This is a genomic window from Winogradskyella ouciana (assembly GCF_009709615.1).
Lineage (GTDB): Bacteria > Bacteroidota > Bacteroidia > Flavobacteriales > Flavobacteriaceae > Winogradskyella > Winogradskyella ouciana.
This window is the reverse complement of sequence record NZ_WJYA01000005.1, coordinates 1-115343: the sequence shown is the minus strand read 5'-3', so window position 1 is coordinate 115343 and position 115343 is coordinate 1. Positions and strand designations below refer to the sequence as shown.

The window sequence follows — 115343 nt, the reverse complement described above, 5'->3', positions numbered from 1 at the left end:
AATACTAATGTTGGTATTCTTAAATTATTTCCTGGAATTTCAAGACCAATAATTGAAGCGGTTTTAACCAGTAATTTAATAGAAGGTTTAATTTTAGAAACTTATGGTTCTGGTAATGCGACTACAGAACCTTGGTTTATAGACCTAATCAAAGAAGCTATTTCAAAAGGTTTATATATTATTAATGTAACGCAATGTGCAGGTGGTAGTGTTTCTATGGGACAATACGAAACCAGTTCACAATTAAAATCTATTGGAGTTATCTCTGGAAAAGACATTACTACTGAGGCAGCGATTACCAAACTAATGTATCTATTAGGGGAAAATATAGGACAATCAGAATTTAAGAGCACCTATGAAACTCCCTTAAGAGGTGAAATGTCCTAAAATTAACGGCTCAAATTTTAGTGTCTAATTTTTTTTTTGTTATTTGGCACACCGTAACTTTTACGAGAGTTTAGAGAGAGGTGGCCGAGTGGTCGAAGGCGCACGCCTGGAAAGTGTGTATACTCCAAAAGGGTATCGAGGGTTCGAATCCCTTCCTCTCTGCTTAGATTTTACGCATTTGTTACATTATTTTTTTTATCTTTAACACTTTAACTAATAAAATTAAGAATTAAGAACAATGAAAAGATTATTTTCTATCCTTGCCATTACGTGTTTAATGGCTGTCGGAACTGTTAACGCTAATACTACAACATTAGCTACTACAACAGCAACTGTAACAAGTGTAACTCAAGAAGCTGAAGAGACATCAGAAGATTTGAGTTTCCATCAAGAATTAAAAAAGCGTTTTATTGAAGGTGGCCCAGGCTTTATGGGTATTGTATTATTATGTTTAATTCTTGGTCTAGCAATAGCTATTGAGAGAATTATCTTTTTAAACCTTTCAACCACAAACACTAAAAAATTAACCCAAAATGTAGAAGATGCATTAAACTCAGGTGGTATTGAAGCTGCAAAGGAAGTTTGTAGAAATACAAAAGGGCCTGTTGCTTCTATTTTCTATCAAGGTTTAGATCGTGCAGACGAGGATCTTGATGCTGCTGAAAAAGCTGTAGTTGCTTATGGTGGCGTACAGATGGGACAGTTAGAAAAGAACGTATCTTGGATTTCTTTATTTATAGCATTAGCACCAATGCTTGGTTTCATGGGTACTGTAATTGGTATGATTCAGGCCTTTGATAAAATTGAAGCAGCTGGTGACATGCAACCGTCTTTAGTTGCTGGTGGTATTAAAGTAGCACTTTTAACAACTGTATTTGGTCTTATTGTAGCTATTATTCTTCAAATTTTTTACAACTACATTATCGCTAAAATAGATAGTATTGTAAATGACATGGAAGATGCATCAATTACATTGATGGACTTATTAGTAAGACACAAAAAATAAAAAATTATTATGCACAAAATATTAAAAATAGTTGCCGCACTGTTGAGTTTAGCTGGGATTGTATTCTTGGTTAGAATCATAGCTGCAGGTGATGATGCAATAAAGTCAGGCGAAGAAGCCAGTCTTGTTGATCCTATGGCTTATATAGCCTATATAATACTAGTTCTAGTTTTAGCTTTTGTAGTGATTTTTGTTTTAAAAAATCTATTCACAAATACTTCAGGATTAAAGAATACGTTAATAGGTGTAGGAGCCTTTGCTGTGATATTGATTGTTTCATATCTATCAGCTGGAGGTGATCCACGTCAATATGACCTACAAGATGGAGTAGCTACTAGTGCGCAGTCACAAATGGTAGGAGCTGGTTTAACAGCGTTTTACATATTGATTGTTATTGCAGCATTAGCAATGATTTTCTCAGGAGTTAAAAAAATAATCAGTAAATAATATAGTATGGCAAAGAGATCGGCACCAGAAGTAAATGCAGGTTCAATGGCTGACATTGCCTTCTTACTTCTTATCTTCTTCTTGGTAACAACAACGATAGAAAAAGATAAGGGATTATTAAGAAGTTTGCCACCTATTGACGATTCTGAAGTAGAGCCTCCTATTATTAAACAGAAAAATTTATTTACCGTACTTGTTAGTCGTGATAACCAATTGCTCGTAGAAGAAGAGTTAATGGAGTTAAAGGACTTAAGACAAGCAGCAATAGACTTTTTGGATAATGGTGGAAGTACTAATGCAGAAGGAGAAACTTGTACTTACTGTAAAGGAGATAGAGACCCTGCTTCTTCGGATCACCCTGATAAAGCAATTATCTCAATGAAACATGATAGGGAAACCTCCTATGAGAAATATATTGAAGTACAGAACGAACTAGTTGCAGCTTATAATTTCTTAAGAGAAAGAGAAGCACAGCGTTTGTACAATAGAAGTTTTCAGTCTATGTTGGAGGAAAAGGAGAAAAATCAATTTAGTAAGGATGAAAAACTCAATGAGCAAATTGAGGCCATTAAAAAGCTATATCCTATGAAATTGTCTGAAGCAGAACCAGATAAAAGTTAAAAAAGTAACAAATTATGTCAAAATTTAAAAAAGGAAAACAAGGAGACTTGCCGGCAATTTCAACGGCCTCCCTACCTGATATTGTATTTATGTTGCTTTTCTTTTTCATGGTAGCAACAGTAATGAGAGATAGTAGCTTAATGATTGAAAATATCTTACCTGCTGCAGATCAGATAGAGAAACTTAAGAAAGATAGAACAGCTTTTATATATGCTGGTAAGCCGAGTAGTCAATTTAAACAGTTTGGTGATGAGCCACGTATACAGTTTAATGATGCTTTTATAGACGTTGACCAAGTTAAGCCAAGCGTTTTAGCGGCACAAGCTGAATTGGTTGAGGAATTACAACCTAAGTTTGTTGTAGGTCTTAAGGTAGATAAAGAGACGCATGCTGGTTTGGTATCTGATATTAAACAAGAGCTAAGAAAGGCAAATACATTAAAAGTAATGTATATAGTAAATGCAAAAACCGAAGAATAATTACTCTTAATTTTATATAATAACGTCCTGAGGAATCAGGGCGTTTTTTATTTCATCTCATTTAAAGATTTTGTAGTTTTAGCTTATGAAACATACCATACTGTTTTTAACGGTTTTAATGAGTTGTTTTGGTATGAGCCAAAACAATGAGAATACTACAGATAAATCTGAATTGTATAAAAACTACAGAGAAGACCAGTTTTACGTTTCTATTACATATAATCTTCTAAACATTAAACCCAATGGCGTTAATCAAAATGGATTTTCTTCAGGGTTTCATTTGGGCTTTATAAGGGATATGCCCGTTAATGAAAGAAGAAATGTTGCTATTGGTTTGGGTTTGGGCTTGTCTTCAAACTCTTATAATCAAAATGTTTCTATACTAGAGACTAATAATGATATTTCATATAATATCATTGATGAAAGCGAGGTGAATGTCTCAAAAAACAAGTTCACTACCTATTTGGTGGAGGTGCCATTTGAGTTTAGATGGAGAACTTCTACTGCAACTGACTACAGTTTTTGGCGAATTTATTCAGGGTTCAAAGTAGGTTACCTTTTTTATAATTCTACTAAATTTAAGAGTGATAATGGAGATGAAAAACTAACTAATGTTGAAGACTTTAATAAGCTTCAGTATGGCTTAACCTTAAGTGTAGGTTATGGCACATGGAATTTCCATGTGTATTATGGACTGAATTCAATTTTTGATAATTCGGCAAATCTCAATGGGCAATCTATAGATATGAAATCCTTAAAAATAGGATTGATGTTCTACATTTTATAACCAGTAATTCATAAATACAAGTTGTGGAAACAACCCAGTAAACATGCCAATGATTAATTCTTGATTGGAGTGTGCTTTTAAATGCAAGCGAGACGTTGCTATAGCGCCAAGTACAATCATCATTAAAGCAATTGTACCATTGATATTAATTTGAAAATGAATACCAATAGCAATGGCAAACATAAAAAAGCCTGAGGCAGCAATCATGTGAATACTAGCCTTTACCTTAAATATTGCCATTATTAAACAAGCCATTGTAGAACATAAAATTCCAAGAAAAAAGAAGTATAGTTCTATTATCTCGTTGGAAGTTAAAACACGTAAAAGAATAAGGACAATTATAACACAATTAATCAGTAATGGTATTAGCCTTTCTTTGGTGCTTTTTAAATAAATAGTCTCAACTTTATTAATAGTCTTTAATAAAAAGAAAAGCAGAATGGGAAGAATAATTGTGAGAATTACAATTGAAAAAATCTTAGCATTTCTTAAGGGTTCTGGAATATAACGTGGCGTTTTATGAAAATAAAACATAACACCAAGAAGTGGCATTATCAACGGATGAAAAACAAACGAGATACTTTTGAGAATAAAATCTTTCATCCAAATGATATGTTTTACTATAATTCCTTTCTAAGTCTTGCAACGGGAATATCTAATTGTTCTCTGTATTTAGCAACAGTACGTCTGGCGATAGGGTAACCCTTCTCTTTTAAAATTTTTGAAAGTGCCTCATCAGTTAATGGCTTCTTTTTATTTTCTTCTTCAATAACAGTTTCAAGAATCTTTTTTATTTCTCTGGTAGAAACTTCCTCTCCTTGGTCGTTGGTCATGGATTCAGAAAAGAACTCTTTTATAAGTTTAGTTCCATAAGGTGTATCTACATACTTGCTGTTAGCGACACGCGATATTGTAGAAACATCCATCTCTATTTCATCTGCAATATCTTTTAATATCATAGGACGAAGTTTACGCTCGTCACCTGTTAAGAAGTACTCTTTTTGGTAGTTCATAATGGAACTCATGGTAACAAAAAGTGTTTGTTGACGTTGCCTTACAGCTTCAATAAACCATTTGGCTGCATCTAACTTCTGCTTAATGAACATCACAGCATCTTTCTGTGCTTTAGATTTTTCCTTACTGTCCTTATATCCTTTAAGCATGTTATTGTATTCTCTAGATACGTGGAGCTCTGGAGCATTTCTTCCGTTTAAGGTTAAATCAAGTTCACCATCAACAATTTTTATGGCAAAATCTGGCACGATGTGCTCAACAATTTTATTGTTACCGGCATAAGAGCCACCAGGTTTAGGATTAAGCCGTTCAATTTCTTCAATGGCATCTTTGAGTTGCTCTTCATTGATACTGAATTTTTGCATCAACTTTTTATAGTGCTTTTTGGTAAATTGTTCAAAGCCTTTGTCGATTATCGCAGAGGCTAACTCAACATCTGGGTTTTGCTCTTTTCTGCCTAATTGTATGCTCAAACATTCTTGAAGATTTCTAGCTCCAACACCTGCAGGATCTAGCTGATGTACAACTTTTAGAACTTTTTCAACCTCTTCTTCGGTTGTATAGACATTTTGTGTAAAGGCTAAATCATCAGTAATATCAGATAAAGAACGACGTATATAACCACTCTCATCTACACTTCCAACTAAGAAATAAGCTATTTCTTCTTCTTGCTCAGATAATCTAAATGTGTTTAACTGATTTATTAGGTGTTGGGTAAAAGAAGTTCCGGCCGCATAAGGGACACTTTTTTCTTCATCATCAGAGCTATAATTATTGGCTCTTGTGCGATAATCAGGAATTTCATCATCACTTAAATATTCATCAACATTAATATCCTCAGCCTCTATGGTTTCACTATCATTATAATCTTCTGTATTGTCAAACTCGTCAAAGTTGTCTTCAGAATTGTCGGATTCTTTACCAGTATCCAAAGCAGGATTTTCTTCTAATTCTTGCTTTAAACGTTGTTCAAATGCTTGTGTAGGTAACTGAATCAACTTCATGAGTTGAATCTGCTGAGGTGACAGCTTTTGTGAAAGCTTAAATTGTAAATACTGTTTTAGGGCCATAAATCTTCTTGTTGATTATAAAAATAACGAATCTATTTGATTTATTATTCATTTGTCATACTGAGCGCAGTCGAAGTGCCTTTTAGCAATATTATGAATTGGGTTCAACTGCGCTAAGCCTAACAGTAAGTCTTAAAACTCCGCATTCTGAGGTGTACGAGGATAAGGAATGACGTCCCTAATATTACCCATGCCTGTAGCAAACATTACCAAACGCTCAAACCCTAAACCAAAGCCCGAATGTACTGCGGTTCCGTATTTACGTAAATCTAAGTACCACCATAATTCTTCCTCAGGAATGTCTAAAGCTTTCATTTTTTCTTTTAACACCTCTAAACGCTCTTCACGTTGAGAACCACCAACCATTTCACCAATACCAGGAAATAAAATATCCATTGCTCTTACCGTTTTACAGTCTTCATTTAAACGCATATAAAATGCCTTGATATTGGCTGGGTAATCAAATAATATTACAGGGCACTTAAAATGCTTTTCTACTAAGAAGCGCTCATGTTCAGACTGTAAATCTGCGCCCCATTCTTCAATAATATATTTGAATTTCTTTTTCTTGTTAGGTTTGCTATTTCTAAGTATATCTATAGCCTCAGTATAACTAACACGTTTAAAATTGTTATCGACCACAAACTTAATTTTATCAATTAAATTCATCGGACTTCGGTCTGCTTGAGGCAATTTCTTTTCTTCGTCTTGCAGACGCTTATCTAAAAATTCTAAATCTTCTTTGTTATGTTCTAGTACATAACTCAAAACTGATTTCATAAAGTCTTCAGCCAAATCCATATTGCCAGCTAAGTCCATAAAAGCAACTTCGGGTTCAATCATCCAGAATTCAGCTAAATGACGTGATGTGTTTGAGTTTTCAGCTCTAAATGTTGGGCCAAAGGTATAAACCTTTCCCAAAGACATAGCGTAAGTTTCGGCTTCTAATTGACCGGAAACTGTAAGGTTGGTTTCTTTACCGAAGAAATCTTCTTTGTAATCAACCATACCATCCTCAGTCAATGGTGGGTTTTTTGGATCTAATCCGGTAACTCTAAACATTTCTCCAGCTCCCTCAGCATCACTACCTGTAATAATTGGTGTGTGCATATAGTAAAAACCATTGTCGTTAAAATACTTGTGGATAGCAAAAGATAATGAAGATCGTAATCGCATTACAGCACTAAATGTGTTGGTTCTGGTACGTAAATGTGCATTTTCCCTTAGGAATTCAAACGTGTGCTTTTTAGGTTGAATAGGATAAGTCTCAGGATCAGATTCACCCAACACCTCTAACTCCTTAACTTGTATTTCAACAGATTGGCCTTTACCTTGACTTTCTACCAGTTGCCCTGTTACATGTATTGCAGCGCCTGTCGTAACACGCTTTAACAGGTCTTCATCAAAATTTTCAAAATCTACAACGCACTGAATATTATTTATAGTAGAACCATCATTAAGAGCAATAAATCGATTTGCTCTAAACGTTCTTACCCATCCCTTTACGCTAACATCTTGCAATGTCACATCTTGTGATAATAATTCTGCTACTGTTTTTGTTGTCATTTTTAATTATTTTGAAATACTAAGATAAATGTTCTAGTTGATTTTCTTGGTCATCTTCATTGTCATCCTCCGAAGGAATAATATCGATTGAAGGTTTACGCAATACTTCTTTGTTTGCAATATTACGCTCTAATGATAATAGAAGTGAAGGTAATAGCAACAAATTAGAAAGCATCGCAAATAATAAGGTTATAGAGACTAAAGCACCTAAAGCAACCGTACCACCAAAGCTAGAAATGGTAAATACAGAGAATCCGAAGAATAAAACAATGGATGTATAGAACATGCTGACTCCTGTTTCCCTAAGTGCAGCATAAACCGATTTCCTTATTTTCCAGTGGTTAGCCTGTAACTCTTGTCTATATTTTGCCAAAAAGTGAATGGTGTCATCTACAGAAATACCAAAAGCGATACTAAACACCAATATGGTTGATGGTTTTATAGGCACACCAACATAACCCATTAAACCTGCCGTAACTAATAGTGGCAATAAGTTAGGGATGAGCGACACAATAATCATTCTAAATGAACGAAAGAGGTAAGCCATAAATAATGAGATAAGAAAAATGGCCAATGACAATGAAATGACAAGGTTTCTTACTAAATACTTTGTTCCTTTTTGAAACACCAACGCCTTACCTGTCATAGTGACGTCATAACGTTCTTCTGGGAATAATTTATCAATTTTATTCTGAAGATTCTCTTGAATACGCTCCATTTTGTCAGTGCCAATATCTTTCATAAACGTAGTGATACGAGCATACTGACCTGTGCTGTCCACAAAGTTTTTTAACAAATCTACATCAGATGATGAATTTTTGGCATAGGATAGAATAAAACTGTTCTCTTGACTGGTAGGTAACTGGTAATACTTTGGATTACCATTGTAATATGCCTGTTTACTATACTTTACCAAACTAACTACCGAGATAGGTTTTGATAATTCGGGTGTTTCTTCAATTAATTCCTCGAGCTCGTTAATTCGTTTTAAGGTTGCCAATTTCATAACACCTTTTTTGCGTTTAGTGTCAACCATAATCTCTAAAGGCATAATACCATTAAACTCTTCTTCAAAAAAGCGAATATCTTTAAAGAACTGTTTATTCTTTGGCATGTCCTCAATTAAACTCCCAGAAATTCTTATTTGATTTATACCAATCATGCTGGCAATAATCAATACAAACGCGGTAACATAAATAGTGATCTTTTTATGCTTTACCATACGCTCCATCCAATCTACAAAACCACCAATCCAACGCTTATTGAGGTGTTCTAAATGGCGTTGTTTTGGGTAAGGCAGAAAAGTGTAGATAATAGGAATAATTAATAAACACAAAATGAAGATGGCCAGAATACTTAAGGAGGCAACGATACCAAATTCTTTAAGTAGCTTGCTTTCTGTTAAGATGAAAGTTGCAAAACCAGACGCCGTCGTTACATTGGTCATTAAAGTAGCATTACCTACTTTAGTTATTACACGTTGTAGCGATTTTACTTTATTACCATGAGATCTTACTTCATGCTGGTATTTATTGATTAAGAAAATACAATTAGGAATGCCTATAACGATAATCAAAGGTGGAATTAGAGCTGTAAGCACTGTAATCTCGTAGCCAAGCAAACCTAATATTCCAAAAGTCCACATTACACCAACACAGACCACGATGAGCGAAATAAATGTGGCTCTAAATGATCTAAAGAATAAAAAGAAGATTAAAGAGGTTATAAAAAGTGCGGCACCAATAAAAACAGGGATTTCATCAATAATATTCTGAGAGTTTAATGTGCGAATGTAGGGCATACCCGAAACACGAACATCTAATGATGTATTACTTCTAAACTCTTCGATTTTAGGCTCTAAGACATTTAAAATAAAATCTTTTCTTGCTGATGTATTAACAATGTCTTTCTTTATATATAAGGCAGTTCGAATCGTCTTTGTTTCGGCGTTGAACAGAAAGTTGTCGTAAAAAGGATACTTTTTAAACAGCTCCTCTTGTAGTGTTTTTATTTGCTCTATATTGGTTAAAGAATCCTTGATAAAAGGCTCTAAATCAAACTGTTCTTTTTTGGTGTTTTTTACAAGTTTTTGAAGATCTTTTATAGAAATTACAGTTTCAACTTCATCATATGGTTTGAAAGATTCTGCAAGGTTGTTCCAAGCATTAAGCTGTTTAACAGTAAACAACGTTGAATCTTTAACGCCAATTACAACGAGATTGCCTTCTTCTCCAAAAATTTCCAGAAACTCATTGTAAGCGAGGTTAACCTCATGGTCATCTGGCAACATATTGGCTTCAGTATTGGTAAAGCGCATATGTTTCCACTGCATACTAAAAAATACGGTCGCTGCAATAACAGTAATGAGAATAAAGATTTTGTTACGAAGAATTAACCTCGCAACAGCCTCCCAAAAACCTATAGTTAACAGTTTAAACATTTTTTAGTATCTACCTAAAATAAATAGTGCCACTTTATTTATTGAAACGAGCCGCAAAGGTAGAAAAAACCTAAGGAATTGTTATGTAATTAACAGTAATATAATTTGCTCTAAAGCGAAATATTAAAGGTAAACTTAAAAGCTATATTGTCTTCAAAATTAGGAAGATGATAACCTCCATATCTGTACGCAAAACTAAGCCCAAAACCAAAGAGAAGTTTATTGATTTCAAAACCAGATTCTGAGTAAACGTGTTCTAAAGTGTTGAAGTTTATACCTTGATGTCTATCAATACTTTTCATATCTCCAACAGCATACCTAGAAATAAGAACGAGTTGTGGTTGAAATCGGTCAGAAATTTTGAAAGGTTTAAAGTAATGTTTCAATTGTAAGGTCGAAAAATTATCGCTAAAGAATTCATTAAAATACATGGTTTCAAAACTATTGAGACCTGCTACAGAGAACCGTTGAAGAATGGTTTCTTTTGTAATATTATTTGGGTAGGCATGGTAGAGGTGCGTTAAAGGAGTTTCTCCACCAGCTATACCAGCAACTAGCGTTATTTTGCTAATCGCATTGTTTTTATGATTAAACTGTTGAACGGTCCTAAAATCTAATTTGGAAAAATTAAAATCGCTTCCAAAAACGGATTTAAATCCTTGAGTAACTTGAAGGGTGAATTTTGGATAGCCATTTTTAATTTCCAGTACTTTATTTTTAACCAGTTCAAATTGGCTAAAAGGACTCCACTGTAAACTGATTATAGCACTACTTATATCAAAAGTGTTATAACTTCTGTCGTCTAAATTAAACCTGTAATTGTATGTTGGGTTTATTTTACTAGTCGCTAATTGGGTTTCTGACAAAAGATGATTGGATATTTTATGCTGTAGGCCAACGGACTTTGTTATATGCCTGTGAAATAGATCTATATTTAATAGTCGAGGTTCAAAAAAAGTAAAAAAGCGTTTGTCAGTTAAAAAGGTAGAACTTCCTGTTTCTTGCAAATCATCCGTGTAAGCTAGGTTAACCCATGTATTGGATTTTTCATTTATTCTAAAACCACCACCAACACTATATTTATAGCGCTTATCCTTAAAACCATAAACGGTATAACCGTTAATTCGGAAATGTTCAGAAAGACGTTTATTGGTAACACCTCCTAAGCCAGTTCTAAAACCTTCAAACTGATTGAATTTAATTAAATAACGAAGGTCTAAATCAAAAAAGCCAATGGATATATAACCATTGCCTATTTTTTTTAAAAATTCGGCTTTTTTTATAGAATCTCTTGCTATTAGCGAAGAATCCCTTTCTTGAGAAATAGGGTTTTGAGCAATACTATTTGTTGCTAGGCCAATTAGAAAAACAACAAACAGATGTTTTAGCATTAAAGTATTTTTATTTTAAAACAGAAGAACCAAAATCCTATAAGTTGACAATCTGTCCCAAATGATTGGGGATTTAAGATTCTGAAATTAAATTCAGAATGGCTCAATTTCAACTTGGTATTATACGGTCATAATCTCATTCTCCTTAACGTCAAGAATGCTGTCTATCTTCTTAACGTAAGAATCCGTAAGTTCTTGCACATCTATTTCTGCATTATTTTGTAGGTCTTCAGAAACATCAACTTTTTTAATTTCATTCATGGCATCCTTACGTGCATTTCTTACACCAACTTTAGCGTCTTCGGCTTCCGCTTTAGCTTGTTTTGCTAAATCCTTTCTACGTTCTTCGGTTAAGGGTGGTACGTTAATGATAATCATTTCACCATTATTCATAGGATTAAAGCCTAAATTAGCCAGCATTATTCCGCGCTCAATTTCCTGAAGCATACTTTTTTCCCATGGTTGTACAGAAATTGTTCTGCCATCTGGTGTGTTTACATTTGCAACCTGGTTCAATGGAGTCTGAGAGCCATAATAATCTACCATTACACTTCCTAACATCGCAGGACTTGCCTTACCAGCTCTAATGTTAACCAATTGCTTTTCTAAATGCTTTAGAGCAGCCTCCATTGCTTCTTCAGCAGTATCTATTATAAATTTAATGTCTTCGTTCATAGTGTTATAATTTTAATTGAGTGCTATCAAAAGTTGAGCCAATTTTTTTAAAGATTAACTTCCGTTCCTACGGTTTCACCAGAAACTACTTTTAAAAGGTTACCCTTTTTGTTCATATCAAAAACTATAATTGGCAGTTTATTTTCTTGACTAAGTGTAAAGGCTGTTGTATCCATAACTTTTAAGCCTTTACGTAAAACATCATCAAAAGTGATGTGGTCAAATTTAGTTGCTGTAATATCCTTTTCAGGGTCAGCATTATAAATTCCATCTACTCTAGTGCCTTTTAGAATTACGTCTGCTTCAATTTCAATTGCTCTTAATACTGCTGCTGAATCTGTGGTGAAATATGGATTTCCTGTTCCTCCACCAAATATAACGACACGCCCTTTTTCTAAATGGCGAAGTGCTTTACGTCGTATAAAAGGTTCTGCCACTTCATTTATTTTAATTGCCGATTGTAACCGTGTAGGGATGCCAGAATCCTCTAAGGCACTTTGCAATGCTAAACCATTAATAACTGTTGCCAACATGCCCATGTGGTCTCCTTGAACACGATCCATACCATTACTAGCGCCAGCAACTCCTCTAAATATGTTTCCGCCGCCAATAACAATAGCGACCTGTACACCTAAGTCGGTTATCGCTTTAATATCTTGAGCGTATTCTGCCAATCGCTCTGGGTCAATACCGTATTGACGATTACCCATAAGTGCTTCACCAGACAGTTTTAGTAGTATTCTTTTATATTTCATGTTAGAATTTGAAAGTTGAACAAAGCTACATAATTATTAGCATCTGTAAAAGTGAAAAAAATACCAAAAAAAAGCTTCTCATAAATTGAGAAGCTTTTAAAATATTTAGAATGGATGTAAGATACTTATCCTACAGTTGCTCTTTTAAATCCGGTAACTTCAACATCACCATAAGATTTTACATATTCAGCAACAGTTTTCTTTTCATCTTTAATGAACTTTTGATCTAATAAACATTGCTCTTGATCTAAAGTTGTGTTATCAGAAATGAAACGCTCCATTTTACCAGGTAAAATACGATCCCAGATTTGTTCTGGCTTACCTTCAGCTTTTAATTCTGCTTTTGCAGCTTCTTCCGCTTCTGCCATTACCTCATGAGTTAATTGAGCCATAGAAATGTATTTTGGTACATTCTTTAATGTCTTACCTAAACGTCCTAATTCAATATTATCTTTTTCGATAACTGCAATACGTGCTTCAGTTTCTGAAGCAACATAAGCAGGATCAAAATCTTTATATGATAATGTTGTTGCCCCCATAGAAGCTACTTGCATAGCAACGTCTTTAACTAAAGTTTCAACGTTATCTACTTTTGCAGATAAACCTACTAAAGCAGCAATTTTATTAATATGAACATATTGTCCAACATAAGGTGCATCTAACCTTTCAAAAGCAGTGATATCTAATTTCTCACCGATAACACCTGTTTGCTCAGTTAATTTTTCTGCAACGGTCATTCCGTCGAAATCTCCTGCTAAAAATTCTTCTTTTGTATTATAGTTTAACGCAACTTCACCTAGCTCGTTAGCAAGTTTTACAAAGTTTTCGTTTTTACCTACGAAATCTGTTTCGCAACCTAAAACGATAGCAACACCAGAAGTGTTATCTCCATTAATTTTAGCTACAGCAGCACCTTCAGAAGAATCTCTGTCAGCTCTTTTTTCTGCAACTTTTTGACCTTTTTTACGTAAAACTTCAATGGCTTTATCAAAATCACCACCAGCTTCAACTAAAGCTTTTTTACAATCCATCATACCAGCACCAGTTGCTTGTCTTAGCTTGTTTACTTCTGCTGCTGTAACTTTTACAGTATTTTCCATAGTTTTTAAATTTAAAAAGTCATTCAATTAGTTTAATGCCCTTCGACATGCTCAGGGTAAAAAAAGAATTAAATGACTTTTAATATTGTATAAATGTTATTTATTCTTCTTCCTCAGCTGCTACTTTTTCCTTTTTTGCAGCTTTTGGTTTAGCCTCAGCTTTTGTTTCAGATTTTTGATCTGCTTTCTTAGTGTCTTTTTCAGCACGCTCTGCTTTTCTCTCATTAAGACCATCCTCTACTGCAGATGTTACAATAGATAATATCTTATCGATAGATTTAGAAGCATCGTCATTTGCTGGGATAAGGTAATCAACCTCACGCGGATCGGAGTTGGTATCTACCATAGCGAAAATAGGAATGTTTAATTTCTGTGCTTCCTTTATTGCGATATGCTCACGCATAATATCAACTACAAATAGTGCGCCAGGTAAACGTGTCATGTCAGAAATAGAACCTAAATTCTTTTCTAACTTAGCACGCAAACGATTGACTTGTAAACGCTCTTTCTTAGATAAAGAGTTGAATGTTCCGTCTTTCTTCATTCTGTCAATAGAGGCCATTTTTTTAACGGCTTTTCTAATGGTAACGAAGTTAGTTAACATTCCACCTGGCCAACGCTCAGTAATATAAGGTTGGTTTACAGCACCTGCTTTTTCAGCTACGATGTCTTTAGCTTGTTTTTTTGTTGCAACAAATAAAATTTTCTTTCCTGATGCTGCAATTTTACTTAATGCTGCACAAGTTTCATCAATCTTAGCTGCTGTCTTGTAAAGGTTAATGATATGGATGCCGTTTCGCTCCATATAGATGTAAGGGGCCATGTTTGGGTTCCACTTACGTGTGAGGTGACCGAAGTGTACACCTGCGTCTAGTAGTTCTTTTACTTCTACTTTTTCCATTTTTTAATAGTTTACGTTCTGTTAAATTAGCAATGATTAAGTGGTCGCTTTTGCTCGCCTTAACCATTTAGATGCTAAACTTTTAATTCTGAACTCGTTTCAGAATCTTTTCAATAAAATAAGATAATTCAGAACTTGAGTGATCAAGTTCTGAATTAAATGTTGTTGGATATTAACGTTTAGAGAACTGGAATTTCTTACGCGCTTTCTTCTGTCCGAATTTCTTACGCTCTACCATTCTTGGATCTCTAGTCAATAGACCTTCTGGCTTTAATATTGCTCTGTTTTCAGGATCTAACTCGCACATTGCGCGAGATAATCCTAAACGTATTGCTTCTGCCTGGCCGGTGATACCACCTCCATATACGTTAACAGTAATATCAAAGTTGCCATCATTGTTAGTCATGGTAATTGGTTGGTTTACTTTGTACTGAAGTGTTCCAGTAGTAAAGTATTCCGCCATGTCTTTTTTGTTCACCGTGATGTTACCTTTTCCTTTGGCAACGTACACACGAGCAACAGCCGTCTTTCTACGGCCAATTTTGTGAATTACTTCCATTAGTTAATTTCGTTTAATTTCATTGTCTTTGGTTTTTGAGCTGCGTGAGCGTGCTCTGTACCAGCAACAACAGTTAAGTTTCTAAAAAGAACAGAACCTAATTTATTTTTAGGCAACATTCCTTTTACTGACTTTTCTACTAATCTGGTTGGGTCTTTCTCAAACATCTCAGTAGCAGTCAGGCTTTTTTGACCACCTGGATAACCTGTGTGACGGATATAACTTTTTTCCGTCCATTTGTTACCCGTTAAGTTGATTTTTTCTGCATTAACAACAATTACGTTATCACCGCAATCAACGTGTGGCGTAAAATTAGGTTTGTGCTTACCTCTTAAAAGTATTGCTACTCTTGAAGCTAAGCGACCTAAAGTTTGTCCTTCAGCATCAACTAAAACCCACTCCTTATTAACGGTAGCTTTGTTAGCAGAAACTGTTTTGTAGCTTAATGTGTCCACACTAATTTGATTTAATATTACGCTTCACAGCGCAAAAGATTATACATTCCTCTTCCGAAAAAGAGTTTGCAAATTTACGATAACTTATTGGATTGACAAACCTTAGCCTATGTTTTTTTAGAGCTGAAATTGACCGAAATGTATTTTATAAAAAACCATAAAGTCTTTGGCTTCTATACAATATAATTTAGAAAGGACATTTTAACTTTACTCTTGATAGATTGTTGGGTTTGGAAAAAACGCTGCAATAGCAAACCACATGCTTGTTACAGAGTTGGCAGGTGTTAGTTTCTGACCCTCTCTTGGACCTTCAATAGCTTCACCAAACATATTCCATTTACTACCTTCATTATCCTTAAAGAAAGCTTCAGAGTTTTGAAAATCATAAGTAAAAGTTAGGTTACTGTTAGAACCATTTAGCTCAAAGGCTACAATGAGGTTTTCATCACCAACAATTAAAAAATTCTTATTAAAAAAATTCTCTCTAAGAACATTGCCGTTATTAAAGTCTGAAAATTTATAAACTCTAGATTGGTTATTTGCCATCAAAGCAAAAACACGTTGTTTGTTGGGAAGCGCAGGATTTAAAATTTCTGGCACGAATAGAAAAAAGTCGTGACTGGTTTTATAGGGTCCATAAGGATACGTTCCGTAAGGCTTGCTAAAGCCAGTGTTGGAATTTAAGACCAAAGAGTTTGGATAGGCATCTTTCCAAGTTCCCCAATTGGTTTCAACGACCATAATTTTTTCAGGTGTATCTCCAATTAACTCGCCATTGACACATTGTTGTAAGATTTGAGACCAATTACTATCTGTTTGTCTGTCGTACAAAATTAAATTACTGTTATATAACAAACCAGAAACACCAAAAGTTGTGAAAGAACTATCGGCCAAACTTTCCCACGCAAAGGCTGTTCCTGTTAGTGGACAATAAGAAATAGTCATATCGGTTCCGTTGACATCATCATTAACAATTTCATGCCAATCTATTACATAATGTGGATAGGCTTTTACCACATCGCCCTGTTTTATTCCCACAATTAATTCATCATCAGAAAGAAAATTAACCGAAGCGACATTTGTAAACATTGGGTTGTCAATGGATGGGATACCATCTTTCCCAGGGCCACCATCTCTTACTTGATCAGATGGGATCAACCATGTATTGGATGGAGTAGATCCGTCATCGTCAGTACCCATACTGCCATCATCAGAACCTGTTGCATTACTAGAACTACAATCAACTAGGGCTAAACAAAATAATATGGCGAATAAATAGTTGAATATTTTCATAATTCTTGATTTAATGTTAAGGCTTCTGGTTTACTAAATAGCTTAAACAAAAGTCCGGTTGTTAATCTATAGGTTGGTGTTAGTTGAGTTCCGTCTGGGCTAGAATATAAAGGTAGTTCAGCAGCTGCATTAAAAGAAATGTTTTGAAACAATTTCACTGAAAAACTTGGAATTATAAAAACCCAATCCCCTCCTGTATTTGGGATATCGAATCCTTGCGTCTCGTCCTTTTCTGCGTTTCTATATTTAAAACTCAGGCTAGGATTTACCAATGTGTTTTTTATTAGAAATTGATCTGAGACATTTAAAAATGCTTGAATTTCATTACCAAATTTATAAGAAGAGTTACCAAAATAAGAATCATTTTCTCCTGTTTGGCGATAAACCACGCGTGAAGAAAAAGTCATAGTCGGTCTAAAATCAAAAGTTTTTGAAGTTCCTACTAAATAGACCAAGTCCCAAGCATTGCTGCCTGGCTGTAAATCTGCATTTAGAGTTATGCCTTGGTCATTTGTTTCAGTTGAAGAACCTAAAGGGATTTTTACACCAGCACCAATATTTAGATTCCAGTTTTTGGGAGTGTTCTTTAGAAGGGAGTAACGAATTAAAACGATGGCATCACCTATACCGTAGGTTTGGTCTAAGTTTTCTGACTCAAATTGAGAAATAATGCGCCTTTGGTTTACCCATGTAAACAAGCCTTCTACTGACCATTTATTTAAAAAAGCATAACCAGTATTTATTAAAATAGAATGTGTGGTTCTTAATCTTGAATTATCATCTAAAGTTTCTGTATTATTCTTTAGGGTATTGAGGTTATTGAAATCGTAACTAATATTTAAGAGAAGTGTATCGTCTTCGTTAAATTCTAAACCAATATTGTTGGACAATGGAATACCACCAGAACAACAGGTTTGGCCTGCAATTAGTTGGGAAAATCCCAAACCTATAAACACAGAAAGAAATCTGAACATCATTGCTTTTTATTCAAGAAGTCTTAGAGTTTAGACGAAAAATTTTATGGTACTTACATTAGAGGCAAAAGAATTACTTTGTGGCTCTAGATAAACGATCGTTTATTGATTTGCCCAAACCATATTCAGGAAATTTTTCAGCAATAATAACATCGAGGTACATTTTATCTAATTGATGCAGTACGTCGTAAAGTTTTGAAGCCGACTCTGCTAAGTCACCTGTTTTTGAAAGTGCTATTTGAACCTCTATATTACTATTAGCAATTTCAGATTGAAAAGTGATAATTCCTATACGTTTGCCTTTATACAGATCGACCATACCCAAAATATTGTCCGTAAGTATAGTCTTGGTTTTTGGGGCATAATGGCGCTCTAACATACCTGGAGCATCTGGTGCGATTTCTTTTTTATTCTTAATCTGAATTTCACCCACCACAGCTTCAATATCTTCAATGGCTGTAGAGCCTAAACGATAAATAATGGGTTGGTTATTTTCAAAACCTATGATGGTAGATTCTATACCACTTTTACAAGCACCTCCATCCAACACCATTTTAATATTATCTTTAAAATAGGTTTCAACATGAGCTGCAGTTGTTGGACTAATACTACTAAATGGATTAGCACTTGGTGCTGCCAAAGGAAAATCTAACTGACGTAAAAGCTCCAGAGTTGTTGGGTGATTTGGCACACGCACAGCAACAGTATCTTTACTAGCTGTAATTACATCTGGAATCGTATTTTTCTTTTTTAAAACGAGAGTAATTGGTCCTGGCCAAAAAGCTTCTGCTAATAATTTTGCTTTTTCGGGAATGTGTTCAACAATCTGAGATAAATAATCTACAGAGGAAATATGAACAATAAGTGGATTGAAAAAGGGACGCTGCTTAGTTTCAAAAATCGACTTGATCGCTTTTTCAGAATAGATATTACCAGCCAAACCATAAACCGTTTCGGTTGGTATGGCAACAATCTCCTCAGCATTTAATAAGGCTACAGCTTTTGATATGTCTTTTGAAATAATACTCATAATCCAATTAGACTGCAATATTAGTTCAAAAACCAATAATTTTAAGAATTAAGCCGCTTATTTTCGTTCTCTTTCTTTTGTTGGTGTAGTGCATAGGCTAAAATACCAATCTCAATAGCGAGAATTGCGATTTTAGCTTTTTTGCTCTTTGTAAGTGCGCTGGTAAGCCCTAATACTTTGGTGATAATCATTATTTAATTTTTATGAATCCCTAATTAGGCGTTGTCCCTCGGTTGGTGAATTTCTCTGCGCTCTTTCTGCTGATGGTTAATGTCTTTTCCATCAACTTCTTTTTTATTGATAGCTGTCTCTGCTATACTTGTTTCGTTTTTTTCTTCTTTATCGTTTTTCTTGTCATTAGTTCCCATATTTCGATGTTTTTAGATGCTAACCCAAATTAATGAATAGTCGAGATTCGTTTTTGCTTAAAAAGAAAAATGGTTGACTTATTTAAAATCAACCATACTAAAAAAAAAGTGAAGTTTTAATGCGCCTCCAACCAATTATCACCAATATCTAAATCTACATCCAAAGGCACTTTTAGCTTATAGGCACTTTCCATTTCGGTTTTAATGAGAATTTTCATGTCTTCTAACTCTGGTTTGTAGATATCAAAAACCAATTCATCATGTACTTGTAAAAGCATTTTTGATTTATACGCACCTTCTTGAAGCTTTTGATGAATATTGATCATCGCAATTTTAATAATATCGGCAGCACTACCTTGAATCGGTGCATTTACCGCGTTGCGTTCTGCAGCTCCTCGTACCACGGCATTACGCGAATTAATATCTTTTAAATACCTACGACGACCCAAAACCGTTTGTACGTAACCATTATCTCTTGCAAAATCTACTTGTTTACCCATATAGGCTTTTAGTTTTGGGTAGGTGGCGTAGTACGTTTCTATAAGTTCTTTAGATTCACTTCGAGACAAATCGGTTTGGTTACTTAAGCCAAATGCGGAGACACCATAGATGATTCCGAAATTGACGGTTTTTGCATTGCTACGCTGTTCTCTTGTCACTTCAGCAATCGGAACATTAAATACTCGTGAAGCTGTTGAAGCATGAATGTCTTCTCCGTTTTTAAACGCTTCAATCATAGTTTCCTCTTCGCTTAAAGCGGCAATAATTCTCAATTCTATCTGTGAATAATCGGCAGCTAACAATGTGTATTCCTCGTTTCTTGGTACAAAAGCCTTACGAACTTGTCGACCACGTTCGGTACGGATCGGAATATTCTGAAGATTTGGATTGTTACTACTTAAACGACCAGTGGCAGCAACAGTTTGCATATAATCGGTGTGGACGCGTCCTGTGCTTTCTTCAACTTGCAATGGTAAAGCATCAACGTAAGTGCTTTTTAATTTACTAAGTCCTCTATAATCTAATATTTGCTGAATGATGTCATGGTCTTTAGCCAAATAACTCAACACATCCTCTGCTGTGGAATATTGTCCTGTTTTGGTTTTTTTAGGTTTATCGACCAGTTTCATTTTTTCAAATAAAATCACACCCAATTGCTTTGGCGATGCAATGTTGAATTCCTCACCTGCAGCTTCATATATACTTTTTTCTAGATTGGCAATATCATTATTGAGTTGTTCTGAAAGTGAGCTTAAAAAGTCCTTGTCTAAATTAATGCCTTCCAACTCCATATCAGCAAGTACTCGGAGAAGCGGTACCTCAATCTCATCGAATAATTTTTGAGTATTAGCTTCGCCCAATTCCTTTTCAAAATGCTCTTTTAGTTGCAAGGTGATGTCAGCATCTTCAACAGCGTATTCGGTTTGTTTTTCCAAAGGTACCTCTCGCATGGAGAGTTGATTCTTTCCTTTTTTACCGATGAGTTCTGTGATGGAAATAGGTGTGTAGTTAAGGTACGTCTCTGCTAATACATCCATGTTATGCCGCATATCTGGGTTGATGAGGTAATGCGCTAACATGGTGTCGAAAAGCTTGCCTTTAACCTCAACATTGTATTTGGCCAAAACCTTAATATCATATTTTAAATTTTGACCAATTTTTTCAATGTTTTCATTTTCAAAAAATGGTCTAAGCACTTCAATTAATTCTTGGGCTTCATTTTTGTCTTCAGGAAAAGGCACATAAAACCCTTTTCCAGCTTCCCAAGAAAAGGCAATACCAACTAACTCTGCTTGTAGTGGATTTAAGCTTGTAGTTTCGGTATCAAAACATACCGAAGTTTGGTTCATTAAGTTCTTTACAAATAATTTTGTTGCCATTCCAGAAGCCACACTTTGGTAAAAATGCGAAGTCGTTTCAGAGGTGTTTCGGGTGTATTCTGAACTAGTTTCAGTAGTATCTGAATCAGCTCCTCCGAACAACGAAAACTGACCAGCACCAGCTGATTTTTTTTCCTTTGGGGTAGAGGTTGGTTTAGGTTTTTCTGTTGTGGAAGACGTACTCGGACTAGAATCTGAAACGTCTTGAGGAGCAAAGGTTTTCAAGAAATTATCCGTTAATCTTCTAAATTCTAAATCCTGAAAAATCTGTTTTACTTTTTCAACATCCGGATGGTCTAATTCAAAGTCCTTGGCATTAAATTCAACCGGTACATCGAGCATAATGCGCGCAAGTTCCTTTGAGAGTAATCCTAGTTCCCTATTAGCCTCTATCTTTTCTTTCATCTTACCCTTGAGTTGGTCAGTATTTGCTAACAGACCTTCCATGCTACCAAATTGCTTAATGAATTTTTTGGCGGTTTTCTCACCAACACCTGGCAATCCTGGAATATTATCACTCGAATCTCCCATCATACCTAAAAAGTCAACCACTTGCATTGGAGTTTCAACTTCAAATTTTTTCTGAACCTCAGGGATTCCCCAAGTTTCATAACCTCCTCCAAAAACAGGTCTATACATAAAGATGTTGTCAGTGACTAACTGCGCAAAATCCTTATCTGGTGTTACCATAAAAGTTTTGTAGCCTTCTTTTTCAGCTTGTCTAGATAGTGTACCAATAACATCATCAGCTTCGTAACCTTCCTTGACCATAATAGGAATGTGCATAGCTTCGAGAATATTACAAATATGAGGTATTGCTGTTCTAATGCCTTCGGGTGTTTCGTCTCTATTGGCTTTGTAGGCTTCAAACATCTCTACACGATCTACGCTTCCACCTTTATCAAAACAAACAGCTAAATGGTCTGGTCGTTCGCGTTTAATAACATCTAAAAGTGAGTTCATAAAACCCATAATGGCTGAGGTGTCTTCGCCTTTAGAATTGATTCTAGGGTTTTTTATAAAGGCATAATAGCCACGGAAAATAAGTGCGTAGGCATCAACAAGAAAGAGACGTTTTTGGTCTGACATGAAATAAAATTTTGAAGTCTATAAAACTACAAAAACTAAAACGTTTATTTAAAAAGCAATTCGTAATTTTCCGCATTCAAAAATTACATATGAAAACATTCTCAATAGCCATCCATGGAGGAGCTGGGACATTGGTAAAAGGGTTAATGACTCAAGCCTTAGAGACCAAATACAAAAATGCCTTAAAAACCGCCAGAGATGCAGGATTTGCAATTTTGGAAAAAGGAGGTTCAGCTACAGATGCTGTTGAAACTGCTGTAAAATTATTGGAAGATACACCATTATTCAATGCAGGTAAAGGCTCCGTTTTTACGGCAGAAGGCACACACGAAATGGACGCTGCCATAATGGACGGTAAAACCCTGAATGCTGGAGCAGTATCATTGGTAACAGGGATTAAGAATCCAGTATCCTTGGCAAGAGATGTGATGGATAATAGCTACCATGTGTTTTTAGCAGGTGAAGGTGCCATGAAATTTGCTGAAGAGCAAGGTTATGGTATAGAATCACCGGAATACTTTTACGACGAAGTAAGATATAAACAGTGGCAAGGTATTAAAGATAGTGATACGTTTCAGTTAGACCATAGCGTAAAGAAAGACGGAAAATTTGGAACCGTTGGTGCTGTAGCCTGTGACCAAAATGGAAATATTGCTGCTGCAACTTCAACAGGTGGTATGACCAATAAAAAATGGGGACGTGTTGGTGATTCACCCATGATTGGTGTGGGTAATTATGCCAATAACAAAACCTGTGCAGTGAGTTGTACTGGTAGTGGTGAGTTTTTTATTAGAGGAGTAGTGGCTTACGATGTTTCGTGCTTAATGGAACATAAAGGAATGAGTTTGGAAGAGGCTTCAGAAGAAGTGATTAATAAACGTATCCTCGAAATTAATGGTGACGGAGGACTAATTGCCGTAGATGCCAAAGGGAATATCGCTATGCCTTTTAATACAGAGGGAATGTACAGAGCTTGTAAATCTTCGGATGGAAAAGAAGAGATTTCAATCTATAAATAGTGGAAGTAAAACATCTTGGAAATAAGTGTTTTAAAGTTAAATAAAAGGAGCCTCAATCGGTAATATTTCAATCTTTTGATTCTTAATATTGAAACGGTCACCGTTGGATAAAATATGGGTTTTCATATTTGTAAGTGACATTGGAGTCCCTTCTTGCAAAACGCTATGGTTGTTGTGTTTTATTTTTCTACCGTCAAAAACAATCACCATTCCAGAGCCGATAACTTCAAAACGATTATTCTTAATGATCAAACCTGTGTCTTCTGCTAAACCAAGTCCAATAAGCTTCGGAAATTGCGCCACAGCTTCAGAAATACGACCAAATCGTCCTCTTCTTATAAAATGTGTATCTATAATGAGTTCTGGTATTAAGCCTAAGCCCTTGTACATTTTAACTGCACCTTTAACAAAAGACTCCGCAGCACTTCCTCCGGCTACCATTTCTTTAGCCATTGCCATTGCACCAGCACTTGTACCAGCAATCACAAATCCTTTTTCGTTTTTGTAACGATCCAATAAAATTTCATGAATAGTTGAGCCACCAATTTTATTAGCTATTTTAGACTGGTCACCTCCAGAAAACATAACGCAGTCAGCATTTTTTATGAGAGCAATAGCGTTTTTGATTTCAGAATCTTCTTTAGACCTAATATCCAATACATCTATATTCTTACAACCTAGCGTAGAAAAGGCTGTTAGATAATTTTCCCCAACTTCAACAGGAATACTAGATGCTGTAGGTATAACGACAATATTAGCATCAATTCCACCAGCTTCTCTTACCACATGATACAAGATTCCTTCATCAATAAAGTCTAGAGTGTACATTTCATCATCTTCAATACCTTTATCTTCATTTCCGCCAATAGGTATTAATGTCCCCTTATTCTTCTGCATAGTTTTTATCTAAAAATATTGAGCAAAAATAAGTCAAATTTTCTATTGGAATGTCTTATATTTATAATCTTTCACTCTTAAAAACTAACAAAACCAACTATAAATGGAGATAAGAAGTATTAATGCCATGCGAGGACCAAACTATTGGTCTGTAAGACGACATAAGCTAATTGTAATGGTTCTGGATTTGGGCGCTATGGAAGATTATCCATCTAACAAGGTGCCTGGTTTTTATGAGCGACTTACGGAAATGTTTCCAAGCATGCACTCCCATCGTTGTTCGGTTGGTGAGCCAGGTGGTTTTTTTCAGCGTGTAAAAGAAGGCACGTGGATGGGCCATATCATTGAACATATCGCTCTCGAAATTCAGACCCTTGCAGGTATGGATACAGGCTTTGGCCGTACAAGAGGTTATGGCGAAAAAGGGGTTTATAATGTCGTATTCTCCTATATTGAAGAAAGCGTCGGTCGATATGCCGCAAAAGTTTCTGTGGATATCTGTGAAGCCTTGATTAAAGGTGAGGATTACGATATGGAGGACGATATTCAGCATATGCGTGAGCTAAGGGAAAAAGAGCGTCTTGGACCAAGTACGGGCTCTATAGTTGAGGAAGCTGAATCTAGAGGTATTCCTTGGATTAGGCTTAATAAATATTCACTTTGCCAATTGGGTTATGGTGCCAACCAAAAGCGAATTCAGGCAACGGTTACCAGCGAAACGAGTAGTATCGGTGTAGAATTGGCGTGTGATAAAGAGGATACGAAATACCTATTGGAGCAGGCAGAGGTCGAAGTACCTAAAGGAGATATCATCCGTCGCGAACGCAGTTTAGAGGAAGCATGTCGTTATGTGGGTTACCCTTTGGTTATAAAACCCATTGATGGTAATCATGGTCGTGGTATTACGGTTAATATTAATAATTACGATGAGGCGCTCGAAGCGTTTAGACAAGCAAAAGAAAGTTCGCGTAGCGGAGCCATTATAGTTGAGAAGTTTATCACTGGTGATGATTATAGATTACTTGTTATAAATAATAAATTGGTTGCAGGTGCTATCCGTACTCCAGCTCATGTGGTTGGAAACGGAAAATCAACTGTACAGGAGTTAATCGATGAAGTCAATAGAGATCCGCGACGTGGTTACGGACATGAGAATGTACTCACACAAATTACGGTTAACGACCTTACCAAAACTATTATTAAGGATGCAGGCTATACCTTAGATTCTGTTTTAGCAGATGGTGAACGACTGATTCTAAAGGATACGGCCAATTTAAGTACTGGAGGTACTGCTGAAGATATTACAGATATTATCCATCCTGCGAATGTGAGCATGGCAGAGCGTATTTCAAAAATCATTGATTTAGATATTTGTGGCATAGATATTATGACTACGGATATTACCAAGCCATTATCAGAAACGGGTGGTGCAGTGTTGGAGGTGAATGCTGGCCCAGGGTTTAGAATGCATTTGGCACCAACAACAGGTTTACCTCGTAATGTAGCTGCTCCAGTTATAGATAAATTATTTCCAACGCAAGGCGATACTGGTCGTATCCCAATAATAGCAATTACAGGCACTAATGGTAAAACCACCACATCGCGATTAATTGCTCATATAGCTAAAATGAAAGGCTATCGTGTAGGTTATACGACGAGTGATGGTGTATATATTCAGAATAGACTTTTAATGACAGGTGATTGTACAGGTCCTGCTAGTGCAGAATTTGTTTTAAAGGATCCAACGGTCAACTTTGCGGTGTTGGAATGTGCTAGAGGTGGGCTGTTAAGAGCTGGTCTTGGTTTTAAAAAGTGTGATGTTGGTATTGTAACAAACGTTGCTGCAGATCATTTAGGACTAAAAGGGATTCATACCGTTGAGCAATTAGCCAAAGTTAAAGGGGTCATTCCTGAAACCGTTTTACCAGATGGTTATGCCATTTTAAACGCTGATGATGATTTGGTGTACGATATGAGACGAAGTGTTGAGTGTAATGTAGCATTATTCTCAATGGATGAAAATAACCCAAGAATAAAAGCGCTACAACGCCTTAATGGGATTACTGCAGTCTATGAAAACGGTTATGTAACTATTTGTAGAGGAGAGTGGAAAATGCGCATCATGAGAGCGGATAACATTCCGTTAACTTATGGTGGGAAGGCGAAATTCATGATTCAGAATGTGTTAGCTGGTATTTTAGCAGCACATGTACAGGGTATCAGTATTGAAGATATGAAAGCAGGATTGGAAACTTTTATACCATCTGCTTCACAAACACCCGGACGATTAAATTTATTCAAGTTTAACGATTTTAGTATCCTGTTGGATTACGCACATAATGCAGCAGGAATGCGAGCATTGCAGAAATTTACTGATGAGTTAGAAGCAACCGTTAAAGTTGGTATCATTGCCGGAATTGGCGACAGACGTGTTGAAGATAACAACGAAATGGGATCTATTGCTGCCGAAATGTTTGATGAAATCATCATTCGTCAGGATAAACGTTTACGCGGTAAAACAGAAGAAGAGTTGATTAAGATGTTGAATGATGGTATAAAGATGAAGGATCCAAATAAGAAGACCACAGTAATTCCTTCAGAAAGTGAGGCCATAAAGTATGCGGTTAAAAATGCTGTAAAAGGATCTTTGATTATATTATGTAGTGATGTAATACCAGATGCATTAGATTTGGTTAAAGAACTGAAGGAGAAAGAAACCAAAGGCGAACTGCATTTAGTGGATTAATACAATTAAAAAAGCCGAAACTTTTGTTTCGGCTTTTTCGTTAGTTAATAGCATATTAATTAGCAAAGCTTAACAGTCTTAACTTTAATTTGAAGACTTTTTCTGTAAGCTTTAATACTTATGATCTCGTTACTTTTTTTATGATTAATTCTAATCACTTTAGCCTTAATCTTAGCAGAAAGTGTAGCTTTCTTAGCTTCAGGCTTTTCAGCTTTAACAGTCTCAACAAGTTCAGTATCCATATTGCTAACAACATCTTGCTGAGCATATCCTGCTAGAGATAATGTTAAGAATAATAATATGACTAAACTTTTTTTCATGAGTGTTAAATTGTTTTGTTTTAACTTCGGTTCAAAGAAACGTTAGATATTTATTGTGCACGAAATTTTTGGACGAAACAAGGCGATAATTAGATAACTGACATTTGTTAGTCAAAAACATCGACGAAATGCACAAAGTGAGCTTGTATCCCTTTAAAACTGTTGATTTTCAAGATGAAAAACCTTATGTTTTAGATGAAATACAGTGCCATACACGATATATCGATGAAATGCACAATTGCAAATCACTTTGACGGTAAACAACGAAAATGAAAGATTACAAAGACAATCCATATTTTAAATTGTTCTCAGCGCAAAAGAACAATCAATACAAAATAGCACAAAGCACTATTAAAGAGAGAAAAAGGAAACTCAATGCTTTACAACACGCTATTGAGGTAACCTATAGAGAACAAATCAAAAAGGCTTTATATAAAGATTTAAAACGACCTGTTGTAGAATCAGACTTAGTAGCTGTCTATCTTATCATAAAAGAAATTAAACATGCTAAGTCTAATATGCATCGTTGGTTAAAGAAACAAAAGGTGAAAACAGATATTGTACTATTTGGTACAAAGTCTTGGGTTAAGTACGAACCCAAGGGTGTTTGCCTAATTATGTCTCCTTGGAATTACCCTATAAATCTAACCTTATCACCTCTTGTCGCGGCAATTGCTGCTGGAAATACTGTAATTATAAAGCCTTCTGAAATTTCATCGCATTGTTCTGAGCTAATGGCAACTATAGTAAAGGACTTATTTAATGAAGATGAGGTTGCATTAGTACAAGGAGATGTTGAGACAGCTCAAAATTTATTAAAACTTCCCTTTAATCATATCTTTTTTACAGGTTCAATACCTGTTGGAAAAATAGTAATGAAAGCTGTCGCAAAGCATTTAACTTCTGTAACTCTAGAACTTGGAGGAAAATCACCTGTGATAATAGATAATAATGTTGATATAAAATTAGCAGCAAAAACGGTAGCTTGGTTAAAACACTTTAACTGTGGACAAACTTGTATAGCACCAGACTATGTATTTGTACAAGAGAAGATTTTAAATTCCTTTATAACCCATTATAAGCAATATCTAAACGAATTTTATGGTTCAGATACTTCAAAATCTAATAGTTATGGTAGAATCATTAGTAGTAAAAATTTCAATAGGCTTAAGTCTTATCTAGAAGATGCTAAAACACACAGAGCTGAATTTATAGTAGAAGGAGAGATTAATGAAGAAGACCTATTTATTGGTCCTACAGTAATATCAAATTTAAAACAAGAGTCTCTTTTAATGAACGAAGAAATTTTTGGTCCAATCTTGCCTATCAAAACCTATAAAGAGAAAGAAGAGGTTGTAGTGTATCTAAAAGATAAGGATAAACCACTAGCGCTATACGTATACTCTAAGTCAAAATCTTTTACAAACTATATTATTGATAATACCAGAGCAGGAACAACATGCATTAATGCTAATGGAATTCAATTTTCTAATCATCATTTACCGTTTGGAGGTAGTAACAGTAGTGGAATAGGTAAAGCTCACGGGTTTTATAGTTTTAAAGCTTTTTCTAATGAACGTGCTGTGTTAAAACGTTATGCGTCTGGACCAGTTACTTTACTTTTTCCTCCATATACCAATTTTAAAGAGAAATTGGCAAGATTGACGGTTAAGTGGTTTTAAAGCATGAAAAAGCCGCTCCCTACAGCGGCTTTTTCCTTTATCCGACAAAAAATTAACATGGTCGGGCTTCAAAAACATAATTGAAATATCAATTAAGATTTAATTATTAATCGTTTATTCATCTGCTGAAGCAGATACAGTAGTAGTATTAGCATGATCGATATATTTTTCTATAGCCGTAAGTCTGGCCTCAAGTTGTTTCATTTTACTAAGTTTTTCTTTAAGTTCCGCATTCTCTTTTTCTAAAGAAATTACTTTCTCATTAAGTTCCTTAATACCAGCTGTCAAAATTGGTGTTAGTCTGCTGTAGTCTACCATCATAGGATCTTTAGTAACATCAGAATCTGGTGTGCCAGTTACAGCCTGGGGATAAATTGTTTGAAGCTCTTGTGCAATAAAGCCATATTCTTGGTTGCCTAAATTTTCTTTAAATTCATAAAGTCTTGGTTTCATATCGCCAATAATATCAAGCGCATTACTTACATCTGTAATATTGGTTTTTAGGCGTCTGTCTGATGTTGTATTGTAGTTGATACCACCAGCACCATTGCCATTAATACGACCCCTAAAAGCACCTCCATTATTTAAAAAACCAATATATGTATTGGCAGTAGAAGGGTTGGTTCTATTAATTTGAATTCTTAAACCATCGGCATCAGCACCAGTATTGGTGTTGTATATTTGCGCAACATAATCTGCACTGAGATTATCTCTTACATCTAATCTGTAGGATGGTACTGCTGTCATTCCAATTCCAATATCATCGGCAAAAGTATTACTCGTGCCACCAAAACCCCAACTAAAACGAGTACCATCATACCAAAGTGCTTCGTCACCTTGAACTCTTAGAGCAGCTCCAGTACCTTGATCTTCCATTAAATTTGCTACACCGTTTACAGAAAACCGATAATCTGGAGTACCAGTTCCAATGCCAACACGATTATTTCCTGCATCTACTCTGAAGATATTTAACCAAGTATCTGACTCTATTCTAAAATCACGATCTAAGCCTTGTTCATTAAAAACAAATTGGGTGTTGGTATCTAGGTCTACAGAAATTGACCCATTTTCTCTTAAAATAAACCTTGCATCGTTGCCATCATCTAACATTTGTGCTAAAACAGTACCGCCTGTATTTTCATCTCTCCAGTACTGATTACCTCCCATTACAGAATCCCCGTTATCTAACACAGTAAATTTACCAGTACCTGCATCTTGTATAATAAAATCCCCTGTTCCGTTTAAGTTAAAACGTGTGTCAAAGTTTCCATATGTAATTGTAGTATCTCCAGTAAGTGAGCCTCCCCATCTAATATCATTTCCAACTTCAGTTAAGGCGTTACTTGCCGAAGTAACATCAGTATTGTTAGACCAAGAGATAACACCAGCTCCATTCGTTGTCATCACTTGTCCATTAGAGCCGTCAGTTGTAGGTAAGTTATAACCATTAGTGGAGTTTGTTCCCACATAAATTCGACCTAAAAAATAACCTGCCCAACCATTTGCAGTTGAAACACTATTATAAGTACCATAATGTGTGCCGCCAGCAGAGGAACTTATAAGGTTGTAAGTTCCATATTTGTTCCCTGTGCCTGTTGCAGTACCAGAATACTCATTACGCACACCATAATAAGCGCCATTTGCTGCAGTAGTAAAGTCAGTCCAAACACCATTCATGCCATTACCACCAGGTGTTCCGTTGGTGAATCGGTTACGTACTCCTACTATATCTCCAGGAGTAGAATAGGCACGTTCAAATTCATTATAGACACCGTACAAATTTGCAGCTGAAGCACCACGCATACCATTATAAACCCCATAGTGATTACTAGTACCAGAATTATCCAAATTATTGAATGTACCAAACTGAAATGAGGGAGAATCACCGCTAATAAAGTTTCTTGTTCCATATTGACTACCAGTGGCAGTAGATGTAACTCTATTAAAAATCCCATATTTTTGACCACTTCCAGTTCCTTCTATATCTGTAAAAATCCCATGACTTCTACCTGTGCCATTACCTGTTTTTTGAACAAAAATGGCGCTTGTTTCGTTTGCTGAATTATCTACTTTATCAATGTTGAAACCGTATAAAATAGAGTTTGTCGTACTTTGAATATCTAATGGATAGTTTGCAGTATTTTTACCTATAGCCACATTACCAAGCGTATAAATATCATCATTAATATTATTGGGTTTTGTTGTGGTCGATGCTTCGTACCAGTCGATTTCATCTGCAATTAGCGTTGAGGGATCTACAAAACCTATATTGCCACTACCATTAGTTGCTAAGACTTGATTGGCTGACCCATCATTTGAAGGGAAGGAATAGCCCGTAGTTGAAGGGTTATTAACTTGTAACTCACCATTAACACGAATAATGTCATTGTCAAACTCACCATAAATGAGAGAATTTCCAATATTAGAAAGGTAATCAGAATAATTTATGTAATTATCTATAAACAATTTATTGCTTCCCAAATCATTATATGCTACAAAATTTCCTATAGCAATGTTGTTATTCCCAGAAGAATTGCTTTGAAGTGATCCGTTTCCGATCCCTATATTTCTGCTTCCTGTGGTGTTTGACTCCAAAGTTTGGAATCCTATGGCCAAATTGTCAATACCTGTTGTGTTTTCCTTTAAGGTTTCTTGACCTACAGCTGTACATCGTAAACAATCTGACGCATTTTCTAAGGCTTGATTACCTACTGCGGTGACAGGAGAATTGCCTGTAAAATTAGCGAGGGTATTGTTTCCAATTGCCACAATAGAAGCAAAAGTGTTGTATGAGGAAAGTGCATTGTATCCTATAGCTACTGATCTATTGCCAACTTGAGAATTAAGCATTGCATTTCTACCAATAGCAACATTGTTGTCACCTCGTGCATTTCTTTCTAATGCACTTGCTCCTATGGCAACATTTCCTTCAGCTGCTTGTGAGTTATCAAAAAAACCTCCCATAGCGGTATGTCCTATCGCAGTATTATAGGATGAATTTGAATTGTTAACACCTCTTAGAGCAAAATAACCTATAGCCGTGTTTTGGCTGGCAGTATTAGACTCATAAGCTCTGTAACCTATGGCTGTATTTTCTTCTCCGGTTACGTTGCTATTGCTAGCTAAATAACCAATACCTATATTCTTGTTGTCACTACTGTTATCATTAAGACCAGCATTAAAACCTAAAAATATCGAAGATCCATTTTGAGAACCATCGTCATCTGACTTTCCATCTGTTAATTCATTAATCTTTTTTGCACCAGATAAAAATACCCAGCTAGAGATGGATTGGTCCCAATAATAAAATCCTTTACCCGATAAACCAGATCCTGTATAGAACACAAGCATACCATCTCTAGCTGCACCAGGTGCAGGAGGCATGGAGCTCACGCGAGGAATTAAAATACCATCACTACTTGTGGGAGTCGCAGAGTTGCTCGCTTCAATGTCTAAAGCAGCTTGCGGATTGGTTGTGCCCACACCAACTTGTGCAAATAGATTATGCCCAATTAAAAAAATGAGGATGACAATAATGCCCAACACAAAATTTTTAATGGGATGTTTACTTAATATATTTTTGTTCTCGTTTGGGTTAGTTGTATTCATAATGTAGAGAATTGAATAATAGCATGGTGTAAAATTCTGACAATTAGCACATTATTTTTTCATACTTATGGGTGATTTTTGTAAAATTTTGGTTTCTTACATTTGTAATCTAAGCTAATAGTCCATGAAGCTCTATTTAAGATACCTTATACTTTGTGTTGCCATTTCCCATTTTAGTTATGCACAAGATGCAGCACCTGATGCCTATCAGGATAGTTTGCAAACTGTAATTAAAACAGCAAAGCAAAACGCGGATAAAAAAGAAGCTCATTTTCTTTTAGGTGAATATTTGGTGCAGCGCGATCCTGATTTAGCGGAACGAATGGCAAACACCTTAAAAAACGAAATTATTGATGCTAATGACAGTTTTGAAGTAAGACGTACCAACTACATTTTTGCCGCAAGCCATAGGTGGCAAGGAGATTACAAAACGGCTTTAGAGTATTATGATGGCATCTACAACTATTCCAAAGAACAAAATGATTCTATCGACATTGCAAAAAGTGCTCATTTTATTGGTACCATAAGTATGTTTTTAGGTAACAATGTAGAATCTCAAAACAAACTTTTAGAAGCAGCTAAAATCTACGATAAAATAGGAAGTGCCAAGCAACAAGCGCGTATCAATAAATCATTGGCGAGCTTTTATCTCAATGTAGGTCAGCTAGAAAAAGGGAAGGAACAATACCTTAAAGCGCTTACTCAATTTGAAAAGCTTAATGATAGCACGGGTTTGGCAAGTGTTAATGCCAATCTTGGTATGGTCTATACAGATTTGGGTGACTACGAAAAGGCAGAATACCATTTAATGAAGCAAAAAGAATATAACGTAGTTTTTCCAACGCTTCGCGAAATGGGCTTTCATCATGATTTTTTAGGACTGTTGAGACAAGAACAAGGCAGATTGGATGAAGCCTATGATGAACACCTCAAGGCGTTGCGCATTCGAGAGAACTTAAGTAGTACCTATAACCTATGTGAATCTAAAATCCATATGGGTGAAATACTCATAAAGCTTAACCGCTATAACGAGGCCATTTCGCATTTAGAAGATGTCTTCTCATTTGAGGAACATGAGTCGCTCAACCAAGAACAAAGAGCTTACGATCTGCTTGCGGAAGCCTATGAAAAGAAAGGAGACTATAAAAGTGCCCTTAGCAACTTTAAGGAGTACACAGCAATGAACGACTCTATTTATACTAAGGAATCTATTGAGATAATTGCTGAAAAGGATGCGCGATACAACCAGCAGAAAAAAGATGCTGAAATTGCCATTTTAAATAAGGAAAAAGAACTTTCTGAAACCAAACTTTCCAGATCAAGAGCCATTGTAATTATGTCTTTAATTGGCTTGGTATTATTGGGCATTGCGGCAATAGCCTTATTAAAGTTGAATAAAAAAATAAAAAAGAAAAATCAAACCATTACCAAGGCGCTTGAGGATAGAGAGTTGTTACTGCACGAAACCCACCATCGTGTTAAGAATAACTTACAGATGATTTCGAGCTTACTTAATCTACAATCTAAATATGTGAATGACAAAGATGTTTATGAAGTGCTTCAAAAAGGAAGAAACAGAGTACAATCTATGGCATTGTTACACAAAAACCTTTATGTTGGAGAAGATTTGACGAAAGTTGATATTCAGGAATATTTTGAAGGTCTCGTGAACAGTATTCTCACTTCATACAACAAATCCGAAGAAGATATTTCACTAAATATTGAAGCCCATAATCTTAAGATGGATGTAGAATCCGTCATTCCGATTGGTCTTATCGTTAATGAGCTGGTCACCAATTCATTGAAGCACGCTTTCCCAAAAGATTGGACGAGCAAACCAAGTATTGATGTGGAAATGGAAGAAAACAGGACCGATTATACCCTAAAGATTAAGGACAATGGTGTAGGGATGGATGATTTGGTTGAGAAAAGTGGTAAGGAAACTTCTTTTGGTCAGCGTTTAGTAAGATCGCTGTCACAAAAATTAAAAGCCACAATCAATATGACGAATCATAACGGAACTGAGGTGTCTATTGTAATGCCAAAATAAATTTAATTCAACAAAGAATGCACTTTAGCCACGGTTTCTGAGCGTGTGTGTGTATCCATCTTTTCAAAGATGTTCTTAATATGTGTTTTGATGGTGTTGATGCTAACAAATTGGCTATCGGCTAACTGTTGGTTGGTTTTGCCTTCAAACAAACCTTTTAGAATCTCAAATTCTTTTTCAGTTAATGGTGTCGGTACTTTGGCATTGATGGCATCTTTTGTCAAAGTTACAGGAAGCACAAATTTCGAAAAATTATAAAGTGCCACCTCAATAGTAGAGTAAAGCTCTTTTTCATTAAAAGGCTTTACTATATAACCCATTGGCATGGTTGGCTTGGCACGCTCAATGATTTCTTTACCTGAATATGAAGTAATATAAAGAAAGGGTAATTTACGGGTTTTGTTGATGTGCTCTGCAACTTCAAAACCCTCGTAATGACCTTCTAAATTTATATCCAATAAAACAAGATCGGGTTTATCTGTGTCAATAGCGGTTATCGCATCTTCTTTAGAATAGGCGACACCAATAGCTTCATAATTTACGCTGGTAAGCATATCCCTTATGTCCTCAGCAATTATCGGATCATCTTCAACAATAAGAACTCGGATTGCAGACATTGTATGTTATAGGGTATTTTAAGATTTAGCTTTAACGAAATTGCAATCTAAACAATCAGTGATAAGTTTTTGAAAAGATTGGATGAATGTAGATTTTAAAGGACTAAAAGAAGGAATTATTAGTTCTTATTGTAAAAATCGGACTGAATTTGTTCATTAACGCCATCTTGAAACTTAGTCATGCTAAAATACTGATGAATGGAATAATGACCAGTTTCTCCTCGCTTGTTAACCGCAATATACCCAACTTGAAAGTCTTTGTAATTACTATTAGGTTTATTGACAATTCTGCCAATGGCTTCCTCACAGGCTTCTTGAGGCGACTTGCCTTGTCGCATCAGTTCTACCACTAAAAAGCTGCCAACTGTTTTAACCACTTCTTCACCTAAACCTGTTGCCACACAAGCACCAATTTCATTATCCACAAACAATCCAGAACCAATAATAGGCGAGTCACCAACACGGCCTCCCATTTTGTAAGCTAAGCCACTGGTGGTACATGCGCCAGAAATATCTCCATTTTTATCAATGGCAAGCATACCAATAGTATCATGGTTTTCAATGTTGATAATAGGTTTGTATTTGGCTTCTACTTTCCATTTTTCCCAAGCTTCTTTTGAAGCTTCTGTCAACAAATTTTCTTCCTTAAAGCCGTTTGAAAGTGCAAATTGTTTGGCACCTTCACCAGCCAGCATCACATGAGGTGTATCTTCCATAACCTTTCTGGCTACGGAAACCGCATGTGTTATATTTTGAAGATAGACCACTGAGCCACAGTTACCGTGTTTATCCATAATGCAAGCATCTAGAGTAACATTTCCATCTCTGTCAGGTAAACCACCTTTGCCAACCGACTGTCCTTTTTCATTGGCTTCCTCAACTCTACAACCTTGTTCAACGGCATCGAGTGCATTGCCTCCAGCTTGCAAGACTGCCATGGCCTTGGCGGTAGCTTCTTCTACGTGCCAAGTAGCGATGACCAATGGTAAACTTGCTTTTATGCTTGTAGCTGTAGTAGATTTAATCTTTTTGGATTCGTTATCAACACAACTCGCTAGAGTTGATCCAACTGCTAATCCTGCTCCGGATAATGCCGTATTTTTTATAAATTTTCTTCGTTTCATTTCATCCTGAATTTATTTCAGGATCTTTAAAATTTTAACCCTGAAGTTAATCGAATTTAATATTCCACACCTTGCTTATCCAATACCGTTTTCGTCCTAAATGCGTAAAACAACAAATAAATAAAACAGCCTACAGCAATCCAATACGATGATTGAATCGTAAACACATCAGCCAATTTCCCTTGTACAGGCGGAATGATAGCTCCACCGAGAATCATCATAATTAAAAACGCCGAACCTTGAGACGTATATTTTCCGAGTCCTGCAATACTCAAGGTAAAGATACAAGGCCACATAATTGAACAGAACAATCCACCAGATAGGAAAGCGAAGAGTGCCACATTTCCAGATGAAAATAAACCAATTAGCATAGCAATAATACCTAATAAACTGAATACTTTGAGTGTTTGTACGGGATTGTCTTTTGCGATAAAGAATCCAGCAATCTGTACCGCAATACAGATAGCGAAGAATAGAATTTCTTTACTTGAGAATTCGTTGCCAGCAATGTAATTTACAGCGAGGATAACTCCAAATGCAACATACGGGACAAGGATTAATAATACTTTTTTAAGGCCTTTACTCGGATTAAAAACCGTTATGGCGCCAACCCAACGACCAATCATCAATCCGCCCCAATACATAGAAATGTAAATGCCAAGTTGCGAATCGTTCAGTACAGGTAAGCCCAATAAGTTTGAACCTGTTCCATCAACATCTTGTTTTAAAAGTTCGCCCAAATTACTGCCAATGGTTACTTCTACACCAACGTACATAAAAATTGCGAGCATGCCCAATACCAATTGCGGATATTTCATGGCTCCCCAACCCGTGGCGTTTTTCTTGGCACTACTATTGGCTATAAAAACTGCCGCTATAACAGCAAAGAGTGCAACAAACAAAACAATCAATCTTGTCTCCTCTACGCTCTCGGTCGCTACAGTATCTTCTGCATAGGTGCTAAAGATATAGCCAAAACAACCTACAATGATGAGAGTTAATATGATTAGTAAATTTCGTGCTTTATTGGCAGGTTCAAATACTGTTTCCGATTTTAGGGAAGGCAATTTTTTTGAGAAGTAAAATAGGGCAGCTGCAACCAAAAATAATGCACCTACACCTAAATAAAGGCTTTGTACGGTTACCAATGAAATTTCGTTATTGGCAATCATAGATGCTAATTCATCTGTACTCCAAGATGCGGAACCAAATATCACCAAGCTCACTACAATAGGTCCAATGGTTGTTCCGAATGAGTTGATGCCTCCAGCTAAGTTTAAACGATGCGAACCTGTTTTAGGGTCACCTAAGGCAATGGCGAAAGGATTGGCAGCCGTTTGTTGTAAAGAGAAACCCAATGCTACAATAAAATAGGCTATTAGTACTAAATAAAACACATTGGTTTGGCCTTGCTCAGCACCAGCAGTTGCAGGATACATGACAAAAGCACCAATTGCTGAAAGTAATAAACCATAAATAATCCCATTTTTATAGCCCCAATTATTCATAATATCTTTTTTTATGGAACCTGACATAATGAAAAGCAGTAAAGCACCTATGTAATATGCTCCATAAAATGCAAAATCTACCAATTGCGACTGAAACTGGTCTATATTAAAATACGTCTTACAAAACGGAATAAATACTCCGTTAGAGGCTGCTATAAATCCCCAGAAAAAAAACACCGTCACTAAGGTTGCTAAGGCAGATTTGTTATTTTGATTGCTCATTATTTTTAATTGTTAGTTAGTTTCTAGTTCTTGACCGAATTGAATGCGATAGCCATTATTATCGTAAATGGCGAATTCGCGCATGCCGTATTCAAAGTTTTCTAATGGATAGCTAATATCCACTTTATCCTTTAGAATTTGCCATATCACATCAATATCATCGACGTAAATGTACAAACCACCTGTAAAGACTGTCTTTGGAAATTCATCTTTGTTAAAACGAGAGGATAACATAATTTCAACATCATCTTTTTTTATAAATGCCCAGTGGTTTTCCTCACGACTTACACACTTAAAATCCAAGTAGGACTCATAGAACGCTATGGTCTCATCCATATTTTCAACTTCTAATGTGGGTACTAGTGCGTTAAATGCCATAATTATCTAATCGAAATTTCATCCACAAAAATCCAGCTACGACCATCCATTGGATAACCCAAGTGCCATTGGGGTAATTCGCCTAATTTCTTGGCAATGATTTTTACATATCTATACTCAGTCATTGGTATTTTAAACTCCACCGTTTTAATTTCAAGTTCACTATTTCGTTTTGAGGCATCAATTTTTTGAGTTGTTAGAGCGGTATAATTTTTACCATCTTTTGAAACCAGACATTGTACTTCAGTAGGATAAAATATCCATGCGCCTTGGTCTTGTAGAAAGTTAACACTAACAGTAGAAATTTCTTTTTGAGAACCTAAATCCACAGTCGCCACCAGATCGGTATCATGATAACCTTGCCAACTACCTGTTCTATAATTTTTCGTACTTCTAATGCCATCAATCAGTGCATCATTGCCTCCAGCGGAATATTGATTGGCAAACTCACTTTCTAAAGTAATGCTGAGGTTTGGGTCAATTTTGTAAAAGGGTGTTGTTAAGACCGGACTTTTTAAATCGCCTTTTTCTGAATACAACTTTACTTTTGCATCTTCTGAAATTTTAAATGGTTCTTTATAAATTTTGAACTCCTCATCATTTACAGCGTAGTAGATTTTTGCATCTTGTTCTGAAGTATTTAAAACCACTTCAGTTTCACCTCGAAATGTAATGTCCCCTTTTTCAATATATGGCGATGGTAAGATGAGATGTTCGGTAATTTCCGTTTTTGGCTCTTGGCCTTCTCGGCTTCCCCAAACAGCTGGATTGTCGGTCATTTTAAATTCCAATGTACCACCATTCATAATTTCCTCGTGCATAATGTAGGTTCGGTCTAGCTTTTTCCCATTCAAATATACATATTCAACGTACTTGTTGATGTCGCTCACATTTTTAGCAGTAATGTTGAATTGTTTCCCGTTTTCAAGGTTAATCGTGGCTTTGTCAAAAAGTGGTGTCCCGATAATGTATGTATTACTTCCAGGTGTTACTGAATAAAATCCCATTGAACTCAATACATACCAAGCACTCATTTGCCCGCAATCTTCATTTCCAGAAACTCCATCAGGATCATTTTTATACAATTCAGTTAGAATCTGATGCACTCTTTCTTGAGTTTTATGTGGCTTTTTCACAAAATTATAGAGGTAAGCCATGTGATGACTGGGTTCATTTCCATGTGCGTATTGTCCAATTAAACCTGTGATATCGGACTGGTCTCTACCCGAAGTTTCCGTTTGTGCTGAAAATAATTCATCCAATTGTGCTTCTAGTTGGTCTTTTCCACCAAGCAAATCTATAAATCCTGAGATATCTTGTGGCACGTAAAAACTGTACTGCCACGAGTTGGCTTCCGTATAATTAAAGTTGACCTCGTAAGGGTCAAAAGGTGCAAACCACGTATTTCTAAAACGACCACGCATAAATTTGGTTTCTGGGTCAAACACATTTTTGTAATACTGTGCACGTTGAATATAAGTTTTATAATCTTCAGTTTTGCCCATGTCTTTTGCCATTTGTGCAATTGTCCAATCGTCATAGGCATATTCCAAGGTTTTGGAAACGGATTCACTTTCCTCATCCACAGGTATAAAACCATATGTTTTATAAGCTTCTAACCCAAATTTATCTCGTGTTGCCGAATGTTTCATCGCCTCAAAAGCTTTTTCAACATCATAATCCCGAATGCCTTTTAAATACGCATCTGCAATAACAGGCACAGCATGGTATCCAATCATACAATCCGTATAATTTCCTGCTAAATCCCACATGGGCATTATGCCACCTTCATCATATTTTGCTAAAAACGTATTGATAAAATGGTTGGTTCGTTCTTGTTCAATAATCGTGTAAAGTGGGTGCGCAGCTCTATACGTATCCCAAAGGGAGAATACGGTGTAGTAATCAAAATCGGCATTATGAATTTCTAGGTCCATGCCTCTGTAACGACCATCCACATCCTGATAACGATTTGGTGCGAGCATGGTGTGATAGAGTGCTGTGTAAAAATTGGTTTTCTTGTCTAAATCATTCGACTCGATTACAATTTTTTCAAGTTGGGTTTCCCAATAATCTTGGGCTTCCTTTTTAACAGTTTCAAAATCTTTGTTTCCGATTTCGGCATCTAAATTTTTACGCGCACCTTCAATATCAACAGCAGAAATACCAACTTTAATATAAACAGGTTCATTGTCGGGATTCTTAAATTTTAGTGACGATCGTCTCGCTCCAGGCATTCCAGTTTTTGGAGGCGATTGTAATAGGTCATCAAATGGATGCGATGTTTTTATAGCGAAGAATAAACGTTGGTCTTTTGCCCAAGCTTCAGAGTGTCTGTAACCCACTATCTCAGTATTTGAAATCTTTTCAATTTTAGCATCCAAAACTTTATCACGATGCACCAAATCTAGAATCACAAATTGATTTTCAGCAGATGGAAATTGGTATTTATGTATTCCGCTGCGTAACGATACTGTCAATTCTACATCAATATTTGTCGAATCTAAATGCACTTTGTAATAGCCAGGTTCGGCAGTTTCATTCTCGTGAGAAAAGTGCGCACGATACCCTTTTTTACCATCTGCACCATTGTTAAAATTGGTTTCGTTGGTTGGCATTAAAAGCACATCACCATAATCGCTAATACCCGTTCCGCTTAAATGCGTATGCGAAAAACCGTAAATATAACTGTCCGTATAGTGGTAACCAGAACAGCCGTCCCAACCTTCTAATCGTGTGTCTGGACTAAGTTGCATCATGCCAAAAGGCAGCGTTGCGCCAGGATATGTATGGCCGTGACCACCAGTACCGATGAATGTATTAACATAGTTAATGAGCGGTTGGTCTTTTTCGGCTGATGGAGTTTCTATTGTTTCTTCGCAACTAAAAAAGAGAGCGATGGCAACGAAAGCCGAAATAAGTTTAGGATTCTTCAAAAGATTGCTAATTTTAATGCAACTAATATACTAAAATGCATTTCAAGAAAATTGCCTTCGTTTTACTTTTATCAGTGTTCATTTTCGGTTGTGTTGAAAATGAAGTTGAAACAGCCAAGGCATTGCTAATTCCTGCACCTGTAAATCAAGAATTTAGAGATGGTCAGTTTGTGCTGTCTTCTGAAACCACCATACATTTTGAAGATGAATTTAGTGTTGCTGGAAATTTTCTTTCGGAATTTCTAAAGCCTGGATTGAAAAAAACAAAGGGAGTGGAAAACAGAATTAGTTTTGTAAAGGATTCCACCATTTCAAATCCTGAAGGTTACACGATTGAAGTTAATCCAATTCGTATAGAAATCAGTGCTTCCACTGCTCAGGGCGCATTTTATGCAGTGCAAAGCTTGAGGCAATTATTACCTGCCCAATTTGAAACGGGTAAATTTAAAGGGAAAGACATCGCTATTTCAGCAACTATAATAAGGGATTACCCACAATTTCAATATCGAGGCATGCACTTGGATGTATCTCGCCATATGTTCTCAGTTGATTTTATTAAAAAATATATTGATGCCTTGGCAATATTGAAAATGAACACCTTTCATTGGCATCTCACAGATGACCAAGGCTGGCGAATTGAGATTAAAAAATATCCAAAATTACAGGAAATTTCAGCTTATAGAGACGAAACGCTGATAGGTCATTATAGCGATCAACGACATCAATTTGATGGAAAAAAATACGGCGGATTTTACACCCAAGACGAAATTAAGGATATTGTCGCTTATGCTAAAAAACGTTTTGTAACGGTAATCCCAGAAATTGAAATGCCAGGCCATGCACAAGCTGCTATTGCAGCTTATCCTGAGTTAGGCTGTACAGGTGAGCAAATTGAAGTTGCCACAAAATGGGGCGTTTTTGAGGACATTTATTGTCCGAATGAAAAGACGTTCACTTTTCTGGAAGACGTTTTAGATGAGGTTTTAGAACTATTCCCTAGTACATACATTCATATTGGTGGAGACGAAGCACCAAAAACACGATGGAAAAATTGTGAGCACTGCCAAGCCTTAATTAAAACCGAAGGCCTTAAAGACGAACACGAACTTCAAAGTTATTTCATCACAAAAATGGAAAAATATTTGAATTCTAAAGGCCGACAAATCATCGGTTGGGATGAAATTTTGGAAGGTGGTCTCGCACCAAATGCCACGGTTATGTTTTGGAGAGGAACCAGTGGAGCGGTTGAAGCAGCAAAAGCTGGGCACAATGTCGTCATGACACCAACATCACATTGTTATTTCGATTATTACCAATCTGAAAGCGAGGACGAACCTTTGTCCATTGGTGGTTTTTTACCGTTGGAAAAAGTGTATGGATTTAATCCAATTCCAGAGGAACTCACTGAAGAAGAATCAAAATATGTTTTAGGTGCTCAAGGTAATGTTTGGACAGAATATATGCCAACCGAAGACCAGGTGGAGTATATGGCTTTCCCGCGACTATTAGCAATGAGCGAAGTTGTTTGGTTAAAGCCGGAAAATAAAAACTACGAGGATTTTGTATCGCGATTAGAGACGTTTCACAAGCGATTGGACGCCTTGGGTATCAACTATGCCAACCATTTGTATGAGATTGACGGTAATATGGTTTCAAAAAATGATAATGTTTTTTATGAACTTAAAACCTTAACTGATGGTAAAAACATTCGTTATACTTTGGATGGCAGTGAACCGGATTCAAATTCGAAAATATATAAATCCCAAATCCCGATAACTGAAAGTACGATGCTAAAAGCAGCCGTTTTTAAGGGGAAAAAACAACTCGGAAAAACATTCACTCAAAACATCAATTTTCATAAAGCTGTTGGTGCGAAAATCACTATTGATAAAACACCACATAAAGCTTACACTGGTAGTGGTGCAGAAGGTTTGATTAATGGTATTAGCGGAAGTGATTCGCGTTATGGCGATAAAGAGTGGTTAGGATTTTGGGGCGAGGATATTGAGATTACTATTGATTTGGGTGAGGAAAAAGAAATCAATTCTATTGAAACACGATTTTATAATGGAAATGGTCAGTGGATTTATGCGCCTTTAGAAGTCGAAATCGAAATTGAAGAAGAAATCGAAAAAATTAAGCTTCAAACTAATGATAAGAACATAGTTGAATTCAATCTTAAAAAAGAGCTGAAAGGAAAAACCATAAAATTGAGAATCCCAAACTATGGCACAATCCCAGAAGGAAAACAAGGTGCTGGCAATAAAGCATGGACATTTATTGATGAGATAATTGTGAATTGATAATATAAATTGAAGTGTCATTCCGAGGACGAAGGACGAAGGAATCTCATCATAACGAATTAAGAATTAAAAAATAAATAGATTGCCACGACCTAAAGGTCTCGCAATGACAGATAAAATTATGCTTCTAGAAATCTGCGCCAACTCATACCAATCGGCAAAAAATGCACAACAAGCAGGAGCGCATCGCATAGAATTATGTCAGGAATTGAGTGTTGGAGGAATCACACCATCTTATGGATTATTAAAACAAGTCATAGAACATTTAAACATTCCGGTATTTGTATTGATTAGACCAAGAGGAGGAAATTTTGTGTACTCAAAAGATGAATTTGAAATCATGAAGCATGATATTGAGGTATGCAAAAAATTAGGTTGCGCTGGAATCGTGTCAGGTGTTTTAAAAGAGGATAAATCCATTGATGTTAAAAGGACGCAAGAACTAGTTGAACTATCTAAACCACTGGATTTTATCTTTCATCGTGCGTTTGACGAGGTTGAAAACCCTAAAAAAGCCTTAGAACAACTCGTTGATTTGGGAGTACATCGCGTACTGACTTCAGGCCAACATAATACTGCTGAGGAAGGGCTGGAATTGCTAAAGGAGCTCAACGACATCGCAAACGGAAGAATCACAATATTAGCAGGAGGTGGCGTAAATTCTAAAAATGCAATTAAATTTAAACAAGCTGGTTTAAAGGAAATTCATGCATCGGCTTCAACGATAATAGAACAAGAAAATTCCATGTTTTCTGCTCACTTAACCGTTTCGGACCCTCAAAAAATAAAAGCCATTTTAGATGCGATATAATTTTCTACTTTTAATATTGGTTTGTTGTAGTTGTCAGCCTAAACACGATATTCCTGTTAACATTGAATTGCATAATGATTGGCAATTCAAAAAAACAACAGATTCGGTATGGCATTCTGCGACAGTTCCTGGAAATGTATTCTCAGATTTATTAGATCACGACCTTATTGAAGACCCTTTTATAGGCAGTAACGAAGAAAAAGTACAATGGGTTTCCGAAACCGATTGGGAATATAAAACTTCATTTTCTATCGACAAGGAAACACTTGAAAAGAAAAACATAGCACTCAATTTCGATGGTCTGGACACTTATGCTTCGGTGTTTTTGAATGATAGTTTAATCCTAAAAGCGAACAATGCTTTTCTAGAATGGAAAGTTGATGTCAAGCAAATTTTAAATGAACAAAATGAACTTCGAATATTATTTGAAAATACTTCAAAACACGAAGAGCTTGCAAAAGAAAAACTGCCCTATGAGCTGCCCGAAGGCAATCGGATTTTTACCAGAAAAGCACAATTTCAATACGGTTGGGATTGGGGACCGAAATTAAATACGAGTGGTATTTGGAGACCCATTAATTTAGTCGCTTGGAATGATGCAAGGATTTATGATATGTATGTTAATCAACATAGTCTTACTGATTCAATTGCAAAACTTTCTGTACAATTAGATTTTGCCAATCGAAAAACCCACGACTACAATTTTGAGTTATTTGTTAACGACTCTTTAGTTGCCGTATCAGAAGAAGGATTTCAATATAGTCCGCATTCAATTCCGTTTACTATCAAGAATCCAAGACGCTGGTGGCCACACAATCTAGGTGAACCTTATTTATATGACATTAAAGTTATTGTAAAGGATGATGAAAAAATTCTCGACAGCATATCGGTAAAAAAGGGATTGAGAACTATTGAGCTAGTCACCGAAAAGGATAGTATTGGCAAATCTTTCGATTTTAAAGTCAACGATGTACCAGTGTATGCCAAAGGTGCGAATTACATTCCGCAACACAGCTTTCAAAATAAAGTAAAAAATGAAGATTATGAGAGACTGTTAAATGATGTCGTTGATGCCAATATGAATATGCTCAGAGTTTGGGGAGGAGGGATTTATGAAAATGATGTGTTTTATGACTTATGTGACGAAAAAGGCATCCTCGTTTGGCAAGATTTTATGTTTGCATGTGCCATGTATCCTGGCGATGATAATTTTTTGGAGAATGTACAACAAGAAGCGAGTGACAATGTCAAAAGACTAAGAAACCACGCTTCAATTGCACTGTGGTGTGGCAATAACGAAAACTCAGAAGGTTGGCATCGTTGGGGCTGGCAAGCAGATAGAAGTGAAGCTGAAAAAAAAGAGATTTGGAATAATTATTTAAAAGTATTCGATTCCATTTTGCCAAATACTGTTTCTCAATTAACTGATACGGATTATTGGGAAAGCTCGCCAAAATACGGCAGAGGGAATCCTAAATACAAAACCGAAGGCGATGCACACGATTGGTGGATTTGGCACGATGGCTATCCTTTTGAGCATCTCGAAGAAAACGTACCACGTTTTATGAGCGAGTTTGGGTTTCAGTCCTTTCCGAGTTATGAGACGATTCGATATATCAATCAAAGTGATTCGATTAAAATAAGTTCAGAAAGCTTTAAAAACCATCAAAAACATTCAAGAGGATTTCAGATTATTGAAGACTATATGCAGCGCGATTTCCCTGTGCCTGAAAACCCAGAGGATTATGTCTATGTGAGTCAGCTTTTGCAAGCTTACGGCATCACAAAAGGTATTGAAGCGCAACGAAGAGCAAAGCCTTATAATATGGGGACGCTATATTGGCAACTCAACGATTGCTGGCCAGCCGTAGCTTGGAGCAGTATAGATTACTTTGGAAATTGGAAAGCATTGCATTATAAAGCTAAACGTAGTTTTGAGAATGTTTTAATTTCTTCAATAGTTAAAAATGACACTTTAAAAACTTGGATTGTAAATGATGATTTAGTTTTAAAAAGAGGAACACTTTCACTACAATTATTCGATTTTAATGGTAACTTGATTTGGGAAGATTCAAAAGAAGTTATGGCAAATCCCACTTCAAGCGAAATAATGTATCAACTTGATTTAAATACGGTTCAATTCAAAAAAAGCGAAACGGTCTTAATTTCAAATTTCAATAATCAAACTTCAAATTTCTACTTTGTAAAACCGAAGGACTTAAAACTAAAGAAAGCTGATATTCAAAAGAAAATCACAAAAAATGATGATGGATTTAAGATAGAACTGTCAAGCAAAACGCTTCAAAAAGATGTATTTCTCTACACTAAGACCAATGGCCATTTCTCAGATAATTTTTTCGATTTGTTGCCTAATCAACCAAAAACTATTGAATTTTCTACACAAGAAAATGAATCAGTCAATTTCAATATTAAATGCATTAATAACTTAATAAGATAGTTTGTAATTTCACCCCTTAAATTTACGGTACAGTTATGCTACGTTGGATATTACTTTTTATCCTTATTTTTCTCCTCGATTTTTATGCCTTTCAGGTCGTCCGAACATTGACAAAAAGTTCTTGGATTTATCTGATTTATTGGGTGCTATCTATATTGGTAGTCGGCAATTTTACCTATTACTATTATAATTTTGTTCGAGGCGAGAGTTTTACGCATGGACATGGCTATGCCTTGGCGTTTTTGATTATGCTATTTCTGCCCAAAGCTTTTATGTTGCTATTTATGCTTGGTGAAGATTTGGTGAGAGGTGTTTCTTATGGCATTCAAAAACTTTCTGGTAACGAAGTTCATTTTAAAGGAAGAAGGGAGTTTGTATCTAAGTTGGCACTCGGTGTTGCTGCCATTCCGTTTGCGTCTTTTCTTCATGGGATTACAAGAGGTAAATACAACTTTCAAGTAATCAAACACCAACTGTTTTTTGAGGATCTTCCAGACGCCTTCGATGGCTATACCATTACCCAAATCAGTGATATCCATTCAGGTAGTTTAGAAAGCAAGAGCGAGATAGCTGAAGGGATTGATTTGGTCAATCGACAAAACAGTGATCTTATACTATTTACTGGTGATATAGTGAATAGCAAAGCAGAGGAAATGACAGGTTGGTTGTCTGTCTTTGATAAATTTGAAGCTAAAGACGGTAAATTTTCAGTACTGGGAAATCACGATTATGGGTATTATGCTTATGGTGGAGATATTGAGCTCAACCGACATAATCAAATGAAGATGGAAGAAGTGCACAAGCGCATAGGTTTTGATTTGCTATTGAACGAAAGCCGACGAATTGAAAAAAATGGACAGCACATTAATATTCTGGGCGTAGAAAATTGGGGAGCTTCTCGTCATTTCCCAAAACGTGGAAGCCTAAAAGAAGCGACTAAAACTATTGGAGAAAACGAGTTTAATATTTTAATGAGTCATGATCCTTCGCACTTTGATTACGAAAAAATGGAATTAAATACGGATGACATCAATAATCACGACATTGTTATAGACGAAACCAATGTTATTAATTTTGGAAAAGACATTCAATTAACGCTTGCAGGTCACACACATGGTATGCAGTTTGGTATAGAATTACCTGCATTAGGCATTAAGTGGAGTCCGGTAAAATACCGTTATCCAAAATGGGCTGGTTTGTATAAGGTAGCTGGGAAATATTTGTATGTTAACAGAGGGTTTGGTTATCTAGCTTTTCCTGGTAGAGTAGGTATCTGGCCAGAAATAACCGTGATAGAGCTTAAAAAGGGTAAAAAAGAAGCGTAATTGACAACAATTGCTTATTTTTATGTTGTTGATAATAAACTTACTGAGATTTACTATTAAAAATATATGTAGGTTTGTGATACACGTTTGACTAAAATAATAACTTATGTCAAAATTTGGGGAATTAATAGATGTCGATATTCCGGTACTATTAGACTTCTACACAGAATCGAACGATCAATCTGTTGCTATGCATCCGGTACTTAGAGATGTTGCAGCCGCTCTAGGCGATAAAGCGAAAGTCATTAAAATTGATGTAGATAAAAACAAAGAGTTAGCAGAAGCACTTCGTGTTAAAGGTTTACCAACATTGATTATCTATAAGGACGGTGAAATGAAATGGCGTCATAGTGGTGAAAAAGATGCAGATACTTTGATAGGTATTATTCAAGAATATGCTTAGATAAAGCTTTAAACTCATAACCTTTTTTACTGTAGTATTCCAAAACTTTAGGCAAGGTATATTTTAGATTTCGTGATGCCTTAATACTATCGTGAAAAACGATGATGCTCCCTTCCTTTGCTGCTGATGTTACATTTTTGAAACAGGTATCCTCACTTACAGATTTATCCCAATCATAAGAAAGTACATCCCAAAGTATAACCCGATATCCTAACTCCAGTAATTTTTTACTTTGCTTATTTTTAAACTTACCATAGGGAGGTCTGAAAAGATTGACGATTGGCGATTGACGATTACCGAATTTAGAATTTAACAAGGATTGAGTTTTCTCAACATCTTCAACATAATCTTTGGTTTTATGCTTCCAACCCTTAAGGTGATTATAAGTGTGGTTACCAACTGTATGACCTTGAGATATTATATTTTGAAAAATATCGGGATGTTTTTCAATATTAGTACCTATACAAAAGAAAGTTGCTTTAGCATTATATTCATCTAAAACATTGAGTACCCAGTCAGTGATTTCTGGAGTTGGGCCATCATCAAACGTGAGATAGAGTTCTTTGTTTTCGGTATTAATATTCCAGACAAAATTTGGAAATAATGTTTTAACAAACTCTGGTGTCTTAGCTGGAATGATTTGCATCGTTTTTATTCTTCGGGTGCTAAAGAATCAAGTATAGAATCGTTTAGAATACTATTGATATCTATATCTTCTCTAGGCTCGGGTTCTTCTTCGGGTGATCCCATAAATTTATCCAGTAAACTCAAATAACTATTGAAGGTTTTGGTTTCTTCTAAAGCAAAATCCTTATCGTTATAGATTACCAATATATCCACTAAAGCTCTGTATCGCTGAATATCTAGATATACATCATCTATTAATCGTATTTGGTCATCTTCATCCAAACCACTGAAATACAGAATGTTTTCCTGATAGATTTTAGCCACATCTTTGTAAAGAGCTCGTCCTTTTTCAACGTTTCCAATTTCGTAGTAAGCACTGATGTATGGCTCTAAAAGCGAATGGAAACCAAATTTATCCACAGGCATTTTTTCCATGGCCAGATCGGCAATTTCTTCAGCTTTATCTAACTTATCTTCATTGATAAGTGCTTCCATTAAACGCGCTAAATTCCCTCTATAGGTAATTCCGTTACGTCTTGTTTCGATATCGTGATAAATCTCTTCTCCACTTCCGCCCCAATTCCATTGTTTTACCATGTCATACATCAAATCAGGATCAACACGTCCCATATCATAAGGATTCGCTCTATCTACAGGTGTTTTTATTGGTACGAGTTTATAGCACATACCATCTAGCTGCAAATAATCTTTTAACCATATATAATCATCTGCTCCAAAAGCTCCACCAGTAAAGTAGATTGGTCGTTCCCAGTTGTTGTTGGCAAGAATATCTAGCATCAACAATCTATTTTTGTAGATATAACTGCCTTCAATTTCAGCATACAGAGTGTCTTCAATTTTATCTGCATCTTTCGGTTTTACAATGCCATTTTTAAGTACTTGTTCTTTGTTAACAGGAATACTAATATGCCTAGTTGGGAAGTAATTTGTGTTTAACAAGTGGCTAGGATATTGTCTAGGGTCTTCACCTTGTCTTTCAACCACATACTTAAATTTTGTTGTAGGTTTTTCACTAGACACAAAGTCCATAAAATCTTTAATTGGTAGAGTGTCATTTGTGATTTCTCGTCTTATGATAACATCTCTGGTCCCACCTCTATATTGATTATGCGTCAATTGAGACGGGATAGGGTCACTCTCATAGGCTTGGCGTTTCATTTGGTCGATGTACCAATCGGTTTGAAATAAACTCGTATTCACCACTCTAACATCCGTTCTTACGCCTTCAATTTCTTGAAGATACCACAATGGGAACGAATCGTTATCACCTATGGTAAAGAGTATGGCATTCGGCGCACAAGATTCTAAATATTTACGCGCCATGGCATTGGCGGTGTATTTTCCTGAACGGTCATGATCATCCCAGTTATTAGCTGCTAAAACACCAGGTACTATAATAATGCAGAGTACTGTAATTGCAGGAGCCAATAATTTTGACTTAATGCTAGACTTTAATAAATCATAGATTGCATAGACTCCAAAGCCAATCCAAATAGCAAATACATAAAATGAACCGACTACAGAATAGTCGCGCTCACGAGGTTCAAAAGGTCTTACGTTGGTATAAAACTGAATCGCAATACCAGTTAACAGGAAAAACACCAATAGCACCCAAAAACGTTTGGCATCTGTGTACATTAAAAAGAAAAATCCAATAAGACCGAGTATAAGTGGTAAGAAATAATAAGTGTTTCTGGCTTTATTTTCTAAAACTTCAGTCGGTAAATTATCTTGTGATACTCCTAAGTGTATTTCGTCTATCAATTTTATTCCTGAGATCCAATTACCATTAAAGTCGTCATATTTTCCTTGAATATCGTTTTGTCGTCCTGTAAAATTCCACATAAAATAACGCCAGTACATATATCCGAATTGATACTGAAACATATAAGCTATGTTGTCAAAAAAAGAAGGCTTTTCAACAATTAAATATTGCTGTCCATAACGCCTTAAAAACTGATCATAATCTTCATAGTCAACTTCACCTTTTGCAATTCGCATTCTAAAATCATTAACCACTTGGTCAAAACGTCTTTTTTCTTGAATAGAATATTGACCAGCCTCCTCCTCTGAGAGTCCATAACTGAGTGCTTCGTTATAAGCTCGTGTTTGCAAATTCGGGTCGACTTTAAAGTCAATCAGACCCGTAAACATCATGTAGTTTTCAGCGTGTTCGCTACTCCACATTCTTGGTAGTATGGAAGCATGCTCATGATTATAGTTTTGTTTACTGCCTTCCCAATCGTTTATAATGACGTATTTGCCTAGTTTTTCGTCGCGCTCATAATTCTTTTTGTCATCTACAAATGGCTCATCTTCATCGGCACCAGAGTAGATTTCTGTAAACTGAGGGCCATAAAATAAATGGGTTTCAGGATACTGTTCTAGGTTATAGTATGCTAAAAGCTCTCTAGCATCCGAAGGGTCGTTTTCGTTAATAATTACGTTGGCGTTAGCTCTAATCGGTAACATCATCCATGATGAAAAACCCATAAAAATAAACATGAGGCAAAGCACCAAGGTGTTGGCATGTATCATGCCTTTTTTTCGTGTATAATTCAAGCCAAAGTAAAACAGGGCAATTACCAATAAGCCTGTGATGATGGTACCAGAATTAAACGGTAACCCTATTGAATTCACAAAGAATACTTCTAGATTTCCAAATAACTGTAAGGTTGAGGGCAATAACAATTTGAATATAAAAAGCAAAATTGCCGCAGAAGCGACGTTCGCAATAATAAAATTCTTAACCGTTATGGTCTTATAATTCTTAAAATAGTAAATAAGTCCAATAGCTGGTATAGTCAATAAACCCATAAAGTGAACACCAAAGGATAGACCGATAACAAAAGCAATTAAAATTAGCCAACGATTACCTCTTGGCTTGTGCATGTCTTGTTCCCAACGTAAAGCGAGATAAAACATTACAGCCATAATTAAGGTTGCCATGGCGTAAACTTCAGTTTCAACCGCATTAAACCAAAAAGAATCCGTAAATGTAAAGGCCAAACTACCAACTAAAGCACTACCTAAAATTGCCATTGCTTTGCTTGAGCTAGACTCCTTATCATATTTAACAAGCTTTACGAGCAGCAAACTAATGGTCCAGAACATAAATAGAATAGTAAAGGCACTCGCTGTGGCACTCATCATATTCATTATCATACCAATTTGCGAAGGCTCTAAAGCAAACATTGAGAAAAACGCTCCCATCATTTGAAACAAAGGCGCTCCTGGTGGATGCCCAACTTGTAATTTAGATGAGGTTAAAATATACTCACCTGCGTCCCAAAAACTTACCGTTGGTTCTATGGTTAAGGCGTATACTACAAATGCGACTGCAAATACAAACCATGCTAAGATGGTATTCCACTTTTTAAAGTTAAAATCTGTCATTGAAAACCTTGCTTATTGATGCTGGCGAATTTACTAATTATTATAGTAATGCCTACGTTTTTAAGTTAACGTTAAGTAATTTCAATTATTTTTCTTCTTTTTTTTTGCCCAAGACAAACTTTGTTTTAAATTTGCACCCTCAATTTAAGCGATTGGCCTATGGTGTAACTGGCAACACGTCTGGTTTTGGTCCAGAAGAGTCTAGGTTCGAGCCCTAGTAGGCCAACGATATTTAATCCCGAACATTAATTTGTTTGGGATTTTTTCTTAACAGGAAATTATAATGGGGCGAGAAGCCTGTGCTGAGCGCAGTCGAAGTAAGCCCTAGTAGGCCAACAAATAAAAATCCTAACCGCAAACGGTTAGGGTTTTTTGTTTAAGGGAATTTATTTAGAGGACTATATCTTAAAAGTAATAACCGGTCGCTTGGCATGGTTAACTAAATCCTCGCTTATACTACTGTTAAAGAAGTGCGCTATACCTTGGCGTCCATGTGTACTGATGCCAATAAGATCTGCATCAATTTCTGCAGAGAAATTCAAAATGCCCTGCTCAACACTGGTATCGTTATGTACGTTAATGGTGTAATTTTCAAAAGTTTGACCTGAGATAAAATCATTGATTCTTGTTCTAGACTCGTATGTTGTAATAAAATTATTGGCGGTATTTACTAAAAGTAAATGGATTTTAGCTCCAAACAATTCTGCAAACTTAACGGCCTGCTCGTAGGTTTTTTTGTTATCGTTTTTAAAATCAGATGCAAACACAAAATTTCGGATGCTAAAACTCGCATGGTGGTTTTTAATCACAAGTACTGGCACATCAGAAGAACGCACCACTTTCTCGGCATTAGAACCAATAAACATTTCCTTAAGCCCAGACGCTCCGTGAGAACCCATAACAATTAAGTCTATATCAAACTCTTTACAGGCTTCTTTAATTTCATTAAAAGAAATATCTGCTTTAACGGTTTCATGAACTGTAATACCCTCCAAAAAATCACTTTCCATTAATTCTTCAAATTGTTTGTGGGCTAATTTCATAAAGAATAGGGCCTCTGGAATATCGCTTCTAACAGCACCAGGATCTATATGCTGCATGGGTATTTCCATCATGTGCAATAGGTAAATGTCAGCATTGTATCTTCGGGCTAGCATTGCTGCAACTTTTAATGCGTTTTCAGCTTGCTCAGAAAAATCGGTAGGGACTAGTATTCTGTTCATTATGTTTTTGGTTTATGTTGGTATCTTAAATTTACAAAAATAATTCCACTTAGCGATGCTTTGAAAAATCAATATAAATATTGTATATTTGCATCGTTATTTACGGAAATAAATACGCGAGAGGACGAAAAGTCCTCTCTTTTTATATTTAAAAATGTTTAAGAGTACAGTTGAAGACTTATTGCAAAATGCCTTAAAGGAAAGACAGGATCTGTTCTTAATAGATTTTAATGTGTCTACTGACAATGCGATTAAAATTGTAATAGATGGAGATAAAGGAGTGCTGGTTGAGGATTGTATGTTCATTAGCCGTGCCATAGAGCATAATTTAGATAGAGACGAGCACGATTTCTCTTTAGAGGTTTTATCATCTGGTGCAGCGACACCTTTGGTTTTGCCGAGACAGTATAAAAAGCATATTGGGCGTAACTTAGAAGTTAAGACCAATGATGGTGAAAATATAGAAGGTCAGTTGACCGAAGCTGACGACAAAGGCGTGGTTTTAAAGTGGAAAACTAGACAACCAAAGCCTGTAGGTAAAGGAAAGGTAACTGTAACAAAAGAAGCTAATGTTGCCTTTAGCGATATTAAAGAAGCAAAAGTTAAAATAAAATTTTAATTCATATCAATTATGGAGAATGTAGCATTAATTGAATCATTTTCAGAGTTTAAGGATGATAAGTTAATAGACAGAGTTACGCTGATGGCGATTCTAGAGGATGTGTTGCGTAATGCATTGAAGAAGAAGTATGGTGATGATGATAATTTTGACATTATTATAAATCCAGATAAAGGGGATTTAGAAATATGGAGAAATCGTATTGTTGTGGCAGATGGCGAGGTTGAAGAGCCAAACCAAGAAATTGAATTATCCGAAGCACAGAAAATTGAACCAGATTTTGAAGTTGGTGAAGATGTGGCTGAAGAAGTGAAACTTATTGATTTAGGTAGACGTTCAATTTTAGCATTAAGACAAAATCTTATTTCTAAGATTCACGAGCACGATAATACAAACATATATAAGCACTTTAAGGAATTAGAAGGAGAGATTTATACGGCTGAAGTGCATCACATTCGTCACAGAGCTATCATCCTTTTAGATGATGATGGTAATGAAATCATTCTTCCAAAGGATAGACAAATACCTTCAGATTTCTTTAGAAAAGGAGAAAATGTAAGAGGAATCATTGAGAGTGTTGAATTAAAAGGAAGCAAACCAGCAATTATAATGTCTAGAACATCTCCATTGTTCTTAGAAAAGTTATTTGAGCAGGAAATCCCAGAAGTATTTGACGGTTTAATCACTGTTAAAAAAGTAGTACGTATTCCTGGTGAAAAGGCGAAAGTAGCGGTAGATTCTTATGATGATAGAATCGATCCTGTTGGAGCTTGTGTTGGTATGAAAGGATCTCGTATTCATGGTATCGTTCGCGAATTGGGTAATGAAAACATTGATGTTATCAACTATACCAATAACATTCAGTTGTTTGTAACGAGAGCATTGAGTCCTGCACGTGTAACGTCTTTGAAATTAGACGAAGAAAACATGCGTGCTGAGGTGTTATTGAAACCAGAAGAAGTTTCTAAAGCCATTGGTAGAGGTGGTCATAACATTCGTTTGGCAGGTCAATTAACAGGTTACGAAATTGACGTATTTAGAGAAGGTGCAGAAGAAGATGTAGAATTAAAAGAATTCTCGGATGAAATCGAAGGATGGATTATCAGTGAGTTCAGCAAAGCTGGTTTAGACACCGCAAAAAGTATTCTAGAGCAAGACGTTGTTGATTTAGTGAAACGTACTGATTTAGAAGAAGAAACAATATTAGATGTCATTAGAATTCTTAAAGAAGAATTTGAAGACTAATAGCAGTTTAACTTTAAAACAAGGAAGTTAGATTGATATAAAACAGATTTAAGTATATTACAGCAATTTATGGCTCAAATTAGAATTAATAAAGTATTAAGGGAACTGAACATCTCATTAGATCGTGCTGTGGATTTTTTAGAATCCAAAGGTATCGAGATTGAGAAAAGTCCTAATACAAAAATTTCGCAAGAGGTTTATGACACGCTTTCTGATGAATTTCAGACAGATGCAACAAAGCGTGAAAAAGCCCAAGAAGTTAGTGAAGCTAAACTCAAGGAAAAGGAGAAGCTTCGCGAACAACGTGAACGCGAAATTGAAGAAAAAGAAAAGGAAGAAGCCGCAAAGGAAACTGTAGTAAAAGCTAAGGCCGATTTAAGTGGACCAAAGCAAATCGGTAAAATTGATTTAGAGAAAAAACCTGAGGCGAAGGCAAAAGAAGAGAAGAAGGAAGAAGAAAAAAAGCCAAAGGAAAAGCCTGCTGCTATAAAAGAAAAACCTAAGAAAGAAACTAAGGAGCCTAAAAAGGAAGAAAAGAAGGTTAAAACCAAGAAAGAAAAGCTAGAAAATGAAGATGAATCTGGTGAACCTGCAGAAGAAACGCTAAAGACACAATACAAAAAACTTTCCGGACCAACATCTACCGGAAAAAAAATAGACCTTTCTCAGTTTAACAAACCAAAAAAGAAGAAAGAAGAAAAGCCTGCTGCATCTAAAGACGGTAATAAGCGTAAGAGACGTAGAATCAGTAAAGGAGGAAATGATGGTGGTGGAAGACCAAATTTTGATAACAGAAGAGGTGGAAAAGGAAGAGGTTCTCGACCAAAAGTGGTTAAGGAAGAGCCAAGTGAAGAAGAAGTACAAAAGCAAGTAAGAGAAACGCTTGAAAAACTTCAAGGAAAATCCAGTAAAGGAAAAGGAGCAAAATACCGTAGAGAAAAGAGAGATCAACACCGTCAGCAGACTGAGATCGATCAAGAAATTGCAGCAGCAGAAAGTAAAACGCTTAAAGTAACTGAATTTGTTACCGTAAGTGAAGTTGCCACAATGATGAATGTTGGTGTTACTGAAGTCATTTCAGCATGTATGTCGCTTGGTATGATGGTGACTATGAACCAAAGATTGGACGCAGAAACATTATCTATTGTAGCCGAGGAATTTGGTTATGATGTTGAGTTTGTAACTGCCGATATAGAAGAGTCCATAGAAACTACTGAAGACGATCCAAAAGATTTAGAGCCTCGTGCTCCAATCGTAACGGTAATGGGTCACGTAGATCATGGTAAAACATCGTTATTGGATTATATACGTGAAGAAAATGTAATTGCAGGCGAATCTGGTGGAATTACACAGCATATAGGTGCTTATGGTGTTCAGCTAGATAGCGGACAAAAAATAGCATTCTTGGATACACCAGGTCACGAAGCCTTTACGGCAATGCGTGCTCGTGGTGCTCAAGTTACAGATATTGCTATTATTGTGGTGGCGGCAGATGATGCCATAATGCCACAAACCAAAGAGGCAATTTCACACGCTCAAGCGGCTGGAGTTCCCATTGTATTCGCAATTAATAAAATAGATAAGCCAGATGCTAATCCTGAAAAAGTAAAAGAAGGCTTAGCAAGCATGAATTTATTGGTGGAAGATTGGGGAGGAAAAATCCAGTCTCATGATATATCTGCCAAATTTGGTACAGGTGTTAAGGAGTTACTAGAAAAAGTACTTCTTGAAGCTGAATTATTAGAATTAAAAGCCAATCCTAATAAACCTGCTCAAGGTACAGTTGTGGAAGCTTACTTAGATAAAGGTAGAGGTTATGTTTCTACCATTTTGGTACAGGCAGGTACTTTAAAAGTTGGTGACTATGTTTTAGCCGGAAAAAATAGTGGTAAAGTAAAAGCCATGCACGATGAACGCGGAAATGATGTAGAGGAGGCTGGGCCATCTACACCAGTATCAATCTTAGGATTGGATGGTGCGCCACAAGCAGGTGATAAATTCAATGTATTTGAAGATGAACGTGAAGCGAAACAAATTGCTGCTAAACGAACACAATTACAACGTGAGCAATCGGTAAGAACGCAACGTCATATTACATTAGACGAAATCGGAAGACGTATTGCGCTTGGTGATTTCCAAGAATTGAACATCATTCTTAAAGGTGACGTAGATGGTTCTGTTGAAGCGTTAACAGATTCGTTCCAAAAATTATCTACCGAAGAGATACAGGTAAATATTATACATAAAGGTGTTGGCGCCATTACAGAAAGTGATGTATTATTAGCAACAGCTTCTGATGCTATTATAGTCGGATTTAATGTGCGTCCTGTAGGAAATGCAAGATCAATAGCCGATAAGGAAGAAATTGATATCAGAACGTATTCTATTATCTATGCAGCTATCAACGACCTTAAAGACGCTATGGAAGGTATGTTATCTCCAGAAGTTAAAGAGGAAGTTACAGGTACTGCCGAAATTAGAGAGACATTCAAAATTTCTAAGGTTGGTACTATTGCAGGATGTATGGTTCTAAGCGGAAAAATCTTTAGAAATTCTGGAATCCGTTTAATTAGAGATGGTGTTGTAATCCACACAGGTGAGCTTACATCTTTAAAGCGATTTAAGGATGATGTTAAGGAAGTATCTAAAGGTTACGACTGTGGTATGCAACTAAAAGGTTATAACGACATTCAAGAAGGAGATGTTATTGAGGCATTCCAAGAAGTTGAGGTTAAAAAGAAGTTGAAATAATAAAAACTTTTAAACATAAAAAAAGCCGACTTATAGTCGGCTTTTTTGTTTTATTATTTCTATTTAGGAAGCTACTTTTTATCCAACTTTGGCTGAAAGATAATTGCATTCATATACTTTTTCTTGATTTTCACCAAAGCTCTATCGGCCTCCAATCTTGTAGCAAAATTACCAACCCATACTTTATAGTTTGGTGTGTTCCAAACGACTTCAGCAGGCCATTCTCCATAAGCATTAGAGAAATTACTTTTTTCGCGTTGCGCTTTATCAGGATCCACACTTTGATAAACCTGTATTCTATATACCTTAGTTGTCTTTATATCTTTTTTATACTCCAATAGCTTGTCAATATCACTATCCTGATCCACATTGACCTCGCCTTGTTGGGCACTCATTGTAAATGAGAACATTGCAAGTAAAATTACTACGCTAAAATATTTGGTTTTTATTGCCATGGTTTTTTATTTAAATACAAAGGTATATTATTCAACGCAAATGCTTAAAAAATCTTATTTAGAATTGGTATAAATTAGATATTAACACTTCTCTAAGATTTCTAAAATCGACTTTATATCTTACTTTTGCATGAGTTTTTACAAACATGTTTTTTCGCATTTAAATGAAAAAATCGTACCAAAGTTTAGAAGATAATTCAACTCATAATATGAAACAGGTGATCTACCGTAATTTAACCTCTAAGATTCTTCATTTAGGTTTTATTTTATTACTCACGTTTTCAACCTCATTAACAGCTCAAGAAGGTGATCCAGCGAATGGAAAATCACTCTTTAATGCTAACTGTGCATCTTGTCATAAACTAGACAAACCAATGACTGGTCCTGCGTTAAGAAACGTAGAAGCTAGATTGGCAGAAGAACAAGGCTTGGATAGAGAATGGATAAATGCATGGATACGTAACAGTGCTGCCATGATTAAATCTGGTGATCCGTATGCGACTAAGATATTCGCTGAATGGAATAATACGGCGATGACAGCGTTCCCGCAATTGAGTGACCAAGACATTACTGATATTTTAGCTTATACAGCACAACCAAAACCAGAACCTGTTGTATTGAATGGCGGCGGTGGTGAAACACCTCCTGATGATAGGGGAGCATCGAATAATTTAATCTTAGGTGCTCTAGCTATATTATTTGGTTTATTGGCTATAGCGTTAGTTTTGGTTAAGCGTACATTAAACCGTTTCGCAGATGCTAAAGGTATTGAGGTAGCAACTAAGGAAAAAGGCTTGCCACTTTGGAAAGCTTTTGTTCAAAACCAATTCTTGGTGTTGGTTACAGTTATTTTCCTTTTATTGGCGAGTGGATATTTTGTATATGGTTATTTTATGCAGGTAGGTATAGATCAAGGTTATGAGCCAGTTCAGCCAATTCACTATTCACATAGGATTCACGCTGGTGACAACGCTATAGATTGTAAATATTGTCATTCCTCAGCGAGAGTAAGTAAGCATTCAGGAATCCCATCATTGAATATTTGTATGAACTGTCACAAGTCTATTTCAGAAGTGGCACCAGAAACTCTAGCGGAAGGAAGAGAGTATGGTGTAGATTACAACGCTGAGATCCAAAGACTTTATGATGCGGTAGGATGGGACGGAACAGCTTACACAGGGGATTCTAAACCTGTAAAATGGATTAGAATTCACAATTTGCCAGACTTTGCATATTTCAATCACTCGCAACATGTTTCGGTGGCAGGTATTGAGTGCCAGACGTGTCATGGCCCTGTTGAGGAAATGGAGATAATGTACCAACATGCACCATTAACGATGGGTTGGTGTATCAATTGTCATAGAGAAACCAATGTTAAAGTACAGGATAACGGCTACTATACTAAAATTCATGAAGAATTGTCTAAAAAGTATGGTGTCGATCAACTGACTGCGGCACAAATGGGTGGATTAGAATGTGGTAAGTGCCACTATTAAAAAATTAAAGAATTACGATTGACGAATTGCGAATGTTAACACAAGAAAAATCGTAAATCGTAAATCAAAAATCATAAATTAACACTATGTCATCAAACAAGAAATACTGGAAAAGTGTTGAAGAGCTAAATGAAAATAGCTCTATTGTTGAGACGCTAAAACAAAATGAATTTGTGGAAGAAATTCCAACAGATGAGTTTTTAGGCGATAAGGAGGCTTTAGAGTCTTCATCAACTTCGCGTCGTGATTTCTTAAAATATGTTGGATTTAGTACGGCGGCCGCTTCATTGGCAGCTTGTGAAGGTCCAGTGATTAAGTCAATTCCTTATGTTGTACAACCTACGGAAATTATTCCAGGTGTTGCTAATTACTATGCTACAACCATAGCTAATGGTTTTGATTTTGCTAGTGTTTTAGTGAAGACAAGAGAAGGACGACCAATAAAGATTGAAAACAATACAGATGCAGCAACCAATGGTATAGCTAATGCGAGAGTGCATGCATCAGTTTTAGGTTTGTATGACAACCTAAGGGTGAAATCACCTATGAAAGGTGATGCCAAGATTTCTTGGGATACCTTTATGTCTGAAACAACTTCAAAATTAAATGGATTAAGTGACGGAAAGCAAATCGTTTTCTTAACGGCAACCATGCCTAGTCCATCAACACATAAATTAATTGCAGACTTTTCGGCAAAATATGGTAACGTAAAGCACGTTGCTTATGACGCTGTATCAGAATCTGCAACTTTAGATGCTTACGAAGCCAAGTACGGAACAAGAGGAATGGCTAATTATAATTTTTCAAAAGCCAAAACCATTGTTTCAATCGGAGCTGATTTCTTAGGAGATTGGCAAGGTGGAGGATTTGAATCTGGTTATGCAAAGAATCGTATTCCAGATCATGGTAAAATGTCTCGTCACATTCAGTTTGAATCTAATATGTCTTTATCTGGAGCAAATGCAGATAAACGTATTCCTTTAACGCCAAGCGAACAAAAATTGGCTTTAGCTAAACTTTACAGTTATGTTACTGGTGTAGCTCTACCTGGTTCTTTGCCAGAAGGGTTAGACAGCGCAGTAAAGGCTGCTGCCAAAGAATTGATAGCGGCAGGTAGTAATGGTGTTGTGGTTTCAGGTATTCAAGATGTGAATGCTCAAACTACAGTATTAGAGATCAATGAGGAATTAGGTAGTAAGGCTTTTGACCCTGATACAACTATAAAAACAAGACAAGGAAGCGACAAAGCAGTAATGCAATTGGTTGCTGATATGAAAGCTGGTAGAGTTGGTGCACTTATTATGAATGGTGTTAACCCAATGTACAGTTTGCCAAGTACGATAGATTTCAAAGCCGGATTGGATAAAGTAGATTTATCTATTGCTTTCTCGATGAAGCAAGACGAAACGGCTTCCAACTGTGATTATATTGCGGCGACACCACACAATTTAGAATCCTGGGGAGACTTTGAGTTAAAGTCTGGTCATTATTCAATGATGCAGCCAACAATTCGCCCATTGTTTGATACAAAACAATTTCAAGAGGTATTGTTAGCTTGGAACGGAAACGATTCAACATATAGAGACTTTATTAAATCATACTGGACAAGCAATATCTTAGGAGGAAGTTCTTTTAACAAAGCTGTACAGGATGGTGTTTTTGTTACTAGTGCTTCGTCTGATTTAGTAGAAGCGGAAACGGCAGAAACAACAACTGAAGATGCTGAAGTTGCTGAAGAAGCGACTGTTTTAACAGGAGGAACTGCAGCAAGAGCTTTGGCTAATTCTGCAAAATCCAATGGTATGGAGTTGTCATTCTATACCAAAGTAGGTATGGGTGATGGGCAACAAGCCAATAACCCTTGGCTACAAGAGTTTCCAGATCCAATAACTAGAACAACTTGGGATAACTACTTAACAATTTCTCAAGCTGATGCAGATAGATTAGAATTAAAGAATTGGAATGTTGCCAATGGAGGACTTAACGGAAGCTATGCCAATGTTACGGTAAATGGAGTAACGTTAGAAAATGTTCCGGTAATTGTTCAGCCAGGTCAAGCGAAGGGATCAGTAGGTTTGTCTTTTGGATATGGTAGAAAAGCCGGCCTGAAGGAAGAAATGCAAACAGGCGTTAATGCTTATAAGTTATATCAAGACTTTAACAAGGTTCAAGATGTAACGATTAGCAAAGCAGCAGGTGAGCATGAATTTGCATGTGTGCAATTACACAATACTTTAATGGGTCGTGGCGACATCATTAAGGAAACAAGTTTAGAGATTTTTAATACTTATGGTCCCGAGGATCATTATCATGGGTGGAACAAAACACCAGTAGTTTCATTAAACCATGAGGAAGTAAAGGTTACAAACCCAGATGTAGATTTATGGGAATCTTTTGATCGTTCAGTCGGACATCATTTTAACCTATCTATAGACTTAAATGCCTGTACAGGCTGTGGTGCATGTGTTATAGCATGCCATTCAGAAAATAACGTTCCTGTAGTAGGTAAAACTGAAATGAGACGTAGTAGAGATATGCACTGGTTGCGTATTGATAGATATTACTCTTCTGAAGATTCTTTTGAAAGTGATAACGAAAAGAAAGAAAATATTTCTGGTTTAGGGAGTTCTCTAAGTGAGTTTGGTGAGATGGAAAGTCCTGCAGCCAACCCACAAGTAGCATTCCAGCCAGTAATGTGTCAGCATTGTAACCATGCACCTTGTGAAACAGTTTGTCCTGTTGCTGCGACATCCCATGGTCGCCAAGGTCAAAACCATATGGCATATAACCGTTGTGTAGGTACAAGATATTGTGCTAACAACTGTCCTTATAAAGTACGTCGTTTCAACTGGTTCTTATATAGTAAGAATGAGGAGTTTGACTATTACATGAATGACGATTTAGGACGTATGGTGTTAAACCCAGATGTGGTAGTACGTTCTCGTGGTGTTATGGAGAAATGTTCAATGTGTATTCAAAAAACACAAAAAACTATTCTAGATGCGAAGCGTGAAGGACGTCCTGTTAAAGATGGAGAATTCCAAACAGCTTGTTCAGCAGCATGTGGAAACGGAGCGATTGTATTTGGCGATATTAACAACAAGGACAGCAAAGTTGCCGAATTAAAAGATGATAAAAGAGCGTATCACTTACTAGAACATGTAGGTACTAAGCCAAATGTGGTGTACCAAACTAAAGTAAGAAATACAGCTAAAGCATAAATAAATTAAAGAAACACGTATATAATTATGGCGTCTCATTACGAAGCACCTATTAGAAGACCTTTAGTTACGGGAGAAAAATCGTATCACGATGTTACTGTAGATGTAGCAAGACCGGTTGAAGGCAAAGCCAATAAAGCATGGTGGATTGTTTTTAGCATTGCTTTGGTCGCATTCCTTTGGGGAATAGGTTGTATCATTTATACCATATCTACAGGTATTGGAGTTTGGGGTCTTAACAAAACCGTAAACTGGGCTTGGGATATTACTAACTTCGTTTGGTGGGTTGGTATTGGTCACGCAGGAACACTAATTTCTGCAGTACTCTTACTTTTCCGTCAAAAATGGAGAATGGCAATTAACCGTTCTGCTGAGGCAATGACAATATTCTCGGTAGTACAAGCAGGTTTATTCCCAATTATTCACATGGGTCGTCCATGGTTGGCATACTGGGTATTACCAATTCCAAACCAATTTGGGTCTTTATGGGTAAACTTTAACTCACCATTACTTTGGGATGTATTCGCGATTTCAACATATTTATCGGTTTCATTAGTCTTCTGGTGGACAGGTTTATTACCAGATTTCGCCATGATTAGAGATAGAGCTGTTAGACCATTCCAAAAGAAAATATATTCATTATTAAGTTTCGGTTGGTCTGGTAGAGCAAAAGACTGGCAACGTTTTGAGGAAGTGTCTTTGGTACTTGCTGGTTTAGCAACACCTTTAGTACTTTCTGTACACACTATTGTATCGTTTGACTTCGCCACTTCTGTTATTCCTGGATGGCATACCACGATTTTCCCACCTTACTTCGTTGCAGGTGCGATTTTCTCAGGTTTTGCTATGGTAAACACACTTCTTATTATTATGAGAAAAGTGTGTAATCTTGAAGATTATATAACGGTACAACACATCGAATTAATGAACATCGTAATTATGATTACAGGTTCTATAGTAGGTGTGGCATATATTACTGAGTTGTTTATTGCATGGTATTCTGGTGTAGAATACGAGCAATATGCGTTCCTGAACAGAGCAACAGGACCTTACTGGTGGGCATATTGGGCGATGATGACTTGTAATGTATTCTCTCCACAATTTATGTGGTTTAAGAAACTCAGAACTAGTATTATGTTCTCATTCTTTATTTCAATTGTTGTAAATATCGGAATGTGGTTTGAGCGCTTTGTAATTATTGTAACATCGTTACATAGAGATTACTTACCATCATCTTGGACAATGTTCTCACCAACATTTGTAGATATAGGAATCTTTATCGGAACCATTGGATTCTTCTTTGTATTGTTCTTATTGTATTCGCGTACATTCCCTGTAATTGCACAAGCGGAGGTTAAGACTATTTTAAAATCTTCGGGTGAGCGTTACAAGCGTATCAGAGAAAGCGGAGACAGTTTAGTAGGTACAGGTGCTGATGCCAGAACCTCTAATTTTAAACTTCCTGAAGAAACGACAGGTTCAAAACCACAGCAAGATGATGTTGAAAAGTTGGGTAGCCTATTAGAAGGAGTTGGACGATTTGATGCAGAGCTTCAAACACCAGATGACCTTAAAGTAATTAGCGGCATCGGACCAAAAATGGAACAAACGCTTAATAATATTGGTATTTATACTTACGCGCAGGTAAGCAAAATGACGAAAAGAGAATATGACTTGTTAGACTCAATTACAGGTTCTTTCCCAGGAAGAGCTGAGCGAGATGATTGGGCAGGACAAGCAAAAAAATTATTAAATAACTAATATAGTCTATGGAAGCTTCGAAAGTAATTCATGCTATTTATACAGATGATGATGTATTAATGTCAGCCGTTAAAAAGGTGAAGGCAGAGAAACATCACATTGAAGAGATATATACACCTTTTCCAGTCCACGGACTAGACAAGGCTATGGGATTAGCTCCTACACGTATTGCCATAACCGCATTTATGTATGGTTGTGTTGGTCTAACGGTTGCTATTGTTATGATGAATTTTATAATGATTGAAGATTGGCCACAAGACATTGGTGGTAAACCAAGTTTTAGTTATTTAGAAAACATGCCAGCTTTTGTTCCTATTATGTTTGAGCTTACGGTATTTTTTGCTGCTCACTTAATGGTAATTACATTTTATCTTAGAAGTAGAATGTGGCCATTTAAAAAAGCTGAAAACCCAGACCCAAGAACAACAGATGATCATTTCTTAATGGAAATAGCAGTACATGATAATGAAAGTGAATTAACTTCATTATTACAAGACACTGGAGCTGTTGAAATAAATTTAGTTGATAAAGAAGATGCACATTAATATGAAGACATCGTTAAAATATATCGTAGTATTAGTAATGTTGATAAGTTTTGTGTCTTGTCAAAAGAATTCAAGACCAAACTATCAGTATATGCCTAACATGTATGAACCAGTTGGGTATGAAACCTATCAAGAATCTGACGCTTTTGCAAATGGTGTTGAAGCCCAGTTACCAGCAGAAGGAACAATTCCAAGAGGTGATTTTATGCCTTACGAAATAGAAAACACTAATGAAGGTTATGAATTGGCAAAAGATACCTTAACAAACCCATTAGCTGATCCTATTCCTTTGGAGATGGCTGATTCTATAAAGGTCGATCCTAATGTACCTAGAGTTGATTATGCCGTTGGTGGTCCACTTTATGCTATATATTGTGCAATTTGTCATGGTACTAAAGGTGATGGTCAGGGAAAATTAGTACAACGTGAAAAAATATTGGGTGTACCTAGTTATGACGATCCAGGTAGAGCCATTACAACAGGTAGTATTTACCACGTTATTTATTACGGTAGAAATACTATGGGTTCTTATGCAAACCAATTGAATGAGAACGAACGTTGGCAGGTGGTTGCTTATGTTGAAAAGCTAAAAGCGGATTTAGAAAAATAAGATTTAGATAAAGATTATATAATGGAATATAAAATTTCAAATCGATTAAGAATGGGTGCAATCATCATGGTAGTTTTAGGACTATTAGGTGTTGTATATGGCTTTATGGATGCAAATAGTGTTACTGAAGACAATATTTCTGAAGTTATAGCGGCAGAACATCATGGACATGGTGATGAACATGCTACTGAAGGCCACGGCGATGAGCATGCTGAAGAAGCTCACGGTGAAGAGTACGGAGAATCTGCGTCTCATGTTGATGATAGTCATGGTGATGAGGCTCATGGAGGAATGACAAAGCATGAAGAACACGCTCTACACCAAATTCATAATAGACCTTACTCAGCTTTATATGTTGCAGCATTCTTTTTCTTTATGATTGCTTTAGGTGTACTTGCGTTTTATGCCATTCAATATGCGGCACAAGCCGGTTGGTCACCTGTATTATTTAGAGTTATGGAAGGTATTACATCTTATGTTTTACCAGGTGGATTACTAGTATTAGCAATCGCTTTTGTTGCAGATAGTCACTTATTTGTATGGTTAAAAGAAGGTGTGACTGAAGTAGGTCATGAGAATTATGACAAATTAGTTGCAGGTAAATCAGGATGGTTAAATAAAACAGGATTCTTTATCAGAGGTTTAATCTTTCTAGGGGGTTGGTCTTTATACAGATATTTCTCTAGAAAATTCTCATTGGCTCAAGACACGGCAGACGATAACAGAAACTTTAAAAAGAATTTTAGAATTTCAGCGGCATTCTTGGTATTCTATATCTATACAGAATCAATGATGTCTTGGGATTGGATTATGAGCGTTGACCCTCACTGGTTCAGTACCTTATTTGGCTGGTATGTGTTTGCAAGTATGTTTGTGAGTGGTATTACTGTTATCGCAATGATAACGATATACTTAAAGTCTAAAAACTTACTTGAATTTGTAAATGATAGCCACATACACGATTTAGCTAAATTTATGTTTGCTATTAGTATTTTCTGGACGTATTTATGGTTCTCTCAGTTTATGCTGATATGGTATGCAGATATACCAGAAGAGGTAACGTATTTTGTAACACGTATTGAAGATTACAAATTACCATTCTTTGGTATGTTGGCAATGAATTTCATATTCCCATTGTTACTATTAATGAATAGTGATTACAAGCGTATCAATTGGTTTGTGATAATGACTGGTATTGTAATCCTTTGTGGACATTATATTGATGTATTCAATATGATTATGCCGGCAACTGTAGGTCCTAGATGGTCTATAGGAATTCCAGAAATAGGTTCGATACTATTGTTTGGTGGTCTTTTCTTATTCATTGTCTTTACGGCTTTAGGAAAAGCACCGTTGCTCGCTAAGCGAAACCCATTTATGAAGGAAAGTGAACATTTCCATTATTAATTATTAAAAAAGAACAGAAACGATAATGACTGCTTTATTAACGATAATAATTGTACTCTTTGTAGCCGTTGCTATTTGGCAACTGGTAAAGATTTTTGATTTGGCTCAAGTGGATTCGCAAAGTTCACCTGTAGCCACAGACAAAGACAATAAATTAAATGGTTATTTAATGATGGGCTTTTTAGCATTCATCTATATCATAACTATTTTAAGCTTCTGGTATTTAGGTGATTTACCATTAGTGTCCAACTCGGCATCAGAGCATGGTCCTGGGTTAGATAATCTTATGATTATCTCTATGGTAATTATTTTTATTGTTCAGACCATAACGCAATTCATATTACACTATTTCGCTTTTAAATATAGAGGTGAGAAAGGTAAGAAAGCTGTGTTCTATGCGGATAACAATACCTTGGAATTTATTTGGACAATTATCCCTACAATAGTTTTGGCAGGTTTAATCATTTATGGATTATTCACATGGAACGATATTATGAATGTCGAAGAAGAGGAAGATACGCTTGTGGTAGAATTATATGCGCAACAATTTAATTGGAAAGCAAGATATGGTGGTGAGGATAATGTATTAGGAAAAGCCAATGTGAGATTGATTGACTTGGATAAGGCCAATATATTGGGTGTCGCTGAAGATGACCCAAACGCGCAGGATGACGTTATTGTAACTGAATTGCACTTACCAGTTGGTCGACCAGTTTTATTTAAAATGCGCTCTCAGGATGTGTTACACTCGGCATATATGCCTCACTTTAGAGCCCAGATGAACTGTGTACCAGGTATGGTGACTCAATTTGGATTTACACCAACCGTAACAACTGAGGAAATGCGTCAAAATCAAGATATCATTGACAAAGTTCAAAATATTAATCAGATTAGAACAGAGAAAAGTAAAGAGTTAACGGCAAATGGTGAGGAGGCATTAGAGCCTTACGAATTTGATTACCTTTTACTATGTAATAAGATCTGTGGAAAGTCGCACTACAATATGCAGATGAAAATCATTGTAGAGACACAGGAAGAATATGATGCTTGGATGGCAGAACAAACGACCTTTGCCAAATCATTAAACTAAAATTAGAAATCATTTTAAGCAATAGATAAAGAGATTATGTCAGCAACAGTAGATACACACGGTCACGACGATCACGACGTACATCATCACAAAGAAACTTTTGTAACTAAATACATATTTAGTCAAGATCATAAAATGATTGCTAAGCAGTACCTTATTACAGGTACGATTATGGGAGTTATTGGTGTTTTAATGTCCATAATGTTCCGTATGCAAATTGCTTGGCCAGAAAAGCCAAATGTATTATTTGAAGCCCTTCTTGGAAAATGGGCTCCAGAAGGCGTTATGGATGCAGATATTTATTTAGCATTGGTAACTATACATGGTACCATTATGGTATTCTTTGTATTAACAGCGGGTTTAAGTGGTACATTTAGTAACCTATTAATTCCATTACAGCTTGGTGCACGCGATATGGCATCAGGATTCCTAAACATGGTGTCTTATTGGTTATTTTTCCTTTCAAGTGTTATCATGGTGATTTCACTGTTTGTAGAAGCAGGACCTGCAGCAGCAGGTTGGACCATTTATCCACCTTTATCAGCATTGCCATTGGCACAAGGAGGCTCTGGTATGGGTATGACCTTGTGGTTGGTGTCCATGGCTATTTTCATAGCATCATCATTACTAGGTTCATTGAATTATATTGTTACAATAATTAACTTGCGTACCAAAGGAATGTCGTTTACAAGAATGCCATTAACTATATGGACATTTTTTGTAACAGCGATATTAGGTGTAGTTTCGTTCCCTGTTCTTTTATCTGCAGCGTTATTGTTGATTATGGATAGAAGTTTTGGAACATCCTTCTTCCTATCAGATATATTCATTCAAGGTGAAGTATTACATTATCAAGGTGGTTCTCCAGTATTGTTTGAGCATCTATTCTGGTTCTTAGGACATCCAGAAGTATATATAGTTATATTACCTGCAATGGGTCTGGTATCAGAAATTATGGCATCCAATTCTCGTAAACCAATATTTGGTTATCGTGCGATGATAATGTCCATTTTAGCGATTGGATTTTTATCTACCATAGTTTGGGGTCACCATATGTTTATTTCGGGTATGAATCCTTTCTTAGGATCTGTATTTACATTTACAACATTATTGATTGCGATTCCATCAGCAGTAAAAGCCTTTAACTGGATCACAACTATATGGAAAGGAAACCTGCAATTGAATCCTGCAATGCTATTTTCAATTGGTTTCGTTTCAACATTTATTACAGGTGGATTAACAGGTATCATTTTAGGAGACAGTGCTTTGGATATTAACGTACATGACACGTATTTTGTAGTTGCTCACTTCCACTTGGTAATGGGTATCTCAGCATTGTACGGAATGTTCGCTGGTATTTATCATTGGTTCCCTAAGATGTTTGGTCGTATGTTGAATAAAAACTTAGGGTACTTGCATTTCTGGGTAACAGCAATTTGTGCTTATGGTGTATTCTTCCCAATGCACTTTATAGGTATGGCAGGTTTACCAAGACGTTATTATACAAACTCTAATTTCCCGTTGTTTGATGATACGGCTAATGCTAATGTTATAATCACAATGTTTGCTATTGTCGGTGGTATTTTCCAATTGGTGTATTTATGGAATTTCTTCTATTCAATTTTCTATGGAAAGAAAACGGTACAGAATCCATGGAGATCTACGACTTTAGAGTGGACAGCGCCTGTAAAGCATATCCACGGTAACTGGGAAGGAGCTATTCCTCACGTTTACAGATGGCCTTACGATTATAGTAAACCAGGACACGAAGACGATTTTGTGCCTCAGAATGTGCCATTATATGATGGTGAAGAAGAATTACAGCATTAAAATGTATGTCACCCTGAGCACAGTCGAAGGGTCATAATAATATCAAAGCCTTTCAGAATTCTGAAAGGCTTTTTCTTTATATTTGTTTTGTATGAACGAAAACCTAAACCCATCCAACGATAATTTCAGCCCAGAAGAGCTCGATGTCGAAAGAAAGTTAAGACCCTTGACTTTTGAAGACTTCACAGGTCAAGATCAGGTACTAGAAAATTTGCTGGTTTTTGTTCAAGCGGCTAACCTTAGGGAAGAAGCATTAGATCATACACTCTTTCATGGTCCACCAGGACTCGGAAAAACCACATTGGCGCATATTCTTGCTAATGAATTGGATGTTGGTATTAAAGTTACCTCAGGACCAGTATTGGACAAACCAGGCGATTTAGCAGGACTATTAACTAATCTCGAGGACAGAGATGTCCTTTTTATTGACGAAATCCATCGATTGAGTCCAATTGTTGAAGAGTATTTATACTCAGCAATGGAAGATTACAAAATTGATATTATGATTGAGTCTGGTCCAAATGCCAGAACTGTTCAAATCAATTTGAACCCATTTACTTTGGTTGGTGCAACAACACGTTCAGGACTGTTAACTGCTCCGATGCGAGCACGCTTTGGTATCAGCAGCCGCTTACAATATTATAAAACGGACTTATTGACTACTATCGTGCAGCGAAGCTCATCCATCCTTAATGTACCGATAACCATGGAAGCTGCTATTGAAATTGCAGGTCGTAGCAGAGGAACACCACGAATTGCCAATGCACTTTTAAGACGTGTTAGGGATTTTGCCCAAATAAAAGGGGATGGCAACATTGATATAAAAATCGCAAAATTTGCCTTGGAAGCATTGAACGTTGATGCCCATGGCCTTGATGAAATGGATAATAAAATTCTTTCTACCATAATAGAAAAGTTTAAAGGTGGTCCAGTAGGTATAACAACTCTGGCAACAGCAGTAAGTGAAAGTTCTGAAACCATTGAAGAGGTTTACGAACCTTTTTTAATTCAGCAAGGGTTTATTATGCGAACTCCAAGAGGACGTGAAGTTACAGAATTGGCATATCACCATTTAGGGAAAATCAAAGGACCTTCTCAAGGTGGCTTGTTTTAATTGTAAAACTGTCCTCTTACCGAAAATTTTAGCACCTTAAATTACTTTAACTGATTTTCTGTGAGTTAATCTGTATGAATTAAAAAATCAAACTATATGGATTTATATTTGATTGTAAATAACCATTCAAATCATGAAAAACCTACGCCTAAAATCAATTGCTGTATTAGTTAGTTTATCGCTTACATCTTGCTTTTCAGATAAAGATGATTATGAAAATGTATCAAACGGACTTGAATTAGAAAACCGCATCATAGAGCTATATGGTTCCACTTCAGTATTAATTCAACCTTTGGAAACAGATTATAACGCTATACCTAACGACATCAATAACCCTATTACAGAAGCCAAGGTGGAGTTAGGTAAATTATTGTATCACGAAACAATGATTGCCACAAATGCGAATATGGAAGAAGGTATGTACACTTATTCCTGTGCGAGCTGTCATCATGTTGATGCAGGGTTTCAAAGTGGTATAAGACAGGGCATTGGTGAAGGCGGATTGGGATTTGGAATTTATGGAGAAAGTAGAATCAAAAATCAAAATTATGCTGAAGCAGACCTCGATGTACAACCTATAAGATCTCCAAGTGTTTTAAATGTAGCTTTTCAGGATGTCATGTTATGGAATGGACAGTTTGGTGGTGTGGGTTCAAATGAAGGTACTCAATCATCGTGGATTGTTGGTACACCAAAAGAAGTTAATAATTTAGGTTTTGAAGGGATAGAAACTCAAGCCATTGCAGGTTTAGATGTCCATAGATTAGTTATTGATTCGGAAGAAATTATAAACTCATCCTATAAGGAACTTTTTGATAATGCTTTTCCAGAAATAGCTGTTGAAGAACGTTATACAAAAATCACAGCTGGTTTAGCAATTGCAGCTTATGAGCGTGTTTTATTGCCCAACCAATCACCATTTCAAAAATGGTTAAAAGGAGATACTAATGCGATGAATAATGAAGAAATTGAAGGTGCTAAAGTCTTTTTTAATAAGGGACAATGTTATACCTGTCATTCAGGACCTGGTTTTAACGGTATGGATTTTCATGCATTAGGAATGAAGGATTTGGAAGGTCCAGAGGTAATGACCGTAGTTGATGATGCAACAAAAAAAGGACGTGGTGGTTTTACAGGAAACCCAGATGATGATTATAAGTTTAAAACACCTCAATTATATAACTTAAAAGGATTGCAATTTTTTGGGCATGGCGGAAGTTTTAGTTCAGTTAAAGAAATAATCGAATACAAGAATGAAGCCATTGCTGAGAATACTGAGGTGCCTGCAAATAAATTATCTCCGTTTTTTGAACCATTAAACCTAACTGAAACCGAAATTGATCAGTTAACATTGTTCATAGAAAACTCGCTGTATGATGATAACCTAATGCGCTACGTTCCGGAATCCTTACCATCAGGAAATTGTTTTCCTAACGCAGATTATATGTCATCTTCAGATTTAGGGTGTAATTAAAAACATTATTGTAGTTTAGTTCTTTTAAACTACAATTGAATACAACAAAACATACACAACTCATAAAAGCCGAAGCGAAACGCCTTGGCTTTTTGTCTTGTGGCATTAGCAAAGCTGAATTTCTGGAAGAAGAAGCACCAAGGCTAGAAGCATGGCTCAACAAGAACATGCATGGCGAAATGCACTATATGGAAAACCATTTTGATAAGCGTTTAGATCCAACATTGCTTGTGGAAGGTTCAAAAAGTGTGGTGTCTTTATTGTTGAATTATTACCCTTCAGAATTTCAGAATGAAGATTCGTACAAGCTATCCAAATACGCTTACGGTACAGATTATCACTTCGTCATTAAAGACAAATTAAAATCCCTTTTACAGTTTATTCAAGAGGAAATTGGAGAAGTTCATGGAAGAGCTTTTGTGGATTCAGCACCAGTATTGGATAAAGCTTGGGCAGCAAAATCGGGTTTGGGTTGGGTTGGAAAACATTCTAATTTATTGACGCAACAAGTGGGTTCGTTTTACTTTATTGCCGAATTGATTATTGATTTAGAACTGGATTACGACACACCAGTAACAGACCATTGCGGCACTTGCACGGCTTGTATAGATGCTTGCCCAACGGAAGCCATAACAGAACCTTATGTTGTAGATGGAAGTAAATGTATTTCTTACTTCACCATTGAGTTAAAAGATAATATACCAACAGAATTTAAGGGGCAATTTAACGATTGGATGTTTGGTTGCGATATCTGCCAAGATGTTTGCCCTTGGAATCGATTTAGTAAGTCACATAACGAACCGTTATTTAACCCTCACCCAGAATTACTATCCATGACCAAAAAAGATTGGGAAGAGATTACGGAAGACGCGTTTAGAAAGGTATTTAAAAAATCTGCTGTTAAACGCACTAAGTTTTCGGGACTAAAACGTAATATTAAGTTTTTGAAAGACTAGCTTGTTTTGTTGACTCTCTAATTATTAATTCTGTTTGTAGCTCAACGGTTTTAAAGTTTGGCGGTAAGTTTTCTTTTTTCTTTTTAATCTCTTTATATAAGAGTTTAAATGCCGTTTTACCCATTTTATAACCTGGCTGGTCAATTGTGGTTAATCTTGGGTTGATAACGGAAGACATAAACCAATTACTAAAGCCTACTATAGAGATATCATCAGGTATTTTAATACCCATCTCATTAAACTTGGTAATGGCACCTATTGCAACTAAGTCCGTATTTATAAAAATACCATCAACATCCTTATGGTCTTTTAATAATTTTTCTGCAAAATATTTTCCCTCGTCAAAGCTCATATCATCTAAAATATATACCAGTGAAGGATCATATGGAACATTATTATCTACTAAAGCTTGCTTATATCCAAGAAACCGGTCTATAGAATTTTGTGGTAGCAAAGGGCCTCTAAAATGTGCAATACGTTTGCAACCATTATCAATTAAATGTTGGGTTGCTGTATAAGCTGCTTTTCTATCGTTAATAATAACCTTAGAGCAATTAACAATTTTTGCAATCTTATCAAACATAACTAATGGAACATCTTGAACCATTAAATCATTAAGATGCTTAAAGTCTCCTGTTCCGTTGGCAAGTGATATAAGGACTCCATCAACCCTTTTACTCAATAATAAATCTATTTGTTTCTTTTCAAGTTCATAAGATTCATTTGATTGGAGTATAATTACTAGATATCCTTTTTTTTCAGCTTGAGCGATAATGCCTTTAATTACGCTCGAAAAAAAATGATGCACAACTTCAGGAACAATTAAACCAATCGTTTTAGATTCTTTAGTTCTCAAAGTCACGGCAAAAGCGTTGGGTTTGTAGTTAAGGGTTTCAGCCAGCTCTTTTACCAAACGTTTTGTCTTTTTACTAACGTCTGGATAATCTTTCAATGCCTTGGATGCAGTTGTAATACTTATACCTAGGGTTTCTGCTATTTGTTTTAGGGTTACTGGTTTCATAAAACAATGATATTAACTTAAAGTCTATTTATCACAAAGTTACACAATCGAAAACGTTTTCGGAAAATCGAAATCGTTTTCGATTGCAAATTCTCAATATTTTTTATGTATAAATGTAGATTTGATAAAAATTAAATCACTTAACTAATAATTAAACAACTAAAAGAGATGAAATCGATTAAAAACAAATTGAGTTTACTGCTTGTTTTTACCATGGTATCATTTTTAGTTTCTGCGCAATCCAATATTTCGGGTACTGTGCAAGATTCTGAAGGCATGCCACTACCAGGTGTAAACATAATTTTAGACGGAACTACAAATGGTGCTGTTTCTGATATAGATGGAAACTATACCATAACAAATGTAGAAAATGGTACTTATACCTTAACCGCTTCGTATTTGGGTTTTACAACATTCAAAAAATCGGTTACCATTGATGGTGCCGATGTTGTAGTAGATGTGACAATGGCTGAAGATGCAGAATCCTTAGATCAGGTTATCGTTACTGGTGTGACCAACCCGAGATCTAGAATTGAGTCTAGTGTATCTGTAACTACAATGAGACCAAAGACCATACAGCAATCTGCACCAAGAACAACAGCAGAAATATTTAGAACAATACCAGGTATTCGTTCTGAGTCTTCTGGTGGTGAAGGTAACTCAAATATAGCGGTACGTGGTGTACCTGTATCTTCTGGAGGTTCTAAGTATGTACAGCTTCAAGAAGATGGATTGCCAGTATTATTGTTTGGTGATATAGCGTTTGCTACAGCAGATATTTTTACAAGATTTGATAATAACATTGGTAGAATTGAGGCCATAAGAGGTGGTTCTGCTTCAACATTATCGTCTAATTCTCCTGGTGCTATAATTAACTTAATTAGCAAAACAGGAAAAGTTGAAGGTGGATCTTTAGCAACATCTTTTGGTTTGGATTACAATTCTTTTAGAACTGATTTTGATTATGGTTCGCCAATAGGTGAAGGACTTTATTTCCACATGGGTGGATTTTACAGGGTTGGTGAAGGCATAAGAGATGCTGGATATACCGCTAATAATGGTGGGCAATTCAAACTGAATTTAACAAAGGAATTTGAAAACGGTTATGTAAGACTTTACGGAAAATATCTTAATGATAGAGCTATTGCTTATTTGCCAAACCCAATTCAGGTAACAGGCACTAATGATGATCCTAATTTTGAAAACATTCCAAATTTTGATGCCAACAACCAAACATTACACACACCATATTTACAGCAAAGTGTTGGTTTGGGAGAAGATGGACAATTAAGAAGCTCTGATATTTCTGATGGGATGAATCCAATTTCAACATCTATTGGTATGGAGTTATCTTTTGATTTAGGTAATGATTACAAGGTTACAAATAACGGTAGATTCTCGTCTAACAGTGGTGGTTTTAATTCACCTTTCCCAGCGAGTGTACAGACTGCCTCAGACTTTTTGGCGAGTGATTTTGCTACCGATAGAGGTTACGATGCTCTTGCTTTTGCAAATGGTGATGGTGCTGTTAATGGTAGTTCAATTATTACATCAGTGGTTCTGTTTGACACAAAATTGAACAACTTCAATAACTTTATGAATGATATTCGTTTAACAAAGAAGTTTGATAATTTCAATATTACCGCAGGATTTTTTAAAGCGATGCAAAATGTATCTATGTCTTGGTTATGGAATTCTTATTTGCTTGAAGGTGTTGGAGATGAAGCAAGGCTTATTGATGCATTGGATACTAACGGTGAACCACTATCGGTAAATGGACTTGTGGGCTACGGAGCAGCATTTTTCGGGAACTGCTGTCAAAGAAATTATGACACGCGTTATAATACTTCTGCACCATATTTGGCGGTTGGTATTGAGGCTTCAGAAAAATTAAATATTGATGCGAGTATCCGTTTTGATAAGGGTAGAGTTGACGGAACATTTTCAGGTCCAGTAACTTCTGTTTTTGATATCAATAACGATGGTGAAATTTCCCAGCCAGAAGAAACAGTACAGTCTATTGATTTGGCAAACCCAACTACGGTAAATTATGATTACGATTACGTGTCTTACTCAATAGGTCTTAATTATAAACTTCAAGATAACCAAGCTGTTTTTGCAAGATACAGTAGAGGTGGTTCAGCCAAAGCAGACCGTATTTTATTTACTGGTTTAGATTTCACGGATAGTGATGCCATTAACGCGTTGGATTTTATAAATCAAGCTGAATTTGGTTACAAAAGAGGCTTTGAGAACGGATCATTATATGCAACATTGTTCTTCGCAAATACGACTGAAGAAGGCGGTTTTGAAGCAACTACCAACAGCGTTATAGAAAATGATTATAAATCGTTTGGTCTAGAAATAGAGGGAACTTATAGAGTCAATGATTTTGGTTTTAGAGGTGGATTAACCTTTACTGATGCAGAAATTACTTCAGGAGATAATGATGGCAACACTCCTCGTAGACAACCAGACTTTATCTACAACTTTATTCCAACTTATAACTTTGGAAATGAAAAACAAAACTCAGTTGGCCTCAGCTTTATTGGTCAGAGCAAAGCATTTGCACAAGACAATAATGAGTTGGTATTACCAGGTTTTGTTATCATAAACAGTTTTATCAATGTAGGTATAACGGAAAACCTAAAAGCAAATCTTTCTGCAAACAATATATTCGATACGTTAGGTATAACAGAATCCGAAGAAGGAAGTATTGTAGAAGGACAGACAAATTTCCTAAGAGTTAGACCAGTACCAGGAAGGTCTATCTCACTAGGATTGAGCTATAGTTTTTAATAAAAATTACTTGAGTAGTCTAAGTAATTAACTTCTAAGTTTGATTGATTGGTGAAAGAGTCAGTGTTAATATTATTTTATCATTGGCTCTTTTTTTAACTATTGATTATAAACAGAGGTTTTAAATAGTATTTTTAAGTAAATCTAAAATTATGGGAAGGTTAAAACCAACACTAAGTTTCTGGCAGATATTTAATATGAACGTAGGATTCTTAGGAATTCAGTTCAGTTTTGGATTGCAACAAACTGCCGTTAATCCAATATTCTCTTTTTTAGGTGCCAGCCCAGAAGACCTACCGCTTCTTAATCTTGCAGGCCCAGTAACAGGATTGATAGTTCAGCCAATTATTGGAGCAATATCGGATAAGACTTGGTCACCAAAATGGGGAAGACGTAAGCCTTTCTTTTTAATAGGAGCAATTATTGGTAGCCTGTGTTTATTTGCTTTTCCATTTAGTCCAGCTTTGTGGTTTGCTGTAGGTCTATTGTGGATTTTAGATGTGGGCAACAATATGGCCATGGAACCTTACAGAGCTTTTGTTGGTGATAAATTACCGAATAAACAATTGAGCTTTGGATATCAGATGCAAAGTTTATTTGTTGGTGCTGGTATCGTTTTGGCAAATGCTTCCATATTTCTTTTTCAAGATTGGTTTGGTGGACAAGAGGTGGTAGATGAAAGTGTAAAGTCCATTCCAAAATGGTTGTACTATTCATTTTTTATCGGAGCAATTTTATCAGTAACTACAATTTTATGGTCAGTTTTAAAAACACCGGAAATTCCGCCAGAGGATGAAGAATTAAAAGAAATAGAAAAACATAAAAGCCTACCGTTAGCAAAGCGCATTAAAACACCATTTCTGGAAATTGTTGACGCTGTAAAGGATATGCCAAAATTTATGTGGAAACTTTCTGCGGTATATCTTTTTCAATGGTATGCACTTTTTATCTATTGGCAGTTTATCTCACCAATGTTTGAAGAGAGTTTAAGCTTTGATAAATCCCAAGCCTTGAGTCAAGCGGCTAAGATGAATACCACCTATAATATTTCAACTATAGTATTCGCATTGGCTTTAGTGCCATTGGCATTAAAATGGGGAGGAAAGAAAGTATATGTATTTAGCTTGTTTTTAACTGGTATCGCCATGTTGTCTATTCCAAATATTCAAGATCCAACCTATGTGTTGTTTCCAATGGTACTTTTTGGAATTGGCTGGGCTGCAATGATGGGAATTCCATATACAATGGTTTCAAAAATTGTCCCTCAAGAACGCCGTGGTGTATATATGGGAATTTTAAATATGATGATTGTGATCCCAATGGGAATTCAAACCTTAACTTTTGGACCAATTGTAAAAAATCTTTTAGGCAATAGTGCTGTTAAGGCAATACTGTTTGGTGGTGTGTTTTTTATTATTGCTGGGTTATTGGCATTACGCTTAAAGCAGCCAGAATCTGAGTTGTACGATGATTTGAGCGAAATAGATATTTTTGATAATAACGAAGAATAAATTTTTGTGAAAGCAAATAATAGAGATATAGATATTTTATGCGTTGGTGAAGTTTTGATTGACTTTATTGGCCATCAAAAAGATGTTTTAATCAACAATACAAGGGATTATCATAGGTACTTGGGCGGCTCGCCAACAAATGTAGCTATGAATTCCGCTAGACTAGGATTAAACGCTAAAATGGTTGCCACGGTTGGCAATGATGGTTTTGGGGAATATATTTTTAAACGACTTAATGAAGTTGGAGTTCAAGCGAGTTCAGTAAAGAAAATTTCTAATAAGCCAACTAGTGTAATTTTTGTTTCAAGATCAAAGAAAACACCGGATTTTATTCCCTTTCGTGAGGCAGATTATTGTATTTCTGAAGATCAAATCTCAACAGAATTATTAAAGGAAACCAGTATTTTTCACACGACCTGTTTTGCTCTTAGTAAAAATCCTGCGCAATCCACCATCTTAAAAAAGGCAGAAGAAGCCTATAACTTAGGGTGTCAGTTAAGCATAGATATTAATTATGCTGATGAGGTTTGGGATAATAAAGATGAAGCGCTTAACGTAATTAAAGCTTACTGTAAATTCAATCCGCTTATAAAAATTAGCGAAGACGATATGCTTAGACTCTTTAAGCGTAGTTTACCTCACAATGAGATTTTTGAATTTTTCCATAATGAAGGCGTGGACACCATATGTTTAACATTGGGAAGTGAAGGAGTTAAACTATCTCAAAAAGGTAAAGGTGTTATACAATTACCAGCTATAAAAGTTGAAAATGTAATGGATGCCACAGGTGCAGGCGATGCATTTTGGTCTGGGTTTTTGTTTGCTTATATAAAAGAAAAACCAACTAAAAAATGTTTAGAAGTAGCCTTACAACTGGCATCTTTAAAACTTCAAAATGTGGGTAGGTTGCCAGATAATATTGATATTCTTTCCAAATTACTCTAAAAATTATGAGTACTAAAACCGCACTGAAAAACAATGGAGTAATGTTCAATGCTTATCCAGATAGTATTGGCAACAAACTAAGCGACACTATTAAAATGTTGCAAAGACCTGAATTTAAGGATGCGTTTTCATTATTCTACATACTACCAACATTTTTCAATAGTGATTTAGATAGAGGTTTTTCCATTATTGATTATAACATCAACAAAGAGTTAGTGTCGGATGCCGATTTAGCAGCATTAGAAAAGTTGAATATTCAATTGAAATTCGATATTGTACTGAACCATCTGTCCGTTGCTTCACCTCAGTTTAAGGATTTGCTCAAAAACGGAAAAGATTCCAAGTACAAAGATTTCTTTATCAATTGGAATAGCTTTTGGGAAGGTCACGGCACAATGAATGACGACGGAATCATAATTCCAAAAGAAGAATTTCTCAATAAGTTATTTATGAGAAAATCAGGTTTACCAATCTTAAAAGTACCGTTTCCTGATGGCTCAAAACAACCGTATTGGAATACGTTTTATCAAAAAATTATATTCAATAAACTAAATACTTCAGATTTAGCAGAAATTCAGGAATTGGACGAAACAGAAAAAGAAGTTGTTGTAAAAAAGGTCAATTCAGCTATTGAAAATAATGCACCTATTAATGATTTAAATTTTCTTAAAAGTGAAGAAACCAATCAGAAAATATTAAATCTTGTCGAAAGAAACTGCACCTATTTAGGACAAATGGACGTTAATGCCAACTCAGAATTGGTGTGGGATTTTTATGAAGAAACCTTGGCTAAGGTAAAGAGTTATGGCTGTGAAGTTTTACGATTAGATGCCTTTGCATATTTGCACAAGGAAGTTGGGCAAACCAATTTTTTTAATGTTCCTGGCACTTGGGATTATCTCAGTAGAATAAAAGGGATAGCGGATAAAAATGATTTAAAGCTATTACCAGAAATTCACGCAGAATACGGCTTATTTTTACATAAAGAAGTAGCTAATCACGGCTACCAAATTTACGACTTTTTCTTGCCAGGATTGATTATTCACACCTTAGAGAAGGGAAGTAATGGAGCTCTTATAAAATGGGCAAACGAAATTATTGAAAATGGTTACAGAACAGTAAATATGCTGGGTTGCCACGATGGTATTCCTGTTCTTGATTTAAAAGGAAAAGAGATTAACGGAATTTACAACAAAGGATTGCTTTTAGATGATGAAATCGAAGACCTAATGAATCTCATCCTTGATCGAGGTGGTCGAGTAAAAAACCTGTATGATTCTGAAGGGAATAAAATTTCGTACTACCAAGTGAATGCTACTTACTTTAGTGCATTAGGTGAAAGTGAAGAGAAATTGTTGTTGGCAAGGGCTATTCAATTATTTATGCCAGGTATTCCACAAATTTGGTATCTCGATTTGTTTGCTGGTGCAAATGATTATGAAGCTGTGGAGCGCGCAGGTGAAGGTGGTCACAAAGAAATAAACCGAACGACACTAACTAATAAGCTGATAGAAGACGGTTTGCAAAAAGATATAGTTTTAAATCAGTTGAAACTAATTAAACTAAGAAACACTTCAAAAGCCTTTAGTGGTGAAATAGAAATTGAGCAAAGCTCATCATTAGATATTAATATCAAGTGGAGGAACAAAAGTCATTATGCTCATTTGCAAGCAGATTTAAAAACGTATAAGTTTGTTATTAGTTGCAATGATGAAGATGATAAAGAAATACGACTTAGTTTTTAATCTTACTTAAAACTAAATCCCATCGAATATTTAAAAGCAAAATTATTATCAAACTTGTCTAAGTTATGAAACCCATAGCGGTAAAAGCCATCAACACCAATTCCCATATAGCCAAGATCAAATAATGGTAACTTTATAAGGTTTTGCAATTCCAATCCGGTTTCTAAAAAAAGTTCTTCTTTGGTTGAGAAACCGATGAGTTGATGATGTTCTGGATTTGATAAACTTCCAATCCCAAAATTATTATGCAATATCACGTCTGGTTGCAAATAACCTTTGTTGTTGAATAAGCGCCCAAAATTATGTGTTGTAAATAGGTGTGCGTATTTATCTGATAAAAACTCATAAGGTGTTACGGTCTGAAAATAATTTCTGACCACAAATCGAAGATCTCTCTCAAAAGCTCCTTCACCAGTGAACACTAAACCATAAGGAAGTGATTTATCTAAATAGCCTAAATCTAGACGATACGTCGTTTTACCTAAGCCTTTCGTGATAAAACTGTGGTCTAATGTAAATCTAAATTTGTTATAGCTAAAATCACCATCTAAGGTGCCTCCAAGTCCGCGAGAATATAAAAAATTGAGTATTGGTGCATCACTGGGCATTCTCCCAATGACTCCAAAACTGTTGACCAATTGCTCTTTTGCATGATAACCAATACCGATATTTAATTCAGAGTTAGTATAATTTGTTACTGGATTTCCATTGTTTAAAAACATATACTCATAAAGCGGAGTAACATCTGCTGTATTAAAACCAAGTGTCCAATTTAGGTTTCTAAAAAGTTTCATATCGGTCGTTATGCTATAAGACTCAATACCATCCATTTGGCTAGCTAAGAAATCACGAAAGGAAAGAATTTCGTTAAACCTATTATCTGACAAGGTTCCTACTTCCTTAAGGTCGTTCATATACTTTAAACTAATGGTAATATCTTTTTTACTTGGAACATTAATCAATAGCTCTCCTCCATACTTCCAAGCATCGTCTTTTAAACCATAGCCAGCGTAACCACCAATTGATACATTTTTAAAGATGTCGTCATTGGTGTAAAGCCCTAATCCTGGCCTATAACCTTCATATTTGTTAGCTATAAAAAATTTAGTAATATCAATATCCACGTACTTTAAAGGATACCGACCCTTCATTAAACTAGGAAGTAAATCAAACATCTTGTCGAGCTTAATCTTTTCACCAATGCTATCTATAAAAACATAGGTGCGCTTTTCATTGGTGTTTAGTGTATCTCTTCGGTTTAGTTTCCAAAATGAATCATTTTTTGAACCTGCATTTTCAGGTAACGTTACAGATACCAACGGAAAATCCTTTTTATTAAGAGAAGTATTGGGTTTAATTTTAGAGAGATAACTTTTACCAATATAGGAAACACTCCCAAAGCCCTCTCCTACATTAATTTCAAAATTCAACTGTTCAGGGAACCAATGTTTATCAGCAACATGCTTATACTTTTGCTGAATCGTAACATCTAATTTACCCGAATTAAACGTTGTAGCATCCACACTTTGCACGGCATATTTATTAGAGTTGATGGTAAGTAAACCTTTTAAGCCTTCAAAATTACGATTGGCCTTAGGCTCAAACGAAATTACAAAAACGGTATCTGTTCCTTGAATATACTCTTGTTTTAGTCTGAATTTATATTTACGCGTACTGCCTTTAGAAATAGGATTTAAATAATTGGTCTCAAACAATTCGATGTGCTCATTATAAAAAGAAAACGGCTGAAAACTATTAGCCAGCATAGCAAACTTAGGATTCTTAAAACCAGAAGACCTGGTGGCAATGACACTATCTTCTGAGAAACGAGGCTTTAAATATTTATGCTTAGCCAACGTTTCAGTGATGAAAAAGTGAGAGCCTTTCATGATACTATCCATTTTTTCTCGTATGGTATCACTTTTTGCTTTTGTTCCTTCTTTTGGCTTACCTAATGTTATGATGATTTTGTCATAAGACTCATAAGTAAATGAATTTAAATTTTCAGGATTGTTTAGTGTCTTATTGGCAACGACTTTCCTAATAATGCGATGTGCAGGGTTTTCACCATCTATAACCACTTCGTTTAACGCGCTAGCTTCAGGCTTCAATCGTATAATCTGAGAAGAAATATCACTTACCCTCAATGTTTTTGTTTCAAAGCCAACATAACTTATAGTTATACTTTCAATAGTTTTTGGTACATAAAATACTCCGTCAATGTCTGAAGAGGTCCCTTTGTAATCTACTTTGCTAAAAAGAATATTTGCAAATGGCACAACTTCTTCTGTAGTATCATTGATAAGAATTAGTTTTTTCTGGGATTGCGCTAAAGTCTTGGTAATGAAAAAAAGAAGTGTTAGTAAAAGGAGGTTTTTCATTGAGATCTTGGTTAGCACAGTACTAATTAACGTAGAATTTTTGAAACTATTGAATTTTCAGACAACTTTCATTATGTATCTTTGTGGCTTAATCCAATTTGAATATGAGCAAACAAAGCAAGCGTATAGAAGCCTTGGTATATCATGCAAAACCTACACCAGGAAAAATTAAAGTTGTACCCACTAAGAAGTATGCCACCCAACGCGACTTGTCACTAGCATATTCACCAGGTGTGGCTGAACCTTGCTTAGAAATAGAAAAGGACGTTAACAATGTCTATAAATACACCGCTAAAGGAAATTTAGTTGCTGTAATCTCTAATGGTACTGCGGTTTTAGGATTGGGAAACATTGGGCCAGAAGCTTCCAAACCTGTTATGGAAGGAAAAGGGTTACTCTTTAAAATATTTGCTGATATAGATGTGTTCGACATTGAGGTAAATACCGAAAATGTTGATGAATTCATTGAAACCGTAAAAAACATTGCTCCAACTTTTGGAGGTATTAATCTTGAAGATATTAAAGCTCCTGAAGCCTTTGAGATTGAACGTCGCCTTAAGGAAGAATTGGATATCCCTGTAATGCACGATGATCAACATGGAACTGCCATTATCTCTGCAGCAGCCTTGTTGAACGCTCTTGAACTTGCTGAAAAAAATATTGAAGATGTGAAAATTGTGGTGAGCGGAGCTGGTGCAGCCGCTATATCCTGTACGCGCTTATATCAATCATGTGGTGCTAAAGGGGAAAATATCGTGATGCTAGACAGTAAAGGCGTTATAAGAAAAGACAGAGAAAACTTAACATCACAAAAAGCTGAATTCGCAACAGACAGAAAAATAGATACTTTAGATGAAGCTATGAAAAATGCTGATGTGTTTATTGGTCTTTCTATGGCAGATATTGTAACTCCAGCAATGCTAAAGTCTATGGCAAAGAATCCCATTGTATTTGCTATGGCGAATCCAAATCCAGAGATAAGTTATCAGTTAGCCATAGATACAAGAGATGATATTATTATGGCCACTGGTCGCAGTGACCACCCTAATCAGGTAAATAATGTGCTTGGTTTTCCTTTTATTTTTAGAGGAGCTTTAGATGTTAGAGCTACTAAAATCAATGAAGCCATGAAAATGGCCGCGGTAAAAGCGTTGTCTAGACTAGCAAAAGAGTCTGTGCCAGAACAAGTTAACTTAGCCTATAATGAAACCCGGTTGACTTTTGGGCGAGATTATATTATCCCAAAACCATTCGACCCTAGATTAATTGCAGAGGTGCCTCCAGCAGTAGCTAAAGCAGCTATGGAAAGTGGAGTGGCAAAAGAGCCTATAGAGGATTGGAGTAAATATAAGGATGCCCTTTTAGAGCGCCTAGGTTCTGATAACAAGTTGGTTAGATTGTTGTTAAGTAGAGCACGTACCAATCCAAAACGTGTTGTTTTTGCTGAGGCAGATCAGTTAGATGTGCTTAAAGCGGCACAGATAGCACATGATGAAGGTATAGCCATTCCAATACTTTTAGGAAGAAAAGATACGATTTCGTCTTTAATGAAGGAGATAGAATTTGAGGCTGAAGTTGAAATTATTGACCCTAAATCTGATGAAGAGCTAGAACGAAAAAATAAATATGCAGAGGCCTATTGGATGCAGAAAAAACGTAAAGGTGTGACCAAGTATTCTGCTCAAAAGATAATGCGAGAGCGTAATTATTTTGCTGCTATGATGGTCAATGAAGGTGATGCAGATGCTTTAATTTCAGGATATTCTGCTAGTTATCCAAAGGTGTTAAAGCCTATGCTAGAACTGATTGGAAAAGCAAAGGGAGTCACAAGGGTGGCAACAACCAATATTATGATGACCCAGCGAGGACCAATGTTTTTAAGTGACACGGCAATAAACATTGATCCAAGTGCAGAAGATTTGGCGAAAATTGCTTACATGACCTCAAGAGTAGCAAAAATGTTGGGTATAGAGCCAATTATAGCAATGACCTCTTATTCTAATTTTGGATCTTCGGATAATCCAGATGCTAAAAAAGTGAGAGAAGCAGTTGATTATCTCCATAAAACATATCCAAACATGGTAGTTGATGGTGAGGTGCAAATGGATTTTGCCCTAAACTCTAAAATGCTTCAGGATATTTTTCCATTTTCCAGATTGGCAGGTCGAAAAGTAAACACACTTATTTTTCCAAATTTAGATTCGGCCAATATTACCTATAAACTATTAAAAGAGTTGAACAAAGCTGAGTCCATAGGGCCAATTATGATTGGTATGGGCAAACCAGTACATATACTGCAACTTGGTGCCAGTGTAGACGAAATTGTAAATATGGTGGCTATTGCTGTAGTTGATGCACAAGAGCGCGAAAAAAAGTTGCAAAGGGAAGCACATTCTTAGTCTAGGCCTTGCCCTAATAATGTAAATAATTTTATTACATTTGGGACTTTAACCTATGACACGGATTTATCAAGTTTTTATGGCAAAACAAAATTGTCATTTTATGCATTTTGGTAAGTTTTGATTAGTGTTGATCTAAGGAGATAGCTAAATTTATGATTACGCACTTAGAGGGCAAACTTGTTGAAAAAAATCCTACAGATGTTGTGATAGACTGCAATGGTGTAGGGTATTTTATTAATATATCACTTCATACCTTTTCTCAAATTCCAGATAGGGAACATTTAAGATTATATACTTATTTGCAGGTCAGGGAAGATTCACATAGTCTTTATGGGTTTTCGTCTAAAACCGAGCGAGAAATTTTCAAATTACTGATTTCTGTTAGTGGCATAGGCGCAAATACTGCGCGTACTATGTTATCATCTCTAACTCCAGACCAGGTAAAGGAAGGTATTGCTGGTGAGGATGTGGCATTAATACAGAGTGTAAAGGGTATAGGTGCAAAAACGGCACAGCGTGTTATTATTGACCTAAAGGACAAAGTGTTAAAAGTCTATGGTATTGATGAACTTTCTCTAATACCAAACAATACGAATAAAGATGAAGCGTTATCTGCTTTAGACGTTTTAGGATTTAATAAAAAACAGTCTGAAAAAGTAGTTGATAGAATTTTAAAGTCGCAACCAGACGCCCAAGTAGAGCAAATTATTAAAGATGCTCTTAAAAACTTATAATTCAATTGAATAAAACTAACTATACTCAATTAAAATCAATACGTTTTTGCCTTTCGTTAGTGCTTATGATGCTAATGAGTGCATTTGCCTTCGCTCAAGAAGAAGGTACTGAACAAGATTCTACCAAAACCACATTTGCATTAGGGAAACTTACGATGCCAAATCCCAGTAGTATTGAATCCAAATACACCTACGATCCTATTTTAGACCGATACATCTATACTGAGAAAATAGGCAGTTTCAATATTAATTACCCTTTGATTCTTACACCAGAGGAATTCCAGAGATTGGTACTTCAAGAAAGATTGAAAGAATACTATAAGCGAATGGCAGATGCTGCTGCTGGTCAAAAAGAAGGATCTGAAGAGGATCAAAAGAATTTATTGCCAGAGTTTTACGTTAATTCGGGATTGTTTGAAACCATTTTTGGTGGTAATACGATAAATATTGTTCCTAGCGGTTATGCAGAGGTAGACTTGGGTGTGTTGTTCTCAAAACAAGATAACCCGGCATTTTCACCGAGAAATAGAACTAATTTCACGTTTGATTTTGACCAGAGAATAGGAATAAGTTTACTAGGTAAAGTCGGTACACGTTTACAGGTAACCGCAAATTATGATACTGAAGCTACGTTTGACTTTCAGCAACTAGTAAAGTTAGAATATACTCCAACAGAAGATGATATTGTCCGCAAGATAGAAGTCGGTAACGTCAATATGCCTTTAAACAGTTCGTTGATAACTGGGGCGCAAAGCCTGTTTGGTGTTAAAACCGAACTTCAGTTTGGTAAAACACGAGTTACAGCTGTTTTTTCTGAGCAGCAATCTCAATCGAGATCAGTGACTGCTCAAGGAGGGGGAACATTAGAAGAGTTCGAATTTTTCGCTAGAGATTATGATGAGAACAGACACTATTTCTTGTCACATTATTTTAGGGATAATTACGATAATGCTTTATTGCAATACCCATTTATTGACAACCAAGGACTTCAGATTACAAGGGTAGAAGTTTGGGTAACCAATAGGAATAACCAAACAGATAATGTTAGAAATGTGGTTGCTTTTCAGGATTTAGGTGAATCGGAAGCTGAAAATATTGGGTTAGAGCCCTTGCCAGCGGGTTTTGTAAACAATCCTGGTGCTCTACCAGATAATGAGAACAATGATTTTGACCCAACCAATATTGGTGGTCCTGGTTCATTGTTAACAGAAGCAGTGAGAGACATAACAAATGTTGAAGCTGGAGTTCAAGTACCTGTTGACGAAGGGTTTGATTATGGAAAGCTTGAAGCTGCAAGAAAACTTCGAGAAGGTCAAGATTATGTTTTGAACTCAGAGTTAGGATACATCTCTTTAAATCAACGTTTGCTTAATGATGAGGTCTTAGCTGTTGCCTTTCAGTATACGCGTGGTGGCGAAGTATTTCAGGTGGGTGAATTTGCCAATGATGGTGTAGATGCTACGGAAGTAAGCGATGGCAATAATGGCAATCAAATAATTAATAACCAGAGTTTGGTTTTAAAAATGCTAAAGAGTGCTGTGACTTCTGTTGAGCAGCCAATCTGGGATTTAATGATGAAAAATATCTACGACACTGGTGCGTTTCAGTTAAGTCCAGAAGATTTTAGACTGAATATTTTTTATACAGAAGCGTCTCCTGTCAATTATATTAGACCTGTTGAAGGCACAACCTTTCCGCCTTTTGATAATAACACACCATTTACGGGAGATGATACGGAAATCAATGAAACCCCTTTACTTCGTATTTTTCATTTAGATCGACTCAATTTTAATAATGACCCACAAGAACGTGGTGATGGGTTCTTTGATTATGTACCAGGTTTAACGGTAATACCACAAAATGGTAAAATTGTTTTTACTAAGGCTGAGCCATTCGGTCGCTATTTATTTGATGTGTTAGATGATGATGGCAACCCAAATAACAACGATACAGACTACGAGCAAGATACTTACGCTAATGAGAATCAAGAAAAGTATGTTTACGATTTACTCTATAAATCCACAAAAACACAAGCTTTAGACGAAGCTGAGAAGAATAAATTCCAAATCAAAGGACGCTTTAAAAGTAGTGGTGGTGATGGAGGTATTCCTATTGGTGCATTTAATGTGCCAAGAGGCTCGGTAAGGGTTACAGCAGGCGGACGTTTACTTGTAGAAGGTATTGATTATACAGTAAATTACCAATTAGGACGTGTAGAGATTTTAGATGAAGCCTTAAAAGCATCTAACACACCAATTAACGTTTCTGTTGAAAATAATGCAGTGTTCGGACAGCAAACCAGACGTTTTACAGGTGTTAATGTAGAGCATCAATTTAACGAAAACTTTGTTCTTGGCGCAACAATTCTAAACCTTAACGAACGACCAATTACACAAAAGGCTAATTTTAATTCTGAACCCATTAACAACACTATATTTGGTTTCAATGGTAATTACTCTACTGAAGTACCATTTTTAACCAGAATGGTTAATAAGCTTCCAAATATAGATACGGATGTGCCATCTAACCTTTCTGTTAGAGGTGAGTTTGCTTATTTATTACCAGGTGCACCAAACGGAACAGATTTCAATGGTGAAGCCACAGCTTATATTGACGACTTTGAAGGGACACAAGGTTCTATCGATTTATTAAGCCCACTATCTTGGTTTTTGTCGAGTCGTCCTAAAGAATTACCAGGAACTATACCAGGAAATGACGACAATGGGATACAAAATGGTTATGGTAGAGCATTTTTAAACTGGTACACCATTGACCCTATTTTTTACAGTAACCAAAGACCAGGTGGTATCACAGATGATGATGTCTCTAATTTGTATACCAGACGTGTATTTATAGAAGAGATTTTCCCGGAAGTAGATATAGTACAAGGGCAAACATCGGTAATAAATACTTTAGATTTAGCATACTATCCTACAGAACGTGGGCCATATAATTTTGATCCTAATGCAACCGATGATACTTTGAACCCTAACCAAAGTTGGGCAGGTATTACAAGACAGATTACATCTACGGATTTTGAGCAAGCCAATGTAGAATATATAGAGTTTTGGGTACAAGATCCGTTTTTGGATAACCCAACAAGTTCTGGAGGAAAACTGTATGTGAACCTTGGAAATATTTCCGAAGATATCTTAAAAGATGGTAAGAAACAGTTTGAAAATGGACTTCCGGAAGACGGAAATATCGAATTTTTACAACCAGATCCACTACAACCAGAAGCACCTTATGTTGTACCTCAAAGTCAATCCTTAATATACACATTTGCGACAACTGGGCAAGAGCGTGCCAATCAAGATGTGGGTTATGATGGCTACGATGATGTAGAAGAAAGCCAAATGTTAACTGAAATTTATGGTGCCAATAATTTTGGTGAAGATCCTGCAAGAGATAACTATACCTATTACTTAAATACAGATGGAAATATTTTTGAGCGTTATAAGCAATATAATGGACAGGAAGGTAACACGCCAGATGTATTTACGGATACCAACAGAGGTTCTACAACACAACCAGACGTAGAGGATATTAATAGAGATAACACAATGAATACCATTGATAGTTATTTTCAATATGAAGTTGATATGAACCCAACGAATCTTAATATCAACAATCCACAAATTAATGATGTTAAGTTGAGAACTGTAACCTTGCCTAACGGAGACGAACGGGAAGTATCATGGTATCAATTTAGATTACCGATAAATGAACCTACCGATGCTATAGGAGGTATTACTGATATTAGATCTGTGCGTTTTGCACGTTTATACCTGAGAGAATTTCAAGAAAACACGGTCTTGCGATTTGCTACTTTAGATTTGGTAAGAAGTGATTGGAGACGTTATACTTTAGACTTAGATAACGACCCAACAAACAATAGTGCCGATGCAGAATTTAATGTTGCCATAGTTGGTGTACAAGAAAATGATGGTGATTATGTTATTCCACCTGGCGTAAGACGTGAAGAATTAAATAATAACAATAATATTATCAGGCAAAACGAGCAATCTTTAGTGCTCCAAGCCTGTGAACTAGAGCCAGAAGATTCTCGAGGTGTCTTTAAGAATATCAATGTAGATATGCGTCAGTATAAAAACTTGCGTATGTTTTTGCATGCTGAAGCACAAGAAGGGCAAACTCTAGACGAAGGAGAGATGATTGCTTTTATTAGAATGGGTAACGACTTTACTCAAAACTTCTATCAAATTGAAGTGCCGCTTTTACCAACGGATTTGGTTGATGGTAATCTACCAATTGAAGAACGTGTCTGGCCTTCTGTTAATGAAATAAATATTCCATTAGAAATCCTTCAGCAAATAAAATCCAAAGGTATCTTCGACCAATCCTTATCTAATGAAGATCCTACGTTTTATGATGTGGTCGATGGGCAATTAAACGAAACACCAGTTGCTGAATTTTCACCATTACCTACGGGTCAACAGCGTGTCGCTATAAAGGGTAACCCTAATTTTGGTGATGTAAGAGTGTTAATGGTTGGTGTTAAAAACTCAGGTAATACCGGAATGAATTCTTGTGGAGAGGTTTGGTTTAATGAGTTGCGCATGTCGGAGTTAGATAATGAAGGTGGTTGGGCAGCTGTAGTGAGTATGGATTCTAACATTGCTGACTTTGCAAATGTAAGTGCAACAGGACGACGCAGTACTATCGGATTTGGAGGTATCGAACAGTCACCTAATGAGCGAAGCCGAGAAGATGTAAAACAATATGATGTTGTAACTAATGTACAGTTAGGTCAGTTGTTGCCAAAAGAATGGGGTTTACAGATTCCATTTAACTATGCGCAAAGCGAAGAAATTATTACACCTCAGTATGATGAGTTTTATCGCGATATTGAATTGCAAACACAGTTGGATAATACAACCAACCAAGATTCCATTCTTAAGGTAAATGAGAATTACACCAAAAGAAAAAGTATCAACTTTATAGGTGTAAGAAAACAAAGAACTACTGATAAGGAAAAACGATTTTATGATGTTGAAAATTTAACGCTCAACTATTCATATAATAAAGTAGAACATCGCGATTTTGAGATTGAGAATTCATTAGATCAGAATGTCAGAGCAGGTGTCAACTACAATTATGCTTTTAATCCTCTTAGAATAGAACCTTTTAAAAAGAATGATTCATTGTTTACAGGTAAATACTGGAAGATCTTAAAAGACTTTAACCTCAATTTATTGCCATCAAGTTTTTCGGTCAATACAGATATTAATAGACAATTTAGCAAACAGAAATTTAGGGAAGTTGAGTTAGGTGGAGATAATATTGGTATAGAAGAATTGTTTAGAAGAAACTACACTTTCGATTTTCAATATGTCATTAACTACAATCTTACGGATGCATTAAGTTTAAACTTTACGGCTGCAAACAGTAATATTGTTCGTAATTACTTTATAGATGATCGCATCAACGGAAGACAAGACCCAGAGTTAAATGTTTGGGATGGCTTCTTCGATTTTGGAGATCCAAACTTTCAAACACAGCAGCTACAGGTTAATTATGAAGTGCCGCTTTATAAAATACCAGCTCTAAGTTTTTTACGTGCTACTTATGCCTATAATGGTACTTTTCAGTGGCAAAAAGGCTCGGATCTAAATGAGGGACTACTACTAGAAGATCCAGATAATCCCGGAACTTTTGATTCATTTAACTTGGGACATTCCATTCAGAATTCTAATACCCATAACATCAATTCTACGCTTAATATGGAGACCCTATATAAATCCATTGGCTTAGAGAGAAAAGGTAACCAGAGAAATAGAGGGAGAACAAGAACTGCCACTCCAAGAACACGTACAGCAACACCAGATCCTAATGCTAAGAATAATCAAGCAAATGATCCAAATAAATTAAGTGCTGGCAAAAAAGCATATAATACTTTGATAGATGTTGTAACTATGGTAAAACGTATTCAGTTTGGTTATACTGAAAACAATGGTACATTCTTACCAGGTTATTTACCAACACCTGGTTTTATAGGTACACTGCGACCAACTTGGGGTTACACATTTGGAAGCCAAAGAGATATTAGAAGTTTAGTAGCCAGAGAAGGTTGGCTAACTACATTCCCAGAATTTAATCAGCAATACACAGAAGTGACCAATAAAACATTAGATTATTCTGTAAATGTTGAACCGATGAGAGACTTAAAAATAGACTTAATTGGTAACAGAACCTATGCTGAGAACATAACTGAGAATTTTAGAGGGCTAGATAATGATAATGATGGCCTTAGTGATGAATATGAAGATTTAATTACCAACTCATTTGGTAACTTTAATATTTCAACCGCACTAATAAAAACCGCGTTTAGTACAAGTGATGAAAACCAATCCGCTGCTTTTGACGATTTTAGAGCCAACCGTCTAATTATTGCTAATCGTTTGGCTAGAGAATTTTATGGAACAAATACCTTCGCAACAGATGCAGAAGGTTATCCGTTAGGATTCGGTAAAAATAGTCAAGGCGTACTTTTACCAGCGTTCTTATCGGCTTACCAAGGTGCCAATCCAGAGAAAGTAAGTACCAGCGCATTTAGAGATGTACCAATTCCTAACTGGACATTGAAATATACTGGTTTAATGAAAATTCCATGGTTTAAGAAAACCTTTAGACGTTTTTCAATTCAGCATGGTTATCGTTCACGCTATACAATTAATCAGTTTAGAACCAATTTAGATTTTGTTGCTGGAGATAGAGGCGAAGCGTATGGTGACCAACCAGACGATGCATTAGATCAATCGGGTAATTTTAAAAATCAAACCTTATATAGTAATATTAACCTAGAAGAGCAATTCAGTCCTTTGATTCGTCTTGAGTTTGAGATGAAAAATTCCATCAAAGTTTTGGCAGAGGTTAAAACCGATAGATTATTGTCATTGAGTTTCGATAATAATTTAATGACAGAAATACAAGGCAAAGAATACACCCTAGGCTTGGGTTATCGTATAAAAGATTTAAGGATTCGCTCTGCGCTTGCTGGTGCAAAACAAATTGTAAAAAGTGACTTAAACATGCGTGCTGATATATCCGTAAGAGATAATAAAACCATCATAAGGTATTTGGATTTAGAGAACAATCAAGTTACGGCAGGTCAGACCATTTGGGGACTAAAGTACACGGCAGACTATGCCTTCAGCAAAAATTTAACGGCCATTTTCTATTTCGATTACACCTTTTCTGACTTTGCAATTTCTACATCATTTCCACAGACCTCATTACGATCAGGAATTACATTGCGTTATAACTTCGGAAATTAATTTTCCACGTTAATTTTGAAAACAAGAAATTAAAAAATTACATTTGTTTCATTAATATATTACAACACTAAAGAATGAACATACCATCAGAATTAAAGTACACCAAAGACCACGAATGGATTAAGATAGAAGGCGATATTGCAACCGTTGGCATTACTGATTTTGCGCAGGGAGAATTAGGGGACATCGTTTATGTAGAAGTAGATACCTTAGATGAAACGCTTGAGATTGAAGAGGTGTTTGGTACTGTTGAAGCTGTAAAGACGGTTTCAGATTTGTTCTTACCACTTTCTGGAGAGATTGTTGAGTTTAACGAAAGCTTAGAAGATGAGCCAGAGAAGGTAAATACAGACCCTTACGGAGATGGTTGGATGATTAAATTGAAATTCTCTGACGAATCCCAAATAGACAATCTCCTTTCAGCAGACGATTATAAAGCCATTATAAGTGGTTAAAAAATTGCTGTTGCCAGTAACGGTAATTTATACCGTAGCTCTGGTTATTGCGAGCTTAATCAACCTAAGCGGAGTGCCAAGTCTTGGGTCGTCTTTCGATGATAAAATTTATCATTTTTTCGCCTATTTTGGATTAGCGGTTTTATGGATATCCTATTTTAAACCCATCAAAAAAAAGTACACCTTAACAATTGTATTAATCGGTTTAATTTTATTTGGAATATTGTTAGAACTCATTCAGCATCAGCTCAACCCAAACAGAACATATGATAATTTTGATTTAATGGCAAACTGTTTAGGAGTTATCATTGGCACATTAATTGCAGCTAGATTAAATATAATTAAGTTAAAATAAACTGAAGTTTTGCTTTTTTAGCTATTATTTAGTTAAATTAGCAACACTATAAAAGAAAGTACTATGGAACCTAAAAAGAATCCAAAATCTGATGTAAGCCGTAACAGCTCTCTCTATTTTGCTGTTGGTCTTGCCTTAATGCTGGGTATCACCTACATGGCAATCAATTACAAAACGTATGATAAGAGCGATATTGTTGCAGATACGCTTAACTTAGATGATGATTTAGAAGAAGAAATACCAATCACAGAACAGATTATTACTCCACCACCTCCACCACCTCCACCACCTGCTGCTCCAGAAATTATTGAAGTTGTAGAGGATGAAGAAGAAGTAGAGGAAACAGTAATTGAATCTACCGAAACTGAAATGGATACAGAGATTGTTGAAGTAGAAGAGGTAGAGGTAGAAGAAGTAGAAGAAGATATTGAGGTACCTTTCCATGTTATTGAAAATGTGGCTGTATTTCCTGGGTGTGAAAACAAAAAAGGAAATGCCGCAAAGAAAGATTGCATGAATGAAAAGGTAAACAAGTTCATTAATAAGAAATTTAACACCGAATTAGCAAGTGATTTAGGTTTACCTCCAGGTAGAAAAAGAATCTTTGTACAGTTTAAGGTAGATAAAGCTGGTAATGTTACAAGTATTGTAGCACGTGGACCACACCCAGGTCTAGAAAAAGAAGCTAAACGTGTTATAGGTCAATTACCTAAAATGAAACCAGGTAAGCAAAGAGGAAAAGCAGTGGTAATGCCATTCTCTATTCCTATTGTGTTCCAAGTACAAGACTAAAAGAGAAATAACTTTTTTAAATATCAAAAATCCCGTTCAAAATTAATTGGACGGGATTTTCTTTTTGGTATGCTTATTGTGACTTTATCATAATATTAACATTTTAAATAATACGTATTATGAAAAATTCTAAAAAAATCTTCAATGGTGTTGGTCAGAACACTAAAGAAGTAAAGAAGTCACAAAAGCATGATGCAAATTTACAAAAAAACTCAACCCTATATTTTCAAATAGGGTTGATTCTTTGTCTATTGGGCACATATTCGCTTTTTGAAATGCAGTTTCAGGAAAAGAAAATTATTCCTGATACTGTAACAATTGACGAAGTTGCTACAATTGATGTAGCACCGAACTATCGGGTGGAAAAAGTAAAAGTAGAGAAACCAGAACCTAAAGTTGAACGCAGTAAGGTCTTGACTGAGAAGTTTAAGGAAGTTGAGAATAACACTCCAGAGATCGAAGCTAAGATCTTCACTCCAGACGCGCCAGATACAACAACTAAACCTGTTGATCCGGATAGTTTACCAGATGATGAACCCATAGAGGAAGAGATATTTGTCCCTTTTTCAAAAATTGAAAAAGTGCCAGTCCACCCAGGTTGCGAAAAAAAGAAAACCAATGAAGACAAGAGGCAATGTATGTCTGATAAGATAAACAAATTGGTAGGTAAAAAATTCAATACTGGTATTGCTGAAGAATATGGCATAACAGGATTTCAAAGAATTCACACTCAGTTCACCGTAGATAAAAACGGACATGTTACTGATGTGAAAATAAAAGGACCTCATCCTGAATTAGAAAAAGAAGCAAAACGTGTTATTGATAAAATACCACACATGAAACCAGGTTATCAAAGAGATCAGCCGGTAGGTGTTATTTATACATTACCAATTGTCTTTGATATAAAAAATTAAAGAAGTACACTTTAAAATAATTAAAACCGTTATCATTTTTGGTAACGGTTTTTGTTTTAGGGTTACTAAAAAAATTGAGTATCTTTCGACCAGTAAATTCTGTCTTTTCCATGAAGCGTATTTGGCTTGTAACTTTTTTATTCATTTCATTAATAGGTAATACTCAAACCCTTTCTACATACGAAAAACCACCTGTTTTTAGTGAATGTGACTCGTTAGCCTTAGAGCAATTAAAGCCTTGTTTTAATTACACCTTAAATAATTTCATATTTAAAAACTTTCAAGTGCCTCAAATTGTCACTGACGAAGAGTATAAAGGTGATGTGCAGGTGTTGTTCGAAGTTGATAAGAAAGGTGAGTTTAAAGTGGTATATGTAGATGCCATTTATGATGAATTAAAAGAAGAAACCAAACGTGTGTTTGGTGTATTGCCAAAAATTAAACCCGCCACTTACAATGGTAAGCCCACCTTTGTGCAGTACAGTTTAAGTATTTCTATTCCATTGACAGAGCCTGTTAAGGAAACCATAGAGTCAAACGATGAGCCAAAATCTGATGAAGCTAGCCTCAATACCACATTATCCAATGAGTTTGATGCCGTAAATGCAGAGTTAAAGCCTTACGAAAAATTAGAGTATAGTAGTCAGTTAAATATACCCTTTACACATTCATATTATGCGCGTTTTGATGATGAAATGAACGCCATTGGCACTAATAGCCACACTGCTGCAAAGCCATTTGTGTATAGTGATGTGGCACGATATTATGACATTAAAGCAGAAAAAGAAAGTCTAGCAAAAGAAACTGATTCTTGGTTGGGTAGAAAGTTGTACAATGAACACTTGGTAGAGGTACAAGGTAAAGACTATTGGTTTACGGTAGACCCTATTTTAGATTTACAAGTTGGTGCTGACTCTGAAGCTGATGATGGCACTTGGAATAATACCAGAGGTGTTTTTATACAGGCAGGTTTAGGAAAACGATTTAATTTATCTGCATCGGTTTATGAAAGTCAAGGACGTTTTGCGGATTATTTTAACCGCTATGCTGAAAGCCTGAGAGCTTTTGGTCCAGATCCTGCAATAATTCCTGGTCGTGGAATTGCCAAACGTTTTAAGGAAAATTCATACGATTATCCTGTTGTAGAAGCCTATTTATCTTATACACCAGCCGACATTTTAAATATCCAATTCGGACATGGGAAAAATTTTATTGGTGATGGTTATCGCTCTTTACTTCAAAGTGATGTTGCCAGCCCATATCCGTTTTTAAAATTGAATGCCAGTTTTTGGAAAATTAAATATACGAGTACTTGGATGTGGTTAAAAGATGTACGCCCAGAAGTGGTTGAGGATAAAGCGTTTTTAACCAAGTATATGGCAAACCATTATTTGAGTTGGAACGTATCTAAGCGTTTAAACATCGGATTGTTTGAATCTGTAATGTGGGCTGACGACAATGGTAGAGGATTTGATGTCAACTATTTAAATCCAATTATATTTTTTAGAGCCATTGAGTTTCAGACTGGTCAAGGAGCTGGTAATGCCATTTTGGGATTAAGCGGAAAATATAAATGGAATAACAAAGTAAATCTATATGGTCAGTTCATTATAGATGAATTCTCATTGAGTGATGTTACAGGTGGTAATAAAAGTTGGAAGAACAAATTCGGATTTCAATTAGGAGCAAAATACTTTAACGCATTTAAGGTGGATAACTTATTACTGCAAGCTGAGTACAACCAAGTACGTCCTTATACCTATTCTCATAATACCGAAATTTTGAATTACGGACATTTTAACCAGCCTATGGCACATCTTTGGGGAGCTAACTTCAGAGAGTTGGTGTTAATAGGAAGATATAATTACAAACGCTGGTTTGCAGATGCCAAAATAATCATAGGACAACGAGGCTTTGACTTTAATACAGAAGAAGACAGTTTTGCTTATGGAGGAGATATTTACACCAACGAAAATGATCGTGTTGGTGATACAGGTATAACCATTGGACAGGGAAATAAAACCAATAGCTTTATGTGGGAACAGCAAATGGGTTATTTGGTAAATCCTGAAACCAACTTAAAACTATTTGCCAATATTATTTTCAGGGATTTTAATCCTGGAGCTATTACAGCAACAACAATGGATTCAAATACACTTTGGTTTAGCATTGGTGTAAGAACAGACTTGTTTAATTGGTATAATGATTTTTAGGACTTGTCTTCTTTCAGGCTTTTATAAAAAGTCAATCGCATTTTCTCACTATTAATGTAACCAGTCCCATAACCTAAATCGTCATAAGTTTTAGTAATGCTTGAGTCTGTTTTAACTTCATCCTCGGTTTTGCCATTGTCAATTGCCTTTTGAACTTTGTCCCTTATAGTTTCAAGCATGGTCAAAAAATCCTTGTATTCTTCTTTATTGGATACTTTACCATGACCAGGAATAATTTTGGTGTCTTCATCAATGACCATTAATCCACGTTTTGCAGCTTCAATATAACCGTTTACACTTCCTCCAGAATCTAAATCGATATAAGGATATCGGCCATTAAAATAAGTGTCTCCCGTATGAAGTACATTACTTTCGGTAAAATATAAAATGGCATCACCATCTGTATGCGCATTTGCAACGTGAAATACAGCTATACTTTCATCATTAATAGTTATACTGAGTTTGTCATTAAAGGTAATAACAGGTAAAGCTTCCTCAGGTCTATAACTTCCATCACGTTGTTTATCCTGCAAACGCTTTTTTACATTGTCGTGCGCAATTATTGTGGCTCCAGCTTCAGCCATGTTTTCGTTTCCGCCTGTATGGTCGCCATGATGATGCGTATTTACCAAATATTTTAAAGGCTTGTCAGTTAAAGCTTTTATAGCAGTCAAAATCTTTTCAGACAAAGGAGCAAACTGATCATCAATAATAAAAACACCATCTTCACCAACCGAAACACCGATGTTGCCTCCAGCCCCTTCGAGCATATAGGTATGTTCAGAAAGTTGAGTTGTCTTTATTTCTACTTTATCAAAACGACCTTGAGCATATATTGAGGTTGAAAAAAGAAATAGAATAATCAATATGTATTGAGAAGATTTCATAATATGAATTTTATGTGCTTTAGTCTTATAAAAATAAGCATTATTGGGCTACTTTATAAACCAAAATTAAAACTAGGTCTTACGTTGGTTAAAATTAAATTTCAGAGTATCTTTGCACTCGCTAAGAATAGGACAAAACGCTAACGATTTGGCTAATACAAAATCTTCATTATCAAAAGCTTCTGTGGTTACTGATTTTAAGGAAATCACTAAAATGGGTTTGTCCATAAGTGTGGTGTTTTCTGCACTTGCAGGTTATCTTCTTAGTGCTGAAACTATAAATTATACAACCCTTATTCTATTAGCTTTAGGTGGCTATTTTATGGTTGGTGCATCTAATGCTTACAATCAAATTATTGAGCGCGACTTAGATGCGTTGATGGACCGAACAAAAAATAGACCTATACCTGCAGGTAGAATGTCTGTAAATACGGCATTCATTATAGCAACTTCGTTTACTGTCTTAGGTATTATCACCTTGTATATTATCAACCCTAAAACAGCAATGTGGGGAGCGATATCCATATTTTTATATACTAGTGTCTATACGCCTTTAAAAACCAAAACACCTTTAGCAGTATTTGTTGGAGCTCTACCAGGAGCGATTCCATTTATGTTAGGCTGGGTTGCAGCGCGAAATGGTTTTGGTATTGAAGCAGGAACGCTGTTCGCGATTCAGTTTTTTTGGCAGTTTCCACATTTTTGGGCCATAGGATGGTTTTTATATGAAGACTACGAAAAAGGAGGCTTTTTTATGCTGCCAACAGGTAAACCAGACAAAGGGACCGCTGTACAGATAATAGTTTATTGTATATGGACGGTTGTGGTATCTATTATTCCGGTATTAGGGTTCACAGGTGATTTAAAATTATCAATAGTAGGTGCAATACTGGTCTTTATGTTAGGAATGCTAATGTTGATATTTGCAATGCGATTGTTTCAACAGAGAACGGCAAAGGCGGCTAAGCAGCTAATGCTATCGAGTGTATTTTATATTACCATGCTTCAGATTATATATGTAGCGGATAAATTTTTGAGATAAATAATGGATTTAACAGAAGGAACACCAGAAGAAAAAAGAGTAAGATCTAAAAAGATGATGCTCTGGTTTGGTATAGGGTCGCTTATAATGTCATTTGCTGCATGGGCAAGTGCATTTTTGGTGAGTAAAAAGCAACGTTTAGATAAAGATTGGCTGACTAACTTTGATTTGCCAAGTGCATTTCTTATCAGTATAGCGGTTATTGTACTTAGTAGCTTCACGTTTATATTGGCCAAGAACGCCTTAAAGCATGGCAATAGACAAATGACCAGCGTTTGGTTAATGACAACATTTGTTCTTGGTTTGGTTTTTATTTTCAATCAATTTGAAGGCTTTAATCAGATAATTGAAGATGGTCACTATTTTACAGGGTCATCTAGTAATATTACGGTGACATATATTTATTTTATTGCAGCGGCTCATATTGCTCACGTTGTAGTAGGGCTTATATGTCTTTTAGTTGTAATTTATAATCATTTTAAACAGAAGTATAGTGCCAACAATATGTTAGGTTTAGAATTGGCAGGTAACTTTTGGCATTTTGTTGATATACTGTGGATTTGCCTGTTTTTGTTCCTTTACTTTTTTAAATAATTATAATATATTTTTTAATACTGTAAATGGTTAATTAGAGTAGCTCTAGACTTAGCTTCAAAATTTACACATTGGTATTTCTAAAGATGAATAAATTGATTATTTTTGTCCAATCTTAAAATTTAAATAATTTCTATGGATTCTACAGTAGCAAGTACTGGCACAGAAGGAAAAACTTGGGGAGGCGGAAATCAACCGCTTAAGGCAAGTTATGGTAAGTTGATGATGTGGTTTTTCATTGTTTCTGATGCACTGACATTTTCTGGTTTCTTAGCAGCTTATGGCTTTTCTAGATTTAAGTTTATAAAAGAATGGCCAATTGCAGACGAGGTATTTACCCACGTTCCATTTTTACATGGACAGGAATTACCAATGATCTATGTAGCATTCATGACATTTATTCTTATTATGTCTTCTGTAACTATGGTATTAGCTGTAGATGCAGGGCATCATATGAACAAAGCCAAAGTTACCTTATACATGTTCTTAACCATTATAGGTGGTGCGATATTCGTAGGGTCTCAGGCTTGGGAATGGGCAACATTTATACAAGGAGATTATGGAGCTGTACAAACTAAAGGTGGAAACATTTTACAGTTTGGCGAGTATGTTAATGTTGATGGTGAAGAGAAGTTTAAGCGTATTTCAATAGATGAATTTGCTGTGTCAATTCCAGATGTTCGTGTTGAGCATGAGCGTAGTAATGGTTTATGGTTTAGAGAAGAAGCGAGTTTGCCACCTTACACAGTCAATGAGATTTACACAGGCTTAGCTGCTAATGACAATATTTTAGTAAGAACCCAGATCATTAATGATGAGGGCGAAAAAACAGTACTTTCTAGAGAAGAATCCCTAAAACAAATAAGAGATAACGGAAAATTGGTTGTTAAAGGTGCTAATTTGCATGTTAATGAATACGGAACAGCATTGTTTGCTGATTTCTTCTTCTTTATTACTGGCTTTCACGGATTCCACGTATTTTCTGGTGTAGTGATTAACATTATTATTTTCTTTAATGTTATTCTCGGTACATACGAAAGAAGAGGAAGCTATGAAATGGTTGAAAAAGTTGGATTGTACTGGCACTTTGTCGATTTAGTTTGGGTATTTGTATTTACATTCTTCTACTTAGTTTAAAAAAGCATTTAAGATTCAGTTATGGCACACGAACATAAATTAGAAATATTTAGAGGACTTTGGAAATTTAAGTCTAACACACAAAAGATTTGGGGAGTTTTGATTTTCTTAACTTTTGTGACTGCTATAGAGGTTGTACTTGGTATTTACAAACCAGACGTCTTAATGAGCGTATGGATTAACCCTATTGAAGGTGGCTTTTTTGCAACCTTGGCAAATATCATATTGTCACCATTCGTTTATATGAAGCCCTTAAATCTAATCTTCATTCTCTTAACAATAGTAAAGGCATATTATATTACTTGGGACTTTATGCACATGAGAGATGAAACCAAAGCGTTAAGACGTATGGTGGTTTGGACAGCAGTTTTCTTAATCTGTTATTTAATCTTTATCTTATTGCAAGAAGGTGGTTATGTATTTGATGTATATAATAATGATAAAGCTATAATTAAAAGAGATTTTTAAACTCAAAATATTTACGATAACACTTAGCTTGTTAAAGTGTTAAATAACATATTAAAAGGTGGTTTTTCTAAACCACCTTTTTTATTTTTGCAGTATGGAAATAAGTAAAAGAAAACGCTATATTATTCTGAGCATTTTGTTCTTTTTACCTGTAGCGTTCATTATCATAATGTTGCTCTCTAAAGAAAACTATAATCCTTTAGATGTTGTAAAAGAAAATATTTCCGAATTACCAGCAAACAGAGATAGTATTCAATTAAAAGACCATATTACGGTATTATCCTTTTTGGGTGAAAAACCAATGAATAACTCTATTGCAGCTTTAAATTTAAAGGAGCTGGTATATGACAGAAACAAAGGTTTTAAAACCTTTCAGGTCGTTGTAATGTTACCTCATGAAGCTAAACAAGAAGCTGAGGAATTACTCACGGAAATTAAATCTTACGAAGACTTAAGGTTTTGGCACATGGTATATGCTGATGACTCTGAAATTGAAAGAGTTTTCAATAGTTTAAAATCTGATGTAAAATTGGACAACAACTTGGCTTGCAATTCAGTATTTATAGTAGATAAAGACTTAAAACAAAGAGGACGTTTAGACGATAGAACAGATAAACAGATAGAGAACGAAGAGCCAATTTATGGACTCTATGACTACGATTGTATACAAGTTGCAGAGTTAAAAAATAAAATGGCAGCAGAAGATATGCGTGTTTTGTTTAAAGAATACAGAGACAAGCGCAAAGGGGATTTTGATGAATCTAATAAGAGGCGCGAAAATGATATAAAACAAAGTGATGAGTAAGAAAACAAATTATTCTTATGTAGGTATTGCATTTGTCATTCTAATCTTTGGAATTATTTTCATTCCAAAGATTGTGGAAAGAATAACCAACGATGATATTACAAGAGATGGAATCCGAAGTAAAGATGTTTCCACTGAAGTGGGTTCAAAAAGTACCAAAAGCGATTTAGCATACCTTGAAATTAATGGTCAACCAAAAAAAGTCCCAGAATTTAGTTTTACCAATCAAGAAGGACAAACAATTACCAATGAAGATTATTTAGGTAAAGTTTATGTGGTTGAATTTTTCTTTACCACTTGCCCAACGATTTGTCCTATAATGAATCGTAATTTGGTTGAGGTTCAAAACCATTTTAAAGATTTTAAAAACTTTGGTGTGGCCTCATTTACAATCACTCCAGAGATTGATACACCAGAAGTTTTAAAAGCCTATGCCGACCATTATGGTATTACCAACCCTAACTGGCATTTATTGACAGGAGATGAAGACGCTATTTATAAATTGGCAAACGAAGGGTTTAACCTCTACACGGCCAAGGATGAAACTGTTGAGGGCGGATTTGAGCATTCAGGAAATTTTGCGTTAATAGATAAAGAAGGTTTTATACGTTCTAGAAGAGATAGTTTTGGTAACCCTTTAATTTTTTATAATGGGTTAATTCCTGAAGCTGACGGAACGGATGAGGATGGAATTCCACAAGAAATCACCATCTTAAAAGAAGATATTGCTAAACTGTTAAAAGAATAAATGTGTCACCTTGAGCACAGTCGAAAGGTCTTAGATGAAAATATATGAATTTAAATTCCAACATAGCAAAAGAAAAAAAATACAATAAATGGATCGTAATACTTTCAATAGTAATTCCATTAGTTGTAGCATTATTATTTGGTGTAAAAATAGATATGGAACTTCCTGTATTTTTACCGCCTATCTATGCAACGATTAATGCATTAACGGCTTTAGTATTGATAGTTGCATTTATTATGATAAAAAATGGAAAAATAAAACTTCATGAACGCTTAATGAAATTTGCCATAATTTTATCTGTGCTATTCTTGGTAATGTATGTTTTGTATCACATGACAAGTGATTCTACATCGTATGAAGGAGCTTACAGAGGGATTTATTTATTCATTTTAATTAGCCATATAATATTATCTGTAGCTGTTATTCCTTTTGTGCTGATTACATACGTAAGAGCCATTACCAATAATATAGAGCGTCACAAAAAGATTGCCAGAATCACTTTTCCGCTTTGGCTGTATGTAGCCGTAACAGGTGTTGTGGTTTACATTATGATTTCACCTTTTTACGCATAAGCATGAAACGCAAAGCCATCTTTTTTCTTTTTTCTTGTCTCTTTTTCCTAAAAGGGTCAGCACAATGTGCTATGTGCAGAGCTGTTTTAGAAAGTGGGGAAGATCAATCAGCGGCAGAAGGCATTAATGACGGGATTATGTTTCTTATGGCAGTGCCCTATATTTTGGTCGGTGTATTAGGCTATATAGCATATAGGACGTATAATAAATCGCTAAAGCCTAAAAATACAGAAGAAAGTGTGTAACATTTTATGAGCTTTATAGTCTTACTGTTGTCTCATAAATTTAAGATTATAAAGGCCTGTGATAATTAAATTTACTAGTTATTACAGATTTTAATCTAATAGTGTAACACTTTAGCATTTATATAGACAAATAGACATCATGAAAAAATCAACCATAATTATAGTACTTCTTTTAGGGGTTTTTGCTCAAGCGCAAAATAAAAAATGGACACTAAAGGAGTGCGTTCAATATGCTTTAGAAAATAATATCTCAGTAAAGCAAAGCGAACTGGATATAGAATTAGCAGAAATAGAAAAGCTCACTGCTAAGGGTAATTTTATTCCAAGTCTTAACTTAGGAGCTGGTGTTTCTGAGAATACGGGTTTAAGTTTCAACCCTATTACCAATAATGCACAGACAACAACATTCCTTTCTGCATCTGGAAATATTAATATAGGTTATACTTTATTTGACGGTCTTAGAAATATTAGACAACTACAACGTGCAGATATGTCTAAATTGGCAAGTCAGTATCGTTTAGATAAGATGAAAGATGACATTTCACTTTTTGTTGCTAATGGATATTTAACTGTTATTTTGAATAAAGCCAATTTAGAGGTGTTGAGATCGCAAAATGAAGTGACTCAAGAGCAGATTCAAAGAACTCAAGAGTTGGTTGATGCGGGTTCATTACCGAGAGGTGATTTGTTAGAAATACAAGCGACCAACGCTAGTGAGCAACAACAAATAATCAATGCAGAGAATAACGTACAGATATCTTTGATAAGTCTTGCACAATTACTTTTAATTAAGGATTACGAAAACTTTGATATTGAGGATGAGGGCTATAATATTGTTGATGATGGCGTTGCAAGTAGAGATGTCGAAGAAATTATTGCGGCTGCAAAAGAAAATAGATCTGAAATTAAAATAGCAGAGCAAAATGTAGATTTAGCTGAGATAGACTTAAAAATCGCTAAAGGTGCTAATTTGCCAACATTAGGTGCGTTTTTTGGATATAATACACGTTATGCAAATACACCAGGATTCATTCAGCAGATAGATCCAGATAACCCTACAGTGACACAACAAATAGGTACAGTCGAAGATACTGGGCAAGCCGTTGTCGGAACGTTTCCAAATACATTTCCGGTCGAGGTAGCCGCTGATCCGTTTGTAGATCAATTATATCAGAACGATGGTATTGGTTATGGGCTTCAACTTAATATTCCTGTTCTAAATGGGTTTAATACTAAAGCTAGTGTACAGAGAAGTAGAGTAGGTTTAGAACGTTCTAAATTTCAATTAGAACAGGCAGAGCTGGACTTAGAGTCAACTGTATATCAAGCGTATGTGGATGCCAAAGGAGCTTTAAAATCTTATGAAGCAGCACAATTAGCTTTAGAGTCTCAAGAATTAGCATACAATTACGCCAAAGAACGCTATGATGTTGGGCTAACTAACGCATTTGACTTTAGTCAATCTAAACTAAGGTACGATAATGCAAAAATTGAATTAAACAGAGCAAAATACGATTACATATTTAAATTGAAGGTTATCGAATTATATTTTGGAATTCCTGCAACTGAATTAAAATTTTAATTATGAGTAAAACAGTAAAAATTATCATCGGAATCGTCATTCTTGTACTTATCTTGCTAGTTACAGGATCTAAAATGGGATGGTTCGGAAAAAAGGGAAACTTTAAAGAAGTCACTGTTAAAGAGGTTACTACTATGGATATTGTAGAAACCGTTTCAGCTACAGGTAAGATTCAACCAGAAGTTGAGGTTAAGATATCTTCAGAAGTATCTGGTGAAATCTTAGAATTGCCATTCAAGGAAGGTCAAGAAGTGAAAAAAGGTGACTTATTAGTTAGAGTAAATCCAGATTTAATTCAATCAGCAGTAAGTAGGTCTCAAGCTTCTTATCAAAATGTAAGAGCAGGATTGGAGCAGGCAGAAGCAAACCTAAAACAAGCCAAGGCAGATTACGATAGAAGTAAAACTCTTTTTGAAAAAGGGGTGATTTCTAAAGCAGATTGGGACAGAGCCATTGCAGCTTATGAAACAGCCGAGGCTAATAAAAGTTCGGCTTATTATAGTGTGCAAAGTGCAGCAGCAACGGTAAATGAGGCTAAAGACAATTTAACCAGAACTACGATTTATGCTCCTATGAGCGGTACTATATCTATGCTCAATGTTGAGTTGGGTGAACGCGTTGTAGGTACACAACAGATGGCTGGTACCGAAATTTTACGTGTAGCCAATCTGAAAAATATGGAAGTTGAGGTAGATGTTAATGAGAATGACATTGTAAAAGTGAGTATCGGAGACTCAACGATTGTTGAAGTAGATGCTTATCTAAAAAAGGAATTTAAAGGTATTGTTACAGAAATAGCAAACTCTGCGGCTGGTAATTTAGCAGCAGACCAAGTCACAAACTTTAAAGTTAAGGTGAGAATTCTTGAGGAGTCATATAAAGACCTAACTGAAGGAAAACCAGAAACCTATTCACCTTTTAGACCAGGTATGACAGCTACAGTTGACATCATTACTAAAACACGTAAAGATGCTATAGCTGTGCCAATTAGCGCCATCGTTATAAAAACCGATACTAGTGCTACTAAGAAACCTTTTGGTAAATCACCTGAAATGGGAAATAGCGAGACACCAGTAGATGAAGAGAAATTTGAATGTGTCTTTGTCAATGATGGAGGTAAAGCGAAACTTAAAGTTGTTGAAACAGGCATACAGGATGATACCTATATTGAGATTGTTTCTGGCTTGAGTAAAGACGATAAGATTATAACAGGACCATACAATGTAGTCTCTAAAACTTTAAATCCAGGAGATTTAATTGAAGAAAAAAATAATCAAGTAAGCACTTCTGAGGACAAAGAAGAAGAGTAATTTAACAGATATCTACTAATGGCCTTAGTGCTAAACATAGAAACAGCAACTACTAATTGTTCAGTCTCTCTATCTAATGATGGAGAGACTTTAGTTTTAAAGGAAGACAAAAGTGCTGGGTATTCTCATGCCGAAACTTTACATATTTTTATAGATGAAGTTTTTAAAATAGCCAAATTAAATCCTACTGATATTGATGCCGTTGCAGTGAGTAAGGGACCGGGTTCCTATACGGGTTTGCGTATTGGCGTATCTACAGCCAAGGGTTTGTGTTTCGCTTTAGATAAGCCTTTGTTGGCTATAAATACACTAGAAGTCTTAGCAAATCAGGTAAAGATTGACAACGGATATGTTATCCCAATGTTAGATGCACGACGAATGGAAGTGTATTCAGCGGTTTATAATACCAATCTCGATTTGCAAAGAGAAATTAAAGCCGAAATTCTCACAGAAGAAAGTTATAGTGAATTACTAAATAAAGGAAAGGTTTATTTTATTGGTAACGGAGTTGAAAAAACCAAAAGCCTTATAAGCCATCCTAATGCTGTTTTTATTGAAGGTAAATTACCATCATCAAACGAAATGGCAATGCTCTCAGAATTAAAGTATAAAAAAAGCGACACTGAAGATGTCGCCTATTTTGAACCCTACTATTTAAAGGATTTTGTAGCTCTAAAAAAGAAGAGTTAACCTTGCTTCTGTATTTCTACAGTATGCGGATAAGGTATATCAATACCAGCAGCATCAAGTGCTTCTTTTGTTTGTTCAATGAGATCAAATTTTACAGCCCAATAATCTGGAGTCTTAGCCCAAACCCTAGTGAAAAAATTGATGGAACTATCCGCAAGTTCAGAAACATGAATTGCTGGAGATGGTTCTTTTAGAATTAACGGGTGTCGTTCAATAACACTCATAATTACTTCTTTAGTTTGCTTGATGCCAGAATCATAACCGACGCCAAAAGTAATATCAACACGCCTCATATCTTCAGTGGAGTAATTAATGATATTACCGTTAGATAAACTCCCGTTGGGTAAAATAACCTCTTTATTATCAGGAGTTGTTAGTTTGGTTGTAAAAATCTCAATTTCTTTTACAGTACCAGACTCACCTTGAGCTTCTATAAAATCTCCAATTTTAAAAGGTTTAAAAATCATAATTAGAACTCCTCCTGCAAAATTCCCTAAAGAACCTTGTAGTGCTAAACCTATGGCCAAACCGGCTGCAGCAATTACGGCAGCAAATGAGGCTGTCTCAATACCTACGGTACCAAGTACTATAACTACTAATACGATTTTAAACGTCCAGTTAAGTAAATTAGACAAGAACTTCTTTAAACTTTCGTCATAATTGGCTTTATTCATTGCCTTTCTAATTCCTTTTAATAATAAGCTTATTATCCAAAGACCTATAATCCAAATAAGTATAGCTGCTAATAGCTTAGGAGCGAATTCAATAATAATATTATAGCCTTCGTCAATCCATTTTTGTGTTTCCATATACGTTTAATTAATAGTTAGTTAAATAAAAAAACCCGGTAATAAAACCGAGTTATCATATAGTTTAATAAATGATTTAGTTGACTTCAAATGTCAATTTTACGTTGACTCTAAATTCAGTGACATCATTACCTTTTACAACAGCCGTCTGTTCGTTTATGTAAACAGATCGTATGTTCTTTACTGTTTTAGAAGCTTCTTTTACCGCTTTTCTTGTTGCATCCTCCCAACTTTTTTCAGAGTTTGCTAATATTTCCAATACTTTTAATACTGCCATTTTTTATGATTTTAAATTAATTTTTCTATTTAAATCAATATAAGAAAACATAAACGAAATGTCGTTAACTAATTGTTAATAGCATCAACGGTTATAGCAGCATCGTTGAGCATTTCTCTTAGCATGCTTTCAATTCCATTTTTTAAAGTAAAGGTGGAAGATGGACAACCACTACAGGCACCTTGAAGCAAAACTTCTACCTTTTTAGTGTTTTCATCATAGGACTTAAACTCTATATTACCACCGTCGCTAGCTACAGCTGGTTTAACATATTCCTCTAGAATATTTACAATATTTTTTGAAGTATCATCCAAAGCTTCAAATTTCTGCTCAATAGCCTCTTCAGTTTTATTAAGTTGCTTAGGAGCATCATCATTCAAAATGGTTTTGCCGTCCTCAACATAAGATTTTATAAACTCGCGTAATTGAAGCGTAATTTCTTCCCATTCGATAATATCAAACTTTGTAATGGAAATAAAGTTTTTTTCCATAAAAACGTTTTTTACAAACGGAAACTGAAATAATGCTGTTGCCAAAGGAGAAGGTTTTGCTTCTTCTATGGATGTAAATTCATATAAACCTGGAACTAATACTTTGTTACAAACAAATTTTAAAACACTCGGATTAGGTGTGCTTTCGGCATAAACCGTTACAGCGGCCTTGGGTTTTACTGCTTCTTCCGTGACGATAATTCCGTCGTTAGATATGTAATCTTCAATTTGTTTGGCAACTTCATCTTGTACGTCGTTCCATTCAACAATATTATATCGCTCAATAGCCACAAAATTAGAAGCTATATAGACTTTCTTTACAAAAGGTAAATAAAACAACTGTTGCGCTAATGGGGAATGCTTGGCGTCATCAATATTATTAAATTCAAAACTATTGTGATTGGTTAAAAACCGATCAGCTTCAAACTTTAATATCGCTTCGTTAGAAGTTGGAACTATGGTGATTTTTGTCTTTGGCATCTTTTTTTTTGCAAAAATATGAAATATCAAGATGAAACGTTCATCTTATATATTATGTTTTGTAACTGAATTCTTAAGTCAATTCATATAATTTGATTAAATTTCGTCCTCATTTACAGAAACGGAATTGAATATAGGTTTTAACACCTGTAAACAATACTGTTAAATGAAGCCTAACTAACTATGAAAAAGATATTTTTTGTTGCGGCCCTAATCGTTTCATTTATTGGATTATCACAAGATCTTTCAATGCAAAATGGAACATTTAACCGCTGTGCGCCAGATAGATTTTTTGATTCTGGTGGGGAATTTGGTAACTATGGTAATAACGAAAATTTTACAACAACCATTTGTCCTCAAAATGCTAATGAGTTCTTAATACTCAATTTTCTACAATTTAGTACACAACAAAATTTAGATATAATAACTATATACGATGGTGATGATACTTCATCTGCGGTATTAGGGACTTGGTCTGGTGTAAATTCACCTGGAACGGTCTCGGCTACAACAAGTAATACATCGGGTTGCTTAACAATAACATTTACAACTAATGGTTCTGGAAATACATTAGGTTGGGAAGCAGAAATATTATGTGCAACACCTTGCCAGGATATAATTGCTTCTATAGACAGTACCAATCCAGCACCTAATGGCTCGGGTGTTATTGGAATTTTACCAGGAGAATCTGTAGATTTTTCAGGAAGCGCAACGTTCTCTGATGATGGAACCAACGCTACGTATAATTGGGATTTTGGCGATGGTAATTCAGCATCTGGTACAGATGTCTCTAATACATTCGCAACCGCAGGAACTTATTCAGTTACATTAACAGTGACTGATGATAACCCTCAAGGATGTACAGGTGTAGAAACCATTACCGTTTTTGTGTTAGGGCCAAATGTTGTCGTAGAACAGGATACATTCACTCCCGAAGAATTGATTGAAGATGTGCTCGTAAATAGTCCTTGTGCTACGGTCTCAAATATTATATCATCAACAGGTGTTGATTTTAACCCTGCAGAACCAAATGGAATTGGCTATTTTTTCAGCAATGGGATTGATTTTCCTTTTGAAGATGGAATATTACTAACCAGTGGTAATGCAAGTAGAGCTAGAGGTCCAAACAATAACTTCTTAGGCGATGGAACCAATGCTTGGCCAGGAGATGCCGATTTAAATGCACAAATAGCAGGTGTAGATTCTCATAATGCTACTTTTATCCAGTTCGATTTTACTCCCTTGGCCGATAATATCAGTTTTGATTTTATCATGGCTTCAGAAGAATATGATATGGGCGGATTCGAATGTCAATTTTCTGATGCATTTGCATTTTTGTTAACTGATTCCAGTGGCGTTACAACAAACTTGGCGGTACTGCCAGGTACTACAACTCCTATTTTAGTTACTAATATTCATCCAGATAACGGTACGTGTGGTGCGGCTAACCCTCAATTTTTTGGAGAGTATATACCTAATAATGGCCCTCCGATTTCTTTTGATGGTAGAACAACTGTTTTTACAGCGCAATCAGCTGTGACACCTGGTGAAAATTATACTATTAAATTAGTTGTAGCAGACGATAGGGACAATATTTATGACACTGGTGTATTTTTAAAAGCTGGAAGTTTTGATTTAGGAGGTGATTTAGGAGAAGATATTACAATTGAAGCCGGTACTGCCGAGTGTGGCGGTAGTTCAATTACATTAGATACAAGCGTTACGACAGCAACACATACGTGGTATTTGGATGGAGTTGAGATAGCAGGGGAGACAGGCCCAACAATCGATGTGTCAGAAACAGGAACCTATTCTGTCGATATCATTTTTACTGGTGTTTGCCAAGCTTCAGATTCTATTTTTGTTGAATTTAAACCTAATCCTGAAGTTAATCCAGCTCAAAATTTGTCAATTTGCGAAACCGATGGAACAGCAGAATTTAATTTATCAGATAATGATGATGATATTTTAGGTACACAAAACCCAAGCGACTTTATTATTACTTATCACCTTACCGAACAAGATGCAATTGATAATGTCGGAGCTCTATCGACAATCTATGAAAATGTAGCTAATCCGCAAATTATATGGGCTCGTATCGCAGATAGTTCCCAAGAATGTTTTGCTACAACCTCTTTTGAATTAACAGTTAGTGGAATAACTATTAATAATTCGGTTACACCTTTACTGGTTTGTGATGACGACGGAGATGGCTTTGCTCCATTTATACTAACAGATAGAGACACTGAAGTTATTGGTGCTAACAACCCAAGCGATGTAAATGTAACATATCATCTAACTCAAACGGATGCTGAAACAGATACTTCTCCTTTACCAATACCTTATACAAATGCAACTGCTAATAGTCAAATAATATATGTTCGTTTAGATTTAATCAATAATCAAGATTGTTACAACGTCACAACCTTAGAATTAGAAGTATTAAATAACCCAGTAGCTAATACGACAACGCCATATGAGGTCTGTGATGATAATTCCGATGGATTTGCAGAATTTGATTTGAGCACAAAGGACCCTGAAGTGATAGGGCCTCAGACTAGTGTCACGGTGACCTATCATGCAACTGAAAATGACGCTATACAAGGTACAGGGGTGCTACCAACACTTTATACCAATATGATAGCGGGAAGCGAAACGATCTATGCTCGAATTGAGAACGCAGCAGGATGTTTTGATACTACGGAGTTACAGTTAATAGTAAATCCATTACCTATAACAACATCCGTAAGCTCTTACGAATTATGCGATGCCGACAACCCAGGTGATGGACAGGAGCTGTTCGACCTGACTACAAAAGATACAGAGGTTCTGAATGGTCAAGTAAATGTAACAGTGAGCTACTTTGCAAACCAGTCAGATGCCAACACAAATAGCAACGAAATAATTGGGCTTTATGCCAATATAAGTAATCCACAGGAAATTGTAGCGGTATTGACAAATACTAACACAAATTGCAGTTCACAATCGACTTTTGATTTAATAGTAAATCCCCTCCCAACCTTGGTGTCACCGACGCCACTTGAGGTATGCGACGACGGTGTGCCAGACGGATTAACAGAGATCGACCTGGGCATCAAGAACGCG

Annotated in this window: 88 protein-coding genes and 2 tRNA genes (1 of these 90 running past the window's edge); 55 read left to right on the top strand and 35 right to left on the bottom strand. The window is 35.8% G+C overall.

Annotated elements, in window-relative coordinates; genetic code table 11:
- From F1003_RS08115 to F1003_RS08085, 7 genes are all read left to right on the top strand, one after another.
- A protein-coding gene (locus F1003_RS08115) for an asparaginase (protein ID WP_155088784.1) crosses the window boundary here: on the top strand, positions 1-387 show its 3' end. Its footprint begins 639 nt before the window's first position; only the last 387 of its 1026 coding nucleotides appear in the window; the start codon falls outside the window, past its left edge; the stop codon is at positions 385-387.
- Between the two features lie 74 nt (positions 388-461).
- Positions 462-549: transfer RNA gene (locus F1003_RS08110), tRNA-Ser, on the top strand.
- Between the two features lie 76 nt (positions 550-625).
- Positions 626-1393, top strand: coding sequence for a MotA/TolQ/ExbB proton channel family protein (locus tag F1003_RS08105; protein ID WP_155088783.1), 768 nt, complete (start codon positions 626-628; stop codon positions 1391-1393).
- Positions 1394-1402: 9 nt separating this feature from the next.
- Positions 1403-1840: a hypothetical protein gene (locus F1003_RS08100; RefSeq protein WP_155088781.1), complete on the top strand. Its 438-nt coding sequence runs from the start codon at positions 1403-1405 to the stop codon at positions 1838-1840.
- Between the two features lie 6 nt (positions 1841-1846).
- Entirely contained in the window at positions 1847-2461 is a 615-nt protein-coding gene (locus tag F1003_RS08095; protein WP_155088780.1) for an ExbD/TolR family protein, read from the top strand.
- Positions 2462-2475: 14 nt separating this feature from the next.
- Positions 2476-2940, top strand: a complete 465-nt coding sequence (locus F1003_RS08090) for an ExbD/TolR family protein (RefSeq protein ID WP_155088778.1) — start codon at positions 2476-2478, stop codon at positions 2938-2940.
- 85 nt (positions 2941-3025) lie between these two features.
- Positions 3026-3727, top strand: a complete 702-nt coding sequence (locus F1003_RS08085; RefSeq protein ID WP_155088776.1) for a porin family protein — start codon at positions 3026-3028, stop codon at positions 3725-3727.
- On the opposite strand, the gene F1003_RS08080 is transcribed toward F1003_RS08085, so the two are convergent.
- The 17 genes from F1003_RS08080 to polA form a co-directional block, all read right to left on the bottom strand.
- Positions 3722-4330, bottom strand: a complete 609-nt coding sequence (locus tag F1003_RS08080) for a hypothetical protein (protein WP_155088774.1) — start codon at positions 4328-4330, stop codon at positions 3722-3724. The genes F1003_RS08085 and F1003_RS08080 overlap by 6 nt on opposite strands.
- Before the next feature lie 17 nt (positions 4331-4347).
- Complete coding sequence (gene rpoN / locus F1003_RS08075) at positions 4348-5811, bottom strand: RNA polymerase factor sigma-54 (protein WP_155088773.1); 1464 nt, start codon at positions 5809-5811, stop codon at positions 4348-4350.
- A 132-nt stretch (positions 5812-5943) separates the two neighbouring features.
- Positions 5944-7377, bottom strand: coding sequence for an asparagine--tRNA ligase (gene asnS / locus F1003_RS08070; RefSeq protein ID WP_155088771.1), 1434 nt, complete (start codon positions 7375-7377; stop codon positions 5944-5946).
- A 19-nt stretch (positions 7378-7396) separates the two neighbouring features.
- Positions 7397-9817: an efflux RND transporter permease subunit gene (locus tag F1003_RS08065; RefSeq protein ID WP_155088769.1), complete on the bottom strand. Its 2421-nt coding sequence runs from the start codon at positions 9815-9817 to the stop codon at positions 7397-7399.
- Positions 9818-9927: 110 nt separating this feature from the next.
- The gene (locus F1003_RS08060; RefSeq protein WP_155088767.1) at positions 9928-11208 is read right to left on the bottom strand and encodes a DUF5686 family C-terminal domain-containing protein; all 1281 of its coding nucleotides are present in this window, start codon (positions 11206-11208) and stop codon (positions 9928-9930) included.
- Between the two features lie 120 nt (positions 11209-11328).
- Positions 11329-11883, bottom strand: coding sequence for a ribosome recycling factor (gene frr, locus F1003_RS08055; RefSeq protein ID WP_155088766.1), 555 nt, complete (start codon positions 11881-11883; stop codon positions 11329-11331).
- A gap of 47 nt (positions 11884-11930) precedes the next feature.
- Complete coding sequence (gene pyrH, locus F1003_RS08050) at positions 11931-12638, bottom strand: UMP kinase (RefSeq protein ID WP_155088764.1); 708 nt, start codon at positions 12636-12638, stop codon at positions 11931-11933.
- A gap of 125 nt (positions 12639-12763) precedes the next feature.
- Positions 12764-13738 (bottom strand): translation elongation factor Ts, encoded by a 975-nt coding sequence (gene tsf / locus F1003_RS08045; protein ID WP_155088763.1) that lies wholly within the window; start codon positions 13736-13738, stop codon positions 12764-12766.
- Between the two features lie 100 nt (positions 13739-13838).
- Complete coding sequence (gene rpsB / locus F1003_RS08040) at positions 13839-14639, bottom strand: 30S ribosomal protein S2 (RefSeq protein ID WP_155088761.1); 801 nt, start codon at positions 14637-14639, stop codon at positions 13839-13841.
- 172 nt (positions 14640-14811) lie between these two features.
- Positions 14812-15198, bottom strand: coding sequence for a 30S ribosomal protein S9 (rpsI, locus tag F1003_RS08035; RefSeq protein ID WP_155088759.1), 387 nt, complete (start codon positions 15196-15198; stop codon positions 14812-14814).
- Positions 15198-15653 (bottom strand): 50S ribosomal protein L13, encoded by a 456-nt coding sequence (gene rplM / locus F1003_RS08030; protein WP_162306934.1) that lies wholly within the window; start codon positions 15651-15653, stop codon positions 15198-15200. The genes rpsI and rplM overlap by 1 nt, the downstream gene beginning before the upstream one ends.
- Before the next feature lie 207 nt (positions 15654-15860).
- Positions 15861-16946 carry a DUF3179 domain-containing protein gene (locus F1003_RS08025; protein WP_155088757.1) on the bottom strand — a complete coding sequence of 362 codons (1086 nt, stop codon included), beginning with the start codon at positions 16944-16946 and terminating at the stop codon, positions 15861-15863.
- Positions 16943-17923 (bottom strand): hypothetical protein, encoded by a 981-nt coding sequence (locus tag F1003_RS08020; protein ID WP_155088755.1) that lies wholly within the window; start codon positions 17921-17923, stop codon positions 16943-16945. The genes F1003_RS08025 and F1003_RS08020 overlap by 4 nt, the downstream gene beginning before the upstream one ends.
- A 70-nt stretch (positions 17924-17993) precedes the next feature.
- A complete protein-coding gene (locus F1003_RS08015; protein ID WP_155088754.1) occupies positions 17994-18950 on the bottom strand; it encodes an L-threonylcarbamoyladenylate synthase in 957 nt (318 codons plus the stop codon).
- A gap of 41 nt (positions 18951-18991) precedes the next feature.
- On the bottom strand, positions 18992-19141 hold the full coding sequence (locus F1003_RS08010; protein ID WP_155088752.1) for a hypothetical protein: 150 nt from the start codon (positions 19139-19141) through the stop codon (positions 18992-18994).
- Positions 19142-19165: 24 nt separating this feature from the next.
- Positions 19166-19318: a hypothetical protein gene (locus tag F1003_RS16825; RefSeq protein ID WP_202913887.1), complete on the bottom strand. Its 153-nt coding sequence runs from the start codon at positions 19316-19318 to the stop codon at positions 19166-19168.
- 116 nt (positions 19319-19434) lie between these two features.
- Positions 19435-22287 carry a DNA polymerase I gene (gene polA / locus F1003_RS08005; RefSeq protein WP_155088751.1) on the bottom strand — a complete coding sequence of 951 codons (2853 nt, stop codon included), beginning with the start codon at positions 22285-22287 and terminating at the stop codon, positions 19435-19437.
- Positions 22288-22376: 89 nt separating this feature from the next.
- Between polA and F1003_RS08000 the strand changes: the two genes are divergently transcribed.
- The gene (locus F1003_RS08000) at positions 22377-23306 is read left to right on the top strand and encodes an isoaspartyl peptidase/L-asparaginase family protein (RefSeq protein WP_155088749.1); all 930 of its coding nucleotides are present in this window, start codon (positions 22377-22379) and stop codon (positions 23304-23306) included.
- A gap of 36 nt (positions 23307-23342) precedes the next feature.
- Here the strand turns inward: F1003_RS08000 and F1003_RS07995 are convergent, their stop codons facing one another.
- Positions 23343-24203, bottom strand: coding sequence for a cyanophycinase (locus F1003_RS07995; RefSeq protein ID WP_155088748.1), 861 nt, complete (start codon positions 24201-24203; stop codon positions 23343-23345).
- A 103-nt stretch (positions 24204-24306) separates the two neighbouring features.
- On the opposite strand from F1003_RS07995, the gene cphA reads away from it, so the two are divergent.
- On the top strand, positions 24307-26949 hold the full coding sequence (gene cphA / locus F1003_RS07990; protein WP_155088746.1) for a cyanophycin synthetase: 2643 nt from the start codon (positions 24307-24309) through the stop codon (positions 26947-26949).
- A gap of 59 nt (positions 26950-27008) precedes the next feature.
- On the opposite strand, the gene F1003_RS07985 is transcribed toward cphA, so the two are convergent.
- Positions 27009-27269, bottom strand: a complete 261-nt coding sequence (locus tag F1003_RS07985; RefSeq protein ID WP_155088744.1) for a hypothetical protein — start codon at positions 27267-27269, stop codon at positions 27009-27011.
- Between the two features lie 269 nt (positions 27270-27538).
- Here F1003_RS07985 and F1003_RS07980 point away from each other — a divergent pair, with 269 nt between their 5' ends.
- Positions 27539-28951 carry an aldehyde dehydrogenase family protein gene (locus F1003_RS07980; protein WP_155088743.1) on the top strand — a complete coding sequence of 471 codons (1413 nt, stop codon included), beginning with the start codon at positions 27539-27541 and terminating at the stop codon, positions 28949-28951.
- Between the two features lie 114 nt (positions 28952-29065).
- Here F1003_RS07980 and F1003_RS07975 read toward each other — a convergent pair whose 3' ends face one another.
- On the bottom strand, positions 29066-32560 hold the full coding sequence (locus tag F1003_RS07975; protein WP_155088742.1) for a tail fiber domain-containing protein: 3495 nt from the start codon (positions 32558-32560) through the stop codon (positions 29066-29068).
- A gap of 124 nt (positions 32561-32684) precedes the next feature.
- Between F1003_RS07975 and F1003_RS07970 the strand changes: the two genes are divergently transcribed.
- On the top strand, positions 32685-34610 hold the full coding sequence (locus F1003_RS07970; protein ID WP_155088740.1) for a tetratricopeptide repeat-containing sensor histidine kinase: 1926 nt from the start codon (positions 32685-32687) through the stop codon (positions 34608-34610).
- A gap of 2 nt (positions 34611-34612) precedes the next feature.
- On the opposite strand, the gene F1003_RS07965 is transcribed toward F1003_RS07970, so the two are convergent.
- From F1003_RS07965 to F1003_RS07945, 5 genes are all read right to left on the bottom strand, one after another.
- Positions 34613-35227, bottom strand: coding sequence for a response regulator transcription factor (locus F1003_RS07965; RefSeq protein WP_155088738.1), 615 nt, complete (start codon positions 35225-35227; stop codon positions 34613-34615).
- Between the two features lie 119 nt (positions 35228-35346).
- The gene (locus F1003_RS07960) at positions 35347-36351 is read right to left on the bottom strand and encodes a glycosylasparaginase (protein ID WP_155088737.1); all 1005 of its coding nucleotides are present in this window, start codon (positions 36349-36351) and stop codon (positions 35347-35349) included.
- A 56-nt stretch (positions 36352-36407) separates the two neighbouring features.
- Positions 36408-38081, bottom strand: coding sequence for an MFS transporter (locus tag F1003_RS07955; RefSeq protein ID WP_155088735.1), 1674 nt, complete (start codon positions 38079-38081; stop codon positions 36408-36410).
- 12 nt (positions 38082-38093) lie between these two features.
- The gene (locus tag F1003_RS07950) at positions 38094-38459 is read right to left on the bottom strand and encodes a VOC family protein (protein ID WP_155088733.1); all 366 of its coding nucleotides are present in this window, start codon (positions 38457-38459) and stop codon (positions 38094-38096) included.
- Between the two features lie 2 nt (positions 38460-38461).
- Positions 38462-41395: a GH92 family glycosyl hydrolase gene (locus F1003_RS07945; protein WP_155088732.1), complete on the bottom strand. Its 2934-nt coding sequence runs from the start codon at positions 41393-41395 to the stop codon at positions 38462-38464.
- 35 nt (positions 41396-41430) lie between these two features.
- Here F1003_RS07945 and F1003_RS07940 point away from each other — a divergent pair, with 35 nt between their 5' ends.
- The 5 genes from F1003_RS07940 to F1003_RS07920 all read left to right on the top strand — a co-directional run bounded on the left by F1003_RS07940 (position 41431) and on the right by F1003_RS07920 (position 48695).
- Positions 41431-43698 carry a beta-N-acetylhexosaminidase gene (locus F1003_RS07940; RefSeq protein ID WP_155088730.1) on the top strand — a complete coding sequence of 756 codons (2268 nt, stop codon included), beginning with the start codon at positions 41431-41433 and terminating at the stop codon, positions 43696-43698.
- Between the two features lie 121 nt (positions 43699-43819).
- On the top strand, positions 43820-44509 hold the full coding sequence (locus F1003_RS07935) for a copper homeostasis protein CutC (protein ID WP_155089269.1): 690 nt from the start codon (positions 43820-43822) through the stop codon (positions 44507-44509).
- Positions 44499-46967, top strand: coding sequence for a beta-mannosidase (locus tag F1003_RS07930; protein ID WP_155088728.1), 2469 nt, complete (start codon positions 44499-44501; stop codon positions 46965-46967). Before F1003_RS07935 ends, F1003_RS07930 begins: the two co-directional genes overlap by 11 nt.
- Positions 46968-47002: 35 nt before the next feature.
- Complete coding sequence (locus F1003_RS07925; protein WP_155088727.1) at positions 47003-48292, top strand: metallophosphoesterase; 1290 nt, start codon at positions 47003-47005, stop codon at positions 48290-48292.
- 106 nt (positions 48293-48398) lie between these two features.
- Positions 48399-48695 carry a thioredoxin family protein gene (locus F1003_RS07920; protein ID WP_155088725.1) on the top strand — a complete coding sequence of 99 codons (297 nt, stop codon included), beginning with the start codon at positions 48399-48401 and terminating at the stop codon, positions 48693-48695.
- Here the strand turns inward: F1003_RS07920 and F1003_RS07915 are convergent.
- A complete protein-coding gene (locus F1003_RS07915) occupies positions 48676-49341 on the bottom strand; it encodes a polysaccharide deacetylase family protein (RefSeq protein ID WP_155088724.1) in 666 nt (221 codons plus the stop codon). The two genes, F1003_RS07920 and F1003_RS07915, sit on opposite strands and share 20 nt — an antisense overlap.
- 5 nt (positions 49342-49346) lie before the next feature.
- Positions 49347-52739 (bottom strand): glycosyltransferase family 117 protein, encoded by a 3393-nt coding sequence (locus F1003_RS07910; protein WP_155088722.1) that lies wholly within the window; start codon positions 52737-52739, stop codon positions 49347-49349.
- A gap of 153 nt (positions 52740-52892) precedes the next feature.
- Between F1003_RS07910 and F1003_RS07905 the strand changes: the two genes are divergently transcribed.
- A tRNA-Gln gene (locus tag F1003_RS07905) sits at positions 52893-52965 on the top strand.
- A 172-nt stretch (positions 52966-53137) separates the two neighbouring features.
- Here the strand turns inward: F1003_RS07905 and F1003_RS07900 are convergent.
- Positions 53138-53962, bottom strand: coding sequence for a universal stress protein (locus tag F1003_RS07900; RefSeq protein ID WP_155088720.1), 825 nt, complete (start codon positions 53960-53962; stop codon positions 53138-53140).
- 154 nt (positions 53963-54116) lie between these two features.
- Here F1003_RS07900 and rimP point away from each other — a divergent pair, with 154 nt between their 5' ends.
- The 3 genes from rimP to infB all read left to right on the top strand — a co-directional run bounded on the left by rimP (position 54117) and on the right by infB (position 58577).
- A complete protein-coding gene (gene rimP / locus F1003_RS07895) occupies positions 54117-54581 on the top strand; it encodes a ribosome assembly cofactor RimP (protein WP_155088718.1) in 465 nt (154 codons plus the stop codon).
- Between the two features lie 12 nt (positions 54582-54593).
- A complete protein-coding gene (nusA, locus tag F1003_RS07890) occupies positions 54594-55826 on the top strand; it encodes a transcription termination factor NusA (RefSeq protein ID WP_155088716.1) in 1233 nt (410 codons plus the stop codon).
- Positions 55827-55895: 69 nt separating this feature from the next.
- Entirely contained in the window at positions 55896-58577 is a 2682-nt protein-coding gene (infB, locus tag F1003_RS07885; protein ID WP_155088715.1) for a translation initiation factor IF-2, read from the top strand.
- A gap of 71 nt (positions 58578-58648) precedes the next feature.
- Here the strand turns inward: infB and F1003_RS07880 are convergent, their stop codons facing one another.
- The gene (locus F1003_RS07880) at positions 58649-59032 is read right to left on the bottom strand and encodes an SPOR domain-containing protein (RefSeq protein ID WP_155088714.1); all 384 of its coding nucleotides are present in this window, start codon (positions 59030-59032) and stop codon (positions 58649-58651) included.
- Between the two features lie 209 nt (positions 59033-59241).
- On the opposite strand from F1003_RS07880, the gene F1003_RS07875 reads away from it, so the two are divergent.
- The 11 genes from F1003_RS07875 to queG all read left to right on the top strand — a co-directional run bounded on the left by F1003_RS07875 (position 59242) and on the right by queG (position 74536).
- The gene (locus F1003_RS07875; protein ID WP_155089268.1) at positions 59242-60528 is read left to right on the top strand and encodes a c-type cytochrome; all 1287 of its coding nucleotides are present in this window, start codon (positions 59242-59244) and stop codon (positions 60526-60528) included.
- A gap of 86 nt (positions 60529-60614) precedes the next feature.
- Positions 60615-63749 (top strand): TAT-variant-translocated molybdopterin oxidoreductase, encoded by a 3135-nt coding sequence (locus F1003_RS07870; protein WP_155088712.1) that lies wholly within the window; start codon positions 60615-60617, stop codon positions 63747-63749.
- A gap of 27 nt (positions 63750-63776) precedes the next feature.
- Positions 63777-65510, top strand: coding sequence for a helix-hairpin-helix domain-containing protein (locus F1003_RS07865; protein ID WP_155088711.1), 1734 nt, complete (start codon positions 63777-63779; stop codon positions 65508-65510).
- An 8-nt stretch (positions 65511-65518) separates the two neighbouring features.
- Positions 65519-66055, top strand: a complete 537-nt coding sequence (locus F1003_RS07860; RefSeq protein WP_155088709.1) for a DUF3341 domain-containing protein — start codon at positions 65519-65521, stop codon at positions 66053-66055.
- 1 nt (position 66056) lies between these two features.
- Entirely contained in the window at positions 66057-66665 is a 609-nt protein-coding gene (locus F1003_RS07855; RefSeq protein ID WP_155088707.1) for a c-type cytochrome, read from the top strand.
- A 51-nt stretch (positions 66666-66716) separates the two neighbouring features.
- Positions 66717-68072, top strand: coding sequence for a quinol:cytochrome C oxidoreductase (locus F1003_RS07850; RefSeq protein ID WP_235898297.1), 1356 nt, complete (start codon positions 66717-66719; stop codon positions 68070-68072).
- Positions 68073-68097: 25 nt separating this feature from the next.
- Entirely contained in the window at positions 68098-69162 is a 1065-nt protein-coding gene (locus tag F1003_RS07845) for a cytochrome c oxidase subunit II (RefSeq protein ID WP_155088705.1), read from the top strand.
- A 36-nt stretch (positions 69163-69198) separates the two neighbouring features.
- On the top strand, positions 69199-70992 hold the full coding sequence (locus F1003_RS07840; RefSeq protein ID WP_155088703.1) for a cytochrome c oxidase subunit I: 1794 nt from the start codon (positions 69199-69201) through the stop codon (positions 70990-70992).
- 91 nt (positions 70993-71083) lie between these two features.
- Positions 71084-72106 carry a Holliday junction branch migration DNA helicase RuvB gene (gene ruvB, locus F1003_RS07835; protein ID WP_155088701.1) on the top strand — a complete coding sequence of 341 codons (1023 nt, stop codon included), beginning with the start codon at positions 71084-71086 and terminating at the stop codon, positions 72104-72106.
- Positions 72107-72239: 133 nt separating this feature from the next.
- Positions 72240-73580, top strand: coding sequence for a cytochrome-c peroxidase (locus tag F1003_RS07830; protein WP_155088700.1), 1341 nt, complete (start codon positions 72240-72242; stop codon positions 73578-73580).
- A gap of 35 nt (positions 73581-73615) precedes the next feature.
- A complete protein-coding gene (gene queG, locus F1003_RS07825) occupies positions 73616-74536 on the top strand; it encodes a tRNA epoxyqueuosine(34) reductase QueG (RefSeq protein ID WP_155088698.1) in 921 nt (306 codons plus the stop codon).
- On the opposite strand, the gene F1003_RS07820 is transcribed toward queG, so the two are convergent.
- Entirely contained in the window at positions 74517-75557 is a 1041-nt protein-coding gene (locus tag F1003_RS07820) for a LacI family DNA-binding transcriptional regulator (RefSeq protein ID WP_155088696.1), read from the bottom strand. The two genes, queG and F1003_RS07820, sit on opposite strands and share 20 nt — an antisense overlap.
- Before the next feature lie 168 nt (positions 75558-75725).
- Between F1003_RS07820 and F1003_RS07815 the strand changes: the two genes are divergently transcribed.
- The 4 genes from F1003_RS07815 to F1003_RS07800 all read left to right on the top strand — a co-directional run bounded on the left by F1003_RS07815 (position 75726) and on the right by F1003_RS07800 (position 82557).
- The gene (locus F1003_RS07815; RefSeq protein WP_155088695.1) at positions 75726-78356 is read left to right on the top strand and encodes a TonB-dependent receptor; all 2631 of its coding nucleotides are present in this window, start codon (positions 75726-75728) and stop codon (positions 78354-78356) included.
- Positions 78357-78508: 152 nt separating this feature from the next.
- Positions 78509-79867, top strand: a complete 1359-nt coding sequence (locus F1003_RS07810; protein WP_155088694.1) for an MFS transporter — start codon at positions 78509-78511, stop codon at positions 79865-79867.
- A 6-nt stretch (positions 79868-79873) separates the two neighbouring features.
- Positions 79874-80812: a carbohydrate kinase family protein gene (locus tag F1003_RS07805; RefSeq protein WP_162306933.1), complete on the top strand. Its 939-nt coding sequence runs from the start codon at positions 79874-79876 to the stop codon at positions 80810-80812.
- 5 nt (positions 80813-80817) lie between these two features.
- Complete coding sequence (locus F1003_RS07800; protein ID WP_155088693.1) at positions 80818-82557, top strand: alpha-amylase family protein; 1740 nt, start codon at positions 80818-80820, stop codon at positions 82555-82557.
- 2 nt (positions 82558-82559) lie between these two features.
- Here F1003_RS07800 and F1003_RS07795 read toward each other — a convergent pair whose 3' ends face one another.
- Positions 82560-84938, bottom strand: coding sequence for a DUF5686 family protein (locus F1003_RS07795; protein WP_155088691.1), 2379 nt, complete (start codon positions 84936-84938; stop codon positions 82560-82562).
- Between the two features lie 104 nt (positions 84939-85042).
- Here F1003_RS07795 and F1003_RS07790 point away from each other — a divergent pair, with 104 nt between their 5' ends.
- The 8 genes from F1003_RS07790 to F1003_RS07755 all read left to right on the top strand — a co-directional run bounded on the left by F1003_RS07790 (position 85043) and on the right by F1003_RS07755 (position 100101).
- A complete protein-coding gene (locus F1003_RS07790; RefSeq protein WP_155088689.1) occupies positions 85043-87337 on the top strand; it encodes an NADP-dependent malic enzyme in 2295 nt (764 codons plus the stop codon).
- 155 nt (positions 87338-87492) lie between these two features.
- A complete protein-coding gene (gene ruvA / locus F1003_RS07785; protein ID WP_155088687.1) occupies positions 87493-88074 on the top strand; it encodes a Holliday junction branch migration protein RuvA in 582 nt (193 codons plus the stop codon).
- Positions 88075-88079: 5 nt separating this feature from the next.
- Positions 88080-95372: a T9SS outer membrane translocon Sov/SprA gene (gene sov, locus F1003_RS07780; protein ID WP_155088685.1), complete on the top strand. Its 7293-nt coding sequence runs from the start codon at positions 88080-88082 to the stop codon at positions 95370-95372.
- Between the two features lie 74 nt (positions 95373-95446).
- Positions 95447-95827 (top strand): glycine cleavage system protein GcvH, encoded by a 381-nt coding sequence (gene gcvH / locus F1003_RS07775; protein ID WP_155088683.1) that lies wholly within the window; start codon positions 95447-95449, stop codon positions 95825-95827.
- A 10-nt stretch (positions 95828-95837) separates the two neighbouring features.
- A complete protein-coding gene (locus F1003_RS07770; RefSeq protein WP_162306932.1) occupies positions 95838-96182 on the top strand; it encodes a VanZ family protein in 345 nt (114 codons plus the stop codon).
- A 63-nt stretch (positions 96183-96245) separates the two neighbouring features.
- Positions 96246-96974: an energy transducer TonB gene (locus F1003_RS07765; protein ID WP_155088680.1), complete on the top strand. Its 729-nt coding sequence runs from the start codon at positions 96246-96248 to the stop codon at positions 96972-96974.
- 119 nt (positions 96975-97093) lie between these two features.
- Complete coding sequence (locus F1003_RS07760) at positions 97094-97888, top strand: energy transducer TonB (protein WP_155088679.1); 795 nt, start codon at positions 97094-97096, stop codon at positions 97886-97888.
- 110 nt (positions 97889-97998) lie between these two features.
- Entirely contained in the window at positions 97999-100101 is a 2103-nt protein-coding gene (locus tag F1003_RS07755) for a gliding motility protein RemB (RefSeq protein ID WP_155088678.1), read from the top strand.
- Here F1003_RS07755 and F1003_RS07750 read toward each other — a convergent pair.
- Positions 100098-100988 (bottom strand): MBL fold metallo-hydrolase, encoded by an 891-nt coding sequence (locus F1003_RS07750; protein WP_155088676.1) that lies wholly within the window; start codon positions 100986-100988, stop codon positions 100098-100100. The two genes, F1003_RS07755 and F1003_RS07750, sit on opposite strands and share 4 nt — an antisense overlap.
- A 148-nt stretch (positions 100989-101136) precedes the next feature.
- On the opposite strand from F1003_RS07750, the gene cyoE reads away from it, so the two are divergent.
- The 11 genes from cyoE to tsaB all read left to right on the top strand — a co-directional run bounded on the left by cyoE (position 101137) and on the right by tsaB (position 110181).
- Positions 101137-102030: a heme o synthase gene (gene cyoE, locus F1003_RS07745; protein ID WP_155088674.1), complete on the top strand. Its 894-nt coding sequence runs from the start codon at positions 101137-101139 to the stop codon at positions 102028-102030.
- A gap of 3 nt (positions 102031-102033) precedes the next feature.
- Complete coding sequence (locus F1003_RS07740) at positions 102034-102624, top strand: cytochrome c oxidase subunit 3 (protein ID WP_155088672.1); 591 nt, start codon at positions 102034-102036, stop codon at positions 102622-102624.
- 135 nt (positions 102625-102759) lie between these two features.
- A complete protein-coding gene (locus F1003_RS07735) occupies positions 102760-103761 on the top strand; it encodes a cytochrome c oxidase subunit 3 (RefSeq protein ID WP_155088670.1) in 1002 nt (333 codons plus the stop codon).
- 21 nt (positions 103762-103782) lie between these two features.
- Entirely contained in the window at positions 103783-104229 is a 447-nt protein-coding gene (locus F1003_RS07730) for a cytochrome C oxidase subunit IV family protein (RefSeq protein WP_155088669.1), read from the top strand.
- A gap of 94 nt (positions 104230-104323) precedes the next feature.
- A complete protein-coding gene (locus F1003_RS07725) occupies positions 104324-105034 on the top strand; it encodes a hypothetical protein (RefSeq protein WP_155088667.1) in 711 nt (236 codons plus the stop codon).
- A complete protein-coding gene (locus F1003_RS07720) occupies positions 105027-105782 on the top strand; it encodes an SCO family protein (protein WP_155088665.1) in 756 nt (251 codons plus the stop codon). The genes F1003_RS07725 and F1003_RS07720 overlap by 8 nt, the downstream gene beginning before the upstream one ends.
- Before the next feature lie 44 nt (positions 105783-105826).
- Positions 105827-106354 carry a DUF420 domain-containing protein gene (locus tag F1003_RS07715; protein WP_155088663.1) on the top strand — a complete coding sequence of 176 codons (528 nt, stop codon included), beginning with the start codon at positions 105827-105829 and terminating at the stop codon, positions 106352-106354.
- A 2-nt stretch (positions 106355-106356) separates the two neighbouring features.
- The gene (locus tag F1003_RS07710) at positions 106357-106599 is read left to right on the top strand and encodes a hypothetical protein (RefSeq protein WP_155088661.1); all 243 of its coding nucleotides are present in this window, start codon (positions 106357-106359) and stop codon (positions 106597-106599) included.
- A gap of 139 nt (positions 106600-106738) precedes the next feature.
- Positions 106739-108181 carry a TolC family protein gene (locus F1003_RS07705; protein ID WP_155088659.1) on the top strand — a complete coding sequence of 481 codons (1443 nt, stop codon included), beginning with the start codon at positions 106739-106741 and terminating at the stop codon, positions 108179-108181.
- 2 nt (positions 108182-108183) lie between these two features.
- Positions 108184-109491: an efflux RND transporter periplasmic adaptor subunit gene (locus F1003_RS07700; protein WP_155088657.1), complete on the top strand. Its 1308-nt coding sequence runs from the start codon at positions 108184-108186 to the stop codon at positions 109489-109491.
- 18 nt (positions 109492-109509) lie between these two features.
- Positions 109510-110181, top strand: coding sequence for a tRNA (adenosine(37)-N6)-threonylcarbamoyltransferase complex dimerization subunit type 1 TsaB (gene tsaB, locus F1003_RS07695; RefSeq protein WP_155088655.1), 672 nt, complete (start codon positions 109510-109512; stop codon positions 110179-110181).
- On the opposite strand, the gene F1003_RS07690 is transcribed toward tsaB, so the two are convergent.
- From F1003_RS07690 to F1003_RS07680, 3 genes are all read right to left on the bottom strand, one after another.
- Entirely contained in the window at positions 110178-110990 is an 813-nt protein-coding gene (locus F1003_RS07690; RefSeq protein ID WP_155088654.1) for a mechanosensitive ion channel family protein, read from the bottom strand. The genes tsaB and F1003_RS07690 overlap by 4 nt on opposite strands.
- Before the next feature lie 76 nt (positions 110991-111066).
- Positions 111067-111267, bottom strand: a complete 201-nt coding sequence (locus tag F1003_RS07685) for a dodecin family protein (RefSeq protein WP_155088653.1) — start codon at positions 111265-111267, stop codon at positions 111067-111069.
- Positions 111268-111335: 68 nt separating this feature from the next.
- Entirely contained in the window at positions 111336-112238 is a 903-nt protein-coding gene (locus tag F1003_RS07680) for a NifU family protein (RefSeq protein ID WP_155088650.1), read from the bottom strand.
- Between the two features lie 183 nt (positions 112239-112421).
- On the opposite strand from F1003_RS07680, the gene F1003_RS07675 reads away from it, so the two are divergent.
- Positions 112422-115343: FIDD domain-containing protein (locus tag F1003_RS07675; RefSeq protein ID WP_235898296.1), on the top strand; the 2922-nt coding region annotated here is incomplete at its 3' end.

Bases quoted from the DNA above. Each gene is read 5' to 3' on its own strand.
- polA (WP_155088751.1), bottom strand. From the start codon at position 22,287: ATGTCAGACCAAAAACGTCTCTTTCTTGTTGATGCCTACGCACTTATT.
- F1003_RS07985 (WP_155088744.1), bottom strand. From the start codon at position 27,269: ATGAAAAAAAGTTTAGTCATATTATTATTCTTAACATTATCTCTAGCA.
- F1003_RS07800 (WP_155088693.1), top strand. From the start codon at position 80,818: ATGAGTACTAAAACCGCACTGAAAAACAATGGAGTAATGTTCAATGCT.
- rpoN (WP_155088773.1), bottom strand. From the start codon at position 5,811: ATGGCCCTAAAACAGTATTTACAATTTAAGCTTTCACAAAAGCTGTCA.
- nusA (WP_155088716.1), top strand. From the start codon at position 54,594: ATGGAGAATGTAGCATTAATTGAATCATTTTCAGAGTTTAAGGATGAT.
- F1003_RS07920 (WP_155088725.1), top strand. From the start codon at position 48,399: ATGTCAAAATTTGGGGAATTAATAGATGTCGATATTCCGGTACTATTA.
- F1003_RS07915 (WP_155088724.1), bottom strand. From the start codon at position 49,341: ATGCAAATCATTCCAGCTAAGACACCAGAGTTTGTTAAAACATTATTT.
- F1003_RS08065 (WP_155088769.1), bottom strand. From the start codon at position 9,817: ATGTTTAAACTGTTAACTATAGGTTTTTGGGAGGCTGTTGCGAGGTTA.
- F1003_RS07680 (WP_155088650.1), bottom strand. From the start codon at position 112,238: ATGCCAAAGACAAAAATCACCATAGTTCCAACTTCTAACGAAGCGATA.
- F1003_RS07725 (WP_155088667.1), top strand. From the start codon at position 104,324: ATGGAAATAAGTAAAAGAAAACGCTATATTATTCTGAGCATTTTGTTC.
- F1003_RS07815 (WP_155088695.1), top strand. From the start codon at position 75,726: ATGAAATCGATTAAAAACAAATTGAGTTTACTGCTTGTTTTTACCATG.
- F1003_RS07940 (WP_155088730.1), top strand. From the start codon at position 41,431: ATGCATTTCAAGAAAATTGCCTTCGTTTTACTTTTATCAGTGTTCATT.
- F1003_RS07730 (WP_155088669.1), top strand. From the start codon at position 103,783: ATGGCACACGAACATAAATTAGAAATATTTAGAGGACTTTGGAAATTT.
- F1003_RS07760 (WP_155088679.1), top strand. From the start codon at position 97,094: ATGAAAAATTCTAAAAAAATCTTCAATGGTGTTGGTCAGAACACTAAA.
- F1003_RS07840 (WP_155088703.1), top strand. From the start codon at position 69,199: ATGTCAGCAACAGTAGATACACACGGTCACGACGATCACGACGTACAT.
- frr (WP_155088766.1), bottom strand. From the start codon at position 11,883: ATGAACGAAGACATTAAATTTATAATAGATACTGCTGAAGAAGCAATG.
- F1003_RS07865 (WP_155088711.1), top strand. From the start codon at position 63,777: ATGGCGTCTCATTACGAAGCACCTATTAGAAGACCTTTAGTTACGGGA.
- F1003_RS08105 (WP_155088783.1), top strand. From the start codon at position 626: ATGAAAAGATTATTTTCTATCCTTGCCATTACGTGTTTAATGGCTGTC.
- F1003_RS07690 (WP_155088654.1), bottom strand. From the start codon at position 110,990: ATGGAAACACAAAAATGGATTGACGAAGGCTATAATATTATTATTGAA.
- rpsB (WP_155088761.1), bottom strand. From the start codon at position 14,639: ATGGAAAAAGTAGAAGTAAAAGAACTACTAGACGCAGGTGTACACTTC.
- F1003_RS08020 (WP_155088755.1), bottom strand. From the start codon at position 17,923: ATGATGTTCAGATTTCTTTCTGTGTTTATAGGTTTGGGATTTTCCCAA.
- F1003_RS07850 (WP_235898297.1), top strand. From the start codon at position 66,717: ATGGGTGCAATCATCATGGTAGTTTTAGGACTATTAGGTGTTGTATAT.
- F1003_RS07700 (WP_155088657.1), top strand. From the start codon at position 108,184: ATGAGTAAAACAGTAAAAATTATCATCGGAATCGTCATTCTTGTACTT.
- F1003_RS07790 (WP_155088689.1), top strand. From the start codon at position 85,043: ATGAGCAAACAAAGCAAGCGTATAGAAGCCTTGGTATATCATGCAAAA.
- F1003_RS07955 (WP_155088735.1), bottom strand. From the start codon at position 38,081: ATGAGCAATCAAAATAACAAATCTGCCTTAGCAACCTTAGTGACGGTG.
- F1003_RS07830 (WP_155088700.1), top strand. From the start codon at position 72,240: ATGAAAAACCTACGCCTAAAATCAATTGCTGTATTAGTTAGTTTATCG.
- F1003_RS07765 (WP_155088680.1), top strand. From the start codon at position 96,246: ATGGAACCTAAAAAGAATCCAAAATCTGATGTAAGCCGTAACAGCTCT.
- F1003_RS16825 (WP_202913887.1), bottom strand. From the start codon at position 19,318: ATGGGAACTAATGACAAGAAAAACGATAAAGAAGAAAAAAACGAAACA.
- F1003_RS07735 (WP_155088670.1), top strand. From the start codon at position 102,760: ATGGATTCTACAGTAGCAAGTACTGGCACAGAAGGAAAAACTTGGGGA.
- F1003_RS08000 (WP_155088749.1), top strand. From the start codon at position 22,377: ATGAAAACATTCTCAATAGCCATCCATGGAGGAGCTGGGACATTGGTA.
- F1003_RS07930 (WP_155088728.1), top strand. From the start codon at position 44,499: ATGCGATATAATTTTCTACTTTTAATATTGGTTTGTTGTAGTTGTCAG.
- F1003_RS08090 (WP_155088778.1), top strand. From the start codon at position 2,476: ATGTCAAAATTTAAAAAAGGAAAACAAGGAGACTTGCCGGCAATTTCA.
- F1003_RS08085 (WP_155088776.1), top strand. From the start codon at position 3,026: ATGAAACATACCATACTGTTTTTAACGGTTTTAATGAGTTGTTTTGGT.
- F1003_RS07685 (WP_155088653.1), bottom strand. From the start codon at position 111,267: ATGGCAGTATTAAAAGTATTGGAAATATTAGCAAACTCTGAAAAAAGT.
- rimP (WP_155088718.1), top strand. From the start codon at position 54,117: ATGTTTAAGAGTACAGTTGAAGACTTATTGCAAAATGCCTTAAAGGAA.
- asnS (WP_155088771.1), bottom strand. From the start codon at position 7,377: ATGACAACAAAAACAGTAGCAGAATTATTATCACAAGATGTGACATTG.
- F1003_RS07980 (WP_155088743.1), top strand. From the start codon at position 27,539: ATGAAAGATTACAAAGACAATCCATATTTTAAATTGTTCTCAGCGCAA.
- F1003_RS07705 (WP_155088659.1), top strand. From the start codon at position 106,739: ATGAAAAAATCAACCATAATTATAGTACTTCTTTTAGGGGTTTTTGCT.
- F1003_RS07965 (WP_155088738.1), bottom strand. From the start codon at position 35,227: ATGTCTGCAATCCGAGTTCTTATTGTTGAAGATGATCCGATAATTGCT.
- F1003_RS08010 (WP_155088752.1), bottom strand. From the start codon at position 19,141: ATGATTATCACCAAAGTATTAGGGCTTACCAGCGCACTTACAAAGAGC.
- F1003_RS08100 (WP_155088781.1), top strand. From the start codon at position 1,403: ATGCACAAAATATTAAAAATAGTTGCCGCACTGTTGAGTTTAGCTGGG.
- F1003_RS07970 (WP_155088740.1), top strand. From the start codon at position 32,685: ATGAAGCTCTATTTAAGATACCTTATACTTTGTGTTGCCATTTCCCAT.
- F1003_RS08080 (WP_155088774.1), bottom strand. From the start codon at position 4,330: ATGAAAGATTTTATTCTCAAAAGTATCTCGTTTGTTTTTCATCCGTTG.
- F1003_RS08060 (WP_155088767.1), bottom strand. From the start codon at position 11,208: ATGCTAAAACATCTGTTTGTTGTTTTTCTAATTGGCCTAGCAACAAAT.
- F1003_RS07875 (WP_155089268.1), top strand. From the start codon at position 59,242: ATGAAACAGGTGATCTACCGTAATTTAACCTCTAAGATTCTTCATTTA.
- F1003_RS07720 (WP_155088665.1), top strand. From the start codon at position 105,027: ATGAGTAAGAAAACAAATTATTCTTATGTAGGTATTGCATTTGTCATT.
- F1003_RS07750 (WP_155088676.1), bottom strand. From the start codon at position 100,988: ATGAAATCTTCTCAATACATATTGATTATTCTATTTCTTTTTTCAACC.
- F1003_RS07925 (WP_155088727.1), top strand. From the start codon at position 47,003: ATGCTACGTTGGATATTACTTTTTATCCTTATTTTTCTCCTCGATTTT.
- tsaB (WP_155088655.1), top strand. From the start codon at position 109,510: ATGGCCTTAGTGCTAAACATAGAAACAGCAACTACTAATTGTTCAGTC.
- F1003_RS07910 (WP_155088722.1), bottom strand. From the start codon at position 52,739: ATGACAGATTTTAACTTTAAAAAGTGGAATACCATCTTAGCATGGTTT.
- F1003_RS07740 (WP_155088672.1), top strand. From the start codon at position 102,034: ATGGATTTAACAGAAGGAACACCAGAAGAAAAAAGAGTAAGATCTAAA.
- rpsI (WP_155088759.1), bottom strand. From the start codon at position 15,198: ATGGAAGTAATTCACAAAATTGGCCGTAGAAAGACGGCTGTTGCTCGT.
- gcvH (WP_155088683.1), top strand. From the start codon at position 95,447: ATGAACATACCATCAGAATTAAAGTACACCAAAGACCACGAATGGATT.
- ruvA (WP_155088687.1), top strand. From the start codon at position 87,493: ATGATTACGCACTTAGAGGGCAAACTTGTTGAAAAAAATCCTACAGAT.
- F1003_RS07715 (WP_155088663.1), top strand. From the start codon at position 105,827: ATGAATTTAAATTCCAACATAGCAAAAGAAAAAAAATACAATAAATGG.
- F1003_RS08015 (WP_155088754.1), bottom strand. From the start codon at position 18,950: ATGAGTATTATTTCAAAAGACATATCAAAAGCTGTAGCCTTATTAAAT.
- F1003_RS07960 (WP_155088737.1), bottom strand. From the start codon at position 36,351: ATGAAACGAAGAAAATTTATAAAAAATACGGCATTATCCGGAGCAGGA.
- infB (WP_155088715.1), top strand. From the start codon at position 55,896: ATGGCTCAAATTAGAATTAATAAAGTATTAAGGGAACTGAACATCTCA.
- F1003_RS07880 (WP_155088714.1), bottom strand. From the start codon at position 59,032: ATGGCAATAAAAACCAAATATTTTAGCGTAGTAATTTTACTTGCAATG.
- F1003_RS07855 (WP_155088707.1), top strand. From the start codon at position 66,057: ATGAAGACATCGTTAAAATATATCGTAGTATTAGTAATGTTGATAAGT.
- F1003_RS08025 (WP_155088757.1), bottom strand. From the start codon at position 16,946: ATGAAAATATTCAACTATTTATTCGCCATATTATTTTGTTTAGCCCTA.
- F1003_RS07755 (WP_155088678.1), top strand. From the start codon at position 97,999: ATGAAGCGTATTTGGCTTGTAACTTTTTTATTCATTTCATTAATAGGT.
- F1003_RS07860 (WP_155088709.1), top strand. From the start codon at position 65,519: ATGGAAGCTTCGAAAGTAATTCATGCTATTTATACAGATGATGATGTA.
- F1003_RS07935 (WP_155089269.1), top strand. From the start codon at position 43,820: ATGCTTCTAGAAATCTGCGCCAACTCATACCAATCGGCAAAAAATGCA.
- F1003_RS07810 (WP_155088694.1), top strand. From the start codon at position 78,509: ATGGGAAGGTTAAAACCAACACTAAGTTTCTGGCAGATATTTAATATG.
- tsf (WP_155088763.1), bottom strand. From the start codon at position 13,738: ATGGAAAATACTGTAAAAGTTACAGCAGCAGAAGTAAACAAGCTAAGA.
- F1003_RS07710 (WP_155088661.1), top strand. From the start codon at position 106,357: ATGAAACGCAAAGCCATCTTTTTTCTTTTTTCTTGTCTCTTTTTCCTA.
- F1003_RS07975 (WP_155088742.1), bottom strand. From the start codon at position 32,560: ATGAATACAACTAACCCAAACGAGAACAAAAATATATTAAGTAAACAT.
- F1003_RS07995 (WP_155088748.1), bottom strand. From the start codon at position 24,203: ATGCAGAAGAATAAGGGGACATTAATACCTATTGGCGGAAATGAAGAT.
- pyrH (WP_155088764.1), bottom strand. From the start codon at position 12,638: ATGAAATATAAAAGAATACTACTAAAACTGTCTGGTGAAGCACTTATG.
- F1003_RS07950 (WP_155088733.1), bottom strand. From the start codon at position 38,459: ATGGCATTTAACGCACTAGTACCCACATTAGAAGTTGAAAATATGGAT.
- cphA (WP_155088746.1), top strand. From the start codon at position 24,307: ATGGAGATAAGAAGTATTAATGCCATGCGAGGACCAAACTATTGGTCT.
- F1003_RS07820 (WP_155088696.1), bottom strand. From the start codon at position 75,557: ATGAAACCAGTAACCCTAAAACAAATAGCAGAAACCCTAGGTATAAGT.
- F1003_RS08095 (WP_155088780.1), top strand. From the start codon at position 1,847: ATGGCAAAGAGATCGGCACCAGAAGTAAATGCAGGTTCAATGGCTGAC.
- F1003_RS07870 (WP_155088712.1), top strand. From the start codon at position 60,615: ATGTCATCAAACAAGAAATACTGGAAAAGTGTTGAAGAGCTAAATGAA.
- F1003_RS07900 (WP_155088720.1), bottom strand. From the start codon at position 53,962: ATGAACAGAATACTAGTCCCTACCGATTTTTCTGAGCAAGCTGAAAAC.
- F1003_RS07795 (WP_155088691.1), bottom strand. From the start codon at position 84,938: ATGAAAAACCTCCTTTTACTAACACTTCTTTTTTTCATTACCAAGACT.
- F1003_RS07845 (WP_155088705.1), top strand. From the start codon at position 68,098: ATGACTGCTTTATTAACGATAATAATTGTACTCTTTGTAGCCGTTGCT.
- ruvB (WP_155088701.1), top strand. From the start codon at position 71,084: ATGAACGAAAACCTAAACCCATCCAACGATAATTTCAGCCCAGAAGAG.